The organism is Paenibacillus massiliensis subsp. panacisoli DSM 21345 (assembly GCF_000426545.1).
In the GTDB taxonomy this organism is placed as follows: domain Bacteria; phylum Bacillota; class Bacilli; order Paenibacillales; family Paenibacillaceae; genus Paenibacillus; species Paenibacillus panacisoli.
In genome coordinates this window covers 115,343-230,685 of sequence record NZ_KE384535.1, presented here as the reverse complement: position 1 = coordinate 230,685, position 115,343 = coordinate 115,343, and the positions used below count along the sequence as shown (strand labels likewise).

At 48.3% G+C, this 115,343-nt stretch carries 94 protein-coding genes and 2 riboswitches (2 of these 96 running past the window's edge); of the genes, 13 read left to right on the top strand and 81 right to left on the bottom strand.

Translation table 11 applies throughout. The features are described 5' to 3' along the window. Positions 1-105: the 5' portion of a cation:proton antiporter gene (locus K331_RS0126635; RefSeq protein WP_028592660.1), read on the bottom strand. It extends 1,059 nt beyond the left edge of the window; the window shows 105 of its 1,164 coding nt (coding positions 1-105); its start codon is at positions 103-105; the stop codon falls past the left edge of the window. 965 nt (positions 106-1,070) lie between these two features. Here K331_RS0126635 and hflX point away from each other — a divergent pair. After that, on the top strand, positions 1,071-2,381 hold the full coding sequence (hflX, locus tag K331_RS0126630; protein WP_028592659.1) for a GTPase HflX: 1,311 nt from the start codon (positions 1,071-1,073) through the stop codon (positions 2,379-2,381). A gap of 99 nt (positions 2,382-2,480) precedes the next feature. On the opposite strand, the gene K331_RS0126625 is transcribed toward hflX, so the two are convergent. Next, positions 2,481-3,638 carry a glycoside hydrolase family 88 protein gene (locus K331_RS0126625; RefSeq protein ID WP_028592658.1) on the bottom strand — a complete coding sequence of 386 codons (1,158 nt, stop codon included), beginning with the start codon at positions 3,636-3,638 and terminating at the stop codon, positions 2,481-2,483. A gap of 252 nt (positions 3,639-3,890) precedes the next feature. Between K331_RS0126625 and K331_RS0126620 the strand changes: the two genes are divergently transcribed. Further along, positions 3,891-4,778: an AraC family transcriptional regulator gene (locus K331_RS0126620; protein ID WP_028592657.1), complete on the top strand. Its 888-nt coding sequence runs from the start codon at positions 3,891-3,893 to the stop codon at positions 4,776-4,778. Positions 4,779-4,911: 133 nt separating this feature from the next. After that, a complete protein-coding gene (locus K331_RS0126615) occupies positions 4,912-5,703 on the top strand; it encodes a DUF7402 domain-containing protein (protein WP_028592656.1) in 792 nt (263 codons plus the stop codon). A 417-nt stretch (positions 5,704-6,120) separates the two neighbouring features. Here the strand turns inward: K331_RS0126615 and K331_RS0126610 are convergent, their stop codons facing one another. The 3 genes from K331_RS0126610 to K331_RS0126600 form a co-directional block, all read right to left on the bottom strand. Next, positions 6,121-6,726 carry a pentapeptide repeat-containing protein gene (locus K331_RS0126610; protein WP_028592655.1) on the bottom strand — a complete coding sequence of 202 codons (606 nt, stop codon included), beginning with the start codon at positions 6,724-6,726 and terminating at the stop codon, positions 6,121-6,123. An 18-nt stretch (positions 6,727-6,744) separates the two neighbouring features. After that, positions 6,745-7,374 (bottom strand): pentapeptide repeat-containing protein, encoded by a 630-nt coding sequence (locus tag K331_RS0126605; protein ID WP_028592654.1) that lies wholly within the window; start codon positions 7,372-7,374, stop codon positions 6,745-6,747. 200 nt (positions 7,375-7,574) lie between these two features. Further along, the gene (locus K331_RS0126600) at positions 7,575-8,564 is read right to left on the bottom strand and encodes an aldo/keto reductase (RefSeq protein ID WP_028592653.1); all 990 of its coding nucleotides are present in this window, start codon (positions 8,562-8,564) and stop codon (positions 7,575-7,577) included. A gap of 216 nt (positions 8,565-8,780) precedes the next feature. Between K331_RS0126600 and K331_RS0126595 the strand changes: the two genes are divergently transcribed. Together K331_RS0126595 and K331_RS0126590 are read left to right on the top strand one after the other, a co-directional pair. Next, positions 8,781-9,695: an AraC family transcriptional regulator gene (locus K331_RS0126595; RefSeq protein WP_028592652.1), complete on the top strand. Its 915-nt coding sequence runs from the start codon at positions 8,781-8,783 to the stop codon at positions 9,693-9,695. A 19-nt stretch (positions 9,696-9,714) separates the two neighbouring features. Further along, a complete protein-coding gene (locus tag K331_RS0126590; RefSeq protein WP_028592651.1) occupies positions 9,715-10,245 on the top strand; it encodes a DUF4303 domain-containing protein in 531 nt (176 codons plus the stop codon). A gap of 198 nt (positions 10,246-10,443) precedes the next feature. Here K331_RS0126590 and hmpA read toward each other — a convergent pair whose 3' ends face one another. Further along, the gene (hmpA, locus tag K331_RS0126585) at positions 10,444-11,661 is read right to left on the bottom strand and encodes an NO-inducible flavohemoprotein (RefSeq protein ID WP_028592650.1); all 1,218 of its coding nucleotides are present in this window, start codon (positions 11,659-11,661) and stop codon (positions 10,444-10,446) included. Positions 11,662-11,871: 210 nt separating this feature from the next. On the opposite strand from hmpA, the gene K331_RS0126580 reads away from it, so the two are divergent. Both K331_RS0126580 and K331_RS30685 read left to right on the top strand, forming a co-directional pair. After that, positions 11,872-12,096, top strand: coding sequence for a hypothetical protein (locus tag K331_RS0126580; RefSeq protein WP_018882893.1), 225 nt, complete (start codon positions 11,872-11,874; stop codon positions 12,094-12,096). 229 nt (positions 12,097-12,325) lie between these two features. Beyond that, positions 12,326-12,712: a hypothetical protein gene (locus tag K331_RS30685; RefSeq protein WP_084165589.1), complete on the top strand. Its 387-nt coding sequence runs from the start codon at positions 12,326-12,328 to the stop codon at positions 12,710-12,712. Positions 12,713-12,981: 269 nt separating this feature from the next. Here K331_RS30685 and K331_RS0126570 read toward each other — a convergent pair whose 3' ends face one another. From K331_RS0126570 to K331_RS30680, 3 genes are all read right to left on the bottom strand, one after another. Then, a complete protein-coding gene (locus K331_RS0126570) occupies positions 12,982-13,296 on the bottom strand; it encodes a DMT family transporter (RefSeq protein ID WP_028592649.1) in 315 nt (104 codons plus the stop codon). A 2-nt stretch (positions 13,297-13,298) separates the two neighbouring features. Beyond that, the gene (locus K331_RS0126565; RefSeq protein ID WP_028592648.1) at positions 13,299-13,634 is read right to left on the bottom strand and encodes a DMT family transporter; all 336 of its coding nucleotides are present in this window, start codon (positions 13,632-13,634) and stop codon (positions 13,299-13,301) included. A gap of 115 nt (positions 13,635-13,749) precedes the next feature. Beyond that, a riboswitch (guanidine-I (ykkC/yxkD leader) is annotated at positions 13,750-13,850 on the bottom strand. 60 nt (positions 13,851-13,910) lie between these two features. Further along, positions 13,911-14,858, bottom strand: a complete 948-nt coding sequence (locus K331_RS30680) for an AraC family transcriptional regulator (protein WP_051290061.1) — start codon at positions 14,856-14,858, stop codon at positions 13,911-13,913. A 134-nt stretch (positions 14,859-14,992) separates the two neighbouring features. On the opposite strand from K331_RS30680, the gene K331_RS0126555 reads away from it, so the two are divergent. Continuing rightward, a complete protein-coding gene (locus tag K331_RS0126555) occupies positions 14,993-15,733 on the top strand; it encodes an SDR family oxidoreductase (protein WP_028592647.1) in 741 nt (246 codons plus the stop codon). Between the two features lie 76 nt (positions 15,734-15,809). Here K331_RS0126555 and K331_RS0126550 read toward each other — a convergent pair whose 3' ends face one another. Then, positions 15,810-16,220 carry an Lrp/AsnC family transcriptional regulator gene (locus K331_RS0126550; protein ID WP_028592646.1) on the bottom strand — a complete coding sequence of 137 codons (411 nt, stop codon included), beginning with the start codon at positions 16,218-16,220 and terminating at the stop codon, positions 15,810-15,812. A 209-nt stretch (positions 16,221-16,429) separates the two neighbouring features. Here K331_RS0126550 and K331_RS0126545 point away from each other — a divergent pair, with 209 nt between their 5' ends. Continuing rightward, on the top strand, positions 16,430-17,188 hold the full coding sequence (locus tag K331_RS0126545; RefSeq protein ID WP_028592645.1) for an MBL fold metallo-hydrolase: 759 nt from the start codon (positions 16,430-16,432) through the stop codon (positions 17,186-17,188). A gap of 1 nt (position 17,189) precedes the next feature. Here the strand turns inward: K331_RS0126545 and K331_RS0126540 are convergent, their stop codons facing one another. The 12 genes from K331_RS0126540 to K331_RS0126480 all read right to left on the bottom strand — a co-directional run bounded on the left by K331_RS0126540 (position 17,190) and on the right by K331_RS0126480 (position 34,422). After that, entirely contained in the window at positions 17,190-17,882 is a 693-nt protein-coding gene (locus K331_RS0126540) for a cyclase family protein (protein WP_226383706.1), read from the bottom strand. A gap of 37 nt (positions 17,883-17,919) precedes the next feature. Continuing rightward, the gene (locus K331_RS0126535; RefSeq protein ID WP_028592643.1) at positions 17,920-18,555 is read right to left on the bottom strand and encodes a copper amine oxidase N-terminal domain-containing protein; all 636 of its coding nucleotides are present in this window, start codon (positions 18,553-18,555) and stop codon (positions 17,920-17,922) included. 331 nt (positions 18,556-18,886) lie between these two features. Then, positions 18,887-20,590: an ATP-binding protein gene (locus K331_RS0126530; protein WP_028592642.1), complete on the bottom strand. Its 1,704-nt coding sequence runs from the start codon at positions 20,588-20,590 to the stop codon at positions 18,887-18,889. Between the two features lie 181 nt (positions 20,591-20,771). Then, the gene (locus tag K331_RS0126525; protein ID WP_028592641.1) at positions 20,772-21,266 is read right to left on the bottom strand and encodes a hypothetical protein; all 495 of its coding nucleotides are present in this window, start codon (positions 21,264-21,266) and stop codon (positions 20,772-20,774) included. Positions 21,267-22,119: 853 nt separating this feature from the next. After that, on the bottom strand, positions 22,120-23,601 hold the full coding sequence (locus K331_RS0126515) for an amidase family protein (RefSeq protein ID WP_028592640.1): 1,482 nt from the start codon (positions 23,599-23,601) through the stop codon (positions 22,120-22,122). A 280-nt stretch (positions 23,602-23,881) separates the two neighbouring features. Beyond that, positions 23,882-26,200 carry a helix-turn-helix domain-containing protein gene (locus tag K331_RS0126510; RefSeq protein WP_028592639.1) on the bottom strand — a complete coding sequence of 773 codons (2,319 nt, stop codon included), beginning with the start codon at positions 26,198-26,200 and terminating at the stop codon, positions 23,882-23,884. A gap of 377 nt (positions 26,201-26,577) precedes the next feature. Then, the gene (locus K331_RS0126505) at positions 26,578-28,248 is read right to left on the bottom strand and encodes a type 2 periplasmic-binding domain-containing protein (RefSeq protein WP_211237362.1); all 1,671 of its coding nucleotides are present in this window, start codon (positions 28,246-28,248) and stop codon (positions 26,578-26,580) included. Between the two features lie 33 nt (positions 28,249-28,281). Further along, positions 28,282-29,151 carry a carbohydrate ABC transporter permease gene (locus tag K331_RS0126500; protein ID WP_028592637.1) on the bottom strand — a complete coding sequence of 290 codons (870 nt, stop codon included), beginning with the start codon at positions 29,149-29,151 and terminating at the stop codon, positions 28,282-28,284. Positions 29,152-29,167: 16 nt separating this feature from the next. Next, positions 29,168-30,163: an ABC transporter permease gene (locus K331_RS0126495; RefSeq protein WP_226383705.1), complete on the bottom strand. Its 996-nt coding sequence runs from the start codon at positions 30,161-30,163 to the stop codon at positions 29,168-29,170. A 189-nt stretch (positions 30,164-30,352) separates the two neighbouring features. Further along, positions 30,353-31,555, bottom strand: coding sequence for a Ger(x)C family spore germination protein (locus K331_RS0126490; protein ID WP_028592635.1), 1,203 nt, complete (start codon positions 31,553-31,555; stop codon positions 30,353-30,355). Next, the gene (locus K331_RS0126485) at positions 31,552-32,658 is read right to left on the bottom strand and encodes a GerAB/ArcD/ProY family transporter (RefSeq protein ID WP_028592634.1); all 1,107 of its coding nucleotides are present in this window, start codon (positions 32,656-32,658) and stop codon (positions 31,552-31,554) included. Before K331_RS0126485 ends, K331_RS0126490 begins: the two co-directional genes overlap by 4 nt. A 27-nt stretch (positions 32,659-32,685) precedes the next feature. Next, on the bottom strand, positions 32,686-34,422 hold the full coding sequence (locus K331_RS0126480; protein ID WP_028592633.1) for a spore germination protein: 1,737 nt from the start codon (positions 34,420-34,422) through the stop codon (positions 32,686-32,688). A gap of 267 nt (positions 34,423-34,689) precedes the next feature. On the opposite strand from K331_RS0126480, the gene K331_RS0126475 reads away from it, so the two are divergent. Next, positions 34,690-35,634 (top strand): hypothetical protein, encoded by a 945-nt coding sequence (locus K331_RS0126475; protein WP_028592632.1) that lies wholly within the window; start codon positions 34,690-34,692, stop codon positions 35,632-35,634. 211 nt (positions 35,635-35,845) lie between these two features. Here the strand turns inward: K331_RS0126475 and K331_RS0126470 are convergent, their stop codons facing one another. The 17 genes from K331_RS0126470 to K331_RS0126390 form a co-directional block, all read right to left on the bottom strand. Continuing rightward, the gene (locus tag K331_RS0126470) at positions 35,846-36,442 is read right to left on the bottom strand and encodes a DUF1349 domain-containing protein (RefSeq protein WP_028592631.1); all 597 of its coding nucleotides are present in this window, start codon (positions 36,440-36,442) and stop codon (positions 35,846-35,848) included. A 250-nt stretch (positions 36,443-36,692) separates the two neighbouring features. Next, positions 36,693-37,352 (bottom strand): hypothetical protein, encoded by a 660-nt coding sequence (locus K331_RS0126465; protein ID WP_028592630.1) that lies wholly within the window; start codon positions 37,350-37,352, stop codon positions 36,693-36,695. Next, positions 37,349-37,855, bottom strand: a complete 507-nt coding sequence (locus K331_RS0126460; protein ID WP_028592629.1) for a flavoprotein — start codon at positions 37,853-37,855, stop codon at positions 37,349-37,351. The genes K331_RS0126465 and K331_RS0126460 overlap by 4 nt, the downstream gene beginning before the upstream one ends. Beyond that, positions 37,836-38,441 carry a TetR/AcrR family transcriptional regulator gene (locus K331_RS0126455; protein ID WP_028592628.1) on the bottom strand — a complete coding sequence of 202 codons (606 nt, stop codon included), beginning with the start codon at positions 38,439-38,441 and terminating at the stop codon, positions 37,836-37,838. The genes K331_RS0126460 and K331_RS0126455 overlap by 20 nt, the downstream gene beginning before the upstream one ends. A gap of 213 nt (positions 38,442-38,654) precedes the next feature. Next, the gene (locus K331_RS0126450) at positions 38,655-39,695 is read right to left on the bottom strand and encodes an NADH:flavin oxidoreductase (RefSeq protein WP_028592627.1); all 1,041 of its coding nucleotides are present in this window, start codon (positions 39,693-39,695) and stop codon (positions 38,655-38,657) included. A 487-nt stretch (positions 39,696-40,182) separates the two neighbouring features. After that, on the bottom strand, positions 40,183-41,115 hold the full coding sequence (gene rbsB, locus K331_RS0126445) for a ribose ABC transporter substrate-binding protein RbsB (RefSeq protein ID WP_028592626.1): 933 nt from the start codon (positions 41,113-41,115) through the stop codon (positions 40,183-40,185). A gap of 14 nt (positions 41,116-41,129) precedes the next feature. Further along, positions 41,130-42,098: an ABC transporter permease subunit gene (locus tag K331_RS0126440; protein ID WP_028592625.1), complete on the bottom strand. Its 969-nt coding sequence runs from the start codon at positions 42,096-42,098 to the stop codon at positions 41,130-41,132. Position 42,099: 1 nt separating this feature from the next. Next, positions 42,100-43,581 (bottom strand): sugar ABC transporter ATP-binding protein, encoded by a 1,482-nt coding sequence (locus K331_RS0126435; protein ID WP_028592624.1) that lies wholly within the window; start codon positions 43,579-43,581, stop codon positions 42,100-42,102. Between the two features lie 16 nt (positions 43,582-43,597). Next, on the bottom strand, positions 43,598-43,999 hold the full coding sequence (gene rbsD / locus K331_RS0126430) for a D-ribose pyranase (RefSeq protein WP_028592623.1): 402 nt from the start codon (positions 43,997-43,999) through the stop codon (positions 43,598-43,600). Next, positions 43,996-44,877 (bottom strand): ribokinase, encoded by an 882-nt coding sequence (gene rbsK / locus K331_RS0126425; protein WP_028592622.1) that lies wholly within the window; start codon positions 44,875-44,877, stop codon positions 43,996-43,998. Before rbsK ends, rbsD begins: the two co-directional genes overlap by 4 nt. 6 nt (positions 44,878-44,883) lie before the next feature. Beyond that, positions 44,884-45,861, bottom strand: a complete 978-nt coding sequence (locus tag K331_RS0126420; protein ID WP_028592621.1) for a LacI family DNA-binding transcriptional regulator — start codon at positions 45,859-45,861, stop codon at positions 44,884-44,886. Positions 45,862-46,206: 345 nt separating this feature from the next. Next, positions 46,207-46,998, bottom strand: a complete 792-nt coding sequence (locus K331_RS0126415) for an energy-coupling factor transporter transmembrane component T family protein (RefSeq protein WP_028592620.1) — start codon at positions 46,996-46,998, stop codon at positions 46,207-46,209. Positions 46,999-47,002: 4 nt separating this feature from the next. Further along, positions 47,003-47,851 carry an ATP-binding cassette domain-containing protein gene (locus K331_RS0126410; protein WP_028592619.1) on the bottom strand — a complete coding sequence of 283 codons (849 nt, stop codon included), beginning with the start codon at positions 47,849-47,851 and terminating at the stop codon, positions 47,003-47,005. Next, on the bottom strand, positions 47,836-48,636 hold the full coding sequence (locus K331_RS0126405) for an energy-coupling factor transporter ATPase (protein WP_036635979.1): 801 nt from the start codon (positions 48,634-48,636) through the stop codon (positions 47,836-47,838). Before K331_RS0126405 ends, K331_RS0126410 begins: the two co-directional genes overlap by 16 nt. Before the next feature lie 99 nt (positions 48,637-48,735). Further along, positions 48,736-50,295 (bottom strand): class I adenylate-forming enzyme family protein, encoded by a 1,560-nt coding sequence (locus K331_RS0126400; protein ID WP_028592617.1) that lies wholly within the window; start codon positions 50,293-50,295, stop codon positions 48,736-48,738. A 76-nt stretch (positions 50,296-50,371) separates the two neighbouring features. Continuing rightward, the gene (locus K331_RS0126395) at positions 50,372-50,926 is read right to left on the bottom strand and encodes a biotin transporter BioY (RefSeq protein ID WP_028592616.1); all 555 of its coding nucleotides are present in this window, start codon (positions 50,924-50,926) and stop codon (positions 50,372-50,374) included. A 313-nt stretch (positions 50,927-51,239) separates the two neighbouring features. Beyond that, a complete protein-coding gene (locus K331_RS0126390; protein WP_018882938.1) occupies positions 51,240-51,620 on the bottom strand; it encodes a hypothetical protein in 381 nt (126 codons plus the stop codon). Between the two features lie 269 nt (positions 51,621-51,889). Here K331_RS0126390 and K331_RS30675 point away from each other — a divergent pair, with 269 nt between their 5' ends. Beyond that, positions 51,890-55,360, top strand: coding sequence for an S-layer homology domain-containing protein (locus tag K331_RS30675; RefSeq protein ID WP_051290060.1), 3,471 nt, complete (start codon positions 51,890-51,892; stop codon positions 55,358-55,360). A 186-nt stretch (positions 55,361-55,546) separates the two neighbouring features. On the opposite strand, the gene K331_RS30670 is transcribed toward K331_RS30675, so the two are convergent. The 14 genes from K331_RS30670 to K331_RS32900 all read right to left on the bottom strand — a co-directional run bounded on the left by K331_RS30670 (position 55,547) and on the right by K331_RS32900 (position 74,920). Then, positions 55,547-56,983: a Gfo/Idh/MocA family oxidoreductase gene (locus tag K331_RS30670; protein WP_051290059.1), complete on the bottom strand. Its 1,437-nt coding sequence runs from the start codon at positions 56,981-56,983 to the stop codon at positions 55,547-55,549. Between the two features lie 312 nt (positions 56,984-57,295). Further along, complete coding sequence (locus tag K331_RS0126375) at positions 57,296-61,396, bottom strand: S-layer homology domain-containing protein (protein WP_028592614.1); 4,101 nt, start codon at positions 61,394-61,396, stop codon at positions 57,296-57,298. Positions 61,397-61,728: 332 nt separating this feature from the next. After that, positions 61,729-63,054 (bottom strand): amidohydrolase family protein, encoded by a 1,326-nt coding sequence (locus tag K331_RS0126370; protein ID WP_028592613.1) that lies wholly within the window; start codon positions 63,052-63,054, stop codon positions 61,729-61,731. Between the two features lie 4 nt (positions 63,055-63,058). Then, positions 63,059-64,567 carry an allantoate amidohydrolase gene (locus tag K331_RS0126365; protein ID WP_226383704.1) on the bottom strand — a complete coding sequence of 503 codons (1,509 nt, stop codon included), beginning with the start codon at positions 64,565-64,567 and terminating at the stop codon, positions 63,059-63,061. A gap of 124 nt (positions 64,568-64,691) precedes the next feature. After that, entirely contained in the window at positions 64,692-66,005 is a 1,314-nt protein-coding gene (hutI, locus tag K331_RS0126360; RefSeq protein WP_028592611.1) for an imidazolonepropionase, read from the bottom strand. A 17-nt stretch (positions 66,006-66,022) separates the two neighbouring features. Then, positions 66,023-67,699, bottom strand: coding sequence for a urocanate hydratase (hutU, locus tag K331_RS0126355; RefSeq protein ID WP_051290058.1), 1,677 nt, complete (start codon positions 67,697-67,699; stop codon positions 66,023-66,025). 105 nt (positions 67,700-67,804) lie between these two features. Further along, on the bottom strand, positions 67,805-69,346 hold the full coding sequence (hutH, locus tag K331_RS30665; protein WP_036635977.1) for a histidine ammonia-lyase: 1,542 nt from the start codon (positions 69,344-69,346) through the stop codon (positions 67,805-67,807). A gap of 291 nt (positions 69,347-69,637) precedes the next feature. Next, positions 69,638-70,105 carry a hut operon transcriptional regulator HutP gene (hutP, locus tag K331_RS0126345; RefSeq protein ID WP_084165596.1) on the bottom strand — a complete coding sequence of 156 codons (468 nt, stop codon included), beginning with the start codon at positions 70,103-70,105 and terminating at the stop codon, positions 69,638-69,640. Between the two features lie 581 nt (positions 70,106-70,686). Continuing rightward, positions 70,687-71,382: a DUF4274 domain-containing protein gene (locus tag K331_RS0126340; RefSeq protein ID WP_028592608.1), complete on the bottom strand. Its 696-nt coding sequence runs from the start codon at positions 71,380-71,382 to the stop codon at positions 70,687-70,689. Positions 71,383-72,130: 748 nt separating this feature from the next. After that, on the bottom strand, positions 72,131-72,763 hold the full coding sequence (locus K331_RS0126330; protein ID WP_028592607.1) for a copper amine oxidase N-terminal domain-containing protein: 633 nt from the start codon (positions 72,761-72,763) through the stop codon (positions 72,131-72,133). A gap of 286 nt (positions 72,764-73,049) precedes the next feature. Continuing rightward, complete coding sequence (locus K331_RS0126325) at positions 73,050-73,658, bottom strand: ECF-type sigma factor (RefSeq protein ID WP_028592606.1); 609 nt, start codon at positions 73,656-73,658, stop codon at positions 73,050-73,052. Beyond that, complete coding sequence (locus K331_RS0126320) at positions 73,625-74,368, bottom strand: hypothetical protein (protein WP_028592605.1); 744 nt, start codon at positions 74,366-74,368, stop codon at positions 73,625-73,627. Before K331_RS0126320 ends, K331_RS0126325 begins: the two co-directional genes overlap by 34 nt. Then, complete coding sequence (locus K331_RS0126315) at positions 74,365-74,589, bottom strand: hypothetical protein (RefSeq protein WP_028592604.1); 225 nt, start codon at positions 74,587-74,589, stop codon at positions 74,365-74,367. Before K331_RS0126315 ends, K331_RS0126320 begins: the two co-directional genes overlap by 4 nt. 1 nt (position 74,590) lies before the next feature. After that, positions 74,591-74,920, bottom strand: a complete 330-nt coding sequence (locus K331_RS32900; protein WP_226383703.1) for a RusA family crossover junction endodeoxyribonuclease — start codon at positions 74,918-74,920, stop codon at positions 74,591-74,593. Here K331_RS32900 and K331_RS32395 point away from each other — a divergent pair. Continuing rightward, positions 74,829-75,158: a hypothetical protein gene (locus K331_RS32395; RefSeq protein WP_169718399.1), complete on the top strand. Its 330-nt coding sequence runs from the start codon at positions 74,829-74,831 to the stop codon at positions 75,156-75,158. The genes K331_RS32900 and K331_RS32395 overlap by 92 nt on opposite strands. A gap of 61 nt (positions 75,159-75,219) precedes the next feature. On the opposite strand, the gene K331_RS32895 is transcribed toward K331_RS32395, so the two are convergent. The 4 genes from K331_RS32895 to K331_RS0126295 all read right to left on the bottom strand — a co-directional run bounded on the left by K331_RS32895 (position 75,220) and on the right by K331_RS0126295 (position 80,045). Beyond that, the gene (locus tag K331_RS32895) at positions 75,220-75,720 is read right to left on the bottom strand and encodes a hypothetical protein (RefSeq protein ID WP_226383702.1); all 501 of its coding nucleotides are present in this window, start codon (positions 75,718-75,720) and stop codon (positions 75,220-75,222) included. Then, positions 75,717-76,646: a DEAD/DEAH box helicase gene (locus K331_RS32890; RefSeq protein WP_226383701.1), complete on the bottom strand. Its 930-nt coding sequence runs from the start codon at positions 76,644-76,646 to the stop codon at positions 75,717-75,719. The genes K331_RS32895 and K331_RS32890 overlap by 4 nt, the downstream gene beginning before the upstream one ends. Before the next feature lie 122 nt (positions 76,647-76,768). Beyond that, a complete protein-coding gene (locus K331_RS0126300; RefSeq protein WP_028592603.1) occupies positions 76,769-77,950 on the bottom strand; it encodes an NAD(P)/FAD-dependent oxidoreductase in 1,182 nt (393 codons plus the stop codon). A 445-nt stretch (positions 77,951-78,395) separates the two neighbouring features. Further along, positions 78,396-80,045: a CotH kinase family protein gene (locus K331_RS0126295; protein WP_226383709.1), complete on the bottom strand. Its 1,650-nt coding sequence runs from the start codon at positions 80,043-80,045 to the stop codon at positions 78,396-78,398. A 575-nt stretch (positions 80,046-80,620) separates the two neighbouring features. Here K331_RS0126295 and K331_RS0126290 point away from each other — a divergent pair. Next, on the top strand, positions 80,621-81,685 hold the full coding sequence (locus K331_RS0126290) for a bifunctional 3-deoxy-7-phosphoheptulonate synthase/chorismate mutase (protein WP_028592601.1): 1,065 nt from the start codon (positions 80,621-80,623) through the stop codon (positions 81,683-81,685). Positions 81,686-81,961: 276 nt separating this feature from the next. Here K331_RS0126290 and K331_RS0126285 read toward each other — a convergent pair whose 3' ends face one another. From K331_RS0126285 to K331_RS0126170, 24 genes are all read right to left on the bottom strand, one after another. After that, a complete protein-coding gene (locus tag K331_RS0126285; RefSeq protein ID WP_028592600.1) occupies positions 81,962-82,819 on the bottom strand; it encodes a Cof-type HAD-IIB family hydrolase in 858 nt (285 codons plus the stop codon). Positions 82,820-82,986: 167 nt separating this feature from the next. After that, entirely contained in the window at positions 82,987-88,434 is a 5,448-nt protein-coding gene (locus tag K331_RS0126280) for an invasin domain 3-containing protein (protein WP_226383700.1), read from the bottom strand. 9 nt (positions 88,435-88,443) lie between these two features. Beyond that, positions 88,444-89,424, bottom strand: coding sequence for an RCC1 domain-containing protein (locus K331_RS32885; RefSeq protein WP_226383699.1), 981 nt, complete (start codon positions 89,422-89,424; stop codon positions 88,444-88,446). Between the two features lie 234 nt (positions 89,425-89,658). Further along, positions 89,659-92,244 carry a LuxR C-terminal-related transcriptional regulator gene (locus K331_RS0126270; RefSeq protein WP_028592597.1) on the bottom strand — a complete coding sequence of 862 codons (2,586 nt, stop codon included), beginning with the start codon at positions 92,242-92,244 and terminating at the stop codon, positions 89,659-89,661. Positions 92,245-92,422: 178 nt separating this feature from the next. Continuing rightward, positions 92,423-93,514, bottom strand: coding sequence for a GerAB/ArcD/ProY family transporter (locus K331_RS0126265; RefSeq protein ID WP_028592596.1), 1,092 nt, complete (start codon positions 93,512-93,514; stop codon positions 92,423-92,425). An 18-nt stretch (positions 93,515-93,532) separates the two neighbouring features. Then, positions 93,533-93,766, bottom strand: coding sequence for a hypothetical protein (locus K331_RS0126260; RefSeq protein WP_018882957.1), 234 nt, complete (start codon positions 93,764-93,766; stop codon positions 93,533-93,535). A 1-nt stretch (position 93,767) separates the two neighbouring features. Next, on the bottom strand, positions 93,768-94,967 hold the full coding sequence (locus K331_RS0126255) for a Ger(x)C family spore germination protein (RefSeq protein ID WP_051290057.1): 1,200 nt from the start codon (positions 94,965-94,967) through the stop codon (positions 93,768-93,770). Continuing rightward, the gene (locus K331_RS0126250) at positions 94,964-96,544 is read right to left on the bottom strand and encodes a spore germination protein (protein WP_028592594.1); all 1,581 of its coding nucleotides are present in this window, start codon (positions 96,542-96,544) and stop codon (positions 94,964-94,966) included. The genes K331_RS0126255 and K331_RS0126250 overlap by 4 nt, the downstream gene beginning before the upstream one ends. 218 nt (positions 96,545-96,762) lie before the next feature. Beyond that, complete coding sequence (locus tag K331_RS0126245; protein ID WP_028592593.1) at positions 96,763-97,185, bottom strand: VOC family protein; 423 nt, start codon at positions 97,183-97,185, stop codon at positions 96,763-96,765. A gap of 103 nt (positions 97,186-97,288) precedes the next feature. Beyond that, on the bottom strand, positions 97,289-98,776 hold the full coding sequence (gene ascB / locus K331_RS0126240; protein ID WP_051290056.1) for a 6-phospho-beta-glucosidase: 1,488 nt from the start codon (positions 98,774-98,776) through the stop codon (positions 97,289-97,291). Positions 98,777-98,790: 14 nt separating this feature from the next. After that, positions 98,791-100,707 (bottom strand): beta-glucoside-specific PTS transporter subunit IIABC, encoded by a 1,917-nt coding sequence (locus K331_RS0126235; protein WP_028592591.1) that lies wholly within the window; start codon positions 100,705-100,707, stop codon positions 98,791-98,793. A 133-nt stretch (positions 100,708-100,840) separates the two neighbouring features. Further along, positions 100,841-101,674: a BglG family transcription antiterminator LicT gene (licT, locus tag K331_RS0126230; RefSeq protein WP_028592590.1), complete on the bottom strand. Its 834-nt coding sequence runs from the start codon at positions 101,672-101,674 to the stop codon at positions 100,841-100,843. 325 nt (positions 101,675-101,999) lie between these two features. Beyond that, positions 102,000-103,583, bottom strand: a complete 1,584-nt coding sequence (locus tag K331_RS0126225; RefSeq protein ID WP_028592589.1) for a glycoside hydrolase family 43 protein — start codon at positions 103,581-103,583, stop codon at positions 102,000-102,002. Between the two features lie 201 nt (positions 103,584-103,784). Continuing rightward, positions 103,785-104,621 (bottom strand): carbohydrate ABC transporter permease, encoded by an 837-nt coding sequence (locus K331_RS0126220; RefSeq protein ID WP_028592588.1) that lies wholly within the window; start codon positions 104,619-104,621, stop codon positions 103,785-103,787. Between the two features lies 1 nt (position 104,622). Then, entirely contained in the window at positions 104,623-105,558 is a 936-nt protein-coding gene (locus tag K331_RS0126215) for a carbohydrate ABC transporter permease (RefSeq protein ID WP_028592587.1), read from the bottom strand. A gap of 115 nt (positions 105,559-105,673) precedes the next feature. Beyond that, positions 105,674-106,990: an ABC transporter substrate-binding protein gene (locus K331_RS0126210; protein WP_028592586.1), complete on the bottom strand. Its 1,317-nt coding sequence runs from the start codon at positions 106,988-106,990 to the stop codon at positions 105,674-105,676. A 299-nt stretch (positions 106,991-107,289) separates the two neighbouring features. Beyond that, a complete protein-coding gene (locus K331_RS0126205) occupies positions 107,290-109,050 on the bottom strand; it encodes a cache domain-containing sensor histidine kinase (protein ID WP_028592585.1) in 1,761 nt (586 codons plus the stop codon). A 17-nt stretch (positions 109,051-109,067) separates the two neighbouring features. Further along, positions 109,068-110,693, bottom strand: coding sequence for a response regulator (locus K331_RS0126200; protein WP_028592584.1), 1,626 nt, complete (start codon positions 110,691-110,693; stop codon positions 109,068-109,070). Between the two features lie 302 nt (positions 110,694-110,995). After that, positions 110,996-111,244, bottom strand: coding sequence for a hypothetical protein (locus K331_RS0126195; RefSeq protein ID WP_028592583.1), 249 nt, complete (start codon positions 111,242-111,244; stop codon positions 110,996-110,998). Between the two features lie 167 nt (positions 111,245-111,411). Next, entirely contained in the window at positions 111,412-112,062 is a 651-nt protein-coding gene (locus tag K331_RS0126190; protein ID WP_028592582.1) for a response regulator, read from the bottom strand. A 2-nt stretch (positions 112,063-112,064) separates the two neighbouring features. After that, a complete protein-coding gene (locus K331_RS0126185; RefSeq protein WP_028592581.1) occupies positions 112,065-113,261 on the bottom strand; it encodes a sensor histidine kinase in 1,197 nt (398 codons plus the stop codon). A 151-nt stretch (positions 113,262-113,412) separates the two neighbouring features. After that, positions 113,413-113,889: a C40 family peptidase gene (locus K331_RS0126180; RefSeq protein ID WP_018882973.1), complete on the bottom strand. Its 477-nt coding sequence runs from the start codon at positions 113,887-113,889 to the stop codon at positions 113,413-113,415. Positions 113,890-113,893: 4 nt separating this feature from the next. Beyond that, positions 113,894-114,031, bottom strand: a riboswitch (cyclic di-AMP (ydaO/yuaA leader). A gap of 307 nt (positions 114,032-114,338) precedes the next feature. Then, positions 114,339-114,947 (bottom strand): GNAT family N-acetyltransferase, encoded by a 609-nt coding sequence (locus K331_RS0126175; protein ID WP_028592580.1) that lies wholly within the window; start codon positions 114,945-114,947, stop codon positions 114,339-114,341. A gap of 133 nt (positions 114,948-115,080) precedes the next feature. Next, positions 115,081-115,343 carry the 3' portion of an Asp23/Gls24 family envelope stress response protein gene (locus tag K331_RS0126170; protein ID WP_028592579.1) on the bottom strand. The gene runs 85 nt beyond the window's last position, so 263 of the gene's 348 nt are visible here — the last part of the coding sequence; the start codon falls outside the window, past its right edge; its stop codon occupies positions 115,081-115,083.

The following is a 115,343-nucleotide window of genomic DNA, read 5'->3' as shown; positions in this document are numbered from 1 at the left end:
TGCAATCAGCTTTCCGAGAACCGCTGGTTGTCCTATACGTACAGACACATCCCCGGCCATTTTTGTAAATAACAATATAACAAGAAAAGTTAGAATAAACTCCACAGAACTCTCCATTTTATTGCGGCATGCACACATATTTTCGATCGACTGATGACAAATATAAATCACCAATAGTTTAAAATCAATACGATTTTTAAGGCTTCTATAACCCTCTACAACACGCGAAATCTCCAGCGATCATCCCCCGGGATTCCTACGATGCATAACCCTTCAAAACATCTATAAAATCCATCTGATGATGCCTTGTAATTTTTCACGTTATATCATTAACCAAATATTGTGATAAAGATTCATTAAAAGGAATTTTATGTATGTATCAACCCTAAAACATGCTTCTGTTTATCATGATTTGCCATAAATGAAGCAGACATTCAGTAGCATTTCATACTAGTTCCTCATCTCCTTCATTAATCCCATTGACTGGGCGCCGTAACCCATGCTATATTTGGTATACTTTTACATGAACGGAGGGTTAGGTGTGATACATTTTATCCGGATTCGCACTTTGCGTGGCTAATTTAGAACTTGCCCCAAGGATCTGCCCGTAGGCAGAGGAATCAGGATAGGTCTGTCCACTTACCCATTCTGCAGGGTTGCCAGCTCCCTTTGTATGACTAGAAGAGCTATGTCTCCCCTGCTATGACGAGTAATCGCCTTCATCTAACGCTTCACGTCCATGAATTCATCAGGTCAACGGATGATTATGCTTGCAATTCCAGTAAGCTGAACCTTCTGTACGCCCCCCTTCTGGACTAGGCTTCGAGCTCAAGGCTTATCTAAAATACGTAGCTACTGGTTGTACATCCGCAATCTACGGACCAACCTTCTCTTGCTACGCTACTCGTCTTCTAGGAATGTGACGGTATGGGTTCACTCCATCAACCAACTGATCTCCTTTTGCTTATGCACACAGGCAGCCTTGCCTGTGTTTTTTTGTGCTTCTTGGGGCCGAATACTCTGCATTAGATGTACTACCCGAATGGACAATAAGAAAGGATGATTCATATATGAAAGAAAAGCGTAACAAAGTATTACTCGTAGGTGTTCAATTACAGCGGCAGACGGATTTTGAATACGGCATGGAGGAGCTGGCTAATCTGGCGACAGCCTGCGATCTACAACCCGTAGGAGAATTGACGCAGAAGGCTGAACGCCTTCACTCATCTTATTACATTGGCCGCGGCAAGCTTCAGGAACTGCAAGCCATGCTGGAGGCACATGACTCGCCGGCTGTTATCTTCAACGATGAGCTCTCCCCCTCGCAGATTCGCAATCTGGAGGCTGTCCTCGACTGTCGGATTATCGACCGCACGATGCTGATCCTGGAGATCTTCGCTGAGCGTGCTCAGACACGTGAGGCTCAGCTACAGGTTGAAGTAGCTCGACTGCAATATATGCTGCCAAGACTGGTAGGCAGTCGTGAGAGCCTGGGACGCCAAGGGGGCGGGGCTGGATTAAAGAATCGTGGTTCAGGCGAGACTCGACTGGAGCTGGATCGCCGCCGTATTGAGGAGCGAATCACGATGCTCGAAGCAGAGCTCACGAAGCTAGCTGCAAGACGCCAACAGCTACGTAAGCAACGCCGCAAGAATGAGGTGCCTGTCGTTTCACTTGTAGGCTACACCAATGCGGGCAAGTCCTCGCTGCTGAACACCATGCTGGAACGATATCACCCTGGTCAAGGCAAGCAGGTCTTCGCACATGATATGCTATTTGCTACACTGGAGACGAAGTCCCGCAGCATTCGTCTGCAGGGCAATCGCTCGATCGTACTGACGGATACCGTCGGCTTCGTCAGCAGGCTGCCGCATCATCTGGTCAAGGCCTTCCGTTCTACTCTTGAGGAAGTCGCGGAGTCGGATCTGCTACTGCACGTTGTTGACTCCTCTCATCCAGAGCAGCAGGCCCACATTCAAGTAACACGTGAGACCTTGCGTGAGCTGGGCGCAGATCAGGTTCAGGAGTTCATGGTCTATAACAAAGCAGATCTAACCCATGAGTCCTACCCACGTATTGAGGGGGATGCCATCTACCTGTCTGCACACCAAGCCATAGGCATCGATGAATTATCGAACATTCTGACCGAGCGCCTATTCCATGATGAAGTCCAATTGGAGATTCTTGTTCCCTATGATAAGGGTCATATCGTCTCTTACTTCAAGAGCTATGCTGAAGTCACCTCAATGTCCCACGAGGATGAAGGTACCCGGATGAGCGTACACTGCAGCCCGGCAGATATGGAGCGATACAAGGATGAGATCGTGATCTATGATCTCCCCTCTCAGCAGGATACAGCTACCGTATCTGCAAGTGACTGAGAATATCACGTAGGAACATCTAATGCACTACAGGGGATGCCCGGACCAGTATTGGCGAGGCATCCCCTTTTTTTTGAGCTATAGCATCGCTAATCTCTCTTACCAAAAATACAGATCCTGACCCTTCAGCTTCAGTATCGCTTCCATAAAGTAATAGTCACCGTAGATGATTGATTGATGATGCTCCTTGTTGTGATAGGATGCGGAGCCGTTCTTGAGGAAGCAGTCGTTATCTGTGCTCCAGTCCGTACGCGTCCCATCTAGTGCTTGCAGTAATCTCAATGCCGCTCCAAGGTACAGTTCCTTTTCATAGGGCCCGACTACCTTGGAGATTTCGATTAACCCACATGCTGCAATAGCGGCAGCGGTAGAATCCTCGTAAGCGGGTTCCTTGGGCTGTCTGAAATCAACCGGGATGATGCCGTCTGCTGGAATATTAGCTATAAAATAATGAGCAATGCGCTTGGCAGTATGCAGATACTCTTCTTTGCCTGTGTGCCTGTAGCTCATCATGAAGCCATACAATCCCCAAGTCTGCCCCCGTGTCCAGGCTGAGCCGTCCTCATATCCCTGCCCACCATAGGTTTTGACCACACCACCCACGAAAGGATCGAACTCCACAATATGATGGACAGAGCCGTCGGGTCGGACGAAGCTGTTCATCACAGTGTCTGCATGCTTCATGGCGATGTGCTTGAAGCGAGGATCTCCAGTCTCTGCGCTGGCCCAATAAAGGAGTGGAATATTGAACATACAGTCGATAATTGCCCAACCGCGGGTATCTTCATTCGGGAGATCGTTCCACGCACGGATGAATTCCCCAATTGGATTATAGCGTCCGGCGAGGAGATTGGCGGCATGAAGTGCCCTTTTTCGTGAATCAGGATTGCCTGTTAATTGATAATTTGCCACACTGGTCGGCAGCCACATGAACCCTACATCATGATGCAGACCGTAGAATTGCTCAAAGCACGGATCAAGCTTATCCTCCAACAGGTTGGCATACTCCTTGTACTTGTTCTCACCAGTAACGTGATACATCTGCCACAGCATACCGCCCCAGAAGCCATTCGTCCACCAATTGATACCATTGTCGGCTGTACCGCTAGGATTCCACGTCCCCCGATCATCATGCTCACCCTGAATCGTGGTATAGGGAATTTTATCTTTGGATTTGTCGCTTACCCAATCCATTTTGTCTGTCATTCTTTGCAGCACATCCTGCAGCCATTCCGTAGATTGATCTAATGTCAGCATAGAGCACAGCCCCACCTTCGTTCATATATTCTTACATTCCTGCAACTGCGGTGACCCTACATCTATATGAGTGCATGAGGACTATAACAAAACGTTAAAAGTCCACTGGACTCGATTAGCGACCTCAGTATAGCATGCTAGAATCTTGAAAAGTGTGGATTTATACAACAGAAATAACGGTTCATTTCACTTGTGATAACGCTATCATCAGTGCTACACTAAAAGCAAATTCTAGTGGAAGTGGGCTACAGCATGTCTCTTGGCTTTGAATCAGTAGCATTTCACGGTGCACCCATCGTATGGACGGATCGCCATGTGACCCGAACTCCGAACATTAGCTTCTATCATTGGCACCAATGCTGTGAGCTATTGATTATCTATAACGGTGACGGCATCGTCGTCATGAATAATCAGACCTATCAGATTAGAAAGGGTATGCTCTTTGTATTTCAGCCCTTCGAGATTCATAAGGTATATGCCAAAATAACAGAGGATTGCGCATATGAGAGAGCTGTCATTCATCTGAATCATCCTTATATTGAACAATATCTGCATGATTTTCCGCGGCGACGTGAGTTGTTTGACCGCCTGTGCTACGCCAGTGACATCGAACGTGCATTTGATCTGGGGGAGGAACTGGAGCAATTCGCGCAATGTATGACAGATTATGAGCAACTGGCTCATACAGATCGAGGTGCTTCTCAGGAGGAGATTACTGTCTTCATGCTGCGGTTACTGACGGCGATGGAAAAGCTGATCCCCATATCAGAGGCCAAGCCCTCTCTGGGTCGGCGCCCAGAAGAGTATTCGGAGATTATTATGAACTGGATTGAGACGCATTACATGGAATCAGATATATTGAACAAACTCGCACATGAGCTGCACTTGACAAGGTCCTATGTATCTCGCCTGTTCAAAAAGGAGACTGGCAGCAACCTGAGTGAGTATCTAGCAGCCAAGCGAATCAAGGTGGCAGCCCACCTGCTGGAGACGACCTCGCAGCCAGTAGAAGCGATTGCCAATCAGATCGGGTTTCAGAATGTGTCCCACTTCATAGCCTGCTTCAAGCGAACCTATCGTCTGACTCCTCTGAAGTTCAGAATGAAGACCAAGGAAAGCAAACTCCCCCATTTTAACTGAACAATAAAACGTGATTTTTGTGATACAGAGCGGGACTTTTGGAGACAGTGGCATGCTATATTGGAAGCGATTTATTAAAATTCCGGCCTGATCCATAGCAGAATAAATAGGTTGGTAACTTATGAGGTGTACTATGACGAAGCTAACAATTGAAGTACAAAATGCGGAAGGAAATATCCTTGCAGAGCACACGGATTCCGAGAAGACACATCTGGTGTATGCCCAAGCCTATCAGCCCGGCGATTCTATTGTGCTGAGATGCTCCTCGGTCCACTCCTATTTGTATATCCAGCTGGACGATGCCATGAGCGAGACCTTTGTGTATTGCAGTGGACAGGAGTATCGTCTTCTGATTCCTTTCGCCGAGAAGAAAACATCCTATTCACCAAAATCCTTCTCCGGTGAGCTTCATCTGCTTACAGCACGGGTAGCAACAGCGGAAGAAGTCGCAGCCTATAAGAATCTAGCCAGAAACGATTACGATCATCATACCAACAGCACCTTGTTCCCACATGCTTCAGCCAACGTGGAGACTCGCGGCGAGGCCGTGTTCGCTGCTCGCAATGCGATCAATGGCAACACCGTAACGTACTCGCACGGAGAGTGGCCTTTTGAGTCCTGGGGGATTAACCAGCAGGCAGACGCAGAATTCACCCTTGATTTTGGCCGTAGCGTAAAGATTGATAAGATTGTATTATACCTTCGTGCTGATTTCCCTCATGATAATTATTGGGAGAAGGTCACCTTAACCTTCTCCGACGGAAGTGTCCTGACACCGAGTCTGATCAAGTCGGGCAAAGCACAGTCCATTACGTTCGAGCCGAAGACTGTGGAGTGGGTCAAGCTGGGCGAGCTGATCAAATCTGATGACCCTGCCCTCTTCCCTGCGCTCACACAGTTCGAAGCTTATGGGTATGAGGCCTAAGCAGCGTCAGGATGTCGATGTGGTAGATTGTACGTAGTCACTTTGGGAGGACGCTCCGCACACAGAGCATTGTGCCAATCGTGTTTAAACGGAATGATCCTATCATCTATAAAAAACAAAAATAGAGCAGCGATTCTTCATTAGAGAACGCTGCTCTATTGGCTTTTACCGTTTGGACAAAACTACAACTTAGCAAATTAATTAATTTGATAGCAGATTATTACCTTGACTGCATACGATTTCTGGTTTGAAAAATCTGCAGAGAACGTGATTAGCGGAAAGCGGGAAAGCCCTAGAGAAACGAAGTGGCCGCCTTTAAGCTTGCTGTTCATCCATTTGTCAACTTCGTTCAAAAGAACAGCAAGCTTAACAGTAGTCGACAGGGCTCCCCGCTTGCAGCGGCTCAATCCAGTGGCATCAACCGATTTTGGCCCCAAGGGCCGTAGCCAGCAGGGCGGCTTGCTCTCGATCCATTCGCACACCTTTAACAGAGAATGTCGTGAAATCCACCCCACTCATATTAGCTCCTCTGAGATCCGCCCCCTGCAGGTTGGCCTGTGCCAGGACAGTCTTCGTGAGCTCACAGTCTCTCAGATCGGCCTTTTCCAGATTGCTCGCGGATAGATCAGCTTCATCAAAACGTACTCCTCGTAAATCCTGCTTAGTCAGCCGTGCGTACCTTAAGTTCGTATAAGACCAGTCTCCGAGCAGAATCGTAATACCATCTACATTCGCACCCGAGAAATCCGAGCCTGTCATCTTGCAATTATCGAATTTGCTTACGAATAGATTCGCTTCGATGAAGCTGCAATTCTCAAAGGCTGATTCAGTATGTATAGAGCCGTTCAATGACGCACCACGGAAGCTGCATTCGACGAAGCGACAGTTGGTTGTCACGATCTCCTCCAGTGATCCCGAAGCAAAATTACAGCGCTTGAAGGTACAGCTGATTAACTCCCCATCTCTTAGCTGCTGACTGCTGAAATCCACAGCATCATAGACCTGATTCACATGCTGGTACATTCGCGCCCACTCCCTTTTCTATTTAATTGTCATACCAAGCAGGCCCACAAAAGTAGACGCCTGATATGGAGAAATGATACAGCCCTTCAAATCCTCAATCTCAACCATTAACTCATCAAAGCTGCAATCACTAAGGTCAATCTGGTTCAGCTTGGTCCCGCTCAGCACTGCATGGTTCAGATGACATTGCCTGAGTTCAATATCCTTCGTGGTCAGATCAGCCAGATTCGCATGTACGAGTGAGGTCTCATCGAACATCACTCGCTTCAACGTAGAGAAACGAAGATACCCGTAATCGCCCACGCACGACTCAAATCTAACATGCTGCAAGCGGCTGCTGCCGAAATCCGTCCCCATCCATTTACAATTCCGAAAATACGCACGGTGCATGAAGGCATGTGATAGATTTACGTTTGAGAAATCACAGTTTTCAAAAATTACATCTGTAAACTCAAAGTGCTCCAAAGTAGATTCACGAATGGTCACGTCTCTGAACAGCACCTTGTCGAAGGAGGTCTTGATGGCCTCTTGATGCTCAAGGGTGATATGTTCAATGATCTGATTGTGATATTCGGCTTTGGACACCAGCTCTTGCAATCCCGCAGGCTCAAGCTGTTCAATCTGAATTTTAGGAATATCGATATTCACATTTCCACGCCCCCATCCTGTCTAGCTCTATCAATTATAGAACAAGCGTTCCTGACGATCAATCCAAGTCCTTATGATTAATTAGCCTTCACACAAACAACATAGGGCTAGACGACCAAAACTATGTAGACAAAAACAGCGGACCTCAAAGCTATTACAGCTCTGAGGTCCGCAAGTGCTGGACTGTTCATCTATCCGTTTTATTTAGGGGCGATAGCTCCCACCACCGGGTGCGGTACATACGGCTCTTCCAGATAGGTGACTTCTTCCGGTGTCAGTGTTACATCAAGTGCAGCTACGGAATCCTCCAGATGAGAATCTTTTGTAGCACCGACGATTGGGGCTGAGACAGGTTGTTTTTGCAGCAGCCAGGCCAGAGCAATATGTGAACGCGGTACACCGTGCTTCTCCGCAATCTCCGCTACACGCTCCACAATGACGCGATCCGTATCAGCAGTCGCGTCGTATTTGGATTTCTGAATCTGGTCAGTCTCGGACCGATGCGTTGTAACTTCCCAGTCGCGGGTCAATCTGCCAGACGCCAGTGGACTGTAAGGGATCACACCAATCTTCTCCTCTCTACAGAGTGGAAGCATCTCTCTCTCCTCTTCTCTGTACAACAGGTTGAGGTGATTCTGCATGGAGACGAATCTTGTCCAGCCATGACGCTCAGCAACGTACAGGGCCTTCTGGAATTGCCATGCATACATAGCAGATGCTCCGATGTAGCGGACTTTTCCAGCTTTGACGAGATCATGTAACGCCTCCATCGTCTCTTCAATAGGAGTGGTGTAATCCCAACGATGAACTTGATACAAATCCACGTAATCCGTCCCCAGACGCTTCAAGCTTTTGTCGATCTCACTCATGATTGCTTTGCGGGAGAGACCTCCGCCGTTAGGTCCTTCATGCATCCGTCCATGCACCTTCGTAGCGATGACGAGCTCATCCCGTTGGCCATAATCCTTGAGGGCACGGCCCAGCACCTCTTCACTAGCTCCTAGGGAGTAGACATTCGCAGTATCGAAAAAGTTAATGCCCATGTCCAATGCTTTTTTAATGACAGGACGACTATGCTCCTCATCCAGCACCCATGGGTGAATCCAGCGTGAAGGGTCGCCAAAGCCCATACATCCCAAGCAAATCCGAGAGACATCCAGACCTGTATTACCAAGCTTTACGTATTCCATTACATGCACACTCCCTTGTATCATTGTAGTCAAAAATATAATTACTGCTCTTCAACATCTAACAATTGCTCACTGCTATGATCTTATTATGCCGAATTTTATGAGAAGACTGTTATCTTGATTGTATTAATTCCTTGCCTAATCCTCTCACAACTATTCATATAGCGTCCCCGATTCGATTATAATAGAGCTGATTAACGATCACAGGAGGTCATCATGACGAATGAAATGCATCAGCAGCAAGCTGAGCTCGCCGAGCTGATGGAGCGCTATTGTCATAGGGAAGGTAGTCAGGAGACAGCCGTTCCCTCCTTGTACTTCGTCCGTTATTCCTCCATGACGGAGCCGGATTACGGTGTGTATAAGCCATGCTTCTGTGTCATTGCCAATGGCTCGAAGCAGGTCTTGCTGGCACAGGAGCGATTTGTGTATAATCCTGCGGATTATCTGATTGCATCGCTGAATCTGCCTGTCGTGGGACAAGTTATCAACGCCTCGCCCGATGCTCCCTACTTAAGCTTCAAGCTGGAATTTACGCATCATCAGATTATGGACACGTTGACGGAAGCGGATATTCAGCTAAGCTCCAAGGAAGAATCGAAGCGGGCTTTATTTGTAGGAAAGATTGAAGCTGAATTGCTGGATGCCACGCTGAGACTCGCCCGGTTGCTGAATAGCCCCAAGGATATCCCGTTCCTGGCCCCCATGATCACGAGAGAAATTCTGTATCGGCTGCTACAGGGACCGCATGGTGCCCGTCTTGCCCAGATTGCTCTGGAAGGAAGCAGTACCTATCGCATCAGAAATGCAATCGAGCAAATTACCCAGCACTATGATGAGCCACTGCGGGTAGACGAGCTTGCGCAAATTGCCAACATGAGTGTATCTACGTTCCATCGTAATTTCAAAGAAGTAACCGCCATGAGTCCCCTTCAATTTATCAAGGAGCTGCGACTTCAGGAGGCGCGCCGTCTGCTCATGTCCGAATCGGCAGGTGCAGCGGATGTCGCATTTCGAGTAGGCTACGAAAGCCCCTCACAATTCAGCCGTGAGTACGCCCGCATGTTCGGAGCACCACCTATTTCGGATATGAAGCGATTGAAGGAGCAATATGAGCCAACTCAGCTATAAGAAAGGTGTTGCGAAGCGTATGAGTGATTTTTTAACCGAATTTGAGGATAGATTTAGAGCAGGATTCTTGGATGATCTCAAAAATACGCTGGAGGAAGTGAAGGGTGAGAAGGTCTACGCCTGTGCATTCGGGACAGACAGTGATTTTGTCACCTTGTTCCTGGCTGTGAATACGGAGGAATCGCTTGCCAGACACCTAGCGAACATGAGGGCTCAAGACCTTTGCGATTGCGAGGAGGATGAGAACTATTACAGATGGGGAATCAGTGAATACCAATATGGTGAAGCAACACATTTCAATCATATCAGCAGATTCTTGTATGCCACCGAGAATGTATCGGACTACAGAGATGAAATGGTCAAAATCATAGCTAAGGTAGTTCGAGAGACGGATGATGCACTTCTAACACAATATGGACAATCCAAAGAAGATATTATCTTTTTCATGTCGATGACGGATGATGACCAGGCTGAGGAATTGGAAAATCAATCTGCAGCTCAGATGACCAATCCCCGATTGGTGAGTTCTTTCTTGCAGCGCTATTCATAAGGAATATGGAAAATGATAGAGGTGCCGTATTCGTTGTTAAAAAACGAGGTCCCACCAACCAATAAGCGGCTCGTGGGACCCTCTGTCAAGCTTATTGGAATATCGTAATAAGAAGATGCATGATGGCAAGTGTAATAAGCAACTATATCTGACAGCTGAAAAATCTTAAATACGGGTGTTCGCACCCTCAGATGATGGTTAGTGCAGATCCGCAGCAGGACCGAAGAATTCAAAGTGAATATCCTGCTCAGGCACCCCACATGCCCGCAATGCCTGATACACCGTCTTCATGAACGGGACTGGGCCGCAGAAATAGAAAGCCGCCTCTCGATCCGGTATAACACCTCGCAGCCAATCCAGATCGATATAGCCTTCTTTGTAATATCGACTAGCCGAGCGATCCTCCTCCGATGGAGCAGAATATACCCAGTGTGCCTGATAATTTGCATGGGCAAGTGTCAGCTCCTCAACAGCCTCGCGCATGGCATGATATTGACTATTCTTGGCTGCATGGATGAAGGTTACTGCTCGCGATGGAGATCTTTCAGACAACGTATTTAGCATACTCATCATCGGAGTCAGCCCCACTCCTCCACTAATCAAGACTACAGGTCGACTGTCCTGCTCATCCAATACGAACTCCCCAGCTGGCGCTGATAGCTCCAGTACATCACCTTCAGCTACCTGCTCATGCAGATACGTCGATATTTTTCCGGCCGGGCGCTCAGCGTATCCATCCTCCCTCTTCACCGATATTCTGTAATAAGGTCTTCCGGGTGCATCGGACAGGCTGTATTGGCGAATATGGGTATACGTATCATCTGGGATGTTCATCTTGACGCTGATATATTGCCCTGGCTGAAAGCTTGGTAATGCACCGCCATCCGCAGGTATCAGATAGAAGGATGTAATCACTTCACTTTCCCGGACTTTGCGCTCCACACGGAAGGGCCGGAATCCGGACCAGCCTCCCTTCTGCGCTTCAGCTTCTTGATATAGTTCAGCCTCCACACTAATGAAGACATTGGCAATTACACCATAAGCCTCTGCCCAAGCCTGCAGGATTTCCTCTGTTGCCTGTACGCCGAGTACTTCAGCAATAGCCGCGAGCAAATGCTCGCCTACAATAGGATAATGCTCGGGCAAAATGCCCAGACTCCGATGCTTGTGGGCAATTTGTCGTACAACAGGCAGGATGGCCTCCAATTGATCGATATGCTTGGCCGCAGCATAGACTGCATTAGCCAAAGCTGCTTGCTGACGCCCCTGCTTTTGGTTGGCGTGATTGAAAATATTCAGCAGCTCGGGATGAGCCGCGAACATGCGCTTGTAGAAGGTAGAAGTAATCTGTGTACCGTAGACCTCCATGACAGGAACAGTAGATTTAATCGTAGCAATCGTTTGCTGAGTTAGCATCCTTTCGCATCCTTTCGCTCTTAGTTGTAACCAAGTATAGAAAAGCCTAGACGCCTGTTTTGTGATCGAGATCACTCTAAAATAGTCTATAATGTGACATTTGTCACACTGATAGATTGTAGTGCCTCAGCACCCATTCTTATTCTTCGCTCTTGGAAGCAAGTGATAGAGATGCTATGATAGGATTCGGAAAGGAGTGTGTTATACACGATGGAGACATTAAGATATACATTTACTTACGAGGTCATCTCGACTGGAGAGGCTTCTGAATTCAGCCAAATGGCGACCAGCAAGGAAGAGGCTGCTGAGCTCATCCTTCCGCGCATTGCCGATCTGGAATTCACAGACGAAAGCGATATTCGACTGGGGAATCTTACTGCGATCAGCAAGCAAGTGGGAGATAATTATGTAGCCTGTGAAGGCTGCGCCTCCTAAGGCAAGACTAGCGCGAATCATGAATTGATTTTTATGCGCTTATGCTTGAACTTTGTGTATATAAGCTCCATTATGCCCGTCTCTCTTCACATGAGAGGCGCTGGCGTAGCGGAGCTTTTTGCTTATTCCCGTGGTACATGAGAATTTACGTTGAACATGCATAATTCATTTCCTGATAAAGCCATACTAGGTCCGGTAACCCAATACACATATACAACGGAGGTAAGTCATGAATTCGAACATGTCATCCCAACAAATTTCACAGCTCGTACAGCAGTTGACACAACAGACACAACAAGCTTCTATGCAATATGAGCAATTGCTGCGTCAGGAGCAAAGCAATGCTGCCCAGTTGGAGCAGCTCGCACAACGTGAGCAGCAGGCTGCCCAGACGATTCAACATGCGCTTCAAGGACATCAGGTTGCGATTCAACAATTGCAACAAATCTCCTCGCTCGCTCAGCAGCTGTCCAACTCGGTATCCCAAGCTCAAGCTTATTCCAATCAGCAGCATCAATATGCAGCCATTCAAAATAACCAAGGCATGAACAGTGGCCTGCACAGCTATTCCAACAATAACAGTGGAATGGGCTCCTCCTATATGGGACGCCATTAATAGACTGTATTTGCACTAGTGATACCGAGGTATCACTAAGCTGAAATGGGAGAGGAAAGCGATCTGCTTTCTCCTCCTTTTTCCTCTGTTGTCATCTGCTTGCTGTCATCAGCTGCGTATGTTCATAAGCAGCACAACAAGCTTAGCCGTCGTCGACAGGGCTACCCATTTACAGTGGCTCTATTCTCACATTGATCTGGGTAAGCTACTTCAGTTACTGGTCAAGGGGACAAGTAAATTTATTTTACAAGCACCTGCACCTATTCAAGCTAGCTCACCCACTTTAGCCCCACAGCCGAACCAAGTACCATCACTATACATAGAATTCTTAGGATGTTTCGCGGCTCGCCATAGAAGATCATGCCCAAAACCGCACCGCCAGCGGCTCCAATTCCCGTCCATACCGCATAGGCGATCCCCATAGGCAGCGTGTCCATAGCCAGAGTCAGGAACAAGAAGCTCAGTCCGAAGCCTGCCACTAACAAAATTAACGAAAGAGCATTACGGTCCCGATGAAGCTTATTTATCATCAGTACACCCAACATTTCGAATATACCTGCGAGAATGAGAAAGAACCAGTTCATGGTTATTGCACCTCCTTCTGTGTTGATTTACTCAACAGCTTGAGCCCAATGACACCTAATAAGAGGACGCCGATCATCACTAGCTTGCCAGCCTGTACCGGATATCCAAATAGGATAATCTCGGCCAGGACTGTCCCGGCTGTACCGAGACCTACGAATACAGCGTACACAGTCCCTACCGGAAGGGAGCGCGCGGCTGCAATCATGAGCGAGATGCTGATGATGATTGCAATCAGGGTAAGGCCCCATTCCAGTGCACCAGTAGCATGCTTTAGTCCAATGACCCAGCCCACCTCAAATAATGCAGCAATAATGACAGACAACCAGGTTTTGTTCATATTCATTTGCCTCCTTAATATGGATATATTGAACAATTTCTTAGAGGGCTATGAAGCAAGAAGCTACCGTACACAACAAAAAAAGCCCAAGAGAAAACTGCTGCTTAAGCAGTTTATCTCCCAGGCTTTTATCCCTCCGTGGCACAGCGCAATAGCTGTGAGTTTTCTCTCGGACCAGTCCGACGACGTCGCCGCGGAACCCTAGAAAACATTCATCATTCAATTGTCCTTTGAATTATACACATTTAAATCTATTATGCAACCCCCCCGATATCATCATGGGCTGGAGCAGTTCATCCTTCCCTCATTGCTCACTGTATCTCTGAGACGTTTGGCATCTCTGATCGGGGGCAAACCGAACATACGTGCATACTCTCGGCTGAATTGGGAGGGACTTTCATAACCTACTTTGTAACTTACATCGGCTGCCTCCAACGATTCGGCAATCAGCAAGCGTCGGGCCTCCTGCAATCGAATTTGCTTCTGATATTGCAGTGGGCTCATCGCAGTGACCCGTTTAAACTGATGGTGCAGAGCCGACGGACTGAGACTGATCGCTCTGGCCAGCTCATCAATTCGTAGTGGCTTGGCATAGTCCTCATTAATAATCGCTATCGCTTTGGTGATAGCGATTGCATTATCGCTACCCACTGCGATCTGGCTGACTAATCGGTCCGGGTCGTCAAGAATAGCTCGGTATAGAATCTCTTTAATAATAAGTGGCGCGAGGAACGGAATGTCCTGTGGGGTATCCAGCAGCGACACAAGTCTCATCATTGCATCCAGCAGCCCGTCACTGACCCTGCAGACAGAAATTCCACGATTCAGTTGGGGACCTAAATCAAGTGGAGGCATATTTTGCACAATGTCTATAATTTGATCTGCGGAAAATCGTAATTTAACACATACATATGGTGTTTCCGACGATGCTTCAATGATCTGCCCTGTAATGGGCAAACTCACAGATGCTGCAAGGTAGGAATCGGTATTGTAAATGTAACTTGCTTCCCCGAACGTGACAGCTTTGGCTCCCTGAGCGATGACAAAAAGGGAAGGCTCATAAAGTGTAGGTAGTGGCTCGGAGACAGACGAGGCGCGCATGAAGCTTAGTGCTGGTATTGCAGTTGCCTGCAAACCATCTTGACTTGCTGCCCGCAACACCATTTCGGAAAATTGCCGCCGCACTGAAGGAGCAGGCGACTGTTGTTTACGTTTGTGTACCATATTTGTCCCCTCCCTGTAACACATCATAATTCTTCGTGCAGGATTGAGCAAGAATAGAGGACGAATAGGTTACCTGTACGTCGCCCCAAGTATCTATAATTGATTGTAATTACAGGAAGAAAGGTTGGTTCCAGATGAAGAGTCTAGAAGGAAAAGTAGCGATTGTAACAGGTGCATCCAGAGGCATTGGTAGTGCCATTGCCAAACAACTAGCAGGTCTCGATGCCAAAGTAGTCGTCAATTACGCCCGTAGTGCAGAGCATGCCACGCAGGTGGTCAAGGAAATTATAGATGCGAACGGAGTTGCGGCTGCTGTTCAGGCTGATGTAAGCAAACTCAAGGATGTAGAACGATTATTTACCGATACCATTGCTCTATTTGGCAAGATTGATATTCTAATCAATAACGCTGGAGTGATTCTATATAAGCTTTTGACTGACGTTACAGAAGAGGAATTTGATCGCCTGTTCGCCATCAACGTAAAGGGTACTTATTTCGCCTGTCAGCAGGCGATGACACATATGGAAGAAGGCGGCCGAATTATCAACTTCTCCACGTCAGTTGTTGGGGCTATGCTACCAACTTACAGCGCTTATGCTGCCACTAAAGGCGCGGTGGAGCAAATTACTCGGCAGTTAGCCAAGGAATTCGGTCAGAAGAATATCACCATCAATGCGGTCGCGCCGGGTCCTGTTAATACAGAGTTGTTCAATGCGGACAAAACAGAGCAGCAGATTGTGTCGATCGCTAATATGAACTCCTTTGGTCGGATCGGAGAGCCGGAGGATATCGCAAATGTCATTTCTTTTCTGGCAGGTGACCAATCCGCCTGGGTAACTGGACAAACACTCCGAGTGAATGGCGGATACGTGTAAAAAGTAATACTATACACAGTGGTAAGCATGAACGTAGAAAACGATAATTGTCTGCCACTGTGTGTAGTTCTAATTCCTAGCTTTTAATAATAATGGACAGTCGGTAATTTGCATGCTGGTTCAGCTCCGTCAAAAATTGATCCAGCACCTCGTTGGAAGGAAACCGACACTCCAGCAAATAACAGCCTTCCCCACTAATTTTGTAGTTCCGAATCACATACTGCGGGTACATCTCCAGAAAGTCTAAATAAGGCTGATGGTTGGGACTTTTCGTAAAAATCGTAATCATAGCATGGATATGGCATCCCAGCTTCCCCTGATTTACCTTGATCGTATATCCCTCAATGACACCCTGGTCCTCCAGCTTCGCTACTCTTGCCGCTGCGGCTTGGCCTGTAAGGTGGACCTTCTCCCCTAATTCCTTCATCGTGATGCGGCTATTCCCGGATAGCTCCTCCAAAATCCGCATGTCTGTCTGATCCAGCATTCCACTTCATCCTTCCTAATCTGCCAAGCTCTTAGTCTTCAGCTAGCGATCATACTACGATGCAGCATTCAACTGCGACCACATGACGCCGAGATCACAGCATGATTTTCAATAATCAAGTAAAAGCCTGCAATGACTTGATTTTATCCATGTAACTACGCACTGTCCATCCTATACACTGGAGCTATCAAACAAAAGGAGATCTCCATATGAAAATAACACTCGTAAGAAATGCTACTCTTATCATAGAATTTGCAGGCACTCGCTTTCTAGTCGATCCATTTCTGGCTGAGCAAGGCGCGTACCCGCCCTTCCCCAACTCTCTTCGTCAGGATCAGAACAATCCGCTGGTCGGCCTACCTTGGCCTATAGAGCAGATTATAGATGTTGACGCGGTGATCCTCACCCACCTGCATCTTGATCATTACGACGAAGCCGCCATACAGGCGCTGCCGAAGGACATTAAGCTATTCGTGCAAAATGAAGCCGACGCTGCCGAGGTTGGCAAGGCAGGCTTTCACAACCTTGAGGTGCTAAGCAAGGATACGTTCCTGGGTGATATTCGCATATCCAAAACCCATGGCGAGCATGGTAGAGGTGACATCCTGAAATTTACTGGTAGCGTGTGCGGATTTGTCATGCAGCATCCTACCGAGAAGACACTCTATGCAGCCGGAGACACGGTCTGGAATCCGTATGTACAGGAAGCAATTGATACTTATGCCCCTGAAATTATTGTCGTCAATGGCGGGGATAACCAATTTTTGCAGGGCGGCTCTCTGGTGATGGGTAAGGAGGATATTCACGAGGTGCATGAAGCAGCGCCCGATGCCACGATCATCTCTGTCCATATGGAGGCAGTTAACCACTGGACTCTGTCCAGAGAAGAACTCAGAGCATTTGCGGCAGATCATGGCATCGAGGCGAAGCTGCTAGTACCTGATGATGGCGAAGCTTACAGCTTTTGAACTACTCTTCAATCTCAACGATGATATTAACTACAGATGCATCGTGGTTTTTGATGCGAAGTGGTGCGGTAAAGGCAGAAATGAGCTTTTTCCCGATTAAAGGAGCTGGATTAATATCCTCATAGATTAGCATGGTCCGCTCTGCATACTTTTCATGATCCAAGAATGCATGGTGCACAAAATACCCGTTGCTTTTGGCCTCAGTCAGATTCTCGATGCTCAAGGTGTCAATGGCTACGGCCTTGCATTGTGGTAGCTCCTTACGGATGAATTCGGCAGCCTCGGGAGATACAGCTGGAAAATCATTAGCGTATTTCTCGAAATCCGTGTCCCGGTATTTCCAATGACCCGTATTGAATAACAATATATCGGCTTCGTACAAGTCTTCATATTCCTTCAGTTTGTCGATGGTGATGAAGCCATTCGGGCCGAGCGGACAATCAATGAATAGTGGTTTTTTGTAGATAAAGTCTTCAATAGGAACAGCATCTATTCCCTTTCCGTTATTCAAATGATGCCACGGAGCATCCACATGGGTACCGGCGTGGAGGTAGATGCTTAGTACACTTCCGTTCCAGTCATCTCCTTTGTCCAACCTCTCTCTTGGTTCTATTTTCACCTCTGGCAATCCTGGGTACACAGGCATTCCTTCATAGATGGGGTAAGCAATTTCAACGTATTTTGACATGCTCATGCTCATGCTCCTGTATTTAGTTTGTCGGTATGTAGTATTACTCTCCAAAGCTCGTTCCTGGAAACAGAGTATAACGATCCAAATATTGCGTCGATTTCGGTACAATCATCACCGATTGAATTTTATCCGTTCCCGCAAACGTGAATTTCCATTGCTCTACCTTGACGTTGTAATCGTCCTCTGCGGTAACTCGTTGTACGATTCGTACAGTTAGGGTATTGTCAGTGCGGTTCACGGGTTGCATGTCGACAATACTGCCCATATTGTAGGTACCGGCCGGAAAGCTCTCATTGTAAATATCAGTTTTGAATCCAGTTGCCGCTAATGCGAGTACATCTTCTTGCCTGCGATCATCATAGGCCATAATCCAATTGAATGCCATGTTGCGCTGGTTGACATAGGTTACACTGCCCGATTCCGCTTTGAATTGCACATCAGAGTTGACGTATACCGCCTTGCTCTTATTGTCCCACAGAATATCTGCCCCTAAGCCCTCTGATATGGAGCGAAGTGGTACATAGACTGATCCATTAATGATTTTCGGTGCTGCGCTGCTCTGAATACGGTTGCCATGGACAAAAACCTGCGGAGCTACCGTTGCGGCATAAGCCCCCGCGCTAAATATGGATGTGAGCAGGACTCCTCCGATTCCTATTTTGACCATACGCTTCATGTATTCCATCTCCTCCGGAGTATTGTGATAAGTTAGACGTTTGTTTAAGTATTAAGTTTCCACTTATATCAATAAAAAAGAGCAAAAGGCATTATGTGGCTTTCTCATCATACTTAGAAGCAGAAAAGCGACCCAAATTGGTCGCTTTTTTCTAATCATGAATATAGAGGCGAGAGGTGGCTTAGCTAATCCACAATCCGCTGAAATGTGATTATTTGGATATTTGGGAAGTTGGCGTAAGGTATATTTACTCTTCCGATTCGGACAGAAATATAATTTTATATTCTCTATGGCTACCTCACGCTCTACATTATCATAATAACCAATTCGATTAATGTTTCATCCTCTTAAACCAAATCCCCAATCGTTCCTGTAAATATTCTTCTAGAACGATAATCTCAATTCTATGTGGATTCCTTTCATCTTCTAAAAAATACTGAGTAAAATTATCATTAGAGGTTTTAGGAACGCATCTCAGTTTCCTAGTATGACCAAATGTATCAGTCACCGTCTCATCATTTTTAATGGCTAATTTCCAGCAAACGATGCCATACAATCTCTTAAAAGAATGATTAAAGTTTTCTTTCAATATGTGCTTGAATTCAACAAATCTAAGGAAAGAACGTTGCAGATCCACACTAGTATTCTTCAAACGTGCCAACACATCAATCCCCGCATGGGTATCGTAATCTATAATCTCAAAAGGAAATAAATCCTTTTCAAGAATATCAATGGCATGGTAAATTGCAAAAACACCATGTTCCTGCCTTGGTTCTCGTAAAATTATAGCTTTGTGCTCAGCAACTTTGGCAGTCTTAATATATTTTTCTCTTTTTTCAAAATCTTTCTCTTCCTTACGTTCACTTTGAAATGCCTGCGATTGTTGCTCTAACATTTCTAGATTAAGCCAATCATCACTGTCTGTGATCTGTGAGTACATATCTTGAATTGATAATTTAATTTCTTCTAATATATCTCCAGGAGTATTATCAATCGAGCCACGGTTCGCAGTCATTCTCAAATCTTGGCAATTAAAGAAAGCATGTAATTTTGTATATTCAGATCCTCTGCTTCCAATCCAGTCGTTTTTTCTTTGTACTGGAATATAATCTTTTGCAAGCCAAATACCATACCTCTCTTGAACGGTATAAGCACCATCTGGAGCGCTATATCCACTTCGCCTTATCATGTTATTGACGCTACGCTTCGCCTTATTTCCCTCTATATAAAAGATTGCTTCATATTTTATGTCAGGAAATTTTCTTAACCCTCCCGTAAAAACCCACTTTTTAACATAATGATCCGGAGCATCAACAGTGTAATCTTTCAATAATTTTTCTAAGCTTTTAGATTCCTCCGGAAACTTATGACCGAATGTTAGTAGTTCTTGCTCATTCTTATCAACGCCCTGGAGGTGTAATTTCACATCACCATAAATGTTATTACCAGATATTTCATTTTCAAATGAACCGTATTTCGTAAACCAATATATGTAATCTTTAATACGATCATGATTAAATACATCGCGCTCGTTATTGTTATACCCGATTATTTCAATATATGTACCCTTATATTGAACTTCTTCTTCGTATACTTCCACGGTCGGAACCTGGCCCTCATAAAGAAGCCCCAGCGGATTGTGCATCTTTGCTGAAAGTTTCGTTCCCTGTTTACCTGTAATAACCCCGATACTTTCAGAGTTAAAATATATTTTAGTTCCATGTCCTTTTTCTCCAATTAGAGTAGAATCTTCATTCTTTCGATCTTTTCTTAATGAGTTACCAAGATCAAAGAACGATTTAAGTCCTTCAAAATCCATACCCTCTCCGTCATCCCTAATTATGATTCTTAGTTTTTTCCTACCATACTCAGAAATAACATCAAACAATATGTATATCTCTGTAGACTTTGCATCAAAGGCATTGCTTATTGCTTCTCTTATAATATCTAAGGGATTTGAAAAATCTGCTGCAATTTCAAGAAACTCTCTACTCGGATTAACTTCAGGTGTGATTATTGTTCTCATGTCGTTCATCACCATTCTTCCATGTTTGAATTTTCGTTAAAGGATAAGCACCTTAACCATTCGCCGACGCATGATGCTACTAATGTTTGGTGAGGTTGCTTGAGTCCTGAGATGGGTCTAGTGCTGCTAAAATAATTTATCAAAAGGAAAGTCCTTAGAAAAATAATCTTGATTAATTACCAAATGATCATCAAGCATACCAAACGATTGATAATTTTTTCTTTATTCTGTGCGGGTTAGGATCAACAATCGTAACTCGCCGTACAGTTTTCCTTTTCATGAAAGCATTTTTAAACAAATGGTTGCTTTGAATATCCGTCACTGGAAAAGAGTATCCAATAATAATCTCACTTGGTTCAGTCAAACAAAGTTCTGCCTCTCCATAGCTCCTTAAAAAGTAGCCATAAATGTCGTAGGTTTTGTGTTTAACAGGTGGGATAATTAAAGGCATTGAAGTAAGTCCAGACTTCCCCGCAGTGCCTTTAGGCATATGAGAAAATCTTGGAGTTAATCTAACGAGCACTTGATCTTCTGGAGCTGGTTTTCCTGAGTCGGGTATATTCGATGGGTAGTTCCCATAGGAGTGCGGCTCATAATTACTCATATATCTACCATTATATGTATCGTAAGGATCAATTGTAAATTCAAAAATATAAATAGTTTCTGGGCCAGCTGACTGAGTCATTATTATCTTCTCATTTTCAATTGTATTTGCACTAATTAGCCAGTTGTTAGAACCGTGTAGCTTAATAAGCTTAGGATAATCAGTTTTTTTGTGTTATTGAAGCAGGTTCCCATGCATTTCTATAGATCATTTTAGGCGTTACGAAATACCCAGCATCAGAAGTCCATTCTGTAGTTTCAGCTAAGGCTCGCTATCCATAAGCGTATCCCAATTGAAAGTAACAATAACATCATCTTTTTTCAAAAGCTTAGCAAATTTATGTGTGGCTCAGACACCGGTCCATTTTGTATTTCATTAATAACAGAAGTAAATAGAAAAAAACAATTGATTATAAGACTTAAAGGATTCCATAAGACTGACAAAGTCCTGTGAATCATTAAAAGCATGAAGTAACTATTCCTCAATCTCAGAATGTAAAAGGTTTCATCTTGTGATGTTGGTTCAAGTAATTAATAATCTCTCCTATTAAAACCATGGATTTCGACTTATTTCTAACTTGTTGTAAGTTTTAAAAAATCGTTTGCAAAGGGCATTCTAATCTTTGTTTGGGAACCATCATAAGCTTTTGATTCGCCAACTCCCAGAATGATAGCTTTCATCCTTTCAACACTCCTTTGGTTCGGTTTCATCTCTGAAATACGAATATGACACTCTCACTTCAATGCTATTTTCACCCAATCTAATTGAAACTATGATGAACCCATGTCCAACATTATTTGTTGTAGTTTTATATGGACAAAGTTTTACACAACTAAGAGGAGTCCAACCCTGTCCATATAACGTCCTATAAACTTCTACCGGTGCACATCTACCAGCAAATCCAGCAGCAGCCATAGATCAAATAGCAAAAGTCTCAACCCATGTCAGGCGGAAAGCGATGCTTAGTAGCCTGTTCAAAACCAAACGCAATTTTGATCAGCACAGGCTCACTAAATGCTGTACCAACAAATGATATCCCTTGCGGTCCTTTGGTGGTATAACCTTCTGGAGCCATAATTCCTTTTGTGGCATAGCCTCCAGGAACAGTTATAATGGGATAGCCCGCTCTTGCTGCAAGATCAGCTCCCCCGTCACTTCCAAGGAACATAAGTGCATCCAGCCGATGCTCTTTCAAAGCATAATCTATTCCCTTTTCTCTAGCCATCTCCGTATTCTGCATCAAGCTTTGCAGATATTCCTTTTCCTTCAAGGTACCACTTGTTTCTTCCGACCAGATTAGTGTACCTTGTCCATATTTCAAAGCTCTCTCTGCATGCTGATCATTAAAAGCAATGATTTCTGCTAGTGAATGAACAGGGACACCTTCAGGTAACCGTGCCAAATAATTGTTGAGAGCATATTTAAATTCGTACCGTAAAACATTTGCATCCCATTCTGTATTTTCACAAGGCAGACTCACAGGATCAACAATCGTCGCCCCTTCCCTTTTCAATACTGCTATAGCTTCTTCAACAATTTGAATCCTTTCTTCATCCAAACCTTCATAATAAAATCTTGGAACCCCTATTCTGGCTTGCTGCAAAAAGTGTCTATCCAAGAATTGAGTGTAGTCTTGGTAGCCATGATTTATATCTTGAGAGTCGGTTTCCTGCTCGTCTGAATCGACCGAATTAACCAAAGTGCCAAGAATAATTGCGGCATCCGTCACTGTTCTTGCAATTGGACCGGCCGTGTCCTGGCTAAAGGTAATGGGAATAATTCCTGACTGGCTGACCAGTCCAATCGTCGGTTTGATGCCTACAACGCTATTTTGGCTGGAAGGGCAAATAATAGAACCAGTTGTCTCCGTCCCAATCGCTGCTGCTCCAAGGTTCGCTGCAACAGATGCAGCAGAACCGGAACTTGAACCGCCAACAAATAACTCCCCTGGTCCATAAGGGTTCAACACCAAGCCGCCTCTGGAACTATAACCTGCCCACATTTCATTAGACATAAAGTTAGCCCACTCAGTCATATTGGTTTTACCGAGCAAGACAACACCCGCCGCACGGAGCCTGGTAGCAACAACCGAATCTTCTACCGCAATGGAATTCTCTAGTGAGATTGAACCTGCACTGGTATGCATTTTGTCATGTGTATCAATATTATCCTTGAGCAGAATGGGGATTCCGTGCAATAGCCCTCTAGCTCCATTATCTTTCCTTTCTTTATCTAAATTCCTTGCGATCTCAACAGCCTCTGGATTGATTTCTAGAATTGAATTTATTTTCGTATCCAATCTACGGATTCTTTCTATGTAAGCTAATACTAAATCTTCAGAGCTTATTTCCCAAGACTCCATAGCTTTTTGCATGCTAAGTATGTCTGCTTCAATGATCCACTTATCAATATCCATCTCATTATCCTCCTCCATTATTGTAATTCTGCACCAAATGTAATAAGCCCATTATTTCAAAGAAACACATGATTTGGAAGTCATTTCTTTGCTCATCTTGCGCAGATTTTCTTGGACTAGACCAATTAGAAGCATAGCAGAAATGAGCCGTCAGCAAACATAGAGAAATAGAGGTCTCCATCGCGGAGCCTCTTTCCCTTTATAATCCACCTATAGCCATCTACCACCTCCTACTGCCACATAGAGCCGACGCATCATGCTAGAACTATAACTATCTCACCTACGAGCCACTCTTCGTCTCAAGCCGTTCCTTATGGAAGCGGGTGCGGTATTCACCAGGGGTCGCACTGTTCATTTTCTTGAATACACGGATGAAATTCTGCGAGTTGTTGTATCGAAGCTTCTCAGCAATGTCGGAGATCTTGTCATTGGTAGTCTCCAGCAGCTCTCTCGCCTTCTCCATCCGATACGCAATCAGATACTCCGAGAATGTCATTCCTACCTCCAGCTTGAAGACATGGCTAAAATGAGACACAGGCATCGCAATATAATCGGCCACGATAGGCATGGATAGATCAGAATCGTAGTGCTCCTGTATATAATCCAGAGCTTGCTGAATAGTACTATGGGTCCGCTGCTCCAATCTGGATTGGATATGCTCGGTCATTGGAGGATAGATCTCGGTCTTGAACCAATGTACGATCTTCTCCGTTGTATTGAGCTCGAACAGCCGTTGGTACAGCTTGGAGCCGTGAATTTGGGGGCTATTCGCGTCCAGCTCCAGCATCGTGCGTTGGGAGACGGCAAGCAGCTGCGTGAAGGATTGACGGACCTGATCGTAATCCACTGCCTCTGATTTCAACGCATGTGCGAAGCTATCCAGCAAATCTTGAATTTTGCCGAGTTTACCCAGCTTGAGACTTGTAATAATCTGCTGCTCATATTCATAGGGGTAATGCATGGAGGAGCCCTCCAGCTTGATCTGACCAATGTACAGTACCTTGCCGCTTCCCTGAATTAACTGGTAATCCAGTGATTCCATAGCCTCACGGAAGCTACGCTTGACCTGACCCAGCCCTTCATAGCTATGTCCGACCCCCAGCGTCACTGTGATGTGCAGTAAGGACTCAGCTATGCTACGAATCTCTTCCGCTATGTGAAATACGCCAGTATTGGGGTCCAGCGTACGCTTCTGCTCTTTATGATTCAACAGCATCACGATATGCCCGCTATGCATTTGCACCACCATGCCCTCTGCATGATGATGGACAACCTCTTTCACGATATTCAGCACTGCATAATGGAACAGATTGGTGTCCTGCTCGGTGTGACCACGCATGTTATCCAATTCGATGCAGACGACTGTATAATAAGGATGCCGATCAGGTACGTCATAGTAAGCAGCCTGCTCAATCATATCGGGCCGGAAGGGCTCGTTTAACAGCCGATGAATAAAATTACTTCTCAGCGTCGGCATCGAATCCTCGATCTGCTTCTCCAGTCGATCATTGTTGTGCTCCAGTGACTCGAAATAGCTGCGGATGAGCGTGAATTCATTCTCTTCGGCTCGGCCATCAGCCCCTCCTGACTTCTTCTTCACTACCTCAATTAGCGATTGGAAAGCGTGAAGCCAACGCTTTGATAGTACGCCGGACGCCAGTGCACTGACCACGACAAGCAGAAGACAGATCATTAGCGTAGCCTGCTGGATTTTTTGCAGATGCTGCGTAACATCGCTGTACGGAACAATCGTGACATATTTCCACCCATTGTAGGGCGATTCAATGTAATTAAGTGACATCTTAAGGCCATCAATCTGTACGGTTGAAGTATTCGTAGGTGATGAGGGGTCCATCATGCTCCCAAGGAAGCTGTACTCCTGCAGTGGACGCTTCAGCAGATGCTGTGATTGGTCCGAAAAAATGTTATAACGCGGGGTAATGATCAGCAGTTCTCTATTTTCTCCAAGGTTCATGTTATTGAAAATGCGGAATAATGTAGTCTCATCCAGATTGACGATCAGATAACCGCCTGAACTGTTATCGGGCGTATCGATCTTGCGAATCAAAGTGATCTGATGCAACCCATCTCTATAGGTATAGGATTCCAGCCGATGATCCAGCCAGATTTTGCTTGGAGATAGCGACACCGCCTCCTTGATATACGCGGGCAGGACCTGGTCACTGCGCATTCCGAAATCCGGCGAGACCACGAGCTGTTGATCTGGACGATACAAATATACGGAATTCACATCGTCAATGAGCACCTGCATGGAGCTCAGGATCGTCATCGTCATCCCCAAGGCTTCAATATCCTCCCCGGGCTTTGACAAAGACAGAAAATGAGCAAACGTAGGGTTCGTTGCATTCTGTAAAGTCATGTTTTCCAGGGTGCTTAGCTTCTCGTCTATTCTTTGTTGAATCTGCAGCATCGTCTCTTGATTGGCTGCTCCTATATCCTGAATGATGTTCTTGCTTGCAATGAAATAAGCAGTCATGCCCATGATTAAGACCGGAATGGTAGCAAGTAAAGAGGCAATGATCAGAACCTTATTCCGCATCAATCTGGAGGAAAGAGCCTTTCTGATTTTTCTCATCATCAACAGTACCTCGTATTTGTAGTTATGTTCCGCACTAATCATATACCATCAAATAGCATCCCAACCATTGTATACGCTTACAACATACTATAGCACAGCATCGCAACAGGTGAATAATCATTTCAATTGAGTATGGGGTAATTTATCAGTTAAGCCCGCAACAGAGCAAAATGTATAATAACAACTTAATAAGCGCCGGCTCCAAGATATCATCATGAGCCGGCGCTATATTGTCTTCAGAAGGCGGTACGACTAATCGCCAGCTTAACTTCCTTTGAGTTCGTATGATGATGCATGGTCAGCCAGCGCGGTGGCATCTGGCTGACGAGCACAGTTCTTGAATTCAGATTGGCAGTTCGTTGCTCCATTTATTGATATTAGCGCGCTGTATAACGTTGATAAGCATCCTCATGAATTTTGGTCATCTGATCAATCCCCATACTCTTGATGGTATCCACAAATTTATCGTACTCACTCATCGGAGTCTGACCCATGATGAATTTGGTCATCATTTCGTTCAGGTACGTGGTTATAGGATTCATGATCGAAGCGTTCTGTCGAGACTCATCCTCCGTGAAGTGCAGTACAGGCAGCAGAAGCGATTGATCCCCCTTGATCCAGACCTGATTCGCTTCCTTTTGCTCATCGTAGGTCATTAAAGCATCCAGATAACGGCTGTCCTGATTCATCGGCCCATCCATGATGGACATGGCATAGGCGGCCAGTGCCTGATCATAGGTCAGACTCGGATTGTTCATGATCTCATCTGTGAAGCGGATTGCGTCCCCTTCTCTGACGTAGCTCTCCCCTTCAATTCCAAAGTTGAACAGATCATGCCCCTCCGGGCTATAGTTGAAATCCATCCACTGGACGATATACTTGATCTTCTCTTCATCGGCCGACGACGTAATGGCTGCACCATAGGTCAGGACCTTGTTATTAAGTGTAAAGGTCATATAAGGCTTACCTGCGGTACCTGTGGGCCATGGAGCTCCCACAAGCTTAAAGTCTGGATCAGAAGACTTCATCAAATTCAGATATTTAGCCATGCCACTGAATACTCCAGCGCTATAAGCACCAGCCTGACCATTCGTGATCTTGTAGTCGAAGGCTTTACCATCATTCGTCATCATCTCTGGATCGAACAAGCCCTCCTGATACCATTTGGCCATCGTCTCAATAAATTGCTTGTATTCAGGCTCTAATGGGCCGTATACTATCTTCCCATCCTTGAACTGAAAGCCGCCAATGACGCCGAAGGACGGAGCAAAATCATGCAGCTTGCTCAGATTGCCCGGCCCCCAATTCGCCGTGTACGGAAGCTCATCCTGGAGACCATTGCCATTCGGATCCTGTGTCCTGAACGCCTTAAGCACCGTGTACCAATCATCTATAGTAGCAGGTACCTCCAGATTCAGCTTATCGAGCCAATCCTTTCTGAGGATCATACCTGCTGTAGCATTGAGCTTCTCCGCATCAGCACGCATATATGGGAACATGTAGATCGTCCCGTCATCCATGGTGATTTGCTTGCGGATCTCCTCGTCACTCTCGATCAGCTTCTTAAGATTGGGCGCATATTTGTCAATATAGTCATTCAGCTTGATAATCCTGCCGTCTGCCAGCATCTTGCCGGGACCGCCTACCGCGTCGGACCAGTTATAATAGATAACGTCAGGCATGTCGTTGGTAGCAACGAGTAGATTGAATTGATCCTTCTGCTGTCCCAGCGGTGGATGAATGAAATTGACCTTGATGCCAGTTAGCTCTTCCTTCTTCTTGTAGGCAGCCATCTCACCAAAATTCTGTAGTGATGCCGTGAGCTTGCCATCGTTAGCCCGCCAGTAATCAATCGTCATAGGCTCCTCTACTATCGGTAACGGGATGGAAGTAAGTGCTTCAACATTAGCGAGGTCTTCCGAAGGTGATTCCTTGGACTGCTCTTGTCCAGCGCAAGCACTGAGAAAGATAGAGCACACGAATACAAGACATAAGGCCAGAGACAGGTTTTTCTTCATATTATTTTTTGTCGCACCATTTTTGTTCATAGAGCCAAATTCCTCCTTCATGTAGGTTAGTTCTTATTGTTTTACAGCACCAAGCAGAGCGCCTTGAACAAAGTATTTCTGGATGAACGGATACACCATGACAATCGGCAGGGTAGAAATAATAATGGTCGCATACTTGATATTCTCGCCCAGTGCATATCCCGTATCCGCTCCGGGCCCCATCGCCTCGGTGCTATTGCTTAGCAGAATATCTCTGAGTATGATCTGGATCGGATACAGGTCTGCATTACGCAGGTACAGCAGCGGACCCATGTAATCATTCCAATGATCAACAGCATAATACAGCGTTAACACCGCCAGAATCGGCTTGGAGATCGGCAATATGATTCGGAACAGTATGGTAAAATCATTCGCTCCATCCAGCTTGGCGGATTCGATGAGCTCTTTGGGAACGCTCTCAAAATTGGTCTTCATAATAATCAGGTAAAAGGTGTTGATTGCCACCGGTAGAATCAGGGCCAGCCGGCTATTAATCAAGCCCAGATTCTGAATTAACAGGAAGGTTGGAATCATGCCGCCGCTGAAGAACATGGTGAATACAACAATCTTCATTAGCGCCTTACGAATCATCAGATCTGGCCTGGACAATGCATAGGCTGCGAGCGAAGTCATCAGTAGATTGAACGAGGTCCCTACAATGACATAAAAGAGGGTATTCATGTAGCCGCGATAGATTTTGGAATCCTGCAACACATGCTCATAGGCCGCAAATGTGATTCCCTCGGGCCATAGCATGAAGGAACGATTTTGCAGCAATGCATTCGGTTCGCTTACGGAAGCATTGAATATATACAGCATGGGATAGACCGAGATAAGAATAACGATGCCCAGCATCAGATAGTTCGCCCCGTCAAAAATTCGTTCAGCAATGGAACGCTTCATTCCATGCTCCTCCTTTCTACCACAGTGTTGTAGAGTTCGCCTTCCTACTGATGGCATTCGCAATGATGAGCAGCAGGAAATTCACCAATCCATTAAATAGGCCCACTGCTGTCGAGTATGCATAGTTGGCCTCCAGCACCCCTGAGCGATAGACGAAGGTCGATATGACATCTGATACCTCATAAGTAGGTGCCGTCTGCATGAGAAGGATCTTTTGCAGATCGGAATTCATGACCGCTCCCAAGCGTAGAATTAGCATAATAACGATCGTAGGCATAATGCCTGGCAAGGTTACATGCAGGAACTGGCGCCATCTACCCGCTCCATCCATCTTGGCTGCCTCATACAGCTGGGAATCAATATTGGCGAGTGCTGCGAGGAAGATAATCGATGCCCACCCGGCCCCCTGCCATATATTCGATATAATATACATAGGTCGGAACATATCCGGCTCCGAGAAGAACATCATTGGCTGTAGGCTGAACATGTCACGGGCGATATTGAACAAGCCCCCGTCAAGTGACGAGAACGTCTTCATCATGCCCACGACGACCACCACTGATATAAAATGCGGCAGATAGCTTACGGTCTGCACAGTACGCTTGAACATCTTGCTTCTCACTTCATGCAGCAGCAGAGCAAGAATAATCGGTGCAGGGAACCCCAGAATAATGCTGTACAAGCTCAATATGAGCGTGTTCTTCAGAAGTCTCCAGAAATAGTAGCTGTTGAAGAAGGTAATGAAGTTCTCAACACCAACCCATGTCCCTCCCCAGATCCCGTGCGTGAGATTATAATTTTTTTGGAACGCCATCAGCAAGCCATACATCGGACCATATTGAAATATGCCATAGTAAGCAATGACTGGCACGAGCATCAAATAGATATACCTGTTACGAAGCAAGTCTTTTTTGAATAATGTCAATTTGCTCGGTGTGCTTCCTGATGCTACCAGCCTTCTCTTCGCCAGTTCCTGTTTCACGTGTATGCTTCCTCCCCCTGTAAGAATCATGTCTCAACACTCCTAGCGTACTATCCCTACATCCATAAAAATACAATCACATCAATTGATTATCCGCTTCCCCGCTCACCACCACAAAAAAAACACACGAACATGCAGGAGTTCTGCCGCTTCGTGTGTGATAGCCATCGTTGTACGTGCATTATTCGAAATGGTATACACTTCACCAGTCATATTCCCTTATTTCGTGGAGGAGCCTCGACTTGTTACCTTCACCTTCACCTTGTAAGTGACCGTTGCCTCGCTGAAGATCTCATCCCAGTTATCCTTCACCTGCTTCCACACCTTCGGCTCCTTAATGCGGAGGACCTCTCCAAAATCAGCCACATCGACCTTGTAGGTGTGCTGGAGCTTATGCAGCACCTGCTCAATCTGCTGCTCGGCTATGTCTGCAAAATCCTTCTCCAGCTCTTTGAGATACGCCCCCTTCTCCTCTGTCTCGGGGATGATCCAGTCCTCCATGAGCCATCCCTCCGAATCGACATTGACATGGAAGGAGATGTCCTTGCCTCTTACGGTAGGCGTAATCGTCGTCTTATTTTTCTTGGTTTCGTAGACAACTGTGTAACCTTCTTTGTTGTAGGTCTTTACGATACCAGCCCGTGACTGCAGATTAATCCAGGCAAGACCCTCCAGATCTGTCTGACTGAGCGCTCCAATATATTTGGTCGTCTTGCCACTAAATATACCTGCCCCAGAGAATTTGTCATCCCCATCAAAGGAAATCACATTCTGAAGTAGAAAGCTTGATCCTGCCTTTAGCTTGGCATCGAGCTTGGCCAATGTCATGGGCTCAAGGATCTTGTTGATCAAATACGAATTATTGACCATGCCTGTAAGATAGAACGCTGGGATTTGAGATTGATCCTTCAAGGTTAGCACATCCAAGGCACGCTCATGGCTCAGTAATACGAGGCAATTCAGCCGAATGTCATTATCCCGCAACACAAAATCCAGCAATTGATCGAGTCTATACTTCTTGGCAACATCCTTAGAGATGACGATGACCTTCAGATGATGGCCAATTAAGGGACGGTCCCTAAGTAAAGCAAAATGCCGAAATATCTGTAACAGAGAGTCACCTGTAAGCTGTTCATTCGAGTACGAGGACTTATCTGAGGTGTTCGAGCCCCCCTCGGCACTCTTCGTGGATTTCACATGACCCGGGGCAATCTGCACTGTCGCGGTAATGTTATTTTCCTTGGGATATTCTGCGCCTTCCTTTGTGAGGTATTTCTCAAGCGGCGTCTCACGCGGGGTGTCGATGCCAAGACCGAGATATACACTCAGGTCCTCAATCTCCCGGCTACTCCAGCAGCCAGTTACTGTGAGCAATACAGCCAGTACGATGATAGTACTGACTAACCGACAAGCCCATCTCATGCACGCTTCCCTCCCTTTTTGCGAATTATACTAATCATCAGCAATAGCACAGGCAGAATTCCAAACAAATATACGGATGCATTGCCAAGCATATCTCCCAAGGCCAGAGTCTCATCCACATCCTGGGGAATCATCGCCAAAAGGTAGATGATGGGCAGGAAGATATACAAAGCCGCATGCATTCCTTTAAGTCGAAACAAGTCGCGTACACCGATGGATGCTGTATAGTGGGCAATTGCCGAGGTAGAGAAAATTTGCATGATCCAGATGACCAGCAGCAAGGATTCAAAGCGCTCAAAGATTAGGCCCTGAACCTCAAAGCTTCGAAGCAGATCAAGCGTCGGCCATGTTCTGGTCATAATTCCGTTTACAGAGAGACTGCCGATGACCATGACTACCGTAATAAGGTAAATGACTGTTGATGTCAGTACTCCCCACACCACGGATTTATTACTTTTGCCCGGATTCTTCATATAAGCAGTCATGACGAGCATAACCTCATAGCCTGTATAGGACAGTAATGTTGGCTTGAGACCCTTTAATAACGGCATTAAGCCCTCACCCAGCAGCGGTCTTAGATTGTTTATTTCGAATAGTTGACTGCTGAGCAAAATCTCGAGGACAAAAATAATCAATGTAATGGGCAAAATAATCTCAAACACACGCACGATCACGGGAAGCCCCCCAGAGGTCATGTATAGTCCGATCCACATAAATAACATGACAATTGCCCATGTAGGCGTACGTTCCAGTAGGAACATACCGGTCACCTCTGCCATCACCCTGATCTCGAAGGCCGAGATGGTGATGAAATACACGATCATAGGGAGCAGCAGAATGTAAGAGACCCATTTCCCAGTGATGATTGGGGTGAATTCAAATACCGTCTTCCCCGGGAACCTGCGACACAATGCCACGATAATTAGACCCAGCCCGACTACGACCAGACCAGACATGATAATTACAATCCACACATCTGGTGTACCAACAGCGTCAACCGTTGTGCGCGGGAGTGTCAGAATGCCTGCCCCAAGCATAAAGTTCACGATGATAACAGCAGCTTGTGTCGCACTGAGGTGGACCCGAGACTTAGAGCGGCTCATATGTTTCCCCCCTTCCATACATGATTTTTAATTTTTGCGCTCAGAATCATTTGGCTTGGTCATTTCAGGTCGCAGCTTCATCATGCTAAGCGGTGCTCGGATGACGAAATCCTTCCAATCCCTGAGATTATACGGTACTGCTGGCGATACATACGGTACACCAAAGCTGCTTAACCGCGCGAGATGTGTACATATCAGCAGGAAGAACATAACTACGCCGAATAATCCAAGCGCAGCCGCACAGAACATGGCAACGAACCGCAAAATCCGCAAAGTAATCCCGGCACTATAGACGGGTATGGTGAAGGATGATATCGCTGTAATCGCCACGACAATAACCAGAAACTGGCTAATAATACCTGCCTGAACAGCCGCCTGTCCGATAATCAGACCGCCAACGATCCCCATCGCTGGTCCAATCGGCTTAGGCAACCGAATCCCAGCTTCCCGCAGGATCTCAATGGATAGCTCCATAATCAAGGCCTCGATGATGGAGGGAAACGGCACACCGCTACGGGCATCAATAATGGTTAAAGCAAGCTTGGTCGGAATAAGCCCCGGATGGAAGGATATGAACGAAATATATAGCGCTGGAGCAAGTAAGGCCAGCGTAGCTGACATAAAGCGGAGCAAGCGTAAAAAGGTTCCCGGAATCCAGCGGTCGTAATAATCCTCAGGCGATTGCAGCAGCATGGTGAAGGTACCAGGGACAATGAGCACAAATGGAGTGCCATCCAGCATAATGACTACCCGGCCTTCCAGCAAGCCACCGATCGCCCGGTCAGGCCGCTCTGTATTGAGCACCTGCTGAAACGGACTCAGCGTGCTATCCTCAATCAACTGCTCTATATAGCCTGATTCCAGCATGGCATCCATATCCATACGCTGAATACGGGTCTCCACCTGCTGGACCAGATCAGGATTCACAATATCCTTCATATACGCGATAGCCAGCTTTTTCTTGATCCTGGACCCTACCTCATACTGTTGAATGAACAGACTTTCATTTTTCCCAATCTGTCGTAGTAACGCGGTATTCTCATCCAGACGCTCGGTGAAGCCAATGCGCGGGCCGCGCAGTAATGCTTCGGACAAGGGCTCTTCCAGACTGCGGGTCTTCCCCTTCGCCGAGCCGATTAAGATCGCCACCGTCATGCCGTCTATGAGGAGCGCCCCTTTACCAGTAAGAACCGCATTGGCGATCTCCTGAATATGCGATGACTCCTGAATATCACTAACAGGCAATAGACGCATGCTCAAGAAGTCCTTGAACGCCTCTTGCCGCGGGAGCCGCTTCCATTTCATTCCGACGGTATCAGGGACGCCCTCACGCATTAATGTAGTGATAAGGAATTCATCCATTAGCTGCTGATCCACGAGCCCATCAACATACAGGACAGCTGCCTTTAGATCGGTCCCCTTCATATAGAACTCACGAATATGTACATCCGAGTTCTTGCCAAAGCCTTGTCGTATCGTAGCTATATCCGCGGTATAGACCCCGGTCAGTGGAGAATCCTTCGAACGAAAGGTGTCCTTTCCTTGTAAGCTCTGCTGCTGCTTAGCATGTTGATTCTTTGTACTGGATTGTTGCTTATTCGCATGTTGCTTATTGCTATTCTTCGAATCGCTGAAGCTTCCATTCTTGACCGCTGTCTGCAGCCTTTCCGTTAACTTCGCTAGTCCAATCGGAATCATCACCAATAGTAAGGCCTGCCACCAAATCGGCCAGCCAGGAATATATTTCATCACTTCAGACCACACATCGTCACCTCCCTGTTGTGTTCAGCCGCTTCCCTGTCGATCAAGTCGTATGCTCCATCGTTGTGGGAGAAATGGTAATGAATGACGATAAGTAGTGTTTCCAACCTGCCTATAATCATACGGAAGCATAGCTGGAGAGCTGTATGAAAAAAAGATATTTCCTAGCCTCGCTATACTTTTGCCATGTTCGAGCCAGCCATTTTCCTGCACAATGAGCATATCTCAAGCAGACAGCAGGTCTGCAGCAAACGATCAGGAGGAATCAACATGGCACAACAAGCGGTAAAACTACAGTCATTTGCAGATTTAACACCTTATATGGAAGGCTTTGAGCTTGTCTCCACTCAATGGGGTGCGGATGGGCGGGTCTATGTTCTGCTCATCGATCAGTTCCCCGAGAGAGACAAAGGGATGTTCGTGCAAGCCAAGCTACATAAGCAAAGGCTCTATAGAGTCCTTGTACTGACGGATCACGTCGTGAATGATGTTATGATCTGGAGCAGCTTCAATTACCACTATATACAGCCACTTCACGAGCATCTGCTACTCGTCGGCGCACGTTGCAGATATTACGGGAGGAATCAGTACGATCTGAATGCGAGAGTATACGATTATGAAGGGCTCACTGTGGATGAATTTCTGCTAGGTGACGGCATACAGGATGTCCAGGTAAGCGAGGAAGGTATGATCTGGACCAGCTATTTTGATGAAGGTGTATTCGGAAATTACGGGTGGAGTGAGCCGGTTGGCGCATCTGGCTTGCTGGCCTGGGACCATCAGGGGAAGCGTACCTATGAGAATCAAGCCGTGGATATCGCTGATTGCTATGCACTCAATGTAGTGAAGGATCAGGAAGTATGGTTCTACTACTACACGGACTTCTCGCTCGGCTGTATCACAGGTGGAACGCAGCAGCCGAACGTTACTTTGATGAACCCGGGCATTTCAGGCTCTTCTGGCTTCTGTACAGATGGGTATCACTTCTTGTTCGATGGTGGCTATGGCCGTCACGGGACCTACGTCCTCAAGAAGCTGGAGCATTCTCGCCATCTAACGAAAGGCACCAAGATCACCTTCCGGAATGAACAAGCTAGACAGCTTCAAGTTCAAGCTCAGTGCTTTCGTCAGAACCGTCTCCTGCTGTATTCAGGCCAACTACTCTATCAGGTGACCGTGGAAGAGATCGCTGAGCACCTCGGTAATCTTGCGTAGTCTAATAGCACGTCATGCTCATCTCGATCACCTCAACACAAATAGTCGCCATCCCGACAGAAATGTCTGGCATGGCGACTATTTAGAACAATCTATTATAAACAGCGAACGATCTATTGTAGGCAAAGAATGATCTATTACAGTAAGCACCATACACATTCAAGCTGCAAAATGGAAAAAGGAAAGGCGCAATAACGACAGACAGACATAGCTAAAAGCGACTATCTTCGTTCGGTACGGACAACTTCATATGCTTGAATGAGACCTGGCAGCCTGTGCCTATCGGAGATTGTGCGACAACCCCAGCCATGAATGGTCCCTCTGCTCCCATGCCAAAGTAGCGAATCAGCTTCCAGCTCTCCCCATCCACTGAGTAATGAAAGGACACCACACGACCAGCCTTCGCTATTCTCAAATAAGGCTGCTCTACATCCACACGCTCCGAATTGCAGTCATCCGAGAAGCCATGCTGCGTCACTACAGAGACAATGGTCGGATATTCTCCGTTGGATTCAAAGCAGAGCTTCGCCCAATTGTTCTCATCCGCCATCAGCATCAGGCAGCCCGAATCATACTGATGTTGCATGTCTACCTTGACTTGTGTTGTCAGCTCAAAGGACGAGTCCACATTCAAATATAGAAAAGGAGCGGAATGCACGATATGCTTGCCAGCTGGGTCTTTGAAGAAATCTGCCTTAGCAGGTGCGTCAATTACCAGCTCTCCATCCTGCGTAAATGTCCAGCTACTGGGCTCATGCATCCAACTGAGCTGATGTCTTTTCGTTGCCTCAAATAGATTGTTCCCCATGGACTAATCCTCCGTATGGTCGGGCTCGACTTCTGAAAAGGAGCCAGCATGATATAATTTCACGTTGATCAGCAGATGGCTGATATCTAAATATACCGTCATTATATCTGCGCAATGGTTCCATTTATATATAAAATTGTAGTGATTTGATATAATAATATGGAATTGTCGTAAGAAAAAATAAATCCCGATTTTACAAATGCAGTATGCAACCGCAAGATGAAATTCATATTCTTCATTATTCTCGGCGTTATCTTCGTAATCGACTTTCTAGAAATGGTCGCTTCCTCAAATCCTGTGGTCGAAGCCCATGTTGTTTGGCCTTACGATGCCAGGAGAAATGAGCGGCCATTCGATACATAATACGTGGGAAATTAGGCTGAATAAATAGCGATTCCGCACTACTTCGAGCGAGGATTGCCGTGCTGAGCCGAGTCATCGCATTGCCTAGATTCCTTAGTGGACCTTTTCCCAGCGGCATCTTTAACTCGTGTAACATCTCCCCTGCTCCGTGACCAACTGCCATTCCAAAACGGAAGCCGCAGCGTACGCACCAGTTCTTAATCATATCTGCTGCAATCGTGCATTGCTTCCCTTCGAAAAATCCATTATTGATTAACGCATACACGAAGAGATTCGGGTTACCTTGCTCAGTCTGTCGGAAATTTTGCAGCTCGACCATCATCCGCAGTACATGTGAAGGGATGGCATCAAAATAAAGCGGAAATGCCAGTACGATCACATCGGCTTGGTTAAGCTCCCGATATTGCTCAGCCTTCAGCTGCTTCGCATTCACCCGGTACGACTTCAGCTCGTTGCCTTCGGTGATGAAGGGCGTGAGCTTTTCTAGCAGAAATCCAGAATTGGTCGCTCCGCCCTTCGGACTGCCGTTAATCAGCGCAATGTTCATAGTTGCACCTCCATTAACTCGTCAAGCCTGTTGTGAAAAGAAACACTATAATGGGACACATCCAGATTTATTGCATTAGCGCGAGTCAGTGCCTGTGCTGTGTGACGTTCAGCCTCCGTGATCCCTTCTCCATAAAAATGGACGGTGAATTTGAAGCGCTGCTTGTAGCGTTGCTGATGATGTGTCTCACCTTCTTCAATTACAAAATAGGGCAGAACATAGGGTAGTGAGCGGTTCAACACGTTGCTGACGAACGGGCTATATCCTCCATATACATTGCGGGTGATGAGTACCAGCTCTTCGCAGGCGGCGAACCGGTCACCCATGTGTTGATAAGAATCTTTGAGCACGCAGGTCCCCGGAGTGCGAACCCAACAACCGAAGCAGCCTACACAATGACGAATGGAACCCGTCTCACTGATTACTTCATCGGTATCCTTGCTGAAGCCGCTAAGGCAGGCAACATAATCATCATTCGCTAAATCATGGACTATCAGTCTCATTAGCTGTTCCTCCTGACTGAAGAATGGTTTGCCATACTTTTTGCCAATCACCTGAATATCGAATGCCACTGCTTGACAGTAGTGATGCTACGCCGTGCACAAGCGACCAGTAGGCCATTAGCATGTTGTCGTCCTGTTCAGGTGGGAGACCCAGACTGCGGAACAGCCGATAGCCCGTTGCCCGGAATACGGCAAATGGCGGGTAAGGCGGAACGTCCTCAGCTCCTGCGTCTACCTGAATAACAATGCCTGACTGAAAAAATATAAATGGAAAATAAGTGGGGTGCCGCTCGAAAAAGGATATATAGGCGGTTCCCAGCTTTTCCATTTCCGACATGGGGTCATTGTTCCCTTCAATAGAGACTTGCAGGGTGGTCGTGAACTGCTCTGTGACGTGATCGGCCATCGCAGCCAACAGATCCTGCATATCCTTAAAATGGCTGTAAGGCGCAGCGTGACTGACACCACACTTGGCTGCTACCTTTCGTAAGGAGAAACCTCCTAGCCCTTCCTCGCCAATGAGTTCAATACCGGTCTCAATTAAGGTTTTACGTAAATCGCCATGATGGTAAGGTCCAGGCTTCAATCCTATCGCTCCTTCGTTTAACTTTACACTGTAAAGATAACTCCATATGTTGACATTGTCAAGATTGAGTTGGAGATATCTGAGAGATTATTCTCTTGGGAGAGTAATACATTAGGCCGCCCGAGATTCGGACGGCCTATTATCAAGTAACACTATGAAATAGTAGTTGGGAATAACCTTTGGAATATCACTCTAGACCTGCCTTTACTCCCCTTATGACAGTGTCTTGATGGCTTCCGCCGTGAATGGAATCAATGCCTCAGCATTGCCCTCGTGAATCTTGCGCACCCATGCAGGGTCGGACAGCAGGGCACGGCCTACAGCGACCAGATCGAATTCCCCTTGCTCCACTCGTTCTACCAGCGCTTCGACGCCAACATGGTTAGCTCCTTGACCCGTGGTGAAGAAGCTCATGAAATCACCGTCCAATCCTACAGATCCGACTGTAATCGTAGGTTTGCCCGTCAGCTTCTTCGTCCAGCCAGCCAGATTCAGGTCAGAACCTGCAAACTCCGGCTCCCAAAAACGACGTGTAGAGCAATGGAAGATGTCAACGCCTGCTTCCACCAGAGGAGCCAAAAATTGCTCCAGCTGCTCAGGGCTATCCGCCAGCTTAGCCGTGTACTCATTACTCTTCCACTGCGAATAGCGCAAAATGATAGGGAAGTCAGGGCCGACAGCTTCACGACAAGCCTCAATGACTTCTACCGCAAAACGGGTGCGTCCTACCATATCGCCGCCATACTGATCTGTACGGGGATTCGTTTTCTCCCAGAAAAATTGATCAATGAGGTACCCATGCGCGCCGTGGAGCTCAATGCCGTCAAAGCCGACTCGTTTGGCTTCAGCAGCTGCTTGGCCGAACGCCTGAACGATTTCTTTGACTTCAGCCTCGTTATATTCACCTACGTCTCCCTTGGCTCCCATGTGCCACAGCTGCGGAACGATGCGTCCTCCTGCTGCGTGCACCTCAGCCACTACATGCTCCCATCCCTTCAAAGCAGCTTCTCCGAAGAAATGTGGAACGTTCTCCTGATTGGACGCATCTGGATGGTTAACGATCGTACCCTCGGTGATAATTAAACCTACTTCATTCTCTGCTCTATGGCGATAGTAAGCAGCTACATCCTTACCGGGAATTCCGTCTGGGGAGAACTGACGAGTCATCGGCGCCATAACGAAGCGATTTGACAGACTCAGCTTGCTGGAGTTGAACGGTGTAAACAGTGCTTCCAGGGATACAGTAGGTTTCATACATTGCCTCCTAAGATTTGAAATAATATATTTATATTAACTTTCGAATGACACTACTAAGAATTACAGCGCACAGAGAAACGAAGCATATCTATAATTGGAACAATATCCTTCTCATGCAATGATGAGAACAAGAGTAAGTATAGGGTGGTTAGATCATGAGATAAGTAATAGTCCCCTGTCACCTCCCTTTCGAAATAGGATGGGTTAAATCTATAGTTGGTAAAATCATGAAATATTATTTTTGACTACAAAGTCAAAAATAACTTCAAAAAAACAAGATGTGACAGGCGTTATTACTATACGCAGTACCATCTTGCTCTGTACAACAGCTATATCTCAGCGTTACTTTATCATTTATTGACCATGCAGTCAATAAAAATAATTGTGCACAATGATTTAGTTATAAAGACAGCATTACCTTCTCATAAACAGAAAGACATCCCGCTTCCGGACCCTTCGCCCAGAACGGAATGTCGAACATACTTTAGTTGTTTACGTTGTCCTCTGTCACCAGCTTCAATTCAGCAGGAATGACCTGCTCTACCTGCTTGCCATCCAGCACGTCCAGTGCAGCTTTCACCGCCAACTCACCAATAATTACAGGCTGTTGAGCAACGGTTGCCGTTAATTTTCCGTCCTGAATGGATTTAATCGCATCATCATTACCGTCGAATCCGATCACAGGAATATTTTTGCCCGAGCTCTGAATGGCTTCTATAGCGCCCAGTGCCATCTCGTCATTGTGGGCAAATACCGCTTGCACTTCAGGATTACCTTGCAGCAGATTTTCCATGACGTTCAATCCCTTGGACCGATCGAAATCCGCAGATTGTGTAGCAACCACATCAAGCTGTTCATCCGCGATCTCATGGAAGCCCTTGCCCCTTTCTCTCGTTGCAGAAGCGCCCGGCACTCCCTCAAGCTCGATGACTTTGGCTCCCTTGCCAAGCTGTGCAACAAAGTATTCCGCTGCCATACGTCCTCCTTTGACGTTATCCGATGCCACTAAAGCCGCCACGTCGCCTCGATCTGCAGACCGATCCAGCGTGATAACAGGTATGCCAACGCTGTTGGCGGATTGAACCGCTGTCGAGATTGCCGCAGAATCGGCAGGATTAATGAGCAGTGCATTTACACCCTGCTGCAGGAGATCATCCACATCGTTGGTTTGCTTAGCTGAATCGTTCTGCGCATCAACAACAATGACCTCAATCCCTTGTTTTTGGGCTTCAGCAACGACCCCATCCTTTAGGGATACAAAAAATGGATTGTTCAACGTAGAGATTGAGAGACCGATTTTCTTCAATCCGCCGCTTCCAGCAGAATCAGGCTTTGCCCACTCCGGTGGCTCCAGGGAGCACCCGGCCAACACAATAATCATCAGCATGCTTACGAGCGTTAAAGTCCACTTTTTCATGTTTGTTTCTCTCCTTATGCTGTTTTCTTGCGGTCCAGCAGGACGGCAATGGCAATCACGACGCCCTTCACCACCATTTGGTAGAAGGAGTTCACACCAAGCAGGTTCAAGCCGTTATTCAGTACCCCAATAATCAGAACACCGATCAATGTGCCGACAATTCTTCCCCGGCCTCCTGCAAGGCTCGTACCGCCCAGTACAACAGCCGCGATCGCATCCAATTCATAGGATGTCCCCGCTGTTGGCTGTGCTGAATTCAAGCGTGATGTCAGAATCGCTCCGGCCAGAGCTGCTAGCATACCTGCCAGAGAGTAAATCATGATTTTAACACGTGTTACTTTGATTCCTGAGATGATGGAGGCTTTCTCATTGCCACCGATTGCGTACGTTTTGCGACCAAAGGCTGTCTTATGCAAAATGATCCATAGCACCATAAACGCAATCAGCATAGTAATCGCTGGTACTGGAATCCCCAGTAAGTAACCTCGGCCAAATAATTGGAAAATCAGGCTGTCGCCAAGCCCTGTAATCGGGTTGCCGTTCGTGTATACCAGCGTTAATCCTCTGAAAATGGTCATCGTAGCCAACGTGGCGATAAACGGTGCCATCTTCCCTTTTGTGATCATGAGGCCGTTAACCATTCCCATGACACCACCTAGCGCTACACCGACAATGATGGATAAGATCGGATCAAAGCCAGATACCATCATATTAGCTACAAAGGCACTGGATAAAGCCAGAATTGAGCCAACCGACAAATCAATTCCGCCAGTTAGAATAACAAATGTCATACCGAAGGCGATAAGTGCATTAATCGAAACCTGACGTAGCAAGTTCAGAATGTTAAGCGGTTCCAAGAAGCTTGGATTCAAAATGGAAACGATGAGAATAAGAATGATCAAGCCGAGCAATGGCCCCATTTTTTGAGTTATATTCGAGAATCGCACACCGCTTTGGGCCTTTTTATCCTGAATGGTTGTCATATCATTGTCCCCCTGTAGCCAATGTCATTATCTTTTCCTGTGTGGCTTCTTCCCTCGACAGCACACCACTAATGTGGCCTTCATGTACCACCGCAACCCTGTCACTCATGCCGAGCACCTCAGGCAGCTCTGACGACACCATGATAATTGCAACGCCTCGGTCTGTCAGTTCATTCATTAGCTGATAGATTTCACGCTTCGCTCCGACATCTACACCACGCGTAGGTTCATCAAGGATGAGTACACTTGGACCAATTCCAATCCATTTGGCAATAACAACCTTTTGCTGATTACCGCCGGATAGATTCCGTGCAGAGGTTTCCGAGGATTGCGTTTTGATCTGTAGACGTTGGATTAGCGTATCGACAAATTCTTGCTCCTTTGCACCCGAGATGAAGCCTTTGCTGGAGAAACTGAACAGGTTAGGCAGAACCATATTTTCACGAATAGAGAAGTCAAGCACCAGTCCCTCGTCCTTGCGATCCTCCGTAATGAAACCGATGCCATGACTGACCGCATCTGTCGGTTTACGGATGTTCACTTTATGACCACGTATGAAGAGCTCCCCGCTATCCATCCGATCCAGACCAAAGATTGTTCTCATAATCTCCGTCCGCCCCGAGCCCATAAGTCCTGCAAAACCAAGAACTTCACCCGCTCTAACCTCGAAGCTTACATTCTGGAATAGTCCTTTGCTGCTCGCATTTCGGACTTCCAGAACCACTTCTCCATAAGAAGGGTTTCGAACAGGATAACGTTCCGTCAATTCGCGGCCGACCATTTTTCGTACCACTTCATCAAAGTTTGTCTCAGCAATGGCTTTGGTATCTACGGTTCTGCCATCACGCATGATCGTAATCCGGTCGCAGATCGTGAAGATCTCCTCCATGCGGTGAGAGATGTAGACAATGGATACACCGTTCTCCTTGAGCGAGGCAATGACGCCAAACAGCTTCTGGATCTCGCGCTCCGTGAGTGCTGCTGTTGGTTCATCCATAATGATGACCTTGGCATCCGTCATTAATGCCTTGGCAATCTCAATCATTTGCTGCTGTCCCACGGAGCACTCTCCCGCAGGCCGTTCTAATGGAATGGGTACGGACAATTTGGCAAATTGCTCATTGGCAAGCGCTTTCATTTGTTTCGTATTTAGTAGCCCCAGAGAAGATGTTATCTCCTTGCCGATGAATAGATTATCCAGCACGGTCATTTCGGGCCATACGTTCAGCTCCTGATGGATAAAGGTGATGCCCAGCTCCTCTGCTTCCTTCGGACTGCCAAAATAGGTCTCCTTTCCGTCAATAGTGATCTTACCTTGATCTCGCTGATGGAGACCAATCAGTATGTTCATCAGCGTGGATTTTCCGGCTCCGTTTTCCCCCATTAGAGCGTGGACCTCGCCTTCCTGTAACTCGAAATCCACCCCGCTCAGCACTTGATTGGTGCCGAATGCTTTATGAATATCCTGCATCTGAATATGCATTTTGCAGCCTCCTTTTTTAGCCGAAGTGGACTCCCGCTTGTAAAATGCAATTGGCATATGGGGTCGCTTCCCCTGTGCGAATAATCGCCTTCACCTGCCGTGTTAATAGCTTGAACTCTTCATGGCTTAAGGTTAAATCAATCGCATCTTGTCCGAACTTCTCCAACACGAAGCTCAGAGCTGCTGGATTGCCCACTCGAATCTCCTCCGCTACAATCACTTTTTCAATCACCATATCCTCTGCGATCAGTTCCACGATGTCACGAAAGCTTGGTGTTCCCAGTCTGAGGGCCAGATCAATCTTTAGCACACCGTCCGGGACCGGGAGCCCCGCATCTGCAATTGCAATGGTGTCGGTATGACCTAGATCAGCTAATATTTTGGAAATATGACTGTTCAGTATGCCATTTCTTTTCATGACAGACTCGCCTCCACTTCATCACGCATGGGCATACCGCCTTGCGCTCCGAACTTGGTCACAGACAACGAGGCAGCCCGATTGGCGAAGCGGATACTCTCCTGCAATGGTCGTCTCTCCGCCAATGCAACTGCAAATGCAGCGTTGAACGTATCACCTGCTCCAGTCGTATCTACAGCCTCTACTCGGTAAGTTGGTACTAAAATTTCCTCATCCCCGTCAAAATAACGTACTCCCTTACTGCCTTCTGTAATAAACAGCTTGTTGGGATATTGTCGCAATGCTTCTGCCGGACTCATGCCCTGAAACAATATTTCAGCTTCGTGTTCGTTTGGTGTAATATAGGAAGCCTGGTCAATGACTTCTTGTGGCAACATTCGCGCAGGAGCAGGATTGAGCAGCAACGGGGTCCCGAATTGAGCGCATAGCTTGCTCACGTGAACGACAGTCTCCTCTGGAATCTCCTGCTGAATCAAGACGATATCTGCCTCCCGAATGGCCTCTGATGCCTCATCAACATAGGCGGGAGTCACTTCACGATTCGCAGCTTCAACAACGACTATACTATTATCACCTTCAGCCAGTATGATATGAGCCGTTCCGCTTTCCGAATGTGTAACCGGTTTCACATTTTGCGTATTTACATGATTCTCTTTGAAATTCGCCAAAATATCTTTACCAAACGAGTCATCACCTACCCGACCAATCATCGTAACCTCAGCTCCCAATCGGGCAGCCGCAACTGCCTGATTGGCCCCTTTGCCTCCAGGAACCGTTGTAAAGCTATCGCCAAGAACAGTTTCACCTGCTCCTGGCCGCCTGGAGGAGGTAACCACTAGATCCATCGAACTACTGCCGATCACGCATATTTTAGCCATCGATCCTCACGCCTTTCTCGTAGTACCTCGTTCAATGAATTCAACAGGTAATTGTATGTTTTTATTCTCAACTGCAGCTTGCTCGACAAGCTGGATAAGTAAGCTCGCTGCTTCTCTTCCCATCTCGTAGGCTGGCTGGCGGATGGTAGACAAAGCTGGTGATAACAGACCACTCATCGGAATATCGTCAAAGCCGATAACCTGTACATCATCGGGGACCTTTCTCCCAATTCGTGCTGCCTCATGTAGCACAGCCATAGCCGCAATATCATTGCTGGCAATGATTCCGTCGGTGTCTGCGTAGTTGCTGAATAGCTCCTTCGCCCATACACCTGCCGCGTTAAAAGAAAAAGAGGTCGTCTGGATCACCCGGAAGTCTAGCCCTTCAGCACGAATGGCTTCGATGGCTCCTTCAAAACGATCCTGGGCTGGTCTGATATGTGACGGTCCCTGCATCACCGTGATGCGGCGGCTGCCGCGCTTGATGATCTCCTTGGCCGCCAGTCTTCCTCCTTCTCTACCATCTGCATACACAGATGGCCGATCTAGTGACGTCCTATCGAGAAACACCACCGGAATCTTCAGGTTGTTATATATAGATGAATGAGGATAGTTCGTTGAAGATATCACACCAACTACGTTATTCTGGATAAACGTCTGGATGTAATCCTGTTCCTTCTGTTCATCCTCATCGCTATTTCCGAATAGGAGTCTATAATCCTGCTGCTGCATGCCATCCTCTACCCCACGAGCAAGCTGGGGAAAGTACGGATTGGCAATGTCGGGCAGCAATAGGCCAATCAGTTTGGACTTGCGCTTATATAGAGAGCGGGCCACTTCATTGGGGGAAAAGTTAAGCGCTTTTACAGCGTCCTCCACTTTCTTGCGTGTGTCCGCATGGACGTATCCCCTGTCGTTAATGACCCTTGAAACAGTGGCTACCGATACGCCAGCCAGATTCGCTACATCTTTAATCGTTGTCATGAAATGTTCACTCCTGTGTGTAACCGGTTACACACTTAAATTAACATATCCTTTTTCATTTAGCAAGCCATTTGTCTTTGGGAATAATATCCAACATCGAATTCTCTGACGAAACCAACGTTAGTATCGCTTGTGTGCAGTATCTTATACAGAAAGCAGTCCTGACATACCTATCTCTACGACAGAGATTTGATCTCATGGCTAGACGGTACAAGCTCATATCCTTGACTTGGGACAACAACTTGCACTAATCAAATTAGCCGCTCTATAAGCGGCTTTCAAGGGAAATATGTTCTTGTTGCCAGAATAACAATGAAGTCGCTTGGCAGATTTGAACACATTCCCTCACAGTAGCGCTAACAGTAGTGCGACACCGAACGCGACACCACTAACCCACAGGTCCCTTTGCCGGAACACAAGCTGTCGGTACATGGTTCTCCCTTTGCCGTCGCCATAGGCTCTTGCATCAATGGCCTGTGTTAGTTGCTCGGCACGTTGAATCGTCGTCATGAAGAGCGGCACCAATACAGGAATGTACGCAAACATACGCCTAGGCCATCTAACAGCAGCAATGTCATAGCCTCTGGCCTTCTGTGCCAGTAGAACTCGGTCCAGTTCCTGAACGATAGTAGGTATAAAGCGGATGGCGATCACAATCATAAGAGCAAATTGTTCTACCGGCACCTTCAGTCTGGATAATGGCGATAACAGTCGTTCTAGCCCCTGTGCCAATATTAGCGGCTGGGTAGTCAGCGTTAGCAGGGATGCCAGCAGGATCATGAGCATAATCCGCCACACGACAAAGATCCCCAGCAGCACTCCCTCACTGGTTATTCGGATGAACGACCAGGTCCAGAGAACCGTAGACCCGCTACTTAGAAACGCATGATACAGCAATGTGAACAATAGAATGAGCAATACTGGCTTCAGCCCACTGAACAAGCGACCCAGCTGAATTTTGGAAATTAGTAATGTCCATAGTACAAATATTGTTGCAAATGCATAACCGAGAAGCGTGTCCATCATCAGGAAGCCCAGCATCAGCACGAGCAAGGCGACTAGCTTCGTACGTGGGTCCAGATGGTGAAGCAATGAATCGGCACTCACATACTGACCTGGCAATATACTATTTTTCATACAGCTACTCTCTCTCCTGCCAGATCGGCAAAATATGCTGAAGAATATCCTGTTCCCGACTGCTACTGACAGGAATTATCTGCCCGGACAGTTCCTCAATTAGCCTTAACAGCTGTACGGGCTCCGGTAGCGGTAATCCCGCTGTAGTCAGCAAGTCAGAGCGATTCAGGAAAAGCTCCTCTGCGTCCAAATGTCCCAGAAGCCGCCCTTCATGCAGGACAATCACCTCATCCGAGTATTCCTCCACATCCTCAATATGATGGGAAATAAATAATACTGTACGGTGGTCCTCCGCTCGCTGCCATTGCTGCAGCATTTGAAGCAGTCCCTTGCGGCCAATCGGGTCCAGACCAGCCGTCGGCTCATCCAGAATGAGCAGCCTCGGCTGCAGCATCAGCACAGAGGCCAGCGCTACACGCCGCTTCTGCCCACCGCTGAGCTGGAACGGCGCAGAATCAAGCAAAGCCTCATTGAGACCGACCTTGGGCAAGATCTGCTCAATAGCTTGTCTGATCGCCTGCTGCGAGTATCCCTGTACGCCAAGAGCGAAAGCCAGTTCACGATACACGGTCGTCTCGAACAGCTGATGCTCCGGGTACTGGAACACATAACCGATCTCCGGAACGATCTTCATCATGCCTTTCTTGTCTCTGGATGGTGAATGATGATCTATCCTGTATTCGCCAGTAAAGTCTGGAATAAGCCCCTTTAGTACTTTGGCAAAGGTTGATTTCCCAGCTCCGCTCGATCCGATGAGTGAAATCCACTTCCCCGGGCGCAAGATACAGCTGATATCCTGCAACGCCTTATGCTCATTATAGCTAGCATTAATCTTATTCATTTCATAGACCATTGGGAACGTATCATCTCCTTCCAGTCTGCTGTCAGGGGAGTGCTCATGTGAAGCCGCTGGTGAAGCCTCGCGGCGAAGGGCTGCTCTAGCTTATAGTCTGCCAGCGGGACCGTGGCGAACATTGTAGCCGGCTCTCCATCAAATACGATCTGGCCCTGATCCAGCAGCAATACACGGTCGGCAGACAGCACCTCCTCCATGTGGTGAGTGATATGGATGATGGTCATTCCTTGCCGATACAGCTGCTGTACAATGGACATGACCTGCTGCCTGCTATGAGGATCAAGCATAGAGGTGGCTTCATCAAGAATCAGGATACGTGGCTGCATCGCAATAATCGCTGCGATGGCGACACGCTGCTTCTGACCTCCTGACAGCTGGTGCGGCATGGCCTCGGCGTACTCCTCCATCTGCACAGACTGAAGAGCGTGCTGAAGCCGTACGTCCATTTCCTTCCTCGGCACACGAATGTTCTCCATGCCGAACAGAATCTCATCCATGACGGTCGTGGTAATGAATTGATCATCCGGATTTTGAAAGACAAGCCCGATCTGCTGCCGAATCTCGTTCAGCTCAGCAGGTACCGAGGTATCCAGAGCTGCAAGCTTCACACGACCCGACTTTGGCAATACCAATCCATTCATCAATCTCGCTAGTGTAGACTTGCCGGAGCCGTTCCCACCAACGATCGCCACGAATTCACCCGGACGTATCGTCAAGCTGATCTGATCAAGAATCGTTTGACCCTTGCGATAGTAGAAAAGAACATTATCTATAGTAAGCATTACTACTCCTGCTTTCTGGCGCTTCCACGCCGTGAAAAATGTCTCCAGGTCCTATGAGTTAGACAAGACGTGCATCCATTCCTTTTCACAATGGGCTCCTCATTTATGTAATTGCGTCTTCACGGACACTTCCATGGCATGCCGTGCGATTTTCCCACTGCCAGTGTAGAGGAACTCTTCCACCGTAATATAGTCCTTGGGCACTTTGTAGTCGGGCAGCAGCAGGCGACAATAGGCGTGAATCTCCTCCGTCGTCCAGCGCTGTCCATCCGTCCATTGGACGAGTGCAGCCACCTTCTCTCCCCAGCGATCATCGGGAACGCCCAATACCATAATCTCCTGGATCGCCGGGATACCTTGTAGTACCGCCTCGACTTCTTCAGGAAACACCTTCAGTCCGCCGGTCTTGATCATATGGCTGGCTCGACCAGCCAAATGCAAATACCCTTCTTCATCCATATAGACGAAATCTCCGGCCTTCAGCCAGCCATCGCAGAATACAGCGGCAGTAGCCTCCGGCAGTTGATCATAGCCGCAAAACATCATACGACTACGAAGATACAGCTCTCCTACCGTATTCACTGGCACTTCTCTGAACTCATCGTCGCGGATTGAGATATCCACCCCTTGAAAAGGTCGTCCAAGGGCATCTGCTCCTTTTTCCTCATACACATCCATATAGCTGATATAGCTCGCCTCGGAGGAACCATAATATTCATACAGCTTCGCTTCTGGAAATACAGTCTTGCAATGCAGTCTGGAGCGCTCCGTCCACTTGCCCCCAGAGCTGATCAGGGCCTGCACCCGGGTCTCTCCCGGAATAGCCTGTTGTGAGAGCGCATCAATCATCGTGGGCACTACGAATAGAATCATCTCTGGATAATGAGTACATAGCTGTAACACTTCAGCAGCATCAAATCTATGTACAATATGAAAGGTCGCTCCACTATACAAGCTCTGAACCAGCGCGAACAGTGACAAAGAATGCACGAATGGACCCGGAGCCACCACCTGCTTCATCTCATGTAGCTGGAATGCCTCCGCTGTAGCTTCAAAGCTGGCCAGCCAGGAGGCGTGAGTACGCATATAGCCTTTGGGCATACCCGTCGTTCCAGACGTATATCCGACAAACAACAGTTCATTATCATCCTGTACAGCAACCTCAGGCTCCAGCAAATTCATCCACTGCTTGTAGAGGGTGGTGGATCTGTTCCTATGCTCCTCGGCGAGCGTATCGCATGGGTGAATAGCATCAAGCTCACGATTCTGTCCCTGAAAATGCTGTTCCTCGAAGACAATTTGGCCTATCTGCAAGCATTCGGCAGATACCCTGTGTACATGTCGCTGCTCAACGAACAGCACCTGCGCCTGACAGTGTCGGAGCATTGCGTTCAGTTGTACATCATTCCATGTCGGGTCAAGTAGAACGGGAACACAGCCCGCCTGGATGGCCCCCAGGAACACTTCCACGAATTCGATCCGATTCGCAGACAGAATGGCTACTCTAGCATGACGTACTCCATGTTGTCTGAGACCGTTGGCTACACTTGATACACGTTGCTTCAATTGTACATAGGTGAGCTGCTTCTGTGAGCAGGAAATCGCGACTCGATCAGGCGAGCGGTCAACCTGGTCGAATATCGGCTGCAATAGGTTCAATGCTTCTCCCACCTTCTAAGTAATAGATAGCTACATTGGTGAAGTTAATGTCGACACACATTGGCAACTCGAAGGGCTAAGTATTGTGAACTTTCTCTTCGATGGGACTAAGTGACTTGATTCGAACAGCAATTACCGCTGCAATCACCGCCTTGATGATATCACCCGGTATATAGGCAGCCGCCCCCACGATTCCGGCCCATATAGACGTATTCGTAATAATCGCCATGACAGGAGCACCTATTAGACTCACAAGTATGATACCAAATGCAAAGTTGATGAGCACAAGCTTCCAGGTCGTCAGCTTAGGCCATACCTTCTCAGTAGCAAATCCGATGCAAAAGGCTGCGATTGGCCAGCTGATAATGAAGCCAATAGAGGGCCCGATCAGCGCAGAGATCCCTCCACGTCCGCCTGGCAGAATCGGTAAGCCTATAGCAACCAAGACGAGGAACAAGATCAGGCTGAACAGTGCCATTCTCTTGCCGAGGAAACACCCTGCAAGCATGACCCCAAGTGTCTGTGCAGTGATCGGGACAGGGATGAAGCCGAGTGGAATAGGTGGAATCATGCCCAGTACGCCAATGAAGGCAGCAAACAACGCTGCGTATACCATTTCTTTTGTACTCAAATTGATAACCTCCATGAATAGTCAAAATATAATCAAATAATGTCATAGCAGCGCCCTCTCGACGTTACCGAATAGAATTATAGCCTTTGGCACGCACATTGTAAACCTGTATTTTACACATAGGTTGACAATACGGCGCGCAGTCAATCTATGAACCAAATCTAATTTAATACTTCATGACTTTCAGGGGAATAACAGCTGCCTCTCTGCCGGGCAAAGAAAAGCTGACATTCACGTTTACGCACAAAAAGACCCGGAAAAAGCAATCGAGATCGCTTCTCCCAGGCGTATTCCCACCCTATTATTAAATTATTCATGGGACATAAGCCCCCACGACCTCAACTCTGCGCTCGTCCCCAATCTCCAGATATTTAACGTCGATCTCCTTACCCTTTTGGAATTGCGGAATATGAATAATCGGTATAAACGTTTTGATCATCGCTGGAAAGGTTCGACCATCCTGCTGTGTCACAGTTAGCTCCAGAGTGACCCCAGGCTGTCCATCCATCGACGACGATGTTGGGTGCACTGCATGAATGAATGCCTTGGCTGGAACACCTTTCATTAGAATTTGGGTACGCCCCTGTAGCGTACTACGCTTGGCCCTCAGTGTCGTATACACGAACCACACAATGATCAGACTCGTGAACATGGAGATTGCAACGTAGATCAGTATCAGACTCGTCGTAAACATAGCCAACCTCCTATACATAAATGTGCAGTGTTATTTTGGCATCTTTTTCCTCCAGTATAGCATGAGACCCCCATCAAGACGAGAGACTTCTGCCGTAATAGTTATCGGATTATACCCGCATTCCTCGTTGTTCAGAATCGGTTCAGTGGCCGCATCTATAATGTAAATGCATAGTTCTTACGACACTCTAATTAGCTCAGAACTCCCTGCGACTTAATACCCAAATCATGCAAAATTGTGCATATCAACTAGAACCGGGAGTGAGCATTTTGAAAAAAGTCAAACGCAATAAGCTGGTTGCCTCAGCTATGATCCTAGGAATCGCTACCGGATCTGTCATTATTCTACCATTCTCTTACGCATCCTTAACCGCTTATGCGGCTGATGCAGTATCTACTGAGTCGGACGCCATCAAGCAGGTGCGAGAGCTAGGATTTATGACCGGAGGGACACAAGGAGATTTCATGGCTGACAAGGTACTAACCCGTGCCGAGACAGCCAAGATTCTGTCCCTCATCTTTCAACTGAATACCAGCCCGCAGCAAATGACCTCCTTCATGGATGTATCTTCGACTGCCTGGAGCGCTTCTTATATTGAGGCAGTACGTGAGGCAGGCTTCATGGGAGGAGACGGTGAGTTGTTCCGTCCCAATGATGCAGTCACTCGCGCTGATCTGATCTCGATCCTCGTTCGCTCTATGGAGCTGCACGCCGATGACAGCAGCGTTGACGCTCAGACGCCAGTTGACATTGCTCGCAGCTACGGACTATCCCTCGTGGAGTCCAGTGAGGAGCTGAATGCCCCGCTGAACCGCGAGCACGGAGCAGAATTTTTCCTGCAGCTGCTAGATCATCCTGTTGGTGAAGTTGTTACCGACGGGAACACTGTGCGGATCGGTAATATACCCTACCAGATTGGCAGTACCCTCCAGGGGCTACTTGGTGTAGAAAATGGAAACGTACTCAAGGGAGCCAAGCTGGACTTGAACCGCAGTCTTCGTACCGTAACAGGTATTAACACTCTGGAGCTGAATGGCAATGGTGGAACTCTCGATGGTGCGGGAGCAACCTTCAACGGCAAATTAATCATTAATGGGTCTGTGACCGTGAAGAATCTCACTTCTACAGGTGAGCTAGAAATCCGGGGTACCGATTCCGTGGAGGTCATTCTAGATAACAGCAGCTTATCCAAAGTTACCATTATTGCGAAGGACGCAAAGCTGACTGCCACGGGTACGACCCGCCTGGAGCAGCTGGCCTTGGATAGTAACGCTACATTGCTGACACAAGGCGAAGCTTTCATTAACCGTCTCTCTCTCCTACAAGGCTTAAGCAAGCTCTTTATCAATGGTACTATTAGGGAACTGGATACTACAGGCTACAATGGTATTCCTTTTATTACCCTTCAGGAACGGGCTTTGATTCAGCAGCTGCGCCTGGACCCGAACAAGCTTCCGTCTGATGTGGTTATCAACTATAACGCTATGAAGCAAGCTGTGAACGGCTTGAACGGCAATGCCAATCCTGATCAAGCGCAGGTGGTGACCCCACCAGATACCAGCAGCTCCAGACCCAACTCCAACAATGGCGGTGGCAACAGCGGCAATGAGAGCCCGGCTGTGGACCGTGTGGCCCTTGAGACCACGATTAACCATGCTGGTTCTCTGCTGAATCGTGCTGGCGAAGGTGGACCTGACCGTAACTTGTATCCGCAAGCGGCCAAGGACAGCCTGGGCTCCGCGATTGAACTCGCCATCGGGGTACTGAACAATAATCAGGCCAATCAGGCTGCCGTGAATGAAGCAGTGCTGCAGCTAAATACTGCCATCCAGATCTACCTTGGATCAGCTGTGCAACAGGGCTCGATTGATCTGACTGCCCTGGATCAACAGCTGCGTATTTCGACGCAATCTATGCTTCCCGAGAATGACAATGAGCTGCCTCGCGTATGGAACGACTACTTACAGACGGCCATTCTCGATGCTCAGCAGGTACTAGTGAATAGTAATACGACGCAAGCAGATGTCGATGCTGCAACAACTCAGCTAGCTAAGAAGACCAAATTATATATGGCATCCATATCCATCAAGCTTCCTGCGCTCCAATTGTTGAACGCTATTAATTCCTTACCGGATGTGGATTTCACAGACGCAGATCGCTTCAAGCCGACAGCATTCCAAGCTATGCTCGTCTATGCCAACACCGCTTCAAGCCTGGAGGAGCTTCAGATCACTGCAAGCCAAGTACAGGCCATGTATGATGAGTACCTGCTCATCCAATCCGTCAATTTCACGGCTCTGAATGCCAAGTTACATGAAGTTGGCGAACTGACCGAGCTTCATCCGGCAGATGTAGTCCTCAGTGATATGCTGAATTTCTACACAAAGAAGATGCACAAGGCTATGACCCAGCCTGAGGTAGATGGGATTCTGCATGAATTGACCTCTAAGCTTTCTAACTGGAGCGGCATTAACAACCCAGGTGAGCAAGTAGATACCTTGGCCTTGTCCCTGCTTGTTAACACCATTATCCAATCACTGAATAGTGAGCCTTATTTGAGCTCCATCATGCCACTAGAATATCAGACGATGGATAGCTTGCTGAGTAACAGCATGAACATGTATCAGCCAGGCAGCACTTCAAGCCAGCAAGATATAAATCAGCAGTATACAGCGCTGGAGCAAGACTATCTCTTGTTCAAGGAACAGCTGGCTGACAAAAAGCTTGATTATAGACACCAGCTGAATTTGCTTATTCAGCAAGCGGACGATCTACTCACCACCCAATCGGGCAACATGTCTCCACAGGATGAGAACTACCTTAATATGTTGCTGTTGAATGCCAACCAGGCTGCTCAGATCGATTCCCCTGCCCTGTTTATCCTGTTCAATGCTGTGACGGATCTGTCAAATGGACTTCAGCAGGTTCAAATTTTGGACAAAGCTGCTTTGCTGACAATTCTTGATCAGGCCAAGGCAGATTATGACGCGTATGGGAAGTATCATCCGACGGGCCAGAGCTTGTACATGGCTATCGCTAATGCAGATGCAGTGATTTCCAGTGAAAATATTTCTCAGGAGAGTATTGATGAGGCGCAGTTGGATCTGGCAAATGCTCTACACAACTTCCAATTGCCATGGATTACACAACCGATGATAGACGATACCATTGAGAAAGCTATCCTGTACGGGGATCAATATTCCAACCAACCAGAAAGCGAATCTCAAGAGTATATTGATATGCTGATGGCTTTATTCGAAATGCAGTCGTTGGAGGATGCAGAGAGCTTTGAGGATACGCTGTCACAATACGTTGCTTTGAAGAAGAGTATTGAAGAATTTGAGCTGTTCCTTTCTAATCAAGGAAGCAACAATTCAGGCGGTATTCCGGGCGATGATCCAGGCATCCCTTTCACTAGTGATGAACCTGTCCAAAGCACGGATAATCCACCAGCAGATCCGGTAAATCCGACGCCTCCAGTCGAAGAGCCTTCGCAGGGTGAGGATAACGTTACTGAGGACAATGATGGAGCTAGCAATAGTGAAGTCCCATCTGAGCCTGAAGCTACTGAACCTGAAGCTAATGAGCCTACGCAGGATGGAGGCGAACCAATAGTCGAAAATCCAAATGAGAATCCAAGTACTCCTGAAGCAGATCCTGCTGATCAAGATGCAGAACAGGGAGCGGAGCAAGAGCAAAGTATTCTAGGTGGAGATAACGACTTCGGCATTCCCGGCTAAGCTGATGCTAGACTGACTTGACCTGAATTACTCCAGTCGAATGAATGGTAGTAGGTTGACCAGATCAAATATAAGATTTGATTCCCGCATTACGAAAAAGCCGTCCCTCCTCCCTCAGAGGTGGAACGGCTTCTTCATGTTGTTTTTACAGTGTCATGGGTAAGTCTAGTCCAACATTCCAGTGTCTCAAATCGCCGCACAGGGGAAAACAGGAACTTGCTTGTCTAGAGCAACACTTAGAGCACGAATGACAAGCTCATGGTCTCTACCTTCATGCAGTCCACTTAGTGCAAGTGTCGCAACCCATTCATTGTTTACCCGAACAGGAAATGCTCCCCCGGTAGGAATAAAATGGGGTACATTCTCCATCTCTGTATTCCAGTTATGATTCAAGACATGATCCACGTGCATCCACAGGCTGGAATGCCCTGTTGCCAGGGCGGCTCTTCGTTTCCCCTCCATATAGCTAATATTCCGAGCTGACTTGCTGTCCATCATATATTGAAATAACACAAGGTCATCACTTTCGCGGAAGATCGAGACGGCAATTTCACGGTCATAATCCTTCGCTAATTCCGCGATAATGTTCCCCAGCTTTAATGCTTCCTCAGCCCCAAAGCGATCATATTGAAGTGTCTTTTCTTGTTCTACCAATACGTCTAGGCATTCTGGGGTATATGTCAGACCCGCTCGTATTGTATCCAGAATTTCTGCACAACGCAGAGAAGCTGACAGTGGCATAATGTGACTTTCAGTTCGTCCATTTTCCAGACACTCTACAAAATGATGGATTTCGCTATAGAAATCATCGAATTCATAGGGAAGTTGCACCCTCTCAGGCTCATATCCATCTCGACAGACCAGCATGCTCACAGGGCGATGAAGGTCTTCGACTATGATACTCCCATTCTCTCCCTGGAGCACGACTTTTCGTTCCTTCTGGCGATCAAATGCACATTCGAGGCCCGCTTGCACGTCACCCACACGGAGCTTGGCATCCACGTAATAATCAATGGAGTCTCGTTGTGAAGCAGCTACAGCTTCCAATTGAATGTTTCCAAGCGAAAAGTCCTCGATCCAACTTGCACAATAGGTTCCCACATCCAGCAACGCGCCTCCTGGGCCTGCTTGAACATGATATGTATTCATTTCTGGAGGCATTTCATTACACAAACTCGCATGTATCGAGGTAATGTTACCGATTTCACCTGCTTCCACTCTACGCCGCAGTTCTCTATATACGGGTACAAAGCGCTGTTTCATGGCCTCCATGAAGAGAACATGTTTACTTTGAGCCGTATCTGCGATGTCTTGCATCTCCTTGAGATTCAAGGATGCAGGTTTTTCACACAAGACCGCCTTCCCTGCATGCATCGCTTTGATGGCCCACTCATGGTGTAAATGATGTGGCAATGCGAGATAGATCGCATCAACATTAGGATCTGATAGCATCTCAGCATGTGATACGTACAGCTTATCGGAGGGGTACTGTTCTGCAAACAGCTTTAACTTCAACTCATCACGGCCACTGATGGCATATAATGTACTGTTAGGTTCGTTTTGTAGTGAGGCTGCAAAACGTTTAGCAATATATCCTGCGCCAAGAATTCCCCATCGAATCATCCAATAACCTCCATGCTGTCTAATATAGTTTCGTATTTTGCTAGCTGCCTGTAGAATTGTAATTTGCCTGAATCTTGCCTAAAATTTAATGAAAAATAGCTCATGATGAATTCATGTAGAATGAAAGTTCTCACACCTCATTCATACAAGAAGAATTCACCATGAGCTAAGCACATCTTAGCATAGTCGAGCGCAGCATGCTAGAGAGCCGCCATCTACTGGGAAAAGGCACTCTCTACCTGATCAACACAGACCACGAAGCGTCTCTGGCAGGATTAGTTCACGAATCTGCCAGAGGCACTGTGTTGTGACTTACGGAGTATGTGTCCCAAAATATTGATATGTCCCCTTAGGGAAGACATTCCATTCGTCCGCCAGGCTGAATTCAGATGAGCCATAGGAAATACCGCTCTTACGCACAATCGTTCCTCCATTAGCTAATAGCTGGCTCTGCGAGGCAGCTGGATTTCCCAGGACATCCACCACGACCCCGTTTTTCTTCAGTACCAGGGCTACCAGATTAAAGTCTGTAGGACGGTGCAATACAGCCTCCTCGTTGTAGTACCATATATTCATAATATCCATGGCATCGTAGAAGATATCTCCGATAATGATAAATGGCATGTTAGGGTACGGAGCGTTAAGTGGCATAGCTACTACGTTCATGCTCTGTGTCTGCTTCATGAAGCGATGAATCTCCAGCGTATAGCCTGTAGCCCGCTCCCCCGTGCCGTCTCCATTATAATACAGCTCAATGGCTTGTCGACCATCTCCACCGTCCAGATATTGTGAGAAATACAAGCCGACGGGCTGCTGTGCTGCCTGTCTTGCCATGAACACCACTGCTCTGCCATCCGCACCAACGACCCAAGTATAGAGCATATCTGCTGAGAGCTTGATCTCTGTGCTGCTCAGCCCTGTCGGACCGATGAAGGTGGAATCCGCTGTTCCTTTATAGACCTTGAACGAGGATTCTCCTGGGAAATACATATTCAGATCAATCGTTTTGTAAGACAGACCGTACTTTACGTCGACTAGGGTCAATCCAGCATTCACGAGCTGTGCATTCGAGGCCTCGAAGCTATACGTATTCGTGCCTCCTTTGCCATCGTCCGCCGTAACCGTAATCGTTGCTGTACCATTTAAGATACCTGGCTCTAAGGTCAGGATATTGCCTGTTACCTGCACCCGAACTGCCTGTGCCAAGCTAGAGACGACCGTGAATTGAAGCACATCCCCATCCTCGTCCGCAAACAGCTGGCTTACATCATAGTTCCTTGGATTGGTGATCCCTGGCGTCAGGATCTGAGAACTAATAGACGCTACCACCTGCGGTGCACGATTATTTACAGCTGGAAGTGATACCAATACCGGGAATTGAGCCGACTGTGAGCGACCATAGCCATCATATACACTCATAGTCACTGTTGTTGCCCCGATATTATAAGGGATTAGTGATAACAGTGCTCCATTCACACTTACATCTGCTATCGATGAATCGTAAGTGGCTGCAGTGACAGACAGCGTGGACTCATCAAAATTCGACAAAAATGGCGAAAGATCAAGTCCCCAAGGCTGTGCTCCCAATTCCAGTCTTTGCTCCGGGATTGAACCTATGGAAGCTGCAGACAGGACGCTCAGGTTCAGTTGTGTACTGACAAGCCCCCCTCTTCCATCCTTGGCGATAATGGAAATGGATGCACTCCCTGGCATCCGCCCCTGAATGCCCAGTATGCCTGCTTGTTCCACCGCCTCTGCGATATCAGCATCAGAGACGCTAACTTCATAAGTAAGCGCATCTCCGTCCGGATCGGAGAAGATCTGTGACAGGTTAAGCTCCTGCTGTGGATGACCTACGATCAGATTCATCATGCTCGGCGTATTCGTGACAACTGGCTGCTGATTCATTGGCAGCAGTGGGAGAATGCTTGCTGGCAGCATCGCTTGAGCCACCCCTCCGCGAGAATCGTCTGCCTGCAGGATTATGGTCACTGAACCAGCAGCCACTCCCTGCACATGGAGCAGATTCCCAGTGAGCTGCACGAAGGCAAGATTGGGATCAGAGCTCCAAGCGCTATAGGTGAGCACATCTCCATCCGGGTCGGAGAATACCTGGGATACATCCAGATCATGACCTGGTATTCCTGGCATAAGCACGATCGGCATTAAAGTCTGGACAATCGGACTATGGTTCTCAGGTTCAGGTTGTGGTTGTGGTTCGGGCTGTGGCTCGGGTTGTGGATTGTTATCCGGTAGCTCGGCTGCCTCTACATGTACGTCAAAAGTTGCAGAAGCTTGTCCAGTTGTACCATCCGCCGCTACCTGTCCATCATCTGCAGTGACCGTAATCGATACTTGACCTGCTTGTCGTGGAGTCAGGCGGAGCTGCGTTCCCGTAATCACCGCAGATACAATACTGTTGTCGGTCGAAGCGATTGTATACTTCAAAGCTGCATGCTCAGGATCTGAGAAATACGCACTAACATCCAGCTCTACGGGCTGCTCATTGACGCGCAGCTGCTGATCAGGTATAGGTGTCGGCACAGGTGGTGCATTTACGATGACATTAAAAGAAGCCGTTAGCTTCTTGCCGCGGGGATCACTGACCGTAAGTCTGATGGTAGAGGAGCCTCCATTACCTGACGTGAGGTACAGCTTCCCATCCCTGACGGTTGGTCTCGCAACACTCGCTCTCAAGGAGACCGCTGCATAGGTCAGAGTATCTCCATCAGGATCATGAATGTAATCAGACAAGTTGACAACATAGTCCTGTCCGTTGCCCGTCAAGAGTAAATCTGGAATGGCATGCTTCAAGACCGGGGCCCGATTGGAGGAACTTGATGTAGTATCTGTTGAGCCTGCTGTAGTGGTCGCTGTTGTTTGACTTGCCGCACCAACGACACGCTCAGACACGTTGGCGTTAGCAGCAACTTGTCCTACCTTGACATTCTCACCCAGTTTTACGTTCTCCCCGGTCTGATTGACCTCAAGCACCGCAATTGTACCTGTCGTATCGACATCCACGGCCCCTGCTCCATCAATGATAAGCTTTTGGATCGTGGCATCTCCGGTTACTTTGACAGGCTCTGAATTGGTAGTCAGCACTGTGCCAACGCTTCCATTCAATTCAACTGCAGAGGCTCCGTCGGTCAGCACAAGACGAGTTAAAGTAGCCCCGTTATCTATGTCTATAGCTGACGAAGATTCTAACGTCATACTGGATATCGTAGTATTTCCTGAAGCAACGACATGCACGTCCTTCTTGGTAACGGAGACTTCATTCAAGCTCGATTGCTGGAATACGACCGTATCACGGTCTCCACCTTGTACGAACGTCTGACCCTTCACTTGCAGTGACTCTGCATAAAAATCATGCTGAACATTCGGGTCAATGGTCAGGTCTCCATTCACCTTCAGATCGACTACAGATAAAAAATCCCCGGCTATAGTCAGATTACCTTCCAAGGAAGCTCCCTGACCGTTAAGCGTCACATTACCGCTAAATTCCTTTGCACCTGTGTTCGCTGGGAGTCCTCCCGAAACAATCTCCAATGCGAGAAGCTGATCAAGTGTGCGACCGGTGGCATGGAACTCCACTTTAGCATTATGCAGCACCGTACTATTGTCTGAATTCAGAATTCCCTGAAGCTCTGTACCAATCTGGTAGCGTACACCATTGATGATCGCGGAGCCCTCTTGAACATCCTTCAGGAGAGATGCCCGTTGCTGCGGGAAGAAAGCAGATACCAGCATCCCCGCTGCATCTGCGCGGTTGACGGGTGCGGCTGGTGATAGGCTTCCTGAATAGTCACTCAGCAGATTTGCCTCATAGGCGACTCGTAGCAACGGCTCTGCCCAATCACTTCCTCCAGCCCACTCGTCTGGAAATGAACCCTCTGCGGCAGCCTGATCAACCTCTTCTGCCGCTCCCTGTACACCTGTAGCACGAACAAGTACAGCGATGAGCTCTTGTGCTGTAACCTTCTGCTTGGGGTTGAACGTATTTCCACCAGTTCCTTGGACCCAGCCAGCGCTCTTGGCAGCTTCAATATAGGGGCTGCTCCAGCCCCCTGCAGGGACATCCTTAAATGATGAGCGGGAACTCTCTGGCAGAGGCAGCTCTAGGGCTTTCACCAGCAATACTGCCAGCTCTTGGCGGGTAAGCTCCGCTGCAGGACGGAAGGTACCATCTGTATTACCTTGAATGACCCCCATTTCCATAGCCCGGCTGATCATTTGCCGCTGTTGCTCGGTTAGATCTGCTGCATCTGTGAATACAGCCCCTATACTCGCTCCAGAGGATACGGCAGATATTGTTGCCCCGCTTGCGCCCACTGCTGCAGGCTGCAATGCAGGTGCAAGCAACAATAGCACTGCAGCAACCTGCGCAGCTGTCATTTTTACGTTATTCATGCTGTAGACTCCCATCTCGCTCTTCTCATTGTTTGTTTCATTCAAGGCTCAGCCACTCACTTAGCTTCGTTCTTGAATGTGCAAAAGATATAGGTCTACCGTATCACACCCCACTGAACCAATTCTGAACAAACATGCAAGGTAGACAGGTGAGATGGAGGCACAAAGGAACAGTTCATCTTTCAACGAGTTCACGAGATTGTAAGGGTGAAACAAGGCATCTGAAGCATGTCTTGCGATTTAAAAACCACTAGTTATAGCTATTGTAGTTACTAGTATTAACAAGAAACGGCTATAAGAGCTGCAACTGTACATCTGTCGGCTCAGTCTGGTCAATGGACATACCCTGCCAGCCTCTCGAACAACTCATCCACACGGCTGACAATCTGACGCTCTGCAATGTTCACAAGCAGTCCCTCGTCTACAATGAGCTTGCCATTCGTGACTACATGGGTAATCGCACCTGGCTGCATCGCGTACACCATGTTGGCGAACAGCTCCGTCTTGGGCGTCAGGGATAGATCGTGCACATTCAGTGCGACAAAATCTGCAGCCATTCCTGTCTGCAAGCTCCCAATCGGCAGGCGCAGGATTTCTCCTGCACGGGCCGTCCCCATACGGTATACATCCTTCGCTGTAATACATGTTCCATCCAGGCGGTTCACCTTTTGCAGAAGAGCACACATCCGCATTTCCTCAAACACACTGATTCGATTGTTACTGCAGCCCCCATCCGAACCCAGCGTTATCTTGACCCCAGCCTTCATCAGCTCCGGAATACGAGTCACACCGTCCGCCAGAAACATGTTGCTTGAAGGACAATAGGCGAGTGAGCCTCCTCTGCTGCCTATCAACTCAATCTCCGACTGCTCCAGCCAGACTAGATGGATCGCAATCATTCGTTCATCCACCACTCCAAGAGAATCCAGATAGTGAAGCGGACGAAGTCCGTAATCCCTAAGCGTATCATGGACCTCGAACATCTCCTCGGCTACATGGATATGAAAAGGGGTATCCAGCTCTACTGCCAGACGATGTCCGGCCTTGATCATGTCTGGCGAGGCTGCATGCGGACTGTGCGGTGCTGGATGTACGGTGACCATATCATTCCCCTGATACTTGACCGCAAGGGCATGCGTGCGCTCCACGGCCTCGGTCACCGTCTCCCGATAGGCTACTGGCGCTCCGCTCCAGTCATACATGGTCCGGGCCAACACAAGTCGGATGCCCACATCCTGAGCCGCCCGAATGACTGCCTCGTCAAAAGTAGTTCCTCCGTTATGTATATAGAAGAAGTCGCTCACCGTAGTTACTCCATAACGGGCCATCTCGCCAAAAGCCAGCAGTGCCCCAGTGTAAATAGCCTCCTCATCCAGCAGCGGAGTATATTTATAAAGCGCCTGCTCCCTCCACTCCAGGAACGGTCGATCTACGGCAATTCCCCTTAGCAGACTCTGAAAGGAGTGATTGTGCGCATTGACAGTGCCCGGAGCAATCGCATGCCCTGCCCAGAAGATCTCCTCGGCTTGAGGATATTTCTGACGAAGTTGTACTACAGGTCCAATCGCTACAATACGCCCATGCTCCTCCACCAGCCCGTAGTTGGGCTTAAAGCTCTCCTCCACATACATGACATCTGCTGTATAGAGCTTAGCCATGTTCTCACTCCCCTTCGTTTTCTTGCTGATCCAAGGATAATATGGTGTGCAGGAGGACATTTCCGACCTTCTCAATATCCTCAATAAGGCTCTCTTCCTCGGGACAGTGACTTTTGCCGCCCAGACTTGGCACGAATAGCATGCCCGCCCTGGTCAGTGCGGCCATATGCGCTGCATCGTGACCTGCCATACTCCCTAGCAGCGTATGTGAATAGCCCAAGCCCTCAGCTTCCCTTCTGCACAAGGCAATAACCGTATCATCCATAGCCACAGGAGACTGATCAAGCAGAAGGCGTCGCGTGAGATGCAATCCCCGTTCTAGGCAAATTCGGCTTGCATGAAGCTCCCAGGCGTCCAGTACTTGCTGAATATGTACTCGACTTCGCCCCCGTATCTCCATATGGAAGCTCACCTTGCCCGGAATAATATTGGCAGCATTCGGTTCATTATGGATTCTTCCGATCGTCCCTACCGTCTCTTCCTCGGGATGCATTCTGCATTCCGCTTCAAAGGCGAGCATTAACTCGGATGCCCCCATCAGGGCATCCATGCGATCAGACATCAGCGTAGTCCCAGCATGATTGGCCTCCCCAAGGACAACCACTTCCTCCCGGTAAATTCCTGTAATGGACGTAACGATACCTACGGGAATGTTACGAGCCTGCAGACGTTTGCCCTGTTCGATATGTACCTCCAGAAATGCGGCCATATCATTCGTACTACGGCGACATGCCTCAAAGCGATCCGGGTCCCCACCCGCTAGACGCAAAGCATCTACGAGCAGCACTCCTTCCTCGTTTTGTACGCCCTCAAGATCCGCACTCCCTAACTTGCCTGCTACAGATCGACTACCGAAGGTGGACAGACCGAAGGGATTGGGTTCCTCTGCACTAAAAGATACCAGCTCCAGCGAATGCCTCGTCTTGATTCCTCTCTCCATCAGCACCTTCATGATCTCCAGTGATAGCAGTACACCCAGTGCGCCGTCATAGCGTCCACCACTCGGGACCGTGTCGATATGCGAGCCGAATACGATCGGCGGGAGCTCTCTTTCACTACCTTGCCGTCTGGCCCAAATATTCGCAGCTGAATCAAGTGATACGTCCAACCCAAGTCGCTCCAGCTCGTTGATGAGCCAGGCTCGTGCCTCAAGCTCTGCTGGCGTGAAGGTCGTTCGGTCCAAGCCTCCCACGGCATTCTGGCCGATCTTTCCCAGTGTCTCAATACTATGCTGCAGACGGGCCGCGTTCACCGTGATAGGCGATGAATGCCCTTCACTATGCTGTGCTGATTCGATCGTGTTATCTTCAATGCGATTATCTTGAATGCGGTTATCTTGAACATATTGAGCCTCATAACAGTCATCTTGTACGTTGTCATTTTGTACATCGTTATCATGTACGCTGTTATCATGTATCTCACTACCTTGTATATGTCTATTTCGCACATGTCTATCTCGTGAATTTTTATAATGTCTTTTGCTATCTTGCATATCGTTATTATTATCGCGCATATCGTATCGTGCTCCTTATAACGGTTATTTCCCCATTAAGGTCTTGAGCCTATTCCTGTTCAAACGGCTTCCAAACGGCTACTACACTGCTTCTGGACCGCTTCTAGCCTCATATATTTCCCTACTAAACCCAGCCTTCTTCACTGACTATCATCTTGCTTCGAATCCGCTTGCCTCCTAGCACGACAGGCTTTCCCTTCTTGATGACCGTGCTGGTCAGATTAACGCCGTAATGATATGTCATAAAGGTATAGCTTGGGGCATCAAGGAGAACGAGGTCTGCCTGCTTGCCAGCCTCAATGCTTCCGATCCGATCTGCTCGACCAATCGCATGCGCTGCATTAATGGTACATGCCGTTAAGGCCTCTGCTGGTGTCATCTTCATCGTGAGACAGGCCAGATTCATGATTAATGGCAACGACATCGTAGGACTGGAGCCCGGATTGCAGTCCGTGGACAAGGCTACAGGCACACCACGGTCGATCATTCCCCGAGCGTCTGCCGGACGGGCCATCAGGTAGAACGCTGTCCCTGGCAGCAGCACGGCGATAACCCCAGCAGCGGCCAGGGCCTCGATGCCGTGAGAAGATGCACACAGCAGATGCTCCGCCGAGACCGCTCCTACCTCAGCTGCCAGCTCGGCCCCGCCAGTATTCACAATTTCGTCAGCATGAATTTTCGGCTTCAGTCCGTATCGTAGTCCAGCCAGCAAAATAGCACTCGATTGCTCGGGCGTAAATACGCCTTTCTCGCAGAACACGTCACAGTATTCCGCCAGCTTCTGCTCTGCTACCGCAGGAATCATCTCCTCAATCAGCAATTGTACATAGCTCTCGGGTGATGCCTTGTATTCTGTTGGAACAGCATGTGCCCCCATAAACGTAGGCACCAGTTCGATCGGATGCTCAGCATGCAATGCACGCGCCACTCGTAGCTGCTTCAATTCATCTGCTGTACAGAGGCCATAGCCACTCTTTGCCTCCACTGTTGTCACCCCATACTCAAGAAACCGGTTCAGCCGCATCAGAGCTGCTTCCTTCAATTCCTGCTCTGTCGCTTGTCGCGTCTGCTCTGTTGTGCGGAGGATGCCACCGCCCGCGTTCAAAATATCCATGTAAGTGGCTCCCTGTAAACGCAGTCCTAGCTCAAACTCACGGGTTCCAGCGAATACCAGATGTGTATGCGGGTCTACGAGGCCCGGAATGATCGTTTGTCCTGTCGCATCAATAATTTGCAGCGCTTGCCGTCTATCGAACTCAAGACTCCGCACATAGGCTTCGGCCTTGGCATGCGGCCCTACAAAAGCAATACGCTCTCCTTCCAGCACAACACCGCCACACTCGATAATGTTCAAATGACTCATTTCAGCTCCCACTCTTGGTGCTGCATTGCTCCCGCTAACGGTCACGATCTGCTTTGCATGTCGGATATATAACAAGGTATCGCCCCCTTTTCCTACAGCATTGGCATATGTATGCCATAGTCTCGTGCCGTCTCCACCGCTAACGGGTATCCTGCATCAGCATGTCGGACGACACCCATTCCTGGATCAGTCGTCAATACGCGCTCTAGCCGCTCGCCGGCCTCTTTACTTCCATCCGCAACTACAACCATTCCGGCATGGATGGAATATCCCATCCCCACGCCACCACCATGGTGCAGAGATACCCAACTGGCTCCAGCCGCCGTATTGAGCAGGGCGTTCAGTATCGGCCAATCTGCGACAGCGTCACTACCATCACGCATCGCCTCCGTCTCCCGATTGGGCGACGCTACCGAGCCAGCATCCAGATGGTCACGACCAATGACGATGGGAGCTGACAGCTCTCCAGAAGCTACCATCTCATTGATGATGCGACCGAATCTAGCTCTGTCTCTATAACCCAGCCAGCAAATGCGAGAGGGTAATCCCTGAAACGCGATTTTCTCACCTGCCAGTCTGATCCAGTTGCATAAATGCTCATCCTCCGCAAAGTTCTCCAGAATGACCTGATCTGTCTTCCGAATATCCTCCGGGTCACCAGACAGAGCCACCCAGCGAAATGGTCCCTTTCCTTCACAAAACAGGGGCCGGATATAGGCTGGTACGAAGCCTGGAAAAGCAAAAGCATCCGCGACACCTTCGTCATAGGCGACCTGGCGAATATTGTTGCCGTAATCAAAGGCAATGGCTCCCTGTCGTTGCATTTCCAGCATCGCCGATACGTGCTCAGCCATGCTCTGCCGAGCCAGCTTCATATAATGAGCAGGATCTTCCGCTCGCAGCTTCAGCCCCTCCTCCAGTGTGTAGCCCTTCGGCAAGTATCCGTTAAGCGGATCATGGGCCGAGGTCTGGTCTGTAATGATGTCAGGGATGAATCCGCGTGCCAGCATGAGCGGCAATATTTCTGCTGAATTGCCTACGAGCCCAATGGACAATGCGCGACCTTCAGCCTTCGCAGCCTGAGCCAGCTCAATCGCTTCATCCAGACGATCGGTCATGACATCGCAGTAGCGGGTATTGATCCTTTTCTCTATGTGGCTGACATCCACATCCACGCCAATCATGACGCCGCTATTCATCGTGACCGCCAGCGGCTGAGCTCCCCCCATGCCGCCCATACCACCCGTAACGGTAATGGTCCCCTTCAGGCTGCCGCCGAAGTGCTGTCGTCCGCATTCCGCAAAGGTCTCATAGGTACCCTGCACAATCCCCTGACTACCGATATAAATCCAGCTTCCCGCCGTCATCTGCCCATACATGATCAGTCCCTTGCGGTCCAGCTCGTGGAAATGCTCCCAATTCGCCCAAGCCGGTACCAGATTGGAGTTCGCGAGCAGCACACGTGGGGCATCCTTGTGTGTGCGGAATACAGCCACGGGCTTACCGGACTGGATGAGCAGTGTCTCATTCTCCTCCAGAGCCTTCAGTGAACGAACGATGGCATCGAAGCTGTCCCAGTTACGTGCGGCCCTTCCAATCCCACCATAGACCACTAACTGGCTAGGAGCCTCCGCCACTTCCGGGTCCAGATTATTCATGAGCATACGAAGGGCAGCCTCCTGTACCCAGCCCTTGGTATGCAAGGCTGTTCCACGCGGTGCTGTGATCTTTCGTTCCGCTTCACTTGATTTGCAGTCATTCTCCTTCATTAACAATCCTTCCCTTCTCCTAATAAAGTTCGGACACATTGGAGGTTGCTTAAGGGTTTCGTGGTCATAAGACGGGGTTTTCATGTGTGGAATTAATGCATGTTGTTAATGCATGAAGATGATCTCCGCTAATGCAGCCTGTATGTTCGTAGCCTTCATCCATTCCGCCAATGTACGAAAGTCCGTGGACAATACGCGATCCTCTTGAACAAAAGACACCCGCTGCCGACATTGCTCGTATACCCACCTCGTTCCTGCCCCCAGCTGCTCCGGTCCCCGGTAATCCGCTGCCTGTGCTGCACACATCAGCTCAATAGCCAGCACCGAATAAGCATTATCAATGATCTGTCTGGCCTTGCGAGCACCAATCGTCCCCATGCTGACATGATCCTCCTGGTTGGCGGACGAAGGAATCGAATCGACACTGGCCGGATGAGCAAGCGACTTATTCTCGGATACGAGGGCTGCAGCAGCGTATTGCGCGATCATGAACCCTGACTGTACCCCACCCTGCTCAGTCAGAAATGGCGGCAACCCCTCATTCAGCTGCGGATTCACTAATCTTTCGATTCGACGCTCTGCTATATTCGTCAGCTCCGATGAACAGATCGACAGATGATCCATAGCTAGTGCAATCGGTTGCCCGTGAAAATTACCGCCCGAGATAACTCGGTCCTGCTCCGGGAAAATTAGAGGATTGTCCGTGACCGCATTGATCTCGATATCAAGCTTCGCCTGAATGTACGCGAGGCCGTCTCGACTAGCGCCATGGACCTGCGGTGCACAGCGAATGGAGTACGCATCCTGCACACGAAGCTCGCCTTGGGTGGACAACAGTCTGCTGCTTCGTGTTAGTGCCCTGAAATTATCCGCAGCATAACCTTGACCGGGCTGAGGTCTGAGTCTATGCGTGAGCGGGTCAAAAGCATCCTTCACCCCACGAAGCGCCTCTGCCGTCAAAGCCAGTGTACAATCGGACCAACGAGCCAAATTCCACGCATCATAGCATGCGAGCGCACCCACTGCTGTCATTGCCTGCGTGCCATTAATCAAGGCCAGACCTTCCTTGGCCTCCAGTACGACGGGAGGCAGTCCTGCCAACGCCAGTGCCTGAGCACCTGGCATACGCTGTCCTTCATAATACGCTTCGCCCTCGCCGATCAGTACCAGTGCCATATGCGCTAACGGTGCCAGGTCACCACTTGCTCCCAGCGAGCCTTGCTGTGGAACGACGGGAGTGACACCATAATTAAGCATGTCGACCATTTGCCCCACGACCTCCGCCCGGATCCCTGAATAACCAAGCAACAGTGCATTAATCCGCAGAAGTAGCATGGCTCTCACAGTATCGCTAGAGAAGGGCTCTCCCAGCCCACAAGCATGGCTGCGAATTAGATTAAGCTGAAGCTGCTGCACATCGCTGCCTTCAATGTACGTGTCACTGAATTTACCAAAGCCAGTGGTCAGCCCATAGACAACCTTCCTTTCACGCAGAAGCTTCTCCACATAATCACGGGCATGTCTTACCCTGCCTAGACTGCCCTCCGAGGGCTGAATTTTGGCCCCGTAACGAGCCACCTGTACCAATTGCTCCAAGGTTAAAGATTGACCATCCAATACGACAGTCTTGTCTACGGTTGACTGCATCCAGGCACCTGCTTTCCTGTCATGTATTAAGACCTCAGGGTGAAGATCTCCTTGCAGCTGTGAGAACCATTGGGTACGACAAAAAGCCCATACCAAATAACATTTGGTACCGGCTTTTCTAGACACACTAATCACTAAACGACCGATCCGGATCGAACCCCACGAATAGATACTAAAAGAACACCAATAAGTACTACTGAGTGCTATTGAATGCTACTGAGTGCTACGAGTGCTATTGAATGCTACTTCATACTAGGGTTTTGACCAATTCACTGTTAAGAGTAGCTCCTGCTAAATATGGTTGAAGCCGAAGCCAATGGCTTCATGCTCAAATCCCTTTTTGGGTGCACCAATCGTTCCATATACACTGACAGCGATCCATTCACCCTCATGTGCAACAGCACCCTCCATCTTGCCCCGGACAATTGCGAAGGTCAACCCCACTGTTCTCAGAATATCGCCAAATTGGAACACCCCGCGCCCAAGCCCCTGAATCGCTTCAATGATGGCATGATACATCGCATGCACCTCACGGTAGGACTGACTGTCGATAATGCGATTGTTCTTCGCCGCAGTCTCCATCGCGACCACGACCTTCGTAATATCCATTGCACCCACACGACCAATCGTATACCTGTAGCCTTGGTCCGTGAGCTGCTGCTCGATCTCTTCCTTCCATGAATGGCCTTGAAGCACCGCCAGCAAAATGGACAGCTTTCCAATCGGCAAAGAGCTCGGAGATTCAGACATCATTGTCATCCCCTTCAATAGCATGTTATGAATATGTACAGCAAATGGCGACTACACCATACTTATTTCCCCAAGGAGCATTGGATCTTGGATCTTCGGGTCAGCTTTACGGAAAGCCGCAATCCTCTTTCCTCTACAAAAAAAATGCGTCACAAATTCAGGAACTCCGTTCCCGATATTCTGGACACATTCTGCTCACTAATCACTATACCGTGCTCACTTGATATCACTATACTTCGCATTATATATGGGGGTCAATCCTTATGTAAGGTATATTTACCAAAAAAACCGATACTTACACTAACTACTCTGCTCTTTGCTCTTGTCTCCTGGATAAAAAATCCAGAAAATTCTTTTGGGTTGATATTCCCTTTGTGACGAAAGTATATGGCTAGAGAGCAGATAATATGGAATTGGTGTGAATGTACAAGATAACACAATATTTGATTTTTCTATTGTGAATTTTTCACTACCTGTAATGTGGATATAAGTATTGAAATGAAATATTGGCGTCTATCCGTATGCGTCTATAAACAAATAAAGAGAACCTTATTCCGGCTCTCCTCTTCCATATGTAAATATTGTCACTATCAAAGTGAGCATTTCTCCTTAATCGACAGCGCCAGCTTGGTGTACGCCGCTCCATCCATTCGTTGATTGACTTCCTCTGGCTCCAAAGACAACCAGTAATCTGCCTCCATCAACTCATACATATCGAGCATCGTAATCTCTGCACAGGCGGGATGCTCAAAGACAGCCTGCATCGGCTCTGGGCCATCATCCCAGTTATAGTCGTTCACGACCGCGTGCAGTAGCACATCCGAGTCCAGCTGGCGAATCCGCGAGATGACCACATCCGTCGATTCCTCATATAGGATAGCATCAAGCTGCTCTTGTTCTTCATCCGTTAACGTCAATCGCACAGCTCCTGGCGTATCCAGCAACAGATCTGCGATCTTCGGGTTCCCTCTAGCCTCCTGCCAAGCGGTGCCCAGAATCCCTTGCGGTGAGTCCAGTCGTGCTCCGCTCTCCACTAGCAGCTTAACAGCCTCGATTTGCTTGAACTTTACTGCCTTCTTGAGGGCCGTCTTCCCAAGCCTGTCCTCCTTCTCCAGATCTGGTCCACGCTCCAGCAGACAACGAACGCCTTCAATTGGCATTCGATAGGTCATGAACAGAATCAACGGTGTCCGTCCCTGTTCATCTACTTCATTCACATCGAGCCTGGTTACGGCCGCGCGAACCTGCTCTACATCCTTTGCTTTGCTAATGTCCAACCAGTTCATACCAGCTTTAGCTCCCTCCATCGGCACTGTTCCCCGTATAACTTTACTGGATAGATTCTTGAATTCATTATGCAGAATTAGCACACAGAAGCTAGGAGCCAGCACGCTTCCCTTATAGTTGAGCTTATTGTTGCTTATTGATGGCCTGCTGCAGATCGTAATGCTGAAGATCAATATCCGTTTCCATACCGAGCACCAGCTTCGCCAATTGATTTAATGTCTAAATTTAATCGTAGTACAAACGAGGACCCTTGATAAATAAGGGTCCTCGTTAACAGATCACGAGCAGAAGTGCGTCCATTTTAGTAGTCGGAAGTAACTTTTGACCCCAATTCGCCCCCAATCTTCTTTACCTACTCAATTAGCAATATGTACTCCGCACAAGGTGTTACAACCGTAATGGTGGCTGGTCTCTTCACATCATGAGCAACAGCCAGTGTAACTTTTTCTCAAACTCATTCATAACACGCCCTCCACGAATATCTTTGTGTAACATCCTAATCATAGCTGTTTAGGCCAGTAAGATAAAGGCGTATCCGCTCTAACACCCGAAAGAGTTATCGGCTATGACTGAGTTACTGTTTGCGTGGCGTTCAGGTCAACCAGGTATTCTCTAGAAAGGAGCTTCTGTTTGGCTGTCAACGCCATTTCGGTCAGCTCCTTTCTAGAGAATATAAAGAGCCACTCAATTGAGTGGCTTGAATTTAGATCATTTTCTGTCTTTATCTTTGACTCTCATAGCACCTCTTTAATCCGCTAATTCAAATACCGCGTCTGGTGTCAATGTTACTTTATAGTCACTGGCATTCCCATTTGAGATATCTTTTTCAAAAACTATCTCTTCTTCCTTTGAGAAACTGAGAAAATCTATCAGCACTAAATAATTAGTTTTAGCTAATTCCCCTTCTTTGGTGATCACTAACGATCCTCTTGGAGAGCTAAAGTTCGTCCCCTCAAAAGATGGGCTGTTTACCAGCACAACGTCTATGTCCTTTAGATATACAACTGTACTGTCTGTCGCTTCTGATACGACACGTAAGGGTACATAAACCTTTCCGTTTGAACTGAATGGTGCAACTTGAAGTATTTTATCTACTCCGTTTATGTTTGTTTTTTTGCTCCCTATAGTGAAAGTTACATGAAGTCCCCCCTTAGTGCCTGTTACTTTTTTGTTCTTCGAATCATACCCTACTGTTAGCCCTAATTCAGTAAATAATTCTCGAAACGGGACAAAAGTAGTACTATTCTTATTAATTGCCCCTCCAGATAAAGCGAAACCGTCTACCACAACATCTCTTTTCCCCATAAATGCAGATGCCGACACAGGCATTACGGCAAACACCATTATTACAATAAGCGTTACAAATGATATTTTCTTCATCTCAGATCTCCCCCTTAACAAGTATTGATTATATTCTATATGAGGGATAATCTTCCTGCAAATAAAATAACCTGAATCTCTGCTATCTGTTTTACAGGGCCCAGCACGCTCTGCCAATTGAGCTACGTAAAGAGGTAGCCGCCTAACAGCACGTTTGGTCTATTGACGACTGCCTCTTACAACTTTCTCACAATATCATTTTATCATGGGTTGACAGGGAAAACAGGAACGTATGTTTGTCATTTTCCAGTCAATTTAGAATCAATTTCGTGTCAATCTTATATCATTATCGTGCCAACATCGCGTATTCCCCTTCTGCTACGCGGATTCTACGCCTTACGGTACTCTCAGAAAGCTCTAATTTTTCTGTGAGTTCCTTCAGCTCCATGCCCTCGACATACGCCCATCTCAGCAATGTTGCAGCATAGGGCTTATATTCTCCAAGCTTATCCAGTATGAAGTCCAGCCTCTGGATATCTGCCTGCAGGTCCTGCAGCTCGGTCAGCCTGTCAATGATCTCGTCTATGTCACTACGCTGTCCAACACGCGCTTCTACCACTTTGCTGATCTTGGTATAGAGCTCCGTAATCAATTGGCTATCCTCTTCACCAACTGGGGTAATCCGCCTTACAGCCCTCTGCTGCGACTTGATCCCTGCCAGATATCGTGTCATGTAAGTCGTCGCTACCTGCTCAAGCTCCTGTTCGTGTTTGGATAGATACATGTAGCTGGCCTGTCCACTAAGACGCTTGTGCAACTCCTGCAGCTGATCATCCTCGTTAAGACGACTCACTGTAATGCCTGATCCCACACTGTAGATGCTCAGTACCTTGATACGTGCCTGCTTACGGCGGTACTGACTTAGCTGCTCAATTGTATTATGCACGCCACCCATAGGCTATTCCCCCGCCGCCAGGATTGCACGATACGGCGCACACGAGTCAGGTCGGCAATGGCGCTGTTCAGCAATTCCACGTTCGACTCAGCCGTTGGGCGAGTAGCAACGTCTGCCCGGTAGACGTCTTCCTCAAGCTCCATGACACGATCAGTCAGCTGGTTAACCTCAGTGATTAACCCGTCGCGCTCAGCCTCCAAGTCTTTGATTCGGTTCAGATGTTCAGAGATTTTGGCTATCTGATTCTGTCCCAACTCGTAACTTCCCTCGAACATACGTTTATATTCAAGTCGTGCCTCACGCGCTTCTGCAAGTTCAGTCCTGAAACTATCACGTTCGTTCTCAGTCTCAATGACTGCCATTGTCAGCCTCTTAATCTCGGTGTCAGCTGTTTGAAGCTGTGCCATCAAACGCTCAATCTCTTCAATCGCTTTATCCAATAGCTCTTGGCTCACAGACTTCTGTTCAGTAACTGCTTTCTCACGAAGTGGCAGTGTACTCTCTGCCTTTTTACGTCCTCTTGGCATATCCTCTTCCCCCTTAGGTCTCGGTTTTATCTCAATTGGCTTCTGAAAGCTTTTGTCCTTATTGTTTGCTGGGTACTTCCGTCTGACTTCCGCAAGCTCTTCAGGCGTCAGCTGTGTCACAATGACGGGCGAAGGTCCAGAAGCACGCAGCTCATTCTCGCGTTTCGGAATGCTATATTTCACGATCCTCTCACCTGCTTCTCGTAAACTTCTTCAAGCCACTCCACAAGCATGACCATCTGTTTGACAGCCAGTCGGTTATCCTCGTACTTCCGGAAGATCGCTCCACAGGAATCAGCAACCCATTGCCAAAACTCAGGTGCCTGCATGCCGTACTTCTTCGCATTCTCATTCACGGCCTGCGTCCACAGAAACATGCCCCAGAAGAATGCTTTGTAGTCCATACTACAGCTCCTCAATCTTGATATAGATCCCAGGAACGTCAGCCCAAAACTTTTCTATGATCTCACTTGCAACAATGGCATCATCAGTCCAATAACCAAGTTCGGTCATGATATCGAACGGCAGCTTATTCATGTTGTGCGTATCCGGCTTCGTGATTTTCCACTCTCCGTCGTAATACTTGCTTCCCTCTTTGATCGGGAACAGCCATTTTACAAATACCCAATTGAAACCTGAACAGATGGTAATAACATGGACAGCAGAATATAATTTAGATCCTATTAATTTCAAACTCACTGGAGATGTTAATCCTGTTAATATCAACTGCAGCATTTATTTTTCAGGTGTAAAAATAGGCAGCATAACACTGAAAGCAGACGCGAGAGATGCGTGTGTCAGCGGTAAGGTTAATAACGGTACAAAAGTTGAAGTTTGCTTGAAATTAAGTGATGATGATAGAAAAGTAATAGTTGGAGCAAAGGCTTGCTTATTAGGTGCTTGCAAAAAATGGGACATCACTTTCGACCTCCCAGTACCATTTGATATCACTGAGGCAGATTTTTTGTCATAACATTCTTTCAATCCAATAGTTCTTGCTATTGGATTGATTTTCTCTTTCAATTCCTTTCAGCTTATTTCCCACGATAAGTCTTAGGATCAACACCATCCGGTACCCGCCATCCATTGCCGGCAATGCGGTCAATCATCTTCTTGGCCGATTCAAACTCCCATGTACCTACATGCTCGAAGCCGCGCTGCTCCAAGAAGCGAATCTGCTTTGGAGTGGTCAGTCCTTCTTCGCGTCGCTTGTCCAAACGCTCCAGCAGTTTCGTTGCCTTGCCTGCATTGTCTATGGATTCTGGCAAGATTCCCAGCTTCTCCAGAGTCTTAACCTGTTTATCTGACGGCGGGGCCATTTCCCAGCCAAATGAAGGAACGTATCCAGCAAGGTCCTCAGCCTGAATACTCATTTCGAATTGCAGCGGGTCCACCAGTGCACGCTTACGGCGCTTCATCTCTTCGAGCTGCTTCGCTAGTGCTTCCTCACGTTGGGCAATGACGTCCTCAGCTGCCGTCTTCTCGACCTGTTCCAGATCAAGGGCAATACCTGCCTCTTCAATCTGCTTAGTCATGGCCTTGGCAATCTCTTCATTCTCTGCGATAAGGTGAGCCGGATGACACAATTCATGCCGTTCTGTATGCCAAAGGAAGTCCAGTAGCAGGAGCTCATCTTGCCTGGGAATAGCCGGGTACCACGCCCGACCATCTGGCTATACAAGCTACGGACCTTCGTCGGCCGCAGCACCACAACACAATCCACGCTAGGACAATCCCAGCCTTCCGTCAGAAGCATGGAATTGCAAAGGACGTTATATTTACCGCTATCAAAGTCCTCTAATATCTCTGATTGGTTCTGTGACTCCCCGTTAACCTCAGCAGCCTTGAAGCCTATTTCACTTAATATAGAAGTAAATTTTTGCGACGTCTTGACCAGCGGCAGGAATACGACAATCTTCCGGTCCTTCGCAGCCTTCCACATTTCAGCAGCAATGGACTCCAAGTATGGATCCAATGCAGTGCCCAGGTCCTGTGACTTAAAGTCCCCGGCCTGCTGCCCGACTGTCGACAGGTCTAGCTTCAGAGGTATGGTCATTGCCGTGATTGGGCTCAGATAACCCGCTTTAATGGCTTTGGGCAACGTGTACTCATATGCTAAGCTATCGAAGTAGCTGCCCAGGTTCCGCATGTCGCCACGATCTGGCGTGGCCGTCACTCCCAACACATTCGCACCGTCAAAATGTCGCAGCACCCGCTGATAGCTATCCGATATACAGTGGTGAGCCTCGTCAATGATGATCGTATCGAAGTGATTAGCCGCGAACTGCTGCAGCCGCTTATCTCGCATCATCGTCTGGACACTACCGACCACTACCCGATACCAAGTGCCAAGACTTGTCTGTTCAGCCTTCTCGGTTGCGGTTTTTAATCCGGTTGCCTTGGGTAAGTCTAAAGGTGATTCAAGAACGACACGGACACGCTGATTTCCAAACAACTGCAAACATCTATTCTCACATAACAAAAAAACTGGCTGAAGACGCAGCGGACAAACTAGAAAAATTTTGTCCCCAATCCGTCCCCAGTCCCTCTCATCCATGAAGATTTAACTTATGGCTAACAGACTTAATCCCGTATACTCATGGCCTGCTGCAGATCGTAATGCTGAAGATCAATATCCGTTTCCATACCGAGCACCAGCTTCGCCAATTGATTTCCCACATAAGGTCCTACTGTCAAGCCGGAGGCTCCAAGTCCATTTGCTGCAAACAGGCCCTTCCAGCCGGGAACCGCTCCAAGCACAGGCAGAAAGCCAGGCGTGAATGGACGGAATCCCACCCTTACTTCCAGCAGCGTACTATCAGCAAGACCAGGGGCCACGGCCAAGCCTTTATTCAGCACCTCCTGCATTCCGCCAGCAGTCACGCTGGTATCATAGCCTTCAATATCATTTTCGTGTGTTGCTCCCATCACGACCCGTTGCTGATCGAATGTCAGCAGATATTGATCCGAAGGCGGTATGACTACAGGCCAGCTACCCGTATCGCCAATGTTCGTCGTCTGCAGATGTAGGATCTGCGCCTTCTGGTAATGCACCTGGAAGTCTAGTCCCAGTGGCTCCAGCAGCTGACTAGCCCACGCTCCCGCACACACGACAACCTCATCTGCTGCATATGTAATGACCGTCTCATCTTCTCTACTATTGTCCGGATTGTTGGCGTGCCCAGTTACATCCCTGACGACAACTCCAGTTACACAATCTCCCTGATACTGTAGCTCGGCACTCCCTTGCACGAGCCGTGCCCCATGGCGATGAGCGGAACGAAGCAAGGCATCTCGCAGTGCACGACCGTCGACACGTGCCGCCCCACTAATGAGAACAGAGTGATATTCTTCAGCCAGCAGTGGAAAAGCATCCCGCGTCTCCGACTGCGATAGTCTGGTAATCTCCCCCATCTCAGGTGCATCAGCCCTCCTCTGCTGTGCGCGCTCCTCCAGCTTCGCAAGCTTATCCTCATCGTAGTGAATGCTAAGTGCCCCTACTTGAGCATAGCCCGTATCTGACTCCCCTTCATGGGTAAGCTCTGCGATCAGTTGAGGATAAAAGCGTGCCCCCTCCTTGGCCAGCTTGTACCAAGCCTGGTTACGTCGCTGCGATATCCACGGACATAGGATGCCTGCTGCCGCATCCGTAGCCTGTCCAGGGTCCTTACGATCCACGATCAGGACCTCTCCTCCCGATTTTGCAAGCTGATAGGCTGTTGAGGCCCCCAGAATACCCGCACCGATGACAATGATCTTCTTCATGCATACATTCCTTTCTCACAATCCATGCATGTATTATAGCGCATAATGTCTCTTGGAATCACATAGCTCTGCTTAGAGCTTTCGTTTGTTCCGCGATCATTCGTTATGAATGAACAGACGTGTATCAACAACAACAGCCGGGAATAGCTCCTACTTCGCGGAGCTGTTCCCGGCTGTTTCATGCATAGCTATCAATCTACTGCAACTGCTCCACCTTGAGAGCGTGGGAATTAATGCCTTGACAGAAGCAAAGATAGTGTAGAGCCGCTGCAAGCGGGGAGCCCTGTCAACCATTGTTAAGCTTGCTGTTCTTTCGAACGAAGTTGAAAAGCTGATCAACAGCAAGCTTAAGGTGGACACTCCGTTTCTCTAGGGCTTCCCCGCTTTCCGCTAACCACGGATCTCTGCAGATCATTCAGACAAGAAATCGTATCCAGTCAAAATACTAGTCTGAGGTCACGCTTGCAGCATCAGTATTCATCGCTGCTGGAAGCGAGACCACTTCCCTACCCAGCTGCTCCTGCAGATTAGCTAGTCGATTCAGTGCAAAGCTGGTAATGGAGCCGGATGCCATCAGTCCCATGCTGCCACGATCGCCTCCATTGCCAGAGGGTCTATTCCCATTCTCTCCTCCAGCAGTACCATCCGGTCTAGCTGGAGGAGCCATCGCACCGTCTGGTGGCGTGAAATCCTCCGGTGGTGTCATTCCTGGCTGTCCATCAGACGAGGCTCCCCCACTAGATGAGACCATATTTCCAGCATCCTCAGTTGGCACCGTCCCATCGGGAGGAGTCATCCCCTGAGATCCGTCAGATGGGGGCACGCTACCACCTTTCATATCCCCCATATCTCCTACAGCAGAGTAGGCTATATTGGATTCAAATTGCTCCATCGTATAGAACTTCGTAGGGTCCGCCTCGACAGAAGGACGAATGAGATCACTCAATTCGGTGATTCTGCCTTCAATACTCTCCAGGTAATCAACTAACTGATTCACATATTCAAGATATTGAGCCTTATACTCGGGCACCGCCAGCAGGTTATTAATCATTGGCACCTTGTCCATGCTGATCCCGAGCACAGGCTCCTCGATGGATACGTTCGTCGCATTCGTATTACCACTAGCCCCAGAGTCACTGCTCGTGCCTCCTCTACCTCCACCATAGCCATTAAAGGACATATTGAAGTCCCACGGAATGACCGTGAACTTGCCATTGGCATCACCATACAGCATATAATTGTGTCCTTTATCCCCGTTATAGCTGTCATAATTGCCTAATACCACGTTGCCAGCAATATACTTCAACGCGGAGTCCACATCCAACACACTCTCAATCTCCCCTTTCTTACCTTCTGGCATATCGTTCAGCACCTGAATGAAGTTCTTAAGCCTAGCCTTATTCTCATCTGTACCCAGATCCTCGGTCAAAGTGCTGTACTCGCCGTTCTCCTCCGTCTGCAAATAGCTCTTCTCGTCAGTATCATACAAAATGCCTTCTTCGTAATCCTCCCCGTAGTTGCGTTCCAGATAGCTCTCGTCTACAGATTCTACACCTGTGTAGAATCCAAACAGCTCGCCGTTAACATACAGGTTCACGAACGTTGTCATCGGAACGTCCAGACCAATGCTTCTCAGCGCCTCATAGTGTAAATATTCCCGCAGGTATGACGGATCTGAGTAATTGTTGTTCAGTACCATTTTATCCAGGCCGAGTAAGGTCTGAGTCTTGTCATATTTGTCAAATTTCAACCGGAAGCTATAACGATCCGAATCCTCCATGGAAGCTACAGATCTTAGGGTCATATTTCCCTTCGTGGAGAACCCCACATGATCCAGTTGATGACCATCCACCTCGGCACTGACGCTCTTGTATTCCTTGTCCAATGGACTTGCCAGAATGCTCTCCCAATCTGCGTCGTCGATGGTCACGTTCACGTTAATGATTCGATCCCCTTCGAACAGAGATGCGTATTCGGGAGTAGAGCTGGCACTCTCCTCCGCCTCAGCACTGGATATGGTGTCATGACCAATCCAGCTGATGGTTGCAACGAATAATATTAGGGCAAGTGCCGCTAGAGCAAATCTTTGAATCATATTTTTCACTGTAAAAGTCCTCCTTTGGAATGGGCTGCAAGCCATTTGCTATACTCCAAGTCTAGAGGATGAACCTTGAATGAATCTTAAATATCCACTCACACCATTCGCCACACTAAAGCGTCTAGGTTGCCAAGCATCACTTTAGCATCTTGTCACATCCATGTTAGCGTGCTAATATGGACTCAATTCATAAGACAAGGCAATGACGGAGAGAGTAAGCGGAATATGTTCGTTACAGGGACGAGGTACCATGGACTGAAAGTACCCGAGAGAGCACCCCGCCGAAGTTCACTCCCGAGCCGATTGCTGAAGGGCTGAATATGTATAGCAGCCAGTAGGACAATCCGTATCCCTTACGTTACAAGGCTGAAGTGAGAGATGGCACTTGCAATTTGCATATTGATGCGCATGCTTTGCTGTTTCTAATAAGGGTGGTACCACGGCTCCTCGTCCCTTGCGACGGGGGGCCTTTTTTGCATATTTTTTTACAGACAAACAGGCTATTTACAGCAAGCGATCGCAGGAGTAAATACCAGTCAAATCCAATTATAATCAGAGGAGTGAAGGAAACGATGAGTTTGGAGCAATTAAGAGACAAGTTGAATGAGATTAACCATGAGCTACTGAAGCTATTATCAGAACGTGCAGCACTGGTCCAGGAAATTGGACAACTCAAGGAAAAGCAGGGTGTTCCCAAGTTCGATCCCGTTCGTGAGAAGGACATGCTGGAGGAACTGGTCGCCGCCAATACTGGGCCTTTCCATAACGATACCGTCAAGCAGCTGTTCAAGCAGATTTTCCAGGCCTCCCTTCACCTGCAGGAAGACCAGCACAAGAAGCAACTGCTCGTTAGCCGTAAAAATCAAAAGGAAGACACCATCGTGTCCATTGGAGATGTGCAGGTAGGTGCAGGTAGTCCGATCATGATCGCAGGACCGTGCTCCGTTGAGAGTCTCGAACAGGTGCGAGAGGTTGCGGCTGCATTGAAGCAGGCGGGCATGACGGTTATGCGTGGTGGTGCCTTTAAGCCTCGTACTTCCCCATATGATTTCCAGGGGCTGGGTATTGAAGGGCTTAAGATTCTAAAGCAAGTGTCCGAGGAGTTCGGTCTGAAGACAATTAGCGAGATTGTCCACCCGGCTCATATCGAGCTCGCCGCTGACTATATTGATGTCATTCAGATCGGTGCACGCAATATGCAGAATTTCGAGCTACTGAAGGCTGCTGGGGACAGTAATCTCCCTATTCTGCTTAAGCGTGGTCTGGCGGCAACAATTGATGAATTCATTCATGCAGCAGAATACATCGTCTCACGGGGCAACAAGCAGGTCATGCTGATTGAACGCGGTATTCGGACCTATGAGAAGGCTACCCGCAACACGCTCGACATCTCGGCTGTGCCGATTCTGAAGCAGGAGACTCACCTCCCTGTACTGGTGGACGTTACTCACTCCACTGGCCGCAAGGACATTCTGGCTCCATGTGCCAAGGCAGCATTGGCTGCCGGAGCAGACGGCGTTATGGTCGAGGTGCATCCGAACCCTGCCGTTGCATTATCTGATGCAGCACAGCAGCTGAACATTGAGGAATTCGGGCGTTTCCTGGGCTCCGTGCGAGAGTCGGGTTTGTTGAAGTAAGTGGAGCTCATAGATACATGTGTAAATGAATATCTATGAAGCAAAAAAGTCAGCGGACGCTTGTAGCTCCGCTGACTTTGTCTATCCAAGTGACATTATCCGAGTGACTTTGTCTAATGATAGCCTGGAGAATAGCCAAGTACCTTGACCGAATCTGATCTCATGTTGAATGATCTAGGGAAAGTAGGCGTTAACCGACCGCAGTGAAATCCCAGAGAGGCGAAATGCCCGCCTTGAGCTTGCCGTGCATACTTACCATGCAGGTGTAACCAAGCGTCATTCTGTTACTAATCCAAAATGCACAAAGCTCTTATAAAGCCCATCGTTCTCTACGCTATCCGTTACATGATCAGCAAGGCCTATTAATCCTGGCTTTGCATTGCCCATAGCAATCCCGACAGCACAGAATTCCAGCATCTCTGCATCATTCATGCCATCCCCAATAGCAATGGTTGTATCTCTGGACATTTTCAGATGCTCCAGCAGATATTCAATGGCTACGGCCTTGTGAATGCCTGGAATCATCATTTCCCCGCTATCTCTGCCGAAGGCCGGAACGGTGCATTGAATGACCTCGAATTTGCCCTGGAATTCCTCCTTGATTCGGCTAAAAGGAACCTCGCTTTCCAGAAAGCATACCTTATTGACGTCATCCTTGCAGAGATCAGCCTCACCATACGTCAGTCCCGTGATGAAAGGATGTGGTGAACGCTCCATCTTCTCTCTGGCCACAGGATCATTGTCAACATCTCCATAAATTCTCCGCTCCAAATGAGAGCGCAGATTGCGGCTTGCATAGAGGGCAGAATTCGATTCCAGATAGAAATCTATGCCGTGTTCATTGAAGAAACGCACCATATGCTGCACATCCTCTGGCTGCACCTTTTTATGATAGAGCATCTCCCCCTGATACTCTACAAATCCGCCTCCAGCACCGATAATTCCGTCGAACCCGACATCCCATATCTCGTCATAGATTTCAGCCTTTGAGCGACCTGTGCACAGAAGCAGGATGTGACCATTTTCTCTGGCCTTTTTACAAGCAAGCTGGGCCGACTCGGGTACATAGCCATCATCAGTGACGAGCGTCCCGTCCACATCTATAAATACAATCCTTTGATCCGCATTGTTCATCTTCCATTAGCTCCTTTGATTGCCCCAACTAAAGCAGTTGAGTGAATGTACACCCACTATAATTTCTGTAACGCATTACAAGTCAAGCTTTTCTGCACAAAAAAAATCAGCAGGCAAGTTGTGCCTGCTGATTTCCCATAACTGTAATTACTGCGATTGTTGCAATATCATTGCTGCTGCATGATTCGGGCGAGTATCGACGCCGTCTCGGCACGAGTTGCGTTACGCTGAGGATACAATCGACTTTCCTGATCACCTATGAGAAGACCGTGCATCGAGAGTCTAGCTATATCAGCCTGAGCCCACCCTGCAATATCAGCATAATCCTGAACATTCAATCCCTTCCCCAGCATCGCTTTCCCTTGCTTCGCGTAAAAACCCTGCTCCGTTGACTCCTCACGCTCGCCCTGCTCTGCTGATGGAATGGCTCTGGCGATCATAACCATCATTTCCTGACGTGATACCGTAGCTTGGGGACGCAAGCTTCCATCCTCATAGCCTCGTACCCAACCTGCAAGGCTGGCCTTTCGCATCACGGCTTCGTACCATTCTTCACCCTCATTCGCAAAAGAGACTTCGTCGTGATCGTCAGCAGGATGAAGCATTCTGTCCAGCATTGCGACCAACTCGGCCCGTGTGACGGGCTGTTCCGGCTCGAATCGTCCTGTTCCACGGCCTTGCACTATCAGTTTACTTGCAAGCAGTTCCACTGCTTGCTCCGCCCAGTGCCCCTTCATATCCGTGAAGGATGGGTGATTCTCCAGCAAGGTATAGTGCTTGCCAGTTGCAAGACGAAGCTGGACGGTGCCTGGTAGAACAAGCTTAGACGGGACATACCGGAAGTATCCAACGTGTGGATCATAGACGGCTGCCGTCCAGTACGGATCGGACATGTCTGCCCATGTGCTCACAGAGAACAATATGGACTGAGCACGCAAAGCAAGCAGCTGTTCTTCGCCTTTCCCTTGCTGTCCGATGAGACTTACAGTGAATGGATGCTCGCGTATCACTGCCCCTACACCGTTAGCTGCATCCTTGAGAAGTACATGCTCTTCTTCATCAGCTAGTTGCAAGGTAAGACGAATGGAATCGACCGTGGTTGCTCTAGCCGCCTCACTCAATTCCACAACAGGAACCTCCAGTACTCCTACGGGTGTATGCCATTCCAGCACCAGAGCAGGATTTTGCACAAGTAGACGTGCCAGGGTGTTCTTCTCCATCAACACGCCCCATACGTTGGCGCTGTCTGTCATCTTCACTGTGATTTTCCCTGAAGCAATCTGCTCAGCTGTCAGTGTGACCTGCTGATGCAGTTGTCCATCCTGTAGCAATTGGAGGTCAATGGATTGCCCTTGAATGACCGTTGGAGGCAGTGAGCCCGGATTCATATCTACGTTCGCGCTTCCTGAGCCTCTCCCCGGAGCGGAACCACCGTCTGATCCACCTGAGCTACCGTCACCACCGCCTGAACTCGGCGGCTCATTCGCTTGTCGTGTCAGAACTATAACATCCGCAGTAGCCTCCAGCCCCTCGTAGCTTACGATCAGCTCCGTCATTCCTGGCCGAATGCCCAGCACGCGTCCCTGAACATCTACAGCTGCAAAGCTATCATCCTTAAAATGATATAGCGCTCTTGAGGTGACGTCTTCTTCGGTTCCATTCGAATAATGAACTGTCACATGTAGCTGCCCATACTCTCCTTCTTTGACCTGATAGCGTGTAGCATCCAATTGCAGTCGTACAGGCAGTGCATAGACTGTGACTGGAGCACTGGCTCTCAGCGTTCCTCTGTCTCCCCCATAGACGGCCTCAATAACCGTCTGTCCGGTTCGCAGTCCCGTCATGTACCATCTGCCATCCGATCCCTGACCTATGCGAAGCATATTGTCGTCATAGCGAAATTGTGTAGCATCGGTCTGATCGTGGATGAAATTCTCCTGTCCATAGGTGACCTCAACGACGGTCTGAGCCGCCTCCCCCACCTGAATACGATAGGAAGAAGGGTTGAACCACATGCCGTCAGTGAAGGTGACCTGTAACGGGGCAAAGATCTGTTCTCCATTCATCAGCACACGGACATCTGCAGTACCTGGCTCCGTCGAGCGAATATCGAACTTATACAGCCCGGTCATAGCCTCTTCCGATTCACCGTAAGTTACTTCCGTCACGGTACCTAGAGAGGCCTCAATGCTCACGCCCTCAGCATTGGCCGTCGGATTCCCATAAGCATCCATGAGCTGAACTGTCACTCGAGCTGTCGCTGTGCCATTGGCAGGTAGCACCCTCTGAGAGACCAATATCTCTGATGCGGAGGCTAGTGGAGGGCCCGGGAGCCAATCGACCTGGGCGGAAGCCTTTAATTCAGTGCTATCCATAAATGCTCTAAGATGAGCAGTGCCCGACTTCGTTGAACGAAGTTCCGCCGTATACCTCCCCTCTCCCACATAGACTAACGGGGACAAGATTCCCAAGGAAGACTCCAGACGAAGCAACGATGCATCCATTTCATCAGTAATTATATGGCCTGTAGCATCCTTGAGCTGTAGTGTAATCCGTGCAGTCTCTCTACCATTAGCTATCAGCGTGCCTTGTTCAATCTCCAGGGTCGATGATGTAGCTGAAGGCTTTCCTGCTTCAAAATTCACCGTTATTGGAGCATTCATCAGCTCCATTCCATTCATCGTAGCGCTAATGACAGCCTCTCCTGTCTTACTAGACCTCAGATCTGCTGTATAGCGCCCTTGTCCGGAATATTTCAGTTCATTTATTGTGCCCTGTGTCGAAGACAGCTGCAGGCTAAGATCGGTCACTTCTTCAATCAGGTCATTGCCATACTGATCTCTTGTCTGAACCGTCACAGTAATAGCGTCGCTTCCATCTGCCGTCGCCGAAGTCCTTGAGACTGCAAAGGTCGAGGTCTTAGCAACTGCCGGACCAGGTAGCAACTGTACCTTTCCCTGCTCCAGCACGGACTCTCCGTTCACAGAAGCCAAAAGTGTAGCAGTACCAGAAGTTGTCCCTGCTGTCAGCTCCGCTGTATACGTGCCATCACCATGGTCCGTGATCGGGCCCAGTACTCCTGTGCTACTCCTCATGGTAACGTCATCTCCGCCAGCTGTAATCGCGTTGCCGAAGGCATCCATTAGCTGCACCGTTACCGTTGTCGTATCCACACCATCGGCCGTAAGAGCCCCCCGGTCTGTACGAAGCAGTGAAGCCGTCGCAGATGCAGGACCAGGTATAAATTCTACTGCTGTAGACGCTGTAAGACTTGTACCGTTAACCCTTGCCGATATGACAGCTCTACCTGCTAGCGTACTGGACCATAATAGAACCGAATAGCTGCCGTCACCGTTGTCCACGGTGTTCCCAAGTATACCTGCTGTCGTATTGAAGACCACCTGGTCCCCGCCTGCATCTAGTGCATTGCCGTAATCATCCTTCAAGCGAACTGTAATCAGGCTCTGACTGAGACCGTTTGCTACAATCTCAGGATGCAAGGACTCGATGGCAGAACGATCTGTTGACACCATTCCTGGTAATATGCGAATGGAGAGCCTTTCCTGCAGCTTGCTACCATTCACCATAGCCTCTATTGAAGATATACCTACAGCCTCGGGTGCTGTGAACACAGCACTATATTGGCCATTCCCGTGATCCTGGACCTGATCAATCGTACCGCTTGTGGTCTGAAAGACAACCTGATCCCCGCCACTGGATAACGGATTGCCATGCAGGTCTAGCAGCTGTACTGTTAATTCCGTACTACCACTACCCGCGATCAGCCTATTCTCGGCAGCGGTTAGCGTCGACCTCGATGCAGCAGCTGCTCCTGCGACAAAGGCTACTTCGACCGTCTGCTGGAAGGTCGTGTCAGCCAGTCTTGCTGACACCACAGCAATTCCAGTCTTATTTGCAGAACGCAAGGTTGCCGTGTATTGACCATTCCCCAGGTCCGTTACGTTGGACAAGAAGCCTGCTGTAGTGCTCATGCTCACGGTACCAGCTGACGAAGTCCGTGGATTACCATAACGATCAATAGTCCGCAGTGTTATGGTTGTCTGGCTACTTCCATTAGCGACGATCGAGCCTGTGGTTGCCTTGAATTCAGACCGTTCTCTGGATGTCTCTCCCGGAACGATATGAACAATCGTTGAGGACTGCAACATGATACCATTCACGGTGGCTTTGATCGCATCACTACCTACAATTGTGCCTGCATTCAGGGATGCCGCGTAGCTACCATTACCGAGTGCGGTTACCTGCGTGAAGGTACCAAGACCGTATTCCAGTCTGACAACATCCCCGGCGGACGTAAGTTCATTGCCGTGAGCATCCTTCAGTTGTACGCGAACCTGCTGACTACCCTCTCCAGCGACCATGGAAGTCTGAGGCACAATAAGCTCTGAGGTCTCGGCAGATGCAGGACCAGGAACGAAGTGAATCGTTGCTGTCTGCTGAATCGCTGTATGGTCTACTGTAGCCGTGACTACAGCCGTACCACTCTGGGTTGGTGACCGTAGCTGTGCTGTGTACGTCCCATTTCCCAGATCTCTTACGATGCCGGCAGTACCGCTTGTTGTGCTTATGCGGACTGTACGCCCTCCCGTAGTAATCGAATTGCCATTGGCATCCTTCAGCTGCAAGGTAATGGTGGACTCACTGCTGCCATCTGCGGTCAATGTCGTAGCACTGGTATTTAGAGTAGACACCGCAGCAGAAAAAGCACCTGGAACAAATTGCAGCCTCGCTTGCTGCTGCAAGGACACGCCGTCAACCGTCGCCGTGACTATAGCTTCTCCTGTTCTTGTCGGCGACCGCAGTTGAGATACATACGTACCGTTGCCCATGTCTCTTACGCTGCTCAATGTACCATTTGTCGTGCTGAACCGAACCGTCCGTCCGCCCGTAGTGATCGGATTACCGTTGGTATCCTTTAGCTGCACCGTAAGTGTAGACTCACTGCTGCCATCTGCCGTCACGATCGCCGGACTTGCATTCAAGGTCGAAAGTGCTGCCGAAGGGGCCAATGCATTCAGGACGACTGTTGCGCTGGATGCTAAAGGATAGCCATTCAGCGTGCCGGTGATCACAGCATTGCCCGATATCATAGGCGCGGTCAGCTCTGCTGTGTATGTGCCGTCACCATGATCAGTGACTGCTCCTAGCTGCCCGAGCGTAGAGCTGAGCTGCACCATGCCTTCACTGGAACCCAGCAGATTATTGACACCATTACGAAGGGTGACAGTAATCCTCGCTTGACTGAACCCGTCTGCATCGATTCGGTTAGGCGTAGCACTTATGACAGAGCGCGCCGGATAGACCTGAATCGCCTGTGTTAGATAGCGATTCGGGGAATTCGAGGGGATTCCTAATTCTCCATAAGCAGTCCAGCCCGCTCCCCACACAGTGCCATCGTTCTTCAGGACCAGACCATGATTATCACCTGCAGAAAAATCGGCTATGTCACTAATAAGACTGCCTGCCATCTGCAGGTTCCGGTTCTGCATCCCCCACCACCATACTGTCCCATCCGCCTTCTGGGCCATACTAAGACGTCCGCCACCCGAAATGCGGACCACATTTGTGAGCGGAATCGAACCGGATTGCAGCACCTGTATCGCCTAATTGCTGCTAGTGACTCCCGAGCCTATGCCCAGATTGAAGTTCTCATTGTAGCCCCAGCTCCATACTGTCCCATCATCACGGAGGGCTAGACCGCCTAAACGGTGACCCACGATGCTTCTGACAGCATCAAGCGGTTGATCGGAGCTGTCCATTACCTGAACTGGATAGGCCGATCCATTGCTCGAATGTCCATTCCCGAGCTGGGATAGTCCATTATGTCCCCATGCCCAGACGGTTCCATCCTGCTTGAGCAGCATGGAGTGATAATCGCCGACCGCGACCTCCTTCACACCTGTGAGGTAAGTGCTGCTCGACGCTTTGATCTGAATAGCTCGTGAATACATGCTATCCCACGAGTCCGACAACGTATTCGAGCCGTTGCTTCCCCAGCCCCATACCGTGCCATCCGTTTTGAGGGCAAGCACATGGCTATAACCTGCGGCTATACTCTGTACCTGTGTCAATGGTGACCCGTCGGACTGCATCACCTGAACGGCTTGGGACAAATCTTCAAGAGAACCGTTCCCTAGAGTTCCAGTGCTACCCTTTCCCCAAGCCCAGACGGTGCCATTCTCTAGCAAGGCTACAGAGTAATATCCGCCTCCGTAGACAGCCTTTGCGTTCGATAGTGGTGCACCGTCTCTCTTGGTCACCAGCACCGGTCGATAGTGACTGGTCGATGTACCATCTCCAAGCGCGCCAGCGGAGTTGTCTCCCCAAGCCCACACTGTACCATCCTCTGCAATGAGCAGAGAGTGCAGGTACCCTGCACCGACTGCCTTCACTCCTGTAGGAAAAATGGAGTCCGCAGCCTGTGCGTTTGGCGCCAGTTGTGGCATGGCAAGCAACATGACGAGCAGCACACAGCCTAGTTTTCGAAATACTTGCAATGCAACCTCCCCTTCTTGGTAGTTCAGTAGCTGTAGACGAACGACGAAATGAAGCCAGGTCGTCAACGCTACCAGCCGTATCGACATACTAGCACAATCGAGTATGAGGGAATACTAACCAAAGTTAACTGTTCTGCAAAAAAAGAAGCCCCCTGGTTTAGGAGCTTCATCTCATGCATTAATCTCTATTTATCAGTCTTCTGGATCATTAGTCTTCAGATTTATCAGTCTTCTAGCGCCCTAGTCTTCTGATTTATTAATCCTCTCGTTCATTCATTTCTGATTTGTTAATCTCCGGGTTCATTAGTCTTCTGCTTCCTCTTACCTCGTGCGGCTAGCTTGGATACTATTCGAGGTAGCCAGAACAGCCTGTGTGCGTGAACGAACACCCAGCTTGCTATAGATCCGGTTCAGATAGACCTTTATTGTCCCCAGCGTCAGGCCCATCTGATGAGCAATCTCCTGGTTCGTGCAGCCGCTATGCAACAGCCGAACCACCTCCAGCTCTTGCGCGCTAAGAGAATCCATGCCAGCATAAGAGTTAGGAATGGACTTTCCCCACTCTGCCTGGGGCTGCATTGCCGCCAATAGCATGTTGATATATTCCTTCAGAGCCGATTGCTGGTCTGGAGATACCGCAGTAGCAATCTCTTGCAGCAGCTCTCTCATCCACTTTCCTTCATCTATAAACGTACGAATATATCGGAAAGGCAGGACGAGCAACAAGGCCTCATTAAGTCTTTCTACAGCTTCTTTTTTCCTGCCACGAATATATTCCGCCTTCGCTTGGAGCACCATCGTCAGAGCAATGATATTGACCATTCTCACTTCTTCCGCTTGCAACCTCAGTGTGGTCAGCAGGGCACGCGCGTTCTCTCCCTGCCCATTAGCCATATGCAAGCGCGCCAGTGTCACCGTCTCTTGAACGTTCCCCAGGTGGACGCGGTGAGACGCTGAATCCTCTTGGCTCTGAAGCTGTTCTCTGCTTGCTGCCAGATTCTCTCCTTCACCCAGAAGCAGCTCCACAAGGTAAGCCCGCAGTGCTCTATACCAATGGCCGTCTGTTGCAGGGTCTAGACGCTGCATACTTTCCTGAATAATAATCCGGGCTGCTGCAGGCTCACCTGCCGCCAGTCGACGCTTCGCCATCATGATCCGCACAGGCACATACAAGCCCGGCACCTCCAAATATCTCCCATCTGCAATCAGTCTGCTCAGGAACTCATCACACCGATCCAGCTCGTTCCATTCATAGTAGCCCTCCGCAAGAGATTGGATGACATATTGACACATTAATGACTCTGACCAGCCATTGCGGCTCAGAATGGAACAGATACGCTCCCCGACCTCTGCTGTAGTAGGCGTAATTACACCCTTCAGGCCAAATGTCGTATTTCTTACAAGCGGTTGATTGAAGTTATAATTAAAATCATAAAATACCGGGTCCTTCGGCAATCGATCAGGGATAGAATCGGCGAACTGGAACCATTCCTCGAACTGCCCCGAATAGAATGCGTCATTAGCCTTCACAAAAAACAAACCACTCAGCCATTCTGGCTCGACCTGTTGTGAGTGACCCATTAATCCCTGCTCCAGTTGCTCTATCAAGCTCTGCGTCACCTGCCGCTGCCCCATGAACAAATGCACAAATGCATTGACCAGCTGCAGTCGCGGCGGCAACGCAAAGGATGCTGGAAAACGGGCAAAATCATTCTGCAGCAGCGTGAACTCCCCACGCGTAACCAGCTCATGCAGATGCCTGTCGAGCAGCGAAGCAGCCAGCTCATAGTCCTCAGCCATGAAGGCATGATCAATGGCCTCTTCGCTTAAGCCCATCTGAGCATGGACCAGGCTAGCCTGTCTATGCAGCTCAATCCAGCGCGCAGGAGCTTGCTGCTTCAGCATACGGGCGTAAAATTCACGAACCAGATGATGATAGCGGTATTCGTCTTGCTGAATGTGCACCAGAAACAGACCGTTTCGTTCCAGAAATGCCAGCTTGCTGTTACAGCTCCCCTGGCCAGTAATATCGGCGCACAATGCAGCATTGAACTTTCTTAGAATAGAGGTCTCTAGCAAAAAAGTACCCATCTGCTCATCGAGACCCTTCCATAACTCCTGAAAAAGATACTCCTCAAGCTGCTGTCCAACATGTCCTGTGTGAATCCAGGCAGACCATTGATCACTACTTCGCTGCTGCAATGACATCAAGGCAAGCTGCAGACCTGCGGCCCAGCCCTCGGTGCGCGCTACCAGAGCTTCTACCCACTGTGATGGCAGGGCAACCTCCAGCACAGACTGACAGAGCTGTTCAGCATCTCGCATCGTAAATGCCAGTTCTTTTGCGTTGATACGCTTCACTTCACCACGAACGATCCATTTGTGCAGTCCTTCGAATGGGGGTTCAAACCGTGAAGCGAGCATCACTTGTATAGATGAAGGCAGATGCTCCAGCCAATAGTGAAGACTTCCATGGATTTCGGGGCGTGTAATCAGATGGTAATCATCAAGTGCCAGCATTACGGGCTCCGGCGCATCATATAGTTCATTCAAGCATTGATCCAGAAATTGATGCAGTGCGTGCTCCTGATGTTCGGCCAGCAGTGGAAGCAAGCGCTCGCTAGCCCCGGCAGCGAGGTAAGGAGCCAGCGCATGTACGACGTATCGCCAGAATCGGCGCAGGTCGTTATCGTGCTCCCCTAGAGAATACCAAGTTGTTCGCGCTGAGCTCATCTCCATATATTGGGCCATGGCCGTCGTCTTTCCACTCCCGGCAGGAGCAACAATCAGTATTAGCTTTGGCGAAGATAAGCCACGGACAGGCGCATGCAACGCGACTCTTTTTACCAGATTAGGCCTTAAAGCAGGCATTTGAAGCTTGTATTTCAAAATAACAGGGGTATTCATGCTGTGAAGCCTCCATTGCTGTGGGCGTGGAATTCGTTCTTTATTATAGCGTCAAATTCTCTCTACCGGAATGCCTAAGCATCTGGTTCTGTAATACGCCCTTGAGTTCATGAATCGATCAGGGAATTAATGAGGTTACTCCTGTTAATGAAAAAACACCGCTTGGATGTCTGTGGTATCAAGTCACTTTCCTGATCCAGTGCCGTATCAGTGCAATAACAAGCAGTAACAGCGGAATCACCAGCATCATCGTGTATGAGTACAAGTACCACGTTTCAAACAGGAACTCTAAGTATGCTGTAACGTTAGGATAGACTAACGAAGTATACACAACCATTAGAATACCAACCGGATAGGTGTATAACTTATAATTTTTCATATTCAGCGTCTGTGCCAGGCTCAACACAGTACTAAACAAACATACTGTCGTCTTGATGAATACACCCAAAAACCAGATAGCCAACATAATGATTTCCACACGCTGCAAAAACTGTCCCAGACTGATCTTCTTAGCAAGCACGAAGGCCGGGAACAGGTTTCTTGCCGAAAAATCAGGGCCAAGTACAAGCATAGAAATGGTTGTCACCATGACGATAATTAGCCCCCCAATTCCTGCCCCAAGCAGCAAAGCCTTCGGGATCTGCTTGGGCCGATTTATAAATGGAGCCACCATCATGAAGCACACAAGCTCTTGAATGGAAGCAAAATGAACCCCTGTATACAAAATAGGCCCAATACCAGCCTCAAATACAGGCTCAATTTTCGTAACATCAATAAGGGGAATTAACGCAATAAAAATGAACAAGAAGCAGACAAATATAAATGGTGCAAATAACTCAGCTGCTCGTGAGAAGACCTCAAGCCCATACCGAACAGCCATGACCACAACCAAAGTAAAAGTGATGTGAATGGCGATTAACGGAGTATCTGTGAAGATCGTCGTAACAATAAAGTTAGCCGTTAAATTAATCAGATAGACCGTTAGAAGAAAGAAAAAAAGGACATACAGGATCGAAATGACCTTTCCCAGCCACTTGCCTAAAATGACCTCTGTCATTTGTGCCAGGGTCAGGCCCGGATACATATTCAAGAGCAAAATATACAAAGAAACCATTAGTATATTCACCAGCATACCAATGATAGATGAGATCCAGGCATCTTGTTTCACCTGTATCGCTAGCAGTGAGGCAACAACCAATATGGACGTACCAAATGTAAAGTTAATCGTCAAAATCGTTAGTTGCCGACTGCTTATTTTCTCTGTTTCCATAACGGATTTTTGCCCCTTTCACTTTAAAAGCAACTGAATCTGTTCATGGATCGGCTTGAAAATCGTTGTAAGAATCATTGTAGGATTGGGTAGCTCGAACTCAAACGATTGCAGCATCCCAGCAACGAAAGCACATCCTAGCAAGATATAGAACACGGCCTTATCCTTACGGTTCGCGATTCGGCTTACATGCGGTTTTTCCAGTAGAAAAACCGCAGCCACTGCAACAGTTACCAGAAACAAGCCCCGCATATCACTGCTTCACCTCATAGGTATTAGTAGTTCTGCCCATCCCTCTTAATTGAACGTCTACATGTACACTTATCTGCATCTGCTCAAAATGATGATCCCAATTCTCCTTCCACAGCTTCCATTGCTTGGGATTGGCCCGATGAATGGTGCTGCCCATACCCAGAAAGTCAGTATGAAACGTTTCCTGAGCTTTTTGAACGGTATGCTCCAATTGTTCCTTTAGATACTTCTCCATCTCCTTTTCCAGCTGTCGTATCGTTGCCTCCTGGGTCAGATCCAGGCTGCTGCAGCTTACCTCTCCCACATCAGCCTGAGCCTTGACCTCAATTGCACCTACTGGCTGATTGTTTATTACGAATCCCTTGATTTTGCTTTTAGCAGACAGGACTTTCAGCGTTACTGTACCTTCACCTTGAGGACACGGTACGACCTCCACGGTACTCCTAATAGAGTCGGTTATATAGCTATACGCCTTACCTTCCTCTTCATTGAGCCAGCCTATCAGTTTGTCGTTGTGAAATACAGCCATACCATCATATTGGAGTAGCACATTACCTTGAATTTTTTGCGTGTTCTCCTGCAGACCAGCCATTTCCTTATCTCCTACAATTCTGATTATGCCGAGTACCGGGTCTTTTCCTACCGTCCCTATTTCATTGATCAGTTCATCCAGAGTAACTTTAGCCGTTGCACCCCATGCTCTACTTGTCGCCTCTAATGAGGCATACAATTTGTTGGAGGGAATTTTCTCAAGGATCGTCAAGGTTCTCATGATGTTAGCGGCCTGAGTCTGCTTGCTAACGAGGATATAAAAATCCGTTCGAAACAAATAATTGCGGGATAGATAATCCAGCATATGTCCAATTCCAGCTCTTGCCGCCTCTTCTCCAATGACTACAACGCGTAGATGCGAGGCATACAAGCGGCGAGGTGAGACGAGCGTAACTCTTCGAAATACTTCAAACAAAGATTTTCCCTTGATCGTATAGGTAGCTACTGGAGCAAGACTTCCTCCTGTTTTGGAGCCAGCAACCGCACTCGGATTGATGACCTGTATGGTGACTGAATACTGATCATCTATCTTGTCAATTCCAAGTCCGGCAACAATAGCCAGCTCATTCAGTTCCCTTTTGTTCCAACATCCGGTCAGCAACAGACTCATACAGCATATGCAGCAGCACGTCTTGAACCATATTTTCATGATAGCCTTCCTTCATCGTCAGCTTCTGGACGTGTTCGAACATTATTGACTGGCTTCATAAATACTGGACGCTTCAGCATGGCCCATCGCGGCATACGAATCAATACATCCTGCTGATCATGCTTGCTGAATGGGGCTATTGAGCCTAGATAGGGAACACCAAAGGATCTCAGACTACACATATGGAGGGTAATGGCAATAATTCCAATAGTCACGCCATATAATCCAAAGGTAGCCGCCAGCACCATCAGGAGGAATCTCAGTATGCGGGCAGATATGCCAATATTAAAAGAGGGAGATACGAAATTCGCAATGGCTGTAGAGGCTACAACAATAACCATGGCAGCCGATACGATACCTGCTTCTACGGCAGCTTGGCCGATAACCAACGTACCTACGATGGAGATTGAAGACCCAATGGCCCGCCCCATTCGCGTACCCGCCTCGCGTAAGACTTCAAACATAACCTCCATCATCAGGGCTTCCACAAAAGCTGGCAGTGGGACACCTTCCCTTTGTGCCACCAAGGTGACAATAAGCTCTGTAGGTATCAATTCATGATGATAGGTAGTGATTGCTAAATAGATTGAAGGAGCTAATAAAGAGATGACGAACGAAAAATATCGTAGCAAGCGAATCAGGGAGGCGATATCCCAGCGTTGATAGTAGTCCTCACTGGCCTGAAAAAATTGTATGAACTGCGTTGGACAAATCAGGACAAATGGCGTCCCATCGACCAAGATGACAATTCGGCCCTCCAATAATGCTGCAGCTGCAACGTCGGGTCGATCCGTATTTTGCACCGTCGGGAATGGCGTAAAGGTCTTATCTTGAATTAGTTCCTCGACATAACCACTTTCCAGAATTCCATCAATATCGATCTTGGTGAGCCTGCGTCTGACATCTGCGACAATGTCCTTGTTGGCTATGCCATCAATATACATCATACCTACTTGTGTGCCGGTTACCCTGCCCAAGCGAAACATTTCAAGCCATAGATGAAGACTTTTAATCCTCCGACGAATTAACGCCGTATTGGTCCCGATGGATTCTATGAAGGCATCCCGGGGCCCTCTGATGACCGTTTGCGTCGAAGACTCAGAGACGCTACGCTCCTCGCCTCCAGCAGAAGAGGCAATCAGCGCAGTAGCACAGCCATCCAGCAATACTACCGTACTGCCAGACAATAAGAAGTCATATATATTCTCCAGCTCATTCGTTTCCTTAACCTCTGTTGTCGTTAACACTTCCTTTACCTGATCAAGCCGATCTTCATCAGGCAATACAGCTTCCTTATGAAGGAGCTGTCGTCCTTCTGCTTGCAATGGTTCTACAATATGTCTTAACACGATTTGGGAATCGACAAGCCCAGTGGTGTATATGACCGCAATGCTGTCCCTTATGTTATTCCAATAGTATGTCTGAATAACAATATCCGGGCTATTACCGCTCTCATTTCGAATCATCTCTATATTTCTGTTAAGTGATCTATGTAATGACTGTCCGAGTACCTGTTGCTCTGTACGGATAGAATCATCTGCAGATGGATTCAATGGATTATGACGGGTTCTTCTCATCCCACTTCACCTCAGGTCGTTTAATCATGCTGCTTCTAATATCTACGAAAGCAAAGATATTACTGGATAATTATTTCCAATAGCATCTTTCATTTATACCTTCATTTCCCCGCAAATCTCACCGACCACGAGAAAAACGCCTCTTGCATATCCGATAACATGAGTCTGCACATGTTCGAATGCAAGAGGCGTATTAAAGTTTGTTTAGAACAGGCTAATTACACTGTATTGCAGTTGACATGGAAAAGAACACCGTATTTATCTGTCACCATACCATAGGCTGGGCTCCAGAACGTCTCCTGTATGGGCATAATTACATTGCCGCCCTCCTGCAGCTTGCCGAAGATGGTACGTGCTTCCTCCGGGCTGTCAGCCTGAACCGATACCGTCACATTATCTCCCTTGGTATGCGGCATCCCAGGAAACGTATCAGATAGCATCAGCATAGAGTCGCCAATCTTGATCGAGGCATGCATAATCCGATCCTTCGCTTCAGGTGGTGTAGGATGATTCGGGTCCGACGGAGAATCCCCAAAGGTCGAGATCATCATCACCTCGCCTCCGAATACGTCCTTATAAAACTCAACCGCTTCACGACCGTTGCCATCAGTAACCAGGTAGACATTCAATCCCACTGCCATAACTGCGTCAACTCCTATGTCCATAGTGTGGTGGATACTTCATCATTATACCCTACCATTATGTTCGAGTAGTGCAGCCATTAACCATATCGTGATATGAAAATTAGCTCAAGTCTTCCCCGTTGGACGCGATGGCCTTCTTATACCAATAGAAGCTATCCTTGCGGGAACGCTCCAGCGTCCCCTGTCCATGGTCATCCTGATCCACATAGATCACTCCATAGCGCTTGGACATCTCCGAGGTAGAAGCGCTGATGATATCAATGGCTCCCCAGCTTGTATAGCCCATCACCTCGACGCCATCCATGACGGCTTCCTTCATCGCCGTAATATGCTTGCGCATATAGTCAATTCGATACTGATCATGAATGGAGCCATCTGGTTCCACCTGATCGCGTGCGCCAAGGCCATTCTCGACTACAAATAAAGGCACACCATAGCGGTCATACAGCTCCTTCAGGACAATACGCAGCCCAAGCGGGTCCATCTGCCAGCCCCATTCCGTGACCTCCAGATTCGGATTCTTGACCGAGCTGTAGAGGTTGGCGCCCGTCACACCATATTTTTCAGGCGTCGTCGTGGATACCAATGAAGTGTAATAGCTGAAGGAGATGAAATCTACCGTATGCTTCCGCAGAATCTCCTCATCCTCTGGCTCCATCACCACTGTAATTCCCTGCTCAGCAAAATAACGATGGATAAAGGCCGGATAGGCTCCGCGTACCTGTACATCCGTATGCAGCAGATTCAACTGATTATCGACCAAGGCTTGATGAACGTCATCCGGGCTGCTCGTAGCCGGATAGTGAATCATGCGGGCCAACATACAGCCAATCTGGAACTCGGGATTAATCTCACGGGCAAGCTTGGTAGCCAGACTGCTAGCAACGAACTGATGATGCAGTGCCTGATAGGAGGCCTCCTGCACGTTCTCCACACGATCCTCCACCACGCCGCCACCAGTGAATGGTTCAATGATCGTCGTATTGATCTCGTTGAAGGTAAGCCAGTATGTGACCAGATCCTTGTAGCGGTTCATGACGGTCTCGGCATATTTCAGGTAGAAGGCTACTACCTTCCGATTCGTCCAGCCTCCATAGTTCAGTACCAGTGAGATCGGCATTTCGTAATGAGAGAGCGTCACAATCGGCTCGATGCCATGCTTCTTCATTTCTGTAAAGACGTTCTCATAGAACTGTAGACCTTGCTCGTTCGGCTGCGCATCATCCCCGTTCGGGAAGATACGTGCCCAGTTAATGGATAGGCGGAAGGCCTTGAAGCCAAGCTCTGCGAACAGGGCAATATCCTCTTTGTACCGATGATAAAAATCAATGCCATATCGCTTCGGATAGCCTTGGGCACTCTGATGTGCAATAGCCTTCTCAATCGTGTCACTGCTGACGTGCATCAAGGCCTTTAGATTCGTGTAGTCCTTCTTCTCGAAGTAAGGGACCATATCTGCCGTCGATAGCCCTTTGCCTCCTGCATCAAAGGCTCCTTCGGCCTGATTGGCAGCAATCGCACCTCCCCACATGAAATGCTGTGGGAATCCCTTCAGGTAATCCTTTGGCAGCTTCGGGTTGGTAGTCATATGATCACTCCTCCTCAAGAATTGGTTGTCGTCTTCACTTCAAGCACTGGCTGAGTAGCAGCTACCTCACCAAGCTTCAGTCCCTGAATGGATGCATATTCAGCCGTATTCGTCACGACCATGACACTCGTGATGTCATATTGCTCGGCAATCTTATCCAGTTCGAAGCTCAGCAGCTTGTCCCCGGCTCTTACAACATCGCCAGTCTGAACATACGCTTCGAAGAATTGACCGCGCAGCTTCACCGTATTAATGCCTACGTGGATTAGCAGCTCAGCACCTTGCTCACTGCGAATGACGATAGCATGCTTGGTCTTGAATACATTCATAATTTTCCCGTTCACCGGAGACACCAGTTCACCATTTGCCGGAACGAAGCCAATGCCCTTGCCCATCATTTCCTCACCAAAGGTCGGATCATTCACCTCGTTCAATGGAATAATCTTGCCATTTACAGGGGAGCCCACTGTCTCATCGTGAAGCTCATAATGCTCCTCCTCCACAGCCGTGACAGAAGAAGCTGAAGATTCAGATACCGCTTGACCTTCAGTGGCCTTCGCCTGCTCACCTTCCAGTGGTGCAACAGCGTCCTCCTTGATCCCCATAATAACGGAAGCCACAAGCGATACGACGAACGCAATCGCCAGGCCACCCAGCGCATAGCCGAAGGTAGGACCGATGAAGGCCGGGATGCCCGGCAGGCCGCCATTTCCAGCTAGCACATAGGCATTAACGCCGAACATGAGGGCGAAGCCGCCGCCAGCAGCACTCCCGATCATTCCGGCTACGAATGGCTTCTTGTAGCGCATATTAATCCCGTACATCGCTGGCTCGGTCACACCCATGAGCGCGGTAATGGAGGTCGATAATGCCAATGATTTCAGCTTTTTATCCTTTGCACGGATGAACACTCCTGCCGTCGCACCTGCCTGCCCCATATTGGAGATATACGTGAGTGGCAGAAATTTATCAAAGCCCAGATTCGCCAAATTGCTGAGAATGACCGGAACTAGCGCATAATGCATTCCCGTCATGACGATTAATGCCATACCGCCGCCCAAGAGAAGCCCTGCCAGCAGTCCGCCCTCGGACAGCAGCCAGTTGATCCCGCCAGACAAGCCGTTACCGATCAGCGTACCGAGGGGTCCGATAGCAATCATCGTAATCGGGACGACAACCAGCAAGCTGAAGAGCGGAACGAGCAGCAGCTTCAGCGAAGCTGGAATGATGCGATTGAAGCCCTTCTCTACATAAGACAGCAGCCAGATGGAGAGTAGAATGGGAATGACCGATGACGCATAGCTTACCGATACTACCGGAATGCCCAAGAAGCTGACCGGATTGCCGCTAGATAGCAGCGCGCCGATGTCCGGTGCCATCAAGGTCATACTGACCGCAGCCGCTACATATGGATTGGCATTGAATTTACGAGCTGCACTGAAGGCAATCAGCATCGGCAGGAAATAGAACACACTGTCCCCAATCGCCGAAATGATGCGGTACGTATCTGTACCTGCCGTTGCCCACCCCAGAGATACGAACAGTGCAATGAATCCTTTGAGCAGACCCGCTCCGGCTACAGCCGGCAGAATCGGTGCAAATACACTCGCAATGAATTCGAACAGGCGAGATATGACATTTTTGGAGCTTGCGCCTTCAGTTGGCGCTTCCTTCTTCTCTTTCAAATCAGGATGCTGCTCCGTCAATGCATCGAACACCTTGGATACATCATTGCCAATAATGACCTGATACTGCTCTCCAGCAATGTTCGTACCCATAACCTTATCTAGTCGCTCCAGCGCACCTTTATCCGCCTTGGCGTTATCCTTCAGCTCAAAGCGGAGCCGAGTTACACAGTGATAGACAGAATTAATATTGCTCTTACCGCCGACACCCTCCACGATTTTCTTCGCTGTCTCCTGATGGTTCAAGAGGAATCCCCCCATTTTCAATTTGTAGAATCAATACAAAAAAACCGGACAATGACAAAGAGAGTCCGCGCCTGCGGTCCATCCTCACATCATCCGGGTATTGCCTGATTGAACGGTAACAAGCCCGTAAGCTTTATTTTCTTTTTAGTAGTCTTTCCAGATGTAGCGTCAGATAGAGCTGCTCCGCATGTGTCATATCGTAGCCATAGTTCTTTCGAATGAAAGATTCAATTTTCGTAATACAGCTGAAGGTCTGCGGATAATTTTTGCGAACCACGTCATAGAGATACTGCTCTGCATCATCATGGGCGGTATGTGTAATCACACGCTGGCAGAAGTACTTCAAATGGGTGATGAAGCGAAAATAATTGACGTTCTCCTCATCGAACTCCACATTGAAATGGTACTTAATAATATTCATAATCTCCTGCAACAGCTGCATCAGATGCGCGACATCATTCATCGAATCATTGATCTCCGCATTGATGAAATGAAGGGCGATACTGGAGATCTCCTCCTTCGGGAACTCAATGCCCAGCCGTTCGCGCAAAAGCAAAAGCGATTCCTTCGCCACATCATACTCCGCCTTGTAGAAGTGCTGAACCTCCCAAGCCAGTGGATTGAGGGTGATCATACCCTCCTTGATTCGCTTCATGGCAAAGTGAATATGATCCGACAGAGAAATATAGATCCCGTCACTGATCGTCTTGTTCAGTTGTCGCCGTGCCAGACTGACGATGTCATCTGTCACCTGCATAATTTCAATGGGCGTCTCCATTAACGTGGCCTTGAACTTCTCATAGATAGCGTCATTTTGGAGCTGGAATATCTTTTCCACCCGACTGTCATCAATCACATCACCTACACGGTTGTTGAAGCCGATGCCCCGGCCGAGGATCAGCAGCTCCTTCCCCCGCTCATCCAGTGAACTGACGATATTGTTGTTGAACACCTGTTTGATAATCATAGCAACCACCTGTTTTGAGGGAATAAAAAAAGCGGGCAACACAACAATAGCCCAATGTACATCACTGCACAACGGAACTACTGTGGTATTGCCCGCGTTACCGGTAACAAGCCTCACCTACAAGATAACATAGAGTGAAAACGGTGTCCACAGTGAATAAATATAATATTACCCTTTTACTAGGAAAACAGACGCTCCGAACATACCTTGATCAGCTATTAGACATGGCTACCGCTGCCAACTACGCATTAGCGATACACATTAGCACAAATTAGAGTTATTCCAACTATAGCCTACCTTCTCTCCTTCATCCATCTTATTTCAGTTAAGCGAGTGGAAGATATTCAAAGTAATCGAACCACGCCTCGCAAGACTGTTGATCCAGATCCTGCGCGCACACTCCAACGAAAGCACCTGTGAAGCCGAGCTTGCCCCCGTATTCGTCGGATAGCGTACCCATTTCCTGCGGCGTGCATACGGCTGTCCAGCTCTCTCCATCGGGTGAAGCGTAGAACATTAATTCATGTTCATGAATAACCGCTCTCAGGTAATATCGCTCCCAATCCTTCACGCACAGCTGCATGGCGAAGACTTCTTCGTACTTCCCTGCTCTGGACATCACGACACCGAGTGCTGCTCCACGAACCTCATCGCCCGTTACCCGCAAATAGTAATAGTCGCCGTCATCGTAATAACACACCAGGCCAGCCATCTGCATGAAGCTGTCGGGCTTGAATTCCATGCATGTCTCGATGGAACAGCGAAAATGCTGGATAGGGCGGGCTACCAGACTCTGCTCGTGCATGGAAGCCAACGATTCTCGGCCACGCAAGCGCAAGAATCCGGGACGCTCCGTCAAGTCGACCCATGAAGGGTCAAAGGGAACGCGCAAGCTCTGATAATCTGGTCCCAGTACATAACGATCAAAATGATCCCTTGGCTCAGGACGTGGAAAAGGATGACTGGGTAGCTGCGGCCCTTCCACTTTAAGGGCTGGTAATTTTCCTCCTTGTGCCAGTCGAAGCCAGCCATCGTCGGTCCATTTGCATTTCTGGATCGCGGTCTCCCTACCGAGTGGATTCATCATGATGGTGCCTGGCAGCGGCCTTGTACACAAATGAGCTATGTACCATTCCCCAGCTGGAGTCTCGACCAATGATCCATGCCCCGCCTGCTGCAGCGGATGCAAAGGCTCATGAGCCGTAGTCAGTAGTGGAAAATTCGGGTCTGTCGCATAAGGACCGAAGAGACTACGGCTACGTGCCAGCGTAATCATATGGTTGATGCCTGTACCGCCTTCCGCCGTAATCAGATAATAATATTCGCCGCGCTTGAATAATTGTGGTCCCTCGGTAACACCAATGGAGGTGCCATGATAAATATCGTGAACAGGACCGACCAGAGCCTCCTGCTTGGGATCATACTCCTGCATGACAATGCCTGAGAAGCTGGAATGATTCTGGCGAAAATCCCAACGCATGTTCAGCAGCCACTTGCGGCCATCATCGTCGTGGAACAGGAACGGATCAAATCCGCTGCCGTTCAATCGTACAGGCGCGCTCCAGGGCCCCTCAATGCTCGTGGACGTTGTAAGATAATTATGCAGATCCTTGTATACTCGATGACGTGATTTCACATTGGTGAACAACAAATAAAACAATCCATCATGATAGGATAACGCCGGAGCCCAGATAGAACCGGATGCCCCATTCCCGCGCAGGTCCACCTGGGTGGATTCCGTAAGCACTCTCGCCGCAAGACGCCAATGTACCAGATCTCTCGAATGGTGAATTTCGACACCTGGGAACCACTCGAAGGTCGAGGTCGCGATATAATAATCCTCGCCCACACGGATAAATGATGGATCAGGCTTACAGCCTGTTAGAACAGGATTCACAATGGTGCTCATGTTTTCGAATCAGCCCCCTATATTGATCATTCAGCAGACAACCTTCTTTTCTTCCATGACAATACCGTGATGCTTCGATATGAAAAAAACGTCTCTCGACGTCTTCTTCTTGTATCCCTAAGGCTACGCAGCCTGTATGGAGGAATGCATGCAGGAATGTATGCGCCGCAAGTCACCAGGATGTGCACAGCTTGCATGGTCTCAGCCCTTGGTAGCTCCAGATGAGATCCCCTTCACAAAATATTTTTGCAGCGAGACAAATACAATCAACACCGGTACGACAGAGATCGCCGTTCCTGCGAAGATCATGTCCCATCTGGACGAGAATTCCCCGATATAACGGTATATTTCAACGACCAACGTCTTCGGCTCGCCTGATGGCAACACCAGCATGGGCAAGAGAAAATCATTCCAGATCCCTAGTCCATTCAAGACGACCATACTCGCTGTAACTGGACCAAGCAGCGGAAATACAATTTTCCAAAAGATACCGTAACGGCTGCAGCCATCAATCTCCGCTGCTTCCTCAATCTCCTTCGGGATTCCCTTCACGAAGCTGGTATAGAGCAGGCAGCCAAATCCAACGGCGCCAGCAACATAGACCATAATCGGCCCGGCCAGACTTCCGTACAGCCCGAGCATTCTTAGCTCCTTGAACAAGGGAATCATGTACGCCTGAAAAGGAATCATCATCCCGGCCAGGAAGTACAGAAAGATCAAGTTCGTCCATCTGGCATTTCTACGCTCAATGGCATAGCCTGCCATCGGAATCACAAGAATCTGCGCCACGATTGACACCACGGTCAGAATGAGACTGTTCAGAATGGCTCGCGGGAACTCCGTCTCCGTCAGCAAGTACCGGAAGTTCTCCAAATACAATGAGGTCGGAAAGGACAGCGCATCGCGCATGATCTCTGCATTACTCTTGAAAGCAGACATCAGGTTGAAGAAAATCGGAAAGAAGAACATTGCCGCAACCAGCAAAGTAACTATGAATAGTAGTATATCGGTCATTCTTTTGCGTGCTTGTGTACTCATCTCAATACTGCACCTCCCTCTTGCGCAGGATCTTCACCTGAATGATCGTAATGATCATGATGATCAGGAAGAGCACCATAGCAAGCGCTGTGCCGAAGCCCTGTCTCAGCTCACCGAAGCCGACCTTGTAAATGATGTACGTCAGGGTCTCTGTAGCGAATCCTGGTCCACCATCCGTCATGACAGCAATCTGATCGAAGATTTTCAGCGCACTGATCATCGACAATACTAGGCAGACCGTCAGAGAGCCTGCCAGCAGCGGGAAGGTAATGAAGCGGAATTGCTGCCAGCCGTTCGCACCGTCAATACTTGCAGCCTCCAAGAGCTCGGCGGGAATCCCCTGCAGGCCAGCCAGATAGATAATCATATAGTAGCCCGCTCCCTTCCAGACGGTGGACAGCACGACGGCAACCATAGCGTAATTGGGATCGCCCAGCCAGTCCACAGCCCAGCTTCCCAGCCCGATCACATTCAGCAGCTGATTCACTACACCGAAATTGTAATTCAGGAGCATCGCCCACACGAAGCCCATGACAATGCCACTCAGCAACGTAGGGAAGTAGAAGATGCTGCGGAACAAATTGCGGAACCACTTGACCTTATCGACCATGAGCGCCATAGCTATGGCAGCAATATTCTCCAGTACGACGAGACTCACCGTCAAAATCAATGTATTTTTCAGCGCATTATGCACTCGCGGACTATTCAGAATTTCCACAAAATTAGCAAATCCAATATAACGAATATCCTCACTGATGCCGTCCCAGGAGGTAAAGCTGAGATACATGCTGCCGAAGGTCGGCACGATCACGAACAAGGTGTATAGAATGAACGATGGAAGGATGAACAATACGGCATACGTGTGCAGCTTTTTTTTCTTTGGACGAAGGGTCGCTTCAGCAGCGCTTCTCTCCTTGGGTGAGGCGGGTGCCCCCATACCTAACACTCCTTTCCTGAACCGTGGAGGGAGCAGCTCTCGCTGTGTCGCCCTCCACTTGTATATCTCTTTTGCTGAATATCGCTTTGGTTTACACTTTATGTGATGCTACTGCTTACATCGAATTCGCCTTCACCTGATTGTCATACTCTGCATCCACCTGCTGCATGTAGGTCTTCACATCTCCATCACTGACGACCATTTCCTGCAGCTTCTTGTAATACCAATTGCGGAACTGCGGCGGAATCAGATTATCGCCCCACCAGTTATTGATCGCAAGGGATTTAGTGACCTTCGGATCGGCAATCAGCTCCAGCGCCACCTTCATCGCTTCATTGCTCTCATACGTCACCTCTGCCTTGGTAGAAGCGATGGCGTTCATACTCGCCAGATAATCGGCATACTGCTCGGGTTCGAAGAAGAAGCGGATGAATTCCTTGATCGCCTCCGTCTTCTCGGGGTCCTTCGCCGCTTCGGCAGACAAGGACCAGCCAGCTGGCGATGGAAGACCGATGACATTGATGTTGCCCTGACGATCGGGAACAGCATAGAAGCCATAATCAAAATTCGGGTCTGCCTCTTCAATCTGCGAGAACATCCAGGTGCCCGAGAAGAGCTGTGCGGCCTTACCTGATACAAGAATAGATGCAGTCTGATTATCCCCGGTACTGAGCCAGCCTTTGTCCACATAATTCTGGAATAGCTGCTTGAAATCTGTCATGGCCTGCACGACATTCTCGTCCGTGAAGCTCACCTGCTTGGCGGTCTTCTTGGAGTTCCAGTCTGGATCTTGCGCATAGACATTGTCGATCAGGAATTTATTGACCCAGAAGCCCATATGAAAAATATCCTTGCCGCCGACTACGATCGGCGTAATTCCGCTAGCCTTCAGCTTCTCCTGAATAGCGATGAACTCATCGTAGGTGGTAGGGAGCTCGGTAATCCCGGCATCCGCGTAAGCTTTCTTGCTATAGATAATCCCCTGCGGCACATTCACAGCAATGGGAGCATTCCACACCTTCCCATCCACCTCTGGCGGTGAATCGAAGAGCTCCAGCAGGTCGGCTGGAAGCTCGACGATCTTGCCTGCCTCCGCGAAGACCTCGGTATCGCGCATTTCTACCAGATCCGGGAACTCGCCCACAGCATCCTTCGTCTTCAGCCAATCCAGATACGCGCTGCTGCTCGTTTCACTGAGATCCTTGATTTCAATATCTGGATGCTGCGCCATGAAAGTCTCGACCGCAGTCGCTATAGCCTTTTTGGCAGCTGGATCCCCTGAGGCATATCCGATCGTGAAGCTGACCTTCTTGGCCCCGCTCTGTGCCCCTTCTCCGCCGGCTCCCGGACTGGCATTACCTCCGCAAGCGCCAAGCAGCAATGCTGTCGCCAGCATGATCGCAGATAACTTGAATTGTGATGCTCTTCTCATTCTTAACATTGTGGTCCCCCCTTTGTAGTCAACCCAGCATGTTTTGTCATCGGAGAACGCATTCACCATTGTCAGAGTACTTATTCCACCTGATTGGTAAGCGTTTTCTAAGATTAGAATAGCATTCGTTTCGGTAGGCTTGAATGAACTTTTTTAAGCGCCGTATGCGGGAAATTTAAGCTAATGAAAAAGAACGGAGACACGTCTCCGTTCTTAGCATTTCTGTATGATGCTTCCCCAGATACTACTACAACGCACTGGATTTCTGTAATATCCCATGCTGATTCAATAGAGACCTATCAGGGCTGCTCCGATTTCGGCAATGGAAATACCAGCAGCACGGAGGTACCGATTCCTTCATGACTGCTTACCGACAATCCGTATGGTTCGCCATACGAGGAGCGAATGCGTTCATGGACATTTTTCAAGCCAATGGATTTCCTGGGCGCGACCGGATCACGGAGCAGGCACTCCAGCCGTGACAGGCTCTCCTTGTTCATGCCGATGCCGTCATCATAGATGGTGATAGCCAGATCATGAGGTCTCTTTTCGACCGTGATGCCTACCGTCCCCTTCTTCTTCTGGCGCAAGCCATGCTGAATGGCATTCTCCACAATCGGCTGAAGACTTAATTTCAAAATCGGCCAATCCATCCGCACGTCCGGTGCGATATCATAGCGAAGAGCGTATCTGTTATCGAAGCGAACAGAAATGATGTAGAAATAATCTTGCAGATGCTCAAGCTCTTGAGCCAGACTGACCCGATCCTCTCCATAATCAATGACATATTTCAGCTGATTGGATAACGAATGAATCATATCCGCTACCTCATGAGCCTCCTTATCTACGGCATTCATACGAATAACCTCTAACGTATTGTAGAGATAATGCGGCCTGATCTGGCTCTTGAGTGCATTTAGCTCCGTTTGCTTTTGCTTGATCTGCGCCACATACGCCTCATCAATATGTACCTGCAGACGCTCTACCATTCGGTTAAAGCCTTGTGTCAGGCGGCCTAATTCATCGTTGCTAGTCACCGGAAGTCTTATATCCAACCGACCAGATTCCACGACGGACATGTGCCGCATCAGATTGCGGATCGGGGCAGCGAGCCGACGTGAGAACCATGTACCCATGATGATCAGTGCAGTCGTACAGATCAGGATAGCCGTATACACTGTAGCTCTGGCTGAGAACAGCTGCTCGAATAAGCCTTCGCGATGAATGCCCGCAATCAGCCTGCCATTTACAAAAGGAATCTCCTCCTGCATGACCAGCACCCCATTATTCCTTTGCATCAGCAAGGAATCCTCGATTCTCCGAATCCCATGATTGCTAAAATAGACGCTGTCATGCTCCCCAACAAGAATCAGCTCATCCTTCTCACCCAAATATAGCTCATTTAAAAATGGCTTGAATACGGATACATCCACGTCCATATATAGGGTACCCACTACCTTCGGCTCTGCTGTGAGCTTGCCTGAGGTGTCGATCAGATTACGAGCGATCGTGAACACTTCACGATCGGCGCCAATGAAGTAGCTATCTACATGTGTCGGAAAAAACGCAACCTTGGAGGGCTGCCTCGACAATTGCTCATTCCAGTGCTGGAGCGGAAGCTCCTCGCTGCGAAGCCCCCTGTTCTCCTTTTCCTGATAATAGAGCTTGCCATCCAGGTCACGCACGAAATAAACGCCCGTAATATATGCATCGCTATATAGGATTGTCTTCAAAAACGAATCAATGGGCGTCGAGTTAATCTGCTCCAGCTCATTCACATTATAGGTCTGGTTCTGCCGTATACTGTCTGAAAGTCCTTCGTAGCGCCCTGTATACATGAGCTTGGATATGTCATTATATTGTTTGAACGCAGAATCCAGATTATAGCTCATATAGAGCACCATCTGCTGTAGATTGCCTGTGGTATACCGCTCCACATACGTTGAGAACACTTGCACGGACAGGTAACTAAGCGCGAATAAGGGGATCAGTCCGACCAGAATAAATGAAGCCGAAAATTTTACAAATATACTCTTGGGGAAACGCTTCCATAATCGCATGTAGAAGCACCTCCTTTCTATGACCGCTGCTTGCGAAAGGTCTGTCTGTACTCCTGCGGCACTTGGCCGTATTGTTTCTTAAACATGTCACTGAAGTGCCTTACATGGTTATAGCCTACGCGTTCAGCAATCTCATATACCAGGAGATCTGTCTCCAGCAGCAGCTTGAGCGCTTGTTCCATCCGGACCCCGGTTACATAGCTTTTGAAATTTTGCCCGGTATGCTTTTTGAAAAAGCTGCTAAAATAATACGGATTCATGTAAGCGAGTGCCGCCATGGACTCCAGGGTAATCTGGCTTGCATAGTGCTCCTCGATATAGCTCTTGACCTTGGATAGCACAAGGATTTCTTTACCTGCCAGCCTGCGCTGCAATTGCTGCTGCAGGTCTGACAGCATCGCCATCATGAGAAGCTCAACGTCCGCATAACAAGGGCAATGGACTAGATCCTCCATCAGTCCTTGCTCGGCAAGCAGCTCCTCCGCTCCTCCGGTTAGCTTCATCATCTCCCGGTTAAGAGCAGTCATGACATTATACACCGTCGTAATGGCAAGGCTTTTGTTATATCCAGCCTGAACACGGATCTGCGTCAGCAACTCTCTTGTCATGTGCTGGATGGCTTCTTCCTCCTGTGTAGGTAATGCCTGCGCCAGCTTGGACTGTAGCTCTGAGATAGACTGTGCGGGCTGCACATCACCACTCATCAGCTCTTCCTTCTTCAGATCCTCCTGACGAATTACACGATAAGGACCGATAAAATATTTTAGATCAAGCGCTCTCAGGGAAGTGCGGTAGGATTGCTTGGCTTCGCCAATGCGTGTCACAGCTTGACCAATACCTATGGATACCCTCAGCTTCAGGTAGCTCTGAACCTTGTGGAGTAGATCCAACGCCAGTTCATTCGGTGCTTGAGAATCATCATGCTGCAGCAAGAGAGCAAAGCGTCCATCCTTGAACAGCAAGAGTCCCTTCTCTCTCGTCCCCTCCAGACCTTCCAATGTCTCCCGAATAATGTTGGATAACGCAAAATGCACCAGATTCCGTTCCCGCTCATCCCAGCGTGAGCCATCTGTCTGCTCATCCATCTCCAGTACACTAACCGTTGCATATCGACTGGTCCCCAATGCTCCGATGTCCTCCAGTTCAGCCAGTGCCTTCTGATCACCATTCAGTAGCCCGTCCAGAAGCTGCTCAATGGTGGTTGAACGGTTCTTCTTCTCGTAATAGCTCAGTTTTTCCTTATTACGCTCGTCCATGCTCTCCTCACGAATCATGGATACAGCCTTTCTGACAACAGCTTCAAGCTGATTCTTATTAATAGGCTTCACCAGATAATCCAGCGCACCTAGTTGAACAGCCTGCTGAGCATAGCTGAACTCCTGAAAGGCACTGATGAAGATGACCTTGATGTGGCGTCCCGACTTATTCAGCTCTGACATAATCTCGAGCCCACTGCCTCCAGGCATACTGATATCACTAATGATGAGTTGGGGGTCATGAACAGCAATCAGCTGACGTAGCTCCTCACCGTCTCCCGCTTCACCCGATATAGTTAAGCCAAGCTCCTCCCACGCCAGAAGCTTTTTTAAGCCACGCAAAATGATCGGTTCATCATCGGCCAGTAATAATTTTATAGCTTCCATACATGACTCCTTCCCGTATGCAGCTGTCAGTATGTGACTGAGAGACTGGATATAGATGATTATCTCGATTATATACTCTGGATTCAAATCAGAAAAACAACAAAATCACGACTTGCAAAGGCAAGACGTGATTTCGCTGATTTCTCTGGACAAACGAACAAAAAAAGCCCCTTGCACACGGCGGCTTCTCTTATACTATAGCTTGATCATATGTAAAATTGCATTCTGCTGGTGACTTCGTCTTCTCATTGCTTCCTCTGGACTCACTACGAACTCATGAACTCATGTCTAATGACTATTGATTATTTCACAGTAGGAAGAGAGATGAATCCATGATCGCTATGATCTCTTTCTCTGCTCACCATCTCAGCAAGCTTGGGAAGTCGGTGTATGAATATATCAAAAAACTGATCATCAAAGAATAGCTGTAATCCCAATTGCTCCTCGGGCTCTACCTTGTGCTGATCTGACTCATGTACGTGTGCTGATTCAGATTGCTGCAGAGGTTGCTCATCCTTCAATTGGCTTGCTTGTGCTTGGTACGATTTCATGGTCTCTCTCCTCCTTGAAGTTAAGTTTAGAAAATAATTCCTTATCTCATAGACTATATCAATTTCCAAACAATTTCTCACATAATTATTCTACAGCGGTATAAAAGAAAAAAAATCGTACATAAGGGCAGAACCTTAATGTACGAGCGGGCGACAGATTATATTGGCTATAAATGCAGAATTCCTCGATCTAGGGATACCGCCACGGCCTCTGAGCGAGAATCTACACCTAGCTTATTGTAAATATTCGTGAGATGCGCCTTGACAGTCCGCTCCGATATGCCGAGATCAAAGGCAATCTCTTTACTGCGAAAGCCACGGGCGACAGCTTGCAGAATCGTTAGCTCTTTCTCTGTCATTAACGATTGCTCCTGCTGCATAGAAGCCGAGGAGGCGGGTCTGAGCGTGCTGGTAAATACCTTGGCTGTAATCTCCGGCTGCAGCAGCGTCTCCCCACGCAAAGCGGATTCAAGGGTACGAAACAGATTATCCCGGCTCGTATCCTTAAGCAGATACCCTTTGGCACCGAGAGATAGTCCCTTGACCATCAGGTCATCCTCGTTGTATGTGGTCAATATAATGACTGGTGTTGTCATTTGCCTGTCCCGCATAGCCTCCATCGTCTCCAGACCACTCATGACAGGCATGTTCAGGTCCATCAGAATAACATGAGGCTCAAGCTCCTCCATCAGACGGAGTGCTGTTCGCCCCTCCTCTGCTTCACCAATCACTTCATACTGCTGATCTGTCTCCAGAATCAGCTTCAGACCTTCCCTGACCACCCAGTGGTCATCTACAATTAGTACTTTGTATTTCATACCTAGGCCTCCTTTGCAATAGGCACCTCGATCTCAATGGTTGTTCCTTTCTGGGTAGTGCTTTCAATCTCAATAGTCCCACCCAGCAGTCGTACACGCTCTTTAATGCCGATTAGCCCGTAATGTCCGACCCTCTTCCCGATCATTCGAGTGTTGAAGCCCTTGCCGTCATCCCGAATGACGGTGAGTAGCTGCTGTTCATACTGGACAATACGAATAAAGAGATGGCGCGCGTGCGCATGCTTGGCCACATTGGTCAGACACTCTCGAATAATATGCTGCCCATGCTCCAGAACAAGTATAGGCAATGTACTCTTCAGATCCAGCTCCAATTGGACGGGAATCCCCGTCGCCAGTGTAAAACGCTCAATCTCCTCACGCACAGATTCGGAGAAGTCGATCTCGACAGCGGGCTGGGATCTGAGATCATCAATTGCCTGTCGTGCCTCGGCAAGTGCACGTCGTGCCTGTGACATAGATTGCTGTACAATTTCGTGGGCTCGCTTCGTACCGCCTTTGGTCAGATGGGCGTCTATCGCCTCCAACTGCATAATGATTCCCGCCAGGCCCTGTGCAAGCGTGTCATGCAGGTCACGTGCCATACGTTGTCGTTCATTGGCAAGTGTAAGCTCTTCAACTTTCTTATGAGCCATCTCCAGCTCTCTCAGAAATGTCTGCGCCTGCACCCTGGCATGAACCTGCTTGAAGAAGAACGAAGCATAGGCCACTACAACGACGACTATGTTAATTAAGAACGGAAATAAAAAGCCAACACCCTCCGCATCCTTCAGCCAGACAATCAGCACCCCGAACAGGGAATACAGCACCAGGAACAGTACGGACACCTTGAGCGGATGATAATAGACCCCCACGCTCTGCCCGATCAGGACGGGAATCAACCCGATGAGGATTCCATAAAAGCCGTGCGGAAGTACCAAGGCACTCGCCACGATAATTACTCCCTGTAACGCAAAGTACAACCAGGGCTTGTAGCTGACCATTTGGTGAGAATACCAGTAGCAAGCAACATGCAATCCCATAAGACAGGAGAATAACATGCTCCTGAGCAGCAGCGGCTCAGCCATATATTGCGAGATCATTACATGAGCATACACCAGCGCGACCAGCAAAATAACTGGGATTCGCGAAGGCGTAAGCTTGTCCGATTCAATCAGCATAATTTTTTTGCTATAATTCATCCTTCACCTCTTGCTGCCTCCGATAGGGCCGCCATAACAATAATAATCTAATAATACCTGCAAAAGTCCAATAAAAAAACGTACACAAGGGCAAATTTGTGTACGTTCGGGCAATCGTGTATGTACTTTCGCTTATTAATGCTTGTACATATTATGGATGAATCTCGTCTGTCATTTTGTTCATGGTTCTCTCAGATACTACACGTCTTGCAGTTACATAACGATCCTTGTAATATTTCTCGGACAGCTTGCTGATAATAACGCCTCTGCTTGTCGACGAATGGGCAAAGGTATTGTCACCCATATAGATACCTGCATGAGAGATGCTGCGTCCATTCGTGTTGAAGAACACCAGATCTCCTATTTGCAGGTCATCCTGGTCGACCTCAGTTCCTGCCATGGCTTGGGATTGCGAGGTCCGCGGCAGATCTTCACCATACTTCTCCATTATGTATAAAATAAATCCGGAGCAATCAAAGCCCGCTGTAGTCGTTCCACCCATTCTGTACGGGGTGCCAATTAATTCATCAACCTGACTTTCAATTCTTACAGCACTTGCGGAGCTGACTCCTGCCAAGGAAGACCAGAGTATGGCTGCTCCCAATGCACCTGTTAACCACTTTTTCAACTGAAAAATCCTCCTTCGGTGCCTACGGAGTTAGCTAAGGGTTCGGTTGAAGGTCACCTAGAATATCTGCGGCCCAGCAGATTCATTCACCCAAATCGGGGTCCCCCGTTCTCACATACATGAAATTCGGCAAATTATTAAAGTTTTGTAACCATAAATAATGTAGTACATGTTGAGGTATTCTGTCAAATGCATATCGGAAAAAGTTACAATTTTTTTCGAATCCTTCCCCAACCATTACACTATCATCAACTATATCACCTGCAATATCGCACAACTATATGACATAACCCCCATCTGTACAGAACCACTACCGACGCTACGGTTACTGAGTGCACAGTGGGGGTTTATGCGATAATGACGCAATTAGCAGTGATGATACCATTAGCGGTGATGATGCCACTAGTTGTGTGTTGATATGAGAAATTGGTTATGTGCCGAACATATAATCAGTCGAGCTCTTTGACCATGCGAAATAAGGAGAAGCCCGGTCGATTCATCTTGCCTGATACCACGTATCCTACTCGTTCATATAGCTTCGCCGCCCGTGGATTGTCCTGCCGTACAGTCAGGGAACTCCTTGAGTATCCTTGAAGCTGTGCTTGTTGTTCCGCAAAATGGAGCAATTGTGTACCGATCCCGAGCCCTCTGCTCTCAGGCAGCGTAGCCAGAGTACCGATATGATATTCTCCTTCATAGCCTTCTTTAAGAGTCAGCATCGAAAAGAAAGCTCCTGGATGTAGCAAGCCGTACTTGATCAGCTCCAGGTTGCGGAGTGCCCAGAGCTTCTTCGCCGTCGGCCAAGCTAACTGCTGGAGCAGCCCTATGGGATAACATGTAACTATGCCGAGCGTTTTGCCCTCGGCTTTGGCTTCGTAGGCGTATTGATGACTGAAACGGTTGTAACTGTTCTTCCAGAGCTTTTCCAGTGTCGATTGTATGATCTTCTCGTCTCTCGAGCCAGCCAGAGTATATGCCACCGAATCCAGTGCCATCCGATTAAGCTGGGACCCTGCTGGCGAGTCAGGATGCGCTTTGACGATTGATACTTCTGACATGTCACCACTCCTTCACTGCTTGCTTATCGTACTTATTACATGCCGACCGTTATACCGATATGACTTCTTCTATTCAAATATTCAACAAGAGATTCTATCTTACTTGTCACTAGTTGCTATCTCCCTATGTTCATCAGACTCTGGGAATAACAATCCCTTCGACGTCTACATGCACAGCTCGAATGACTAGTCCCGTGAGACTCTGCATCGTCTCTCTGACGTTGCGTTGAAGCTCTCGACCTACTTCGTGGACATGGCTTCCATATTGCACAATAATGCCTACACGGATGTCCAGACTTGTCTCGTCGCTAATCAGACTGATCCCTCCGCTACTCTGTCCGGTCATTTTTTGGGCCAAGCCCTCTATCAGCTTAGTGGATATGGCTGTTACACCTT

Bases quoted from the DNA above. Each gene is read 5' to 3' on its own strand.
- K331_RS0126200 (WP_028592584.1), bottom strand. From the start codon at position 110,693: ATGGAAGCTATAAAATTATTACTGGCCGATGATGAACCGATCATTTTG.
- K331_RS0126225 (WP_028592589.1), bottom strand. From the start codon at position 103,583: ATGAGCACCATTGTGAATCCTGTTCTAACAGGCTGTAAGCCTGATCCA.
- K331_RS0126580 (WP_018882893.1), top strand. From the start codon at position 11,872: ATGGAGACATTAAGATATACATTTACTTACGAGGTCATCTCGACTGGA.
- hmpA (WP_028592650.1), bottom strand. From the start codon at position 11,661: ATGCTAACTCAGCAAACGATTGCTACGATTAAATCTACTGTTCCTGTC.
- rbsB (WP_028592626.1), bottom strand. From the start codon at position 41,115: ATGAAAAAGTGGACTTTAACGCTCGTAAGCATGCTGATGATTATTGTG.
- K331_RS0126550 (WP_028592646.1), bottom strand. From the start codon at position 16,220: ATGCTGGATCAGACAGACATGCGGATTTTGGAGGAGCTATCCGGGAAT.
- K331_RS0126205 (WP_028592585.1), bottom strand. From the start codon at position 109,050: ATGCGATTATGGAAGCGTTTCCCCAAGAGTATATTTGTAAAATTTTCG.
- K331_RS0126390 (WP_018882938.1), bottom strand. From the start codon at position 51,620: ATGTTTACGACGAGTCTGATACTGATCTACGTTGCAATCTCCATGTTC.
- K331_RS0126210 (WP_028592586.1), bottom strand. From the start codon at position 106,990: ATGAGAAGAGCATCACAATTCAAGTTATCTGCGATCATGCTGGCGACA.
- K331_RS0126485 (WP_028592634.1), bottom strand. From the start codon at position 32,658: ATGAGCCGCTCTAAGTCTCGGGTCCACCTCAGTGCGACACAAGCTGCT.
- K331_RS0126285 (WP_028592600.1), bottom strand. From the start codon at position 82,819: ATGAACAATGCGGATCAAAGGATTGTATTTATAGATGTGGACGGGACG.
- K331_RS0126570 (WP_028592649.1), bottom strand. From the start codon at position 13,296: ATGAACTGGTTCTTTCTCATTCTCGCAGGTATATTCGAAATGTTGGGT.
- K331_RS0126215 (WP_028592587.1), bottom strand. From the start codon at position 105,558: ATGGGGGCACCCGCCTCACCCAAGGAGAGAAGCGCTGCTGAAGCGACC.
- K331_RS30670 (WP_051290059.1), bottom strand. From the start codon at position 56,983: ATGATTCGATGGGGAATTCTTGGCGCAGGATATATTGCTAAACGTTTT.
- K331_RS0126530 (WP_028592642.1), bottom strand. From the start codon at position 20,590: ATGAACGACATGAGAACAATAATCACACCTGAAGTTAATCCGAGTAGA.
- K331_RS0126185 (WP_028592581.1), bottom strand. From the start codon at position 113,261: ATGAATTATAGCAAAAAAATTATGCTGATTGAATCGGACAAGCTTACG.
- licT (WP_028592590.1), bottom strand. From the start codon at position 101,674: ATGATTATCAAACAGGTGTTCAACAACAATATCGTCAGTTCACTGGAT.
- K331_RS0126245 (WP_028592593.1), bottom strand. From the start codon at position 97,185: ATGGCAGTGGGATTGAATGTCTACCTGGTTACTGATGGCAACGGTCGT.
- hutP (WP_084165596.1), bottom strand. From the start codon at position 70,105: ATGACAATGATGTCTGAATCTCCGAGCTCTTTGCCGATTGGAAAGCTG.
- K331_RS0126470 (WP_028592631.1), bottom strand. From the start codon at position 36,442: ATGGGGAACAATCTATTTGAGGCAACGAAAAGACATCAGCTCAGTTGG.
- K331_RS0126460 (WP_028592629.1), bottom strand. From the start codon at position 37,855: ATGAGACTGATAGTCCATGATTTAGCGAATGATGATTATGTTGCCTGC.
- K331_RS0126370 (WP_028592613.1), bottom strand. From the start codon at position 63,054: ATGGCTAAGCTCTATACAGCAGATGTCATGTATGTGGAGGAGAGCTTT.
- K331_RS0126420 (WP_028592621.1), bottom strand. From the start codon at position 45,861: ATGACAACGATTAAAGATGTAGCGAATCTGGCTGGCGTATCGGTAGCC.
- K331_RS0126540 (WP_226383706.1), bottom strand. From the start codon at position 17,882: ATGAGCATGTCAAAATACGTTGAAATTGCTTACCCCATCTATGAAGGA.
- K331_RS0126375 (WP_028592614.1), bottom strand. From the start codon at position 61,396: ATGAATAACGTAAAAATGACAGCTGCGCAGGTTGCTGCAGTGCTATTG.
- K331_RS0126500 (WP_028592637.1), bottom strand. From the start codon at position 29,151: ATGAAGCGTTCCATTGCTGAACGAATTTTTGACGGGGCGAACTATCTG.
- K331_RS0126545 (WP_028592645.1), top strand. From the start codon at position 16,430: ATGAAAATAACACTCGTAAGAAATGCTACTCTTATCATAGAATTTGCA.
- K331_RS30680 (WP_051290061.1), bottom strand. From the start codon at position 14,858: ATGGTACACAAACGTAAACAACAGTCGCCTGCTCCTTCAGTGCGGCGG.
- K331_RS32900 (WP_226383703.1), bottom strand. From the start codon at position 74,920: ATGCTGCAGTTGATATTAACAGGATTAACATCTCCAGTGAGTTTGAAA.
- K331_RS0126265 (WP_028592596.1), bottom strand. From the start codon at position 93,514: ATGGAAACAGAGAAAATAAGCAGTCGGCAACTAACGATTTTGACGATT.
- K331_RS0126250 (WP_028592594.1), bottom strand. From the start codon at position 96,544: ATGAGAAGAACCCGTCATAATCCATTGAATCCATCTGCAGATGATTCT.
- K331_RS0126315 (WP_028592604.1), bottom strand. From the start codon at position 74,589: ATGGACTACAAAGCATTCTTCTGGGGCATGTTTCTGTGGACGCAGGCC.
- hflX (WP_028592659.1), top strand. From the start codon at position 1,071: ATGAAAGAAAAGCGTAACAAAGTATTACTCGTAGGTGTTCAATTACAG.
- K331_RS0126610 (WP_028592655.1), bottom strand. From the start codon at position 6,726: ATGTACCAGCATGTGAATCAGGTCTATGATGCTGTGGATTTCAGCAGT.
- K331_RS0126555 (WP_028592647.1), top strand. From the start codon at position 14,993: ATGAAGAGTCTAGAAGGAAAAGTAGCGATTGTAACAGGTGCATCCAGA.
- K331_RS0126495 (WP_226383705.1), bottom strand. From the start codon at position 30,163: ATGATTCTTACAGGGGGAGGAAGCATACACGTGAAACAGGAACTGGCG.
- K331_RS0126270 (WP_028592597.1), bottom strand. From the start codon at position 92,244: ATGAATACCCCTGTTATTTTGAAATACAAGCTTCAAATGCCTGCTTTA.
- ascB (WP_051290056.1), bottom strand. From the start codon at position 98,776: ATGACTACCAACCCGAAGCTGCCAAAGGATTACCTGAAGGGATTCCCA.
- rbsK (WP_028592622.1), bottom strand. From the start codon at position 44,877: ATGGCTAAAATATGCGTGATCGGCAGTAGTTCGATGGATCTAGTGGTT.
- K331_RS0126175 (WP_028592580.1), bottom strand. From the start codon at position 114,947: ATGTCAGAAGTATCAATCGTCAAAGCGCATCCTGACTCGCCAGCAGGG.
- K331_RS0126595 (WP_028592652.1), top strand. From the start codon at position 8,781: ATGACGAATGAAATGCATCAGCAGCAAGCTGAGCTCGCCGAGCTGATG.
- K331_RS0126330 (WP_028592607.1), bottom strand. From the start codon at position 72,763: ATGAAGAAAATATCATTTGTAACGCTTATTGTAATAATGGTGTTTGCC.
- K331_RS30685 (WP_084165589.1), top strand. From the start codon at position 12,326: ATGAATTCGAACATGTCATCCCAACAAATTTCACAGCTCGTACAGCAG.
- K331_RS0126295 (WP_226383709.1), bottom strand. From the start codon at position 80,045: ATGATTCAAAGATTTGCTCTAGCGGCACTTGCCCTAATATTATTCGTT.
- K331_RS0126300 (WP_028592603.1), bottom strand. From the start codon at position 77,950: ATGAAGAAGATCATTGTCATCGGTGCGGGTATTCTGGGGGCCTCAACA.
- K331_RS0126620 (WP_028592657.1), top strand. From the start codon at position 3,891: ATGTCTCTTGGCTTTGAATCAGTAGCATTTCACGGTGCACCCATCGTA.
- K331_RS32395 (WP_169718399.1), top strand. From the start codon at position 74,829: ATGGTAATAACATGGACAGCAGAATATAATTTAGATCCTATTAATTTC.
- K331_RS0126405 (WP_036635979.1), bottom strand. From the start codon at position 48,636: ATGCTTACTATAGATAATGTTCTTTTCTACTATCGCAAGGGTCAAACG.
- K331_RS0126515 (WP_028592640.1), bottom strand. From the start codon at position 23,601: ATGGATATTGATAAGTGGATCATTGAAGCAGACATACTTAGCATGCAA.
- K331_RS0126490 (WP_028592635.1), bottom strand. From the start codon at position 31,555: ATGAGATGGGCTTGTCGGTTAGTCAGTACTATCATCGTACTGGCTGTA.
- K331_RS0126465 (WP_028592630.1), bottom strand. From the start codon at position 37,352: ATGAACATTGCGCTGATTAACGGCAGTCCGAAGGGCGGAGCGACCAAT.
- K331_RS0126435 (WP_028592624.1), bottom strand. From the start codon at position 43,581: ATGCATATTCAGATGCAGGATATTCATAAAGCATTCGGCACCAATCAA.
- K331_RS0126565 (WP_028592648.1), bottom strand. From the start codon at position 13,634: ATGAACAAAACCTGGTTGTCTGTCATTATTGCTGCATTATTTGAGGTG.
- K331_RS0126615 (WP_028592656.1), top strand. From the start codon at position 4,912: ATGACGAAGCTAACAATTGAAGTACAAAATGCGGAAGGAAATATCCTT.
- K331_RS0126410 (WP_028592619.1), bottom strand. From the start codon at position 47,851: ATGGTCTATGAAATGAATAAGATTAATGCTAGCTATAATGAGCATAAG.
- K331_RS0126325 (WP_028592606.1), bottom strand. From the start codon at position 73,658: ATGGGTGGCGTGCATAATACAATTGAGCAGCTAAGTCAGTACCGCCGT.
- K331_RS0126590 (WP_028592651.1), top strand. From the start codon at position 9,715: ATGAGTGATTTTTTAACCGAATTTGAGGATAGATTTAGAGCAGGATTC.
- rbsD (WP_028592623.1), bottom strand. From the start codon at position 43,999: ATGAAAAGAAATGGCATACTGAACAGTCATATTTCCAAAATATTAGCT.
- K331_RS0126505 (WP_211237362.1), bottom strand. From the start codon at position 28,248: ATGAACAAAAATGGTGCGACAAAAAATAATATGAAGAAAAACCTGTCT.
- K331_RS0126260 (WP_018882957.1), bottom strand. From the start codon at position 93,766: ATGCGGGGCTTGTTTCTGGTAACTGTTGCAGTGGCTGCGGTTTTTCTA.
- K331_RS0126365 (WP_226383704.1), bottom strand. From the start codon at position 64,567: ATGCGCGATAATAATAACGATATGCAAGATAGCAAAAGACATTATAAA.
- K331_RS0126510 (WP_028592639.1), bottom strand. From the start codon at position 26,200: ATGATGAGAAAAATCAGAAAGGCTCTTTCCTCCAGATTGATGCGGAAT.
- K331_RS32885 (WP_226383699.1), bottom strand. From the start codon at position 89,424: ATGTCGATACGGCTGGTAGCGTTGACGACCTGGCTTCATTTCGTCGTT.
- K331_RS0126290 (WP_028592601.1), top strand. From the start codon at position 80,621: ATGAGTTTGGAGCAATTAAGAGACAAGTTGAATGAGATTAACCATGAG.
- K331_RS0126525 (WP_028592641.1), bottom strand. From the start codon at position 21,266: ATGACTCAGTCAGCTGGCCCAGAAACTATTTATATTTTTGAATTTACA.
- K331_RS0126440 (WP_028592625.1), bottom strand. From the start codon at position 42,098: ATGACAACCATTCAGGATAAAAAGGCCCAAAGCGGTGTGCGATTCTCG.
- K331_RS0126475 (WP_028592632.1), top strand. From the start codon at position 34,690: ATGGCACAACAAGCGGTAAAACTACAGTCATTTGCAGATTTAACACCT.
- K331_RS0126600 (WP_028592653.1), bottom strand. From the start codon at position 8,564: ATGGAATACGTAAAGCTTGGTAATACAGGTCTGGATGTCTCTCGGATT.
- K331_RS0126190 (WP_028592582.1), bottom strand. From the start codon at position 112,062: ATGAAATACAAAGTACTAATTGTAGATGACCACTGGGTGGTCAGGGAA.
- K331_RS0126220 (WP_028592588.1), bottom strand. From the start codon at position 104,621: ATGAGTACACAAGCACGCAAAAGAATGACCGATATACTACTATTCATA.
- hutH (WP_036635977.1), bottom strand. From the start codon at position 69,346: ATGCAGTCAACCGTAGACAAGACTGTCGTATTGGATGGTCAATCTTTA.
- hutU (WP_051290058.1), bottom strand. From the start codon at position 67,699: ATGAAGGAGAATGACTGCAAATCAAGTGAAGCGGAACGAAAGATCACA.
- K331_RS32895 (WP_226383702.1), bottom strand. From the start codon at position 75,720: ATGACTAAGCAGATTGAAGAGGCAGGTATTGCCCTTGATCTGGAACAG.
- K331_RS0126625 (WP_028592658.1), bottom strand. From the start codon at position 3,638: ATGCTGACATTAGATCAATCTACGGAATGGCTGCAGGATGTGCTGCAA.
- K331_RS0126535 (WP_028592643.1), bottom strand. From the start codon at position 18,555: ATGAAGCGTATGGTCAAAATAGGAATCGGAGGAGTCCTGCTCACATCC.
- K331_RS0126450 (WP_028592627.1), bottom strand. From the start codon at position 39,695: ATGAAACCTACTGTATCCCTGGAAGCACTGTTTACACCGTTCAACTCC.
- K331_RS0126340 (WP_028592608.1), bottom strand. From the start codon at position 71,382: ATGAACTGGTTGGACATTAGCAAAGCAAAGGATGTAGAGCAGGTTCGC.
- K331_RS0126195 (WP_028592583.1), bottom strand. From the start codon at position 111,244: ATGAAATCGTACCAAGCACAAGCAAGCCAATTGAAGGATGAGCAACCT.
- K331_RS0126415 (WP_028592620.1), bottom strand. From the start codon at position 46,998: ATGAAAAATAGTATATTGCCAGGTCAGTATGTGAGTGCCGATTCATTG.
- K331_RS0126255 (WP_051290057.1), bottom strand. From the start codon at position 94,967: ATGAAAATATGGTTCAAGACGTGCTGCTGCATATGCTGTATGAGTCTG.